Annotated in this window: 113 protein-coding genes, 5 tRNA genes and 1 riboswitch (2 of these 119 cut by a window edge); of the genes, 46 read left to right on the forward strand and 72 right to left on the reverse strand. The window is 55.8% G+C overall.

The window, feature by feature from the left end; translation table 11 throughout:
• The 4 genes from DSL70_RS09855 to DSL70_RS09875 form a co-directional block, all read right to left on the reverse strand.
• Positions 1-559, reverse strand: partial view of an ABC transporter substrate-binding protein gene (locus tag DSL70_RS09855; protein WP_162916546.1) — the 5' portion only. Its footprint begins 212 nt before the window's first position; only the first 559 of its 771 coding nucleotides appear in the window; its start codon is at positions 557-559; its stop codon lies beyond the left edge, outside the window.
• Positions 560-701: 142 nt separating this feature from the next.
• The gene (locus DSL70_RS09860) at positions 702-2,576 is read right to left on the reverse strand and encodes a TonB-dependent receptor plug domain-containing protein (protein ID WP_119307720.1); all 1,875 of its coding nucleotides are present in this window, start codon (positions 2,574-2,576) and stop codon (positions 702-704) included.
• A gap of 178 nt (positions 2,577-2,754) precedes the next feature.
• Positions 2,755-2,962: riboswitch (cobalamin riboswitch) on the reverse strand.
• A 407-nt stretch (positions 2,963-3,369) separates the two neighbouring features.
• The gene (locus tag DSL70_RS09870) at positions 3,370-3,762 is read right to left on the reverse strand and encodes a (R)-mandelonitrile lyase (protein WP_119307722.1); all 393 of its coding nucleotides are present in this window, start codon (positions 3,760-3,762) and stop codon (positions 3,370-3,372) included.
• Positions 3,763-3,851: 89 nt separating this feature from the next.
• Positions 3,852-4,184 (reverse strand): carboxymuconolactone decarboxylase family protein, encoded by a 333-nt coding sequence (locus tag DSL70_RS09875; protein WP_119307723.1) that lies wholly within the window; start codon positions 4,182-4,184, stop codon positions 3,852-3,854.
• A 181-nt stretch (positions 4,185-4,365) separates the two neighbouring features.
• Between DSL70_RS09875 and DSL70_RS09880 the strand changes: the two genes are divergently transcribed.
• The 4 genes from DSL70_RS09880 to DSL70_RS22230 all read left to right on the forward strand — a co-directional run bounded on the left by DSL70_RS09880 (position 4,366) and on the right by DSL70_RS22230 (position 7,784).
• A complete protein-coding gene (locus DSL70_RS09880) occupies positions 4,366-5,268 on the forward strand; it encodes a LysR family transcriptional regulator (RefSeq protein WP_119307724.1) in 903 nt (300 codons plus the stop codon).
• 344 nt (positions 5,269-5,612) lie between these two features.
• Positions 5,613-7,049 (forward strand): DEAD/DEAH box helicase, encoded by a 1,437-nt coding sequence (locus DSL70_RS09885; RefSeq protein ID WP_119307913.1) that lies wholly within the window; start codon positions 5,613-5,615, stop codon positions 7,047-7,049.
• A 299-nt stretch (positions 7,050-7,348) separates the two neighbouring features.
• Complete coding sequence (locus DSL70_RS09890) at positions 7,349-7,558, forward strand: cold-shock protein (protein WP_119307725.1); 210 nt, start codon at positions 7,349-7,351, stop codon at positions 7,556-7,558.
• A 61-nt stretch (positions 7,559-7,619) separates the two neighbouring features.
• Positions 7,620-7,784 carry a hypothetical protein gene (locus DSL70_RS22230; RefSeq protein ID WP_162916548.1) on the forward strand — a complete coding sequence of 55 codons (165 nt, stop codon included), beginning with the start codon at positions 7,620-7,622 and terminating at the stop codon, positions 7,782-7,784.
• A gap of 510 nt (positions 7,785-8,294) precedes the next feature.
• Here the strand turns inward: DSL70_RS22230 and DSL70_RS09895 are convergent.
• Positions 8,295-9,071: a DeoR family transcriptional regulator gene (locus tag DSL70_RS09895; RefSeq protein ID WP_119307726.1), complete on the reverse strand. Its 777-nt coding sequence runs from the start codon at positions 9,069-9,071 to the stop codon at positions 8,295-8,297.
• A gap of 224 nt (positions 9,072-9,295) precedes the next feature.
• Here DSL70_RS09895 and DSL70_RS09900 point away from each other — a divergent pair, with 224 nt between their 5' ends.
• From DSL70_RS09900 to pfkB, 5 genes are read left to right on the forward strand one after another with little or no spacing between them, the layout of a single operon-like run.
• A complete protein-coding gene (locus DSL70_RS09900; protein WP_119307727.1) occupies positions 9,296-9,760 on the forward strand; it encodes a PTS sugar transporter subunit IIA in 465 nt (154 codons plus the stop codon).
• Positions 9,761-9,790: 30 nt separating this feature from the next.
• Positions 9,791-11,185: a PTS mannitol transporter subunit IIBC gene (locus DSL70_RS09905; RefSeq protein WP_119307728.1), complete on the forward strand. Its 1,395-nt coding sequence runs from the start codon at positions 9,791-9,793 to the stop codon at positions 11,183-11,185.
• A gap of 29 nt (positions 11,186-11,214) precedes the next feature.
• A complete protein-coding gene (gene ptsP, locus DSL70_RS09910) occupies positions 11,215-13,854 on the forward strand; it encodes a phosphoenolpyruvate--protein phosphotransferase (RefSeq protein ID WP_119307729.1) in 2,640 nt (879 codons plus the stop codon).
• Between the two features lie 36 nt (positions 13,855-13,890).
• Positions 13,891-15,612, forward strand: coding sequence for a zinc-binding dehydrogenase (locus DSL70_RS09915; protein ID WP_119307730.1), 1,722 nt, complete (start codon positions 13,891-13,893; stop codon positions 15,610-15,612).
• Positions 15,612-16,520: a 1-phosphofructokinase gene (pfkB, locus tag DSL70_RS09920; protein WP_119307731.1), complete on the forward strand. Its 909-nt coding sequence runs from the start codon at positions 15,612-15,614 to the stop codon at positions 16,518-16,520. The genes DSL70_RS09915 and pfkB overlap by 1 nt, the downstream gene beginning before the upstream one ends.
• Before the next feature lie 142 nt (positions 16,521-16,662).
• On the opposite strand, the gene DSL70_RS09925 is transcribed toward pfkB, so the two are convergent.
• A complete protein-coding gene (locus tag DSL70_RS09925; protein WP_119307914.1) occupies positions 16,663-18,012 on the reverse strand; it encodes an aminotransferase-like domain-containing protein in 1,350 nt (449 codons plus the stop codon).
• Positions 18,013-18,109: 97 nt separating this feature from the next.
• Between DSL70_RS09925 and DSL70_RS09930 the strand changes: the two genes are divergently transcribed.
• The 9 genes from DSL70_RS09930 (at position 18,110) to DSL70_RS09970 (ending at position 27,115) form a co-directional block, all read left to right on the forward strand.
• On the forward strand, positions 18,110-19,063 hold the full coding sequence (locus DSL70_RS09930; RefSeq protein WP_119307732.1) for a substrate-binding domain-containing protein: 954 nt from the start codon (positions 18,110-18,112) through the stop codon (positions 19,061-19,063).
• Positions 19,064-19,099: 36 nt separating this feature from the next.
• Positions 19,100-19,966 carry an ABC transporter substrate-binding protein gene (locus DSL70_RS09935; RefSeq protein WP_205563212.1) on the forward strand — a complete coding sequence of 289 codons (867 nt, stop codon included), beginning with the start codon at positions 19,100-19,102 and terminating at the stop codon, positions 19,964-19,966.
• Positions 19,967-19,968: 2 nt separating this feature from the next.
• Positions 19,969-20,901, forward strand: coding sequence for an amino acid ABC transporter permease (locus DSL70_RS09940; RefSeq protein WP_119307734.1), 933 nt, complete (start codon positions 19,969-19,971; stop codon positions 20,899-20,901).
• Positions 20,898-21,662 (forward strand): amino acid ABC transporter ATP-binding protein, encoded by a 765-nt coding sequence (locus DSL70_RS09945; protein WP_119307735.1) that lies wholly within the window; start codon positions 20,898-20,900, stop codon positions 21,660-21,662. Before DSL70_RS09940 ends, DSL70_RS09945 begins: the two co-directional genes overlap by 4 nt.
• 164 nt (positions 21,663-21,826) lie before the next feature.
• On the forward strand, positions 21,827-22,996 hold the full coding sequence (locus DSL70_RS09950; protein ID WP_119307736.1) for a M20 metallopeptidase family protein: 1,170 nt from the start codon (positions 21,827-21,829) through the stop codon (positions 22,994-22,996).
• A 427-nt stretch (positions 22,997-23,423) separates the two neighbouring features.
• Positions 23,424-24,485 (forward strand): TRAP transporter substrate-binding protein DctP, encoded by a 1,062-nt coding sequence (dctP, locus tag DSL70_RS09955; protein ID WP_119307737.1) that lies wholly within the window; start codon positions 23,424-23,426, stop codon positions 24,483-24,485.
• Between the two features lie 18 nt (positions 24,486-24,503).
• Positions 24,504-25,019, forward strand: coding sequence for a TRAP transporter small permease subunit (locus tag DSL70_RS09960; RefSeq protein ID WP_119307738.1), 516 nt, complete (start codon positions 24,504-24,506; stop codon positions 25,017-25,019).
• A 2-nt stretch (positions 25,020-25,021) separates the two neighbouring features.
• The gene (locus tag DSL70_RS09965) at positions 25,022-26,335 is read left to right on the forward strand and encodes a TRAP transporter large permease (RefSeq protein ID WP_119307739.1); all 1,314 of its coding nucleotides are present in this window, start codon (positions 25,022-25,024) and stop codon (positions 26,333-26,335) included.
• A gap of 120 nt (positions 26,336-26,455) precedes the next feature.
• Positions 26,456-27,115 carry a GntR family transcriptional regulator gene (locus DSL70_RS09970; protein ID WP_119307740.1) on the forward strand — a complete coding sequence of 220 codons (660 nt, stop codon included), beginning with the start codon at positions 26,456-26,458 and terminating at the stop codon, positions 27,113-27,115.
• Between the two features lie 18 nt (positions 27,116-27,133).
• Here DSL70_RS09970 and DSL70_RS09975 read toward each other — a convergent pair whose 3' ends face one another.
• Positions 27,134-27,997, reverse strand: coding sequence for a hypothetical protein (locus DSL70_RS09975; RefSeq protein ID WP_119307741.1), 864 nt, complete (start codon positions 27,995-27,997; stop codon positions 27,134-27,136).
• Between the two features lie 823 nt (positions 27,998-28,820).
• On the opposite strand from DSL70_RS09975, the gene DSL70_RS09980 reads away from it, so the two are divergent.
• From DSL70_RS09980 to DSL70_RS10005, 6 genes are all read left to right on the forward strand, one after another.
• Positions 28,821-29,891, forward strand: coding sequence for a dipeptidase (locus DSL70_RS09980; protein WP_119307742.1), 1,071 nt, complete (start codon positions 28,821-28,823; stop codon positions 29,889-29,891).
• A 97-nt stretch (positions 29,892-29,988) separates the two neighbouring features.
• Positions 29,989-31,587 (forward strand): ABC transporter substrate-binding protein, encoded by a 1,599-nt coding sequence (locus DSL70_RS09985; protein WP_119307743.1) that lies wholly within the window; start codon positions 29,989-29,991, stop codon positions 31,585-31,587.
• Positions 31,588-31,609: 22 nt separating this feature from the next.
• Positions 31,610-32,656 (forward strand): ABC transporter permease, encoded by a 1,047-nt coding sequence (locus tag DSL70_RS09990; protein WP_119307744.1) that lies wholly within the window; start codon positions 31,610-31,612, stop codon positions 32,654-32,656.
• 57 nt (positions 32,657-32,713) lie between these two features.
• Entirely contained in the window at positions 32,714-33,643 is a 930-nt protein-coding gene (locus DSL70_RS09995) for an ABC transporter permease (protein ID WP_119307745.1), read from the forward strand.
• Entirely contained in the window at positions 33,640-34,497 is an 858-nt protein-coding gene (locus tag DSL70_RS10000; protein ID WP_119307746.1) for an ABC transporter ATP-binding protein, read from the forward strand. Before DSL70_RS09995 ends, DSL70_RS10000 begins: the two co-directional genes overlap by 4 nt.
• Complete coding sequence (locus DSL70_RS10005) at positions 34,494-35,249, forward strand: ABC transporter ATP-binding protein (protein WP_119307747.1); 756 nt, start codon at positions 34,494-34,496, stop codon at positions 35,247-35,249. The genes DSL70_RS10000 and DSL70_RS10005 overlap by 4 nt, the downstream gene beginning before the upstream one ends.
• A gap of 474 nt (positions 35,250-35,723) precedes the next feature.
• Here the strand turns inward: DSL70_RS10005 and DSL70_RS10015 are convergent.
• Together DSL70_RS10015 and DSL70_RS10020 are read right to left on the reverse strand one after the other, a co-directional pair.
• Positions 35,724-35,810, reverse strand: a tRNA-Leu gene (locus DSL70_RS10015).
• A gap of 194 nt (positions 35,811-36,004) precedes the next feature.
• Entirely contained in the window at positions 36,005-36,277 is a 273-nt protein-coding gene (locus DSL70_RS10020) for a FliM/FliN family flagellar motor switch protein (RefSeq protein WP_119307749.1), read from the reverse strand.
• A gap of 193 nt (positions 36,278-36,470) precedes the next feature.
• Between DSL70_RS10020 and lipB the strand changes: the two genes are divergently transcribed.
• Complete coding sequence (gene lipB, locus DSL70_RS10025; protein ID WP_245418175.1) at positions 36,471-37,133, forward strand: lipoyl(octanoyl) transferase LipB; 663 nt, start codon at positions 36,471-36,473, stop codon at positions 37,131-37,133.
• A 175-nt stretch (positions 37,134-37,308) separates the two neighbouring features.
• Positions 37,309-37,488, forward strand: coding sequence for a hypothetical protein (locus DSL70_RS10030; protein ID WP_119307751.1), 180 nt, complete (start codon positions 37,309-37,311; stop codon positions 37,486-37,488).
• Positions 37,489-37,563: 75 nt separating this feature from the next.
• Here the strand turns inward: DSL70_RS10030 and DSL70_RS10035 are convergent, their stop codons facing one another.
• On the reverse strand, positions 37,564-39,600 hold the full coding sequence (locus DSL70_RS10035; protein WP_119307915.1) for an acetyl-CoA carboxylase biotin carboxylase subunit: 2,037 nt from the start codon (positions 39,598-39,600) through the stop codon (positions 37,564-37,566).
• Between the two features lie 412 nt (positions 39,601-40,012).
• Between DSL70_RS10035 and folP the strand changes: the two genes are divergently transcribed.
• The 4 genes from folP (at position 40,013) to DSL70_RS10055 (ending at position 42,483) form a co-directional block, all read left to right on the forward strand.
• Positions 40,013-40,858 (forward strand): dihydropteroate synthase, encoded by an 846-nt coding sequence (folP, locus tag DSL70_RS10040; RefSeq protein ID WP_119307752.1) that lies wholly within the window; start codon positions 40,013-40,015, stop codon positions 40,856-40,858.
• 3 nt (positions 40,859-40,861) lie between these two features.
• Positions 40,862-41,233, forward strand: coding sequence for a dihydroneopterin aldolase (folB, locus tag DSL70_RS10045; RefSeq protein ID WP_119307753.1), 372 nt, complete (start codon positions 40,862-40,864; stop codon positions 41,231-41,233).
• On the forward strand, positions 41,230-41,736 hold the full coding sequence (gene folK / locus DSL70_RS10050; RefSeq protein ID WP_245418153.1) for a 2-amino-4-hydroxy-6-hydroxymethyldihydropteridine diphosphokinase: 507 nt from the start codon (positions 41,230-41,232) through the stop codon (positions 41,734-41,736). The genes folB and folK overlap by 4 nt, the downstream gene beginning before the upstream one ends.
• Before the next feature lie 195 nt (positions 41,737-41,931).
• Positions 41,932-42,483, forward strand: a complete 552-nt coding sequence (locus DSL70_RS10055; RefSeq protein WP_119307754.1) for an NADPH-dependent FMN reductase — start codon at positions 41,932-41,934, stop codon at positions 42,481-42,483.
• 2 nt (positions 42,484-42,485) lie between these two features.
• Here the strand turns inward: DSL70_RS10055 and DSL70_RS10060 are convergent, their stop codons facing one another.
• The 49 genes from DSL70_RS10060 to DSL70_RS10300 form a co-directional block, all read right to left on the reverse strand.
• Entirely contained in the window at positions 42,486-42,920 is a 435-nt protein-coding gene (locus DSL70_RS10060; protein WP_162916549.1) for a two pore domain potassium channel family protein, read from the reverse strand.
• Positions 42,921-43,097: 177 nt separating this feature from the next.
• Entirely contained in the window at positions 43,098-44,630 is a 1,533-nt protein-coding gene (locus DSL70_RS10065; protein WP_119307756.1) for an acyl-CoA carboxylase subunit beta, read from the reverse strand.
• Positions 44,631-44,855: 225 nt separating this feature from the next.
• Positions 44,856-45,728, reverse strand: a complete 873-nt coding sequence (locus tag DSL70_RS10070) for an ATP12 family chaperone protein (protein ID WP_119307757.1) — start codon at positions 45,726-45,728, stop codon at positions 44,856-44,858.
• A gap of 25 nt (positions 45,729-45,753) precedes the next feature.
• Positions 45,754-46,416 carry an HAD-IA family hydrolase gene (locus DSL70_RS10075; RefSeq protein WP_119307758.1) on the reverse strand — a complete coding sequence of 221 codons (663 nt, stop codon included), beginning with the start codon at positions 46,414-46,416 and terminating at the stop codon, positions 45,754-45,756.
• Positions 46,417-46,491: 75 nt separating this feature from the next.
• Positions 46,492-47,505 carry an RluA family pseudouridine synthase gene (locus DSL70_RS10080; protein WP_119307759.1) on the reverse strand — a complete coding sequence of 338 codons (1,014 nt, stop codon included), beginning with the start codon at positions 47,503-47,505 and terminating at the stop codon, positions 46,492-46,494.
• Positions 47,506-47,524: 19 nt separating this feature from the next.
• Complete coding sequence (crcB, locus tag DSL70_RS10085; RefSeq protein WP_119307760.1) at positions 47,525-47,902, reverse strand: fluoride efflux transporter CrcB; 378 nt, start codon at positions 47,900-47,902, stop codon at positions 47,525-47,527.
• On the reverse strand, positions 47,899-49,242 hold the full coding sequence (locus DSL70_RS10090) for a replication-associated recombination protein A (protein WP_425359351.1): 1,344 nt from the start codon (positions 49,240-49,242) through the stop codon (positions 47,899-47,901). Before DSL70_RS10090 ends, crcB begins: the two co-directional genes overlap by 4 nt.
• 7 nt (positions 49,243-49,249) lie before the next feature.
• Positions 49,250-50,716, reverse strand: a complete 1,467-nt coding sequence (locus DSL70_RS10095) for a DegQ family serine endoprotease (RefSeq protein WP_119307762.1) — start codon at positions 50,714-50,716, stop codon at positions 49,250-49,252.
• Positions 50,717-50,850: 134 nt separating this feature from the next.
• Positions 50,851-51,381 carry a hypothetical protein gene (locus DSL70_RS10100; RefSeq protein ID WP_162916550.1) on the reverse strand — a complete coding sequence of 177 codons (531 nt, stop codon included), beginning with the start codon at positions 51,379-51,381 and terminating at the stop codon, positions 50,851-50,853.
• Positions 51,382-51,512: 131 nt separating this feature from the next.
• A complete protein-coding gene (gene rplQ / locus DSL70_RS10105) occupies positions 51,513-51,932 on the reverse strand; it encodes a 50S ribosomal protein L17 (RefSeq protein WP_119307764.1) in 420 nt (139 codons plus the stop codon).
• Between the two features lie 44 nt (positions 51,933-51,976).
• Complete coding sequence (locus DSL70_RS10110) at positions 51,977-52,993, reverse strand: DNA-directed RNA polymerase subunit alpha (protein WP_119307765.1); 1,017 nt, start codon at positions 52,991-52,993, stop codon at positions 51,977-51,979.
• Positions 52,994-53,068: 75 nt separating this feature from the next.
• Complete coding sequence (gene rpsK / locus DSL70_RS10115) at positions 53,069-53,458, reverse strand: 30S ribosomal protein S11 (RefSeq protein ID WP_119307766.1); 390 nt, start codon at positions 53,456-53,458, stop codon at positions 53,069-53,071.
• Positions 53,459-53,512: 54 nt separating this feature from the next.
• A complete protein-coding gene (gene rpsM / locus DSL70_RS10120; protein WP_090072080.1) occupies positions 53,513-53,881 on the reverse strand; it encodes a 30S ribosomal protein S13 in 369 nt (122 codons plus the stop codon).
• 431 nt (positions 53,882-54,312) lie between these two features.
• On the reverse strand, positions 54,313-54,882 hold the full coding sequence (locus DSL70_RS10125; RefSeq protein WP_119307767.1) for an adenylate kinase: 570 nt from the start codon (positions 54,880-54,882) through the stop codon (positions 54,313-54,315).
• Positions 54,879-56,216, reverse strand: coding sequence for a preprotein translocase subunit SecY (gene secY, locus DSL70_RS10130; RefSeq protein ID WP_119307768.1), 1,338 nt, complete (start codon positions 56,214-56,216; stop codon positions 54,879-54,881). The genes DSL70_RS10125 and secY overlap by 4 nt, the downstream gene beginning before the upstream one ends.
• Before the next feature lie 140 nt (positions 56,217-56,356).
• On the reverse strand, positions 56,357-56,824 hold the full coding sequence (gene rplO / locus DSL70_RS10135; RefSeq protein ID WP_119307769.1) for a 50S ribosomal protein L15: 468 nt from the start codon (positions 56,822-56,824) through the stop codon (positions 56,357-56,359).
• Between the two features lie 17 nt (positions 56,825-56,841).
• Positions 56,842-57,039, reverse strand: coding sequence for a 50S ribosomal protein L30 (gene rpmD, locus DSL70_RS10140; RefSeq protein ID WP_119307770.1), 198 nt, complete (start codon positions 57,037-57,039; stop codon positions 56,842-56,844).
• A 47-nt stretch (positions 57,040-57,086) separates the two neighbouring features.
• Positions 57,087-57,635 carry a 30S ribosomal protein S5 gene (rpsE, locus tag DSL70_RS10145; protein WP_119307771.1) on the reverse strand — a complete coding sequence of 183 codons (549 nt, stop codon included), beginning with the start codon at positions 57,633-57,635 and terminating at the stop codon, positions 57,087-57,089.
• A 41-nt stretch (positions 57,636-57,676) separates the two neighbouring features.
• Positions 57,677-58,039 carry a 50S ribosomal protein L18 gene (gene rplR, locus DSL70_RS10150; protein ID WP_119307772.1) on the reverse strand — a complete coding sequence of 121 codons (363 nt, stop codon included), beginning with the start codon at positions 58,037-58,039 and terminating at the stop codon, positions 57,677-57,679.
• Between the two features lie 12 nt (positions 58,040-58,051).
• Entirely contained in the window at positions 58,052-58,585 is a 534-nt protein-coding gene (gene rplF / locus DSL70_RS10155) for a 50S ribosomal protein L6 (protein WP_119307773.1), read from the reverse strand.
• Between the two features lie 140 nt (positions 58,586-58,725).
• Entirely contained in the window at positions 58,726-59,124 is a 399-nt protein-coding gene (rpsH, locus tag DSL70_RS10160) for a 30S ribosomal protein S8 (protein ID WP_119307774.1), read from the reverse strand.
• Between the two features lie 13 nt (positions 59,125-59,137).
• Complete coding sequence (rpsN, locus tag DSL70_RS10165; RefSeq protein WP_119307775.1) at positions 59,138-59,443, reverse strand: 30S ribosomal protein S14; 306 nt, start codon at positions 59,441-59,443, stop codon at positions 59,138-59,140.
• Between the two features lie 29 nt (positions 59,444-59,472).
• A complete protein-coding gene (rplE, locus tag DSL70_RS10170; protein ID WP_119307776.1) occupies positions 59,473-60,030 on the reverse strand; it encodes a 50S ribosomal protein L5 in 558 nt (185 codons plus the stop codon).
• The gene (gene rplX / locus DSL70_RS10175; RefSeq protein WP_119307777.1) at positions 60,023-60,337 is read right to left on the reverse strand and encodes a 50S ribosomal protein L24; all 315 of its coding nucleotides are present in this window, start codon (positions 60,335-60,337) and stop codon (positions 60,023-60,025) included. Before rplX ends, rplE begins: the two co-directional genes overlap by 8 nt.
• Positions 60,337-60,705: a 50S ribosomal protein L14 gene (gene rplN, locus DSL70_RS10180; RefSeq protein ID WP_090072124.1), complete on the reverse strand. Its 369-nt coding sequence runs from the start codon at positions 60,703-60,705 to the stop codon at positions 60,337-60,339. The genes rplX and rplN overlap by 1 nt, the downstream gene beginning before the upstream one ends.
• A gap of 70 nt (positions 60,706-60,775) precedes the next feature.
• Positions 60,776-61,021, reverse strand: coding sequence for a 30S ribosomal protein S17 (gene rpsQ / locus DSL70_RS10185; protein ID WP_119307778.1), 246 nt, complete (start codon positions 61,019-61,021; stop codon positions 60,776-60,778).
• A 10-nt stretch (positions 61,022-61,031) separates the two neighbouring features.
• Entirely contained in the window at positions 61,032-61,232 is a 201-nt protein-coding gene (rpmC, locus tag DSL70_RS10190; protein ID WP_119307779.1) for a 50S ribosomal protein L29, read from the reverse strand.
• Between the two features lie 20 nt (positions 61,233-61,252).
• Positions 61,253-61,666, reverse strand: coding sequence for a 50S ribosomal protein L16 (gene rplP / locus DSL70_RS10195; RefSeq protein ID WP_119307780.1), 414 nt, complete (start codon positions 61,664-61,666; stop codon positions 61,253-61,255).
• 34 nt (positions 61,667-61,700) lie between these two features.
• Positions 61,701-62,423, reverse strand: coding sequence for a 30S ribosomal protein S3 (gene rpsC, locus DSL70_RS10200; RefSeq protein WP_119307781.1), 723 nt, complete (start codon positions 62,421-62,423; stop codon positions 61,701-61,703).
• A complete protein-coding gene (gene rplV / locus DSL70_RS10205; protein ID WP_119307782.1) occupies positions 62,423-62,803 on the reverse strand; it encodes a 50S ribosomal protein L22 in 381 nt (126 codons plus the stop codon). The genes rpsC and rplV overlap by 1 nt, the downstream gene beginning before the upstream one ends.
• Entirely contained in the window at positions 62,803-63,081 is a 279-nt protein-coding gene (gene rpsS, locus DSL70_RS10210; protein WP_119307783.1) for a 30S ribosomal protein S19, read from the reverse strand. Before rpsS ends, rplV begins: the two co-directional genes overlap by 1 nt.
• A gap of 10 nt (positions 63,082-63,091) precedes the next feature.
• A complete protein-coding gene (rplB, locus tag DSL70_RS10215; RefSeq protein WP_119307784.1) occupies positions 63,092-63,928 on the reverse strand; it encodes a 50S ribosomal protein L2 in 837 nt (278 codons plus the stop codon).
• A gap of 25 nt (positions 63,929-63,953) precedes the next feature.
• Positions 63,954-64,247 (reverse strand): 50S ribosomal protein L23, encoded by a 294-nt coding sequence (locus tag DSL70_RS10220; RefSeq protein WP_119307785.1) that lies wholly within the window; start codon positions 64,245-64,247, stop codon positions 63,954-63,956.
• Positions 64,244-64,864 (reverse strand): 50S ribosomal protein L4, encoded by a 621-nt coding sequence (rplD, locus tag DSL70_RS10225; RefSeq protein WP_119307786.1) that lies wholly within the window; start codon positions 64,862-64,864, stop codon positions 64,244-64,246. The genes DSL70_RS10220 and rplD overlap by 4 nt, the downstream gene beginning before the upstream one ends.
• Positions 64,864-65,583 (reverse strand): 50S ribosomal protein L3, encoded by a 720-nt coding sequence (gene rplC, locus DSL70_RS10230; protein WP_119307787.1) that lies wholly within the window; start codon positions 65,581-65,583, stop codon positions 64,864-64,866. Before rplC ends, rplD begins: the two co-directional genes overlap by 1 nt.
• A 24-nt stretch (positions 65,584-65,607) precedes the next feature.
• On the reverse strand, positions 65,608-65,916 hold the full coding sequence (rpsJ, locus tag DSL70_RS10235; protein WP_090072145.1) for a 30S ribosomal protein S10: 309 nt from the start codon (positions 65,914-65,916) through the stop codon (positions 65,608-65,610).
• A 60-nt stretch (positions 65,917-65,976) separates the two neighbouring features.
• The gene (gene tuf, locus DSL70_RS10240) at positions 65,977-67,167 is read right to left on the reverse strand and encodes an elongation factor Tu (RefSeq protein ID WP_119307788.1); all 1,191 of its coding nucleotides are present in this window, start codon (positions 67,165-67,167) and stop codon (positions 65,977-65,979) included.
• A gap of 96 nt (positions 67,168-67,263) precedes the next feature.
• Complete coding sequence (gene fusA / locus DSL70_RS10245; protein ID WP_119307789.1) at positions 67,264-69,339, reverse strand: elongation factor G; 2,076 nt, start codon at positions 69,337-69,339, stop codon at positions 67,264-67,266.
• Positions 69,340-69,357: 18 nt separating this feature from the next.
• A complete protein-coding gene (gene rpsG, locus DSL70_RS10250; protein ID WP_119307790.1) occupies positions 69,358-69,828 on the reverse strand; it encodes a 30S ribosomal protein S7 in 471 nt (156 codons plus the stop codon).
• Positions 69,829-69,851: 23 nt separating this feature from the next.
• A complete protein-coding gene (rpsL, locus tag DSL70_RS10255) occupies positions 69,852-70,223 on the reverse strand; it encodes a 30S ribosomal protein S12 (RefSeq protein WP_090075714.1) in 372 nt (123 codons plus the stop codon).
• 696 nt (positions 70,224-70,919) lie between these two features.
• A complete protein-coding gene (gene rpoC, locus DSL70_RS10260) occupies positions 70,920-75,122 on the reverse strand; it encodes a DNA-directed RNA polymerase subunit beta' (RefSeq protein ID WP_119307791.1) in 4,203 nt (1,400 codons plus the stop codon).
• A gap of 89 nt (positions 75,123-75,211) precedes the next feature.
• Positions 75,212-79,354: a DNA-directed RNA polymerase subunit beta gene (gene rpoB, locus DSL70_RS10265; protein ID WP_119307792.1), complete on the reverse strand. Its 4,143-nt coding sequence runs from the start codon at positions 79,352-79,354 to the stop codon at positions 75,212-75,214.
• 156 nt (positions 79,355-79,510) lie between these two features.
• Positions 79,511-79,885, reverse strand: coding sequence for a 50S ribosomal protein L7/L12 (rplL, locus tag DSL70_RS10270; protein WP_119307793.1), 375 nt, complete (start codon positions 79,883-79,885; stop codon positions 79,511-79,513).
• A 54-nt stretch (positions 79,886-79,939) separates the two neighbouring features.
• On the reverse strand, positions 79,940-80,458 hold the full coding sequence (gene rplJ, locus DSL70_RS10275) for a 50S ribosomal protein L10 (protein ID WP_119307794.1): 519 nt from the start codon (positions 80,456-80,458) through the stop codon (positions 79,940-79,942).
• Positions 80,459-80,779: 321 nt separating this feature from the next.
• Positions 80,780-81,472: a 50S ribosomal protein L1 gene (rplA, locus tag DSL70_RS10280; protein WP_119307795.1), complete on the reverse strand. Its 693-nt coding sequence runs from the start codon at positions 81,470-81,472 to the stop codon at positions 80,780-80,782.
• Positions 81,473-81,478: 6 nt separating this feature from the next.
• Positions 81,479-81,907 carry a 50S ribosomal protein L11 gene (gene rplK / locus DSL70_RS10285; RefSeq protein WP_119307796.1) on the reverse strand — a complete coding sequence of 143 codons (429 nt, stop codon included), beginning with the start codon at positions 81,905-81,907 and terminating at the stop codon, positions 81,479-81,481.
• Positions 81,908-82,098: 191 nt separating this feature from the next.
• Entirely contained in the window at positions 82,099-82,638 is a 540-nt protein-coding gene (nusG, locus tag DSL70_RS10290) for a transcription termination/antitermination protein NusG (RefSeq protein ID WP_119307797.1), read from the reverse strand.
• A gap of 6 nt (positions 82,639-82,644) precedes the next feature.
• A complete protein-coding gene (secE, locus tag DSL70_RS10295; protein WP_090075712.1) occupies positions 82,645-82,842 on the reverse strand; it encodes a preprotein translocase subunit SecE in 198 nt (65 codons plus the stop codon).
• Between the two features lie 96 nt (positions 82,843-82,938).
• A tRNA-Trp gene (locus DSL70_RS10300) sits at positions 82,939-83,014 on the reverse strand.
• A 342-nt stretch (positions 83,015-83,356) separates the two neighbouring features.
• Here DSL70_RS10300 and DSL70_RS10305 point away from each other — a divergent pair.
• Positions 83,357-84,394: a 3-oxoacyl-[acyl-carrier-protein] synthase III C-terminal domain-containing protein gene (locus DSL70_RS10305; protein WP_119307798.1), complete on the forward strand. Its 1,038-nt coding sequence runs from the start codon at positions 83,357-83,359 to the stop codon at positions 84,392-84,394.
• Positions 84,395-84,498: 104 nt separating this feature from the next.
• Here the strand turns inward: DSL70_RS10305 and tuf (DSL70_RS10310) are convergent, their stop codons facing one another.
• The 3 genes from tuf (DSL70_RS10310) to DSL70_RS10320 all read right to left on the reverse strand — a co-directional run bounded on the left by tuf (DSL70_RS10310) (position 84,499) and on the right by DSL70_RS10320 (position 86,025).
• Positions 84,499-85,689 carry an elongation factor Tu gene (tuf, locus tag DSL70_RS10310; protein WP_119307788.1) on the reverse strand — a complete coding sequence of 397 codons (1,191 nt, stop codon included), beginning with the start codon at positions 85,687-85,689 and terminating at the stop codon, positions 84,499-84,501.
• 157 nt (positions 85,690-85,846) lie between these two features.
• Positions 85,847-85,920, reverse strand: a tRNA-Gly gene (locus DSL70_RS10315).
• A 20-nt stretch (positions 85,921-85,940) separates the two neighbouring features.
• Positions 85,941-86,025: transfer RNA gene (locus DSL70_RS10320), tRNA-Tyr, on the reverse strand.
• Between the two features lie 364 nt (positions 86,026-86,389).
• On the opposite strand from DSL70_RS10320, the gene DSL70_RS10325 reads away from it, so the two are divergent.
• Together DSL70_RS10325 and DSL70_RS10330 are read left to right on the forward strand one after the other, a co-directional pair.
• Positions 86,390-86,701 (forward strand): TfoX/Sxy family protein, encoded by a 312-nt coding sequence (locus DSL70_RS10325; protein ID WP_119307799.1) that lies wholly within the window; start codon positions 86,390-86,392, stop codon positions 86,699-86,701.
• 103 nt (positions 86,702-86,804) lie between these two features.
• Entirely contained in the window at positions 86,805-87,641 is an 837-nt protein-coding gene (locus tag DSL70_RS10330; RefSeq protein ID WP_119307800.1) for a TrmH family RNA methyltransferase, read from the forward strand.
• A gap of 114 nt (positions 87,642-87,755) precedes the next feature.
• On the opposite strand, the gene DSL70_RS10335 is transcribed toward DSL70_RS10330, so the two are convergent.
• Positions 87,756-88,082, reverse strand: coding sequence for a hypothetical protein (locus tag DSL70_RS10335; protein ID WP_162916551.1), 327 nt, complete (start codon positions 88,080-88,082; stop codon positions 87,756-87,758).
• A gap of 309 nt (positions 88,083-88,391) precedes the next feature.
• Between DSL70_RS10335 and DSL70_RS10340 the strand changes: the two genes are divergently transcribed.
• Positions 88,392-88,787: a DUF2147 domain-containing protein gene (locus tag DSL70_RS10340; protein WP_119307802.1), complete on the forward strand. Its 396-nt coding sequence runs from the start codon at positions 88,392-88,394 to the stop codon at positions 88,785-88,787.
• A 240-nt stretch (positions 88,788-89,027) separates the two neighbouring features.
• Here DSL70_RS10340 and DSL70_RS10345 read toward each other — a convergent pair whose 3' ends face one another.
• Positions 89,028-89,408, reverse strand: coding sequence for a hypothetical protein (locus DSL70_RS10345; protein WP_119307803.1), 381 nt, complete (start codon positions 89,406-89,408; stop codon positions 89,028-89,030).
• A gap of 827 nt (positions 89,409-90,235) precedes the next feature.
• Between DSL70_RS10345 and DSL70_RS10350 the strand changes: the two genes are divergently transcribed.
• The 10 genes from DSL70_RS10350 (at position 90,236) to DSL70_RS10400 (ending at position 101,198) form a co-directional block, all read left to right on the forward strand.
• Positions 90,236-90,311 (forward strand) — tRNA-Thr (locus DSL70_RS10350).
• 1,082 nt (positions 90,312-91,393) lie between these two features.
• Positions 91,394-91,912, forward strand: a complete 519-nt coding sequence (locus tag DSL70_RS10360) for a class I SAM-dependent methyltransferase (RefSeq protein ID WP_425359356.1) — start codon at positions 91,394-91,396, stop codon at positions 91,910-91,912.
• Between the two features lie 453 nt (positions 91,913-92,365).
• On the forward strand, positions 92,366-93,373 hold the full coding sequence (gene cysP / locus DSL70_RS10365; RefSeq protein WP_119307806.1) for a thiosulfate ABC transporter substrate-binding protein CysP: 1,008 nt from the start codon (positions 92,366-92,368) through the stop codon (positions 93,371-93,373).
• A 158-nt stretch (positions 93,374-93,531) separates the two neighbouring features.
• The gene (gene cysT, locus DSL70_RS10370) at positions 93,532-94,344 is read left to right on the forward strand and encodes a sulfate ABC transporter permease subunit CysT (protein WP_245418154.1); all 813 of its coding nucleotides are present in this window, start codon (positions 93,532-93,534) and stop codon (positions 94,342-94,344) included.
• A gap of 2 nt (positions 94,345-94,346) precedes the next feature.
• Positions 94,347-95,210, forward strand: coding sequence for a sulfate ABC transporter permease subunit CysW (gene cysW, locus DSL70_RS10375; protein WP_119307808.1), 864 nt, complete (start codon positions 94,347-94,349; stop codon positions 95,208-95,210).
• A gap of 20 nt (positions 95,211-95,230) precedes the next feature.
• Positions 95,231-95,983, forward strand: coding sequence for an ABC transporter ATP-binding protein (locus tag DSL70_RS10380; protein WP_119307809.1), 753 nt, complete (start codon positions 95,231-95,233; stop codon positions 95,981-95,983).
• A 289-nt stretch (positions 95,984-96,272) separates the two neighbouring features.
• The gene (gad, locus tag DSL70_RS10385) at positions 96,273-97,565 is read left to right on the forward strand and encodes a glutamate decarboxylase (protein WP_162916552.1); all 1,293 of its coding nucleotides are present in this window, start codon (positions 96,273-96,275) and stop codon (positions 97,563-97,565) included.
• Between the two features lie 10 nt (positions 97,566-97,575).
• Positions 97,576-98,640 (forward strand): ligand-gated ion channel, encoded by a 1,065-nt coding sequence (locus DSL70_RS10390; RefSeq protein ID WP_119307811.1) that lies wholly within the window; start codon positions 97,576-97,578, stop codon positions 98,638-98,640.
• A gap of 18 nt (positions 98,641-98,658) precedes the next feature.
• Complete coding sequence (locus tag DSL70_RS10395; protein WP_119307812.1) at positions 98,659-100,041, forward strand: PDC sensor domain-containing protein; 1,383 nt, start codon at positions 98,659-98,661, stop codon at positions 100,039-100,041.
• Positions 100,038-101,198 (forward strand): MFS transporter, encoded by a 1,161-nt coding sequence (locus DSL70_RS10400; RefSeq protein ID WP_119307813.1) that lies wholly within the window; start codon positions 100,038-100,040, stop codon positions 101,196-101,198. Before DSL70_RS10395 ends, DSL70_RS10400 begins: the two co-directional genes overlap by 4 nt.
• A gap of 90 nt (positions 101,199-101,288) precedes the next feature.
• On the opposite strand, the gene DSL70_RS10405 is transcribed toward DSL70_RS10400, so the two are convergent.
• From DSL70_RS10405 to DSL70_RS10420, 4 genes are all read right to left on the reverse strand, one after another.
• Positions 101,289-102,536 (reverse strand): methyl-accepting chemotaxis protein, encoded by a 1,248-nt coding sequence (locus DSL70_RS10405; RefSeq protein WP_162916553.1) that lies wholly within the window; start codon positions 102,534-102,536, stop codon positions 101,289-101,291.
• Between the two features lie 709 nt (positions 102,537-103,245).
• Positions 103,246-103,878, reverse strand: coding sequence for a TetR/AcrR family transcriptional regulator (locus DSL70_RS10410; protein ID WP_119307815.1), 633 nt, complete (start codon positions 103,876-103,878; stop codon positions 103,246-103,248).
• A 248-nt stretch (positions 103,879-104,126) separates the two neighbouring features.
• Positions 104,127-105,068, reverse strand: a complete 942-nt coding sequence (locus DSL70_RS10415) for a carbohydrate kinase family protein (RefSeq protein ID WP_280955349.1) — start codon at positions 105,066-105,068, stop codon at positions 104,127-104,129.
• A gap of 35 nt (positions 105,069-105,103) precedes the next feature.
• A complete protein-coding gene (locus DSL70_RS10420) occupies positions 105,104-106,138 on the reverse strand; it encodes a LacI family transcriptional regulator (protein ID WP_245418155.1) in 1,035 nt (344 codons plus the stop codon).
• 233 nt (positions 106,139-106,371) lie between these two features.
• Between DSL70_RS10420 and DSL70_RS10425 the strand changes: the two genes are divergently transcribed.
• Positions 106,372-107,052: a D-lyxose/D-mannose family sugar isomerase gene (locus DSL70_RS10425; protein WP_119307817.1), complete on the forward strand. Its 681-nt coding sequence runs from the start codon at positions 106,372-106,374 to the stop codon at positions 107,050-107,052.
• Positions 107,053-107,163: 111 nt separating this feature from the next.
• Here DSL70_RS10425 and DSL70_RS10430 read toward each other — a convergent pair whose 3' ends face one another.
• A complete protein-coding gene (locus DSL70_RS10430) occupies positions 107,164-109,143 on the reverse strand; it encodes a bifunctional 2',3'-cyclic-nucleotide 2'-phosphodiesterase/3'-nucleotidase (protein ID WP_119307818.1) in 1,980 nt (659 codons plus the stop codon).
• 326 nt (positions 109,144-109,469) lie between these two features.
• Positions 109,470-110,054 (reverse strand): TetR/AcrR family transcriptional regulator, encoded by a 585-nt coding sequence (locus DSL70_RS10435; RefSeq protein ID WP_119307918.1) that lies wholly within the window; start codon positions 110,052-110,054, stop codon positions 109,470-109,472.
• Between the two features lie 79 nt (positions 110,055-110,133).
• On the opposite strand from DSL70_RS10435, the gene DSL70_RS10440 reads away from it, so the two are divergent.
• Positions 110,134-111,012, forward strand: a complete 879-nt coding sequence (locus DSL70_RS10440) for a DMT family transporter (RefSeq protein ID WP_162916554.1) — start codon at positions 110,134-110,136, stop codon at positions 111,010-111,012.
• Positions 111,013-111,189: 177 nt separating this feature from the next.
• Here the strand turns inward: DSL70_RS10440 and DSL70_RS10445 are convergent, their stop codons facing one another.
• Positions 111,190-113,634, reverse strand: coding sequence for a glycoside hydrolase family 94 protein (locus tag DSL70_RS10445; protein WP_119307820.1), 2,445 nt, complete (start codon positions 113,632-113,634; stop codon positions 111,190-111,192).
• A 419-nt stretch (positions 113,635-114,053) separates the two neighbouring features.
• Positions 114,054-114,482, reverse strand: the end of a protein-coding gene (locus DSL70_RS10450) for a 3-hydroxyacyl-CoA dehydrogenase NAD-binding domain-containing protein (protein ID WP_119307821.1). Its footprint extends 1,524 nt past the window's final position; the window shows 429 of its 1,953 coding nt (coding positions 1,525-1,953); the start codon falls outside the window, past its right edge — the gene reads right to left on this strand; the stop codon is at positions 114,054-114,056.

A 114,482-nucleotide genomic window follows, 5' to 3' on the forward strand; every position in this document is an offset into this window, starting at 1 on the left:
TGCGGATGAGGGTTTCCAATGGCATCTTGACGGAGCTTCCCACAAGCCCCAGCTCCTCACCCAGATGAAGAAACCCCGCAGCCTTGATCATCGAATGAGCAAGCGTGCCCACCCCGCCAGTGAAACTGTTGGGCTCATAGTCAGCCAAAACCTTGCGCTCCCTGGGCTGCAACTCCTCGATCTCGGAAAGCCTCATGTCAAAGGCGTGAACAATCTGTTTTGCCCTGTCTTCCTGATCGAGAACCAGGCCAAGCCGCAGGATTTTTTCGCGGATGGTATCGAAGCCGCTATCGGGCGCGAACTGTTCTACCCTGACCCCGAGCCTCTTGAGAAGGGAAATCGTGTTGTAGGAGGTGTAGGTTCCGGCCAGAACAAGGTCCGGCTTGAGGCGGATCACTTCCTCCGCCTTGGCGTGATTGATGTGATAGTTCTTTGCCTGCTCGACCATCACCGAAGAGTTTTTGTCCAGCGCAAGACTGGAAACAGAAAACAATTGCCCCGGACCAGCCACCAGCATGGCCAATTGATCGGTGCACAGATTGATGGAGACGACGCGCATAGGACTCGCATGACTGGCCACAGGCAGAAATCCGCCCAAGACAAGCAGCGCCAAACAAAGCAGCGTCCGAACCATAAATCGTCAAACCCCAAAACAGGAAAAGGGACCACGCCACAATAGGCGTGATCCCGCTGAGTGTTTATCAGAAGTCAGCTTTCAGACCGACATAGCCGGTGATACCGGCGGTGTTATACCCGGCAACTTCCTGATAATTTTCATCAAAAAGATTCTGGATCCGACCATAGACCTGAATCTTGTCGTTGATCTGATAGTCAGCGCCGACATTCACAAGAATATAGTCATCAAGAGCCACATAGGTGTCAGTTCTGTCGGCAAAGATGCTCGAGTCAACAAAGGCGTGTGCCTTGCCGTCAAGGAACGCCTGAGACAGCTTCAAGGTACCGGAATGCTTTGGCCGACGCGATTCCTGAGCGCCGGATGGCGTCTTGGAATCGGTATAGGTGTAGCTGGCATCCACGGTCAGGTTGTCCGTAAGCTTGGCGGAAGCGGAAATTTCCACACCCTGCCGTTTGCTGACGCCCGTCTCGTTGGCATATTTGTAGGTGACTGAGCTGAAGATGATCTCATCTGTCAGACGCTGGTTGAAATAGGTGACATCAACCTTGAAGCGATCGTTGAACAGTGACTGCTCGATACCCGCATCCCAGCCGAATGTCTTTTCCGGCGACAGGTTGGCATTGCCATAAACCGCATTGTAGGTCTGATAGTAGGACGGAATGGCCGTACCTGTGCCAACGGAGCTGTGCAGCCGCGTTCCGGTGCCTTCGAACACATAAGCGGCGTTGACATTGTAGGTTGCGGTGTCTTTGAAATCCTCGAAAATGTCATAGCGAGCACCTGCGCCAAGGAACAGGTTGTCCCAGAACTCGCCGGTGTAATCAAAGGCAAGACCAGTGGTGTCCCGCTTGCGTTCCGGGTCGGTCGAATAGGGATCCGTATAGCTTTCCGTTTGCCAGCTGACAGCCCCGGTCAGGCTGTGCTTGGCGTTGGCAAGGCTCGGCGTATCGAAAAACACCGTACCCTGATAATCAAGGCTCAGCTTGTCACTGTCGGACCCGTATTTGTCATAGCTGTTCGTCCAGGACGCATAGTCAAGCCCGCGCTGCGTGCTGCTGGAATACCGGGCGCGTGCCTTCTGCACGAAATGGCCATCCCACAGGGAGTGGGTCAGACCAAGACTGCCAAAGAATTCCTGCGTGTTGGCGTAAAGGTAGGGATCGTCCGACGGTGCCGTCGTGTAGGCATCGGCGTCAGAATTCTTGTCAACGTAGCGCAGGCTGGCATCGACTTTCAGATCGTCCGTCAGATCAGCATTCACCTTGCCGTTCAGCGTAATGTTGCGGTTGGCATCTTTTTCAGAGCCGGTCAGCGCTGTGTTGATGCCGTCGGTGTAATGGAAGGCACCGGAAAAGGCATAGTCGAACCGTTCCTGACCACCACGCACCTCGGCGCTGGTCAGAGAGCTGAGCTCGGTGCCGACTTCCTGTTTGACAGTAAACTTCGGCTTGCTGTTTCTTTCGCCCTTCTTTGTGATGATGTTGATCACACCAGACATGGCATGCGCACCGTAAAGCGCGCTCTGCGGGCCGCGCAGCACTTCGATACGATCAATGCCGACCGTCTCGAGGCTCGAGAAATCATAGGCACCAAGCGCAATCGCGGATGCTTCGATCCCATCGATCAGAACCAGCACGTGACGCGATTCGCCACCGCGGATGCGCACTTCGGTCAAGGCACCGGTCGAACCGCTGCGACCGACGGAAACACCCGGCACCAGCCGCAGGGCTTCGGCAACCGAATTGACATGACGGGATTCCAGTTCCTGGCTGGTGACGACCGTGTAGGACCGTCCGACTTTTTCTTCATCAACGGGGTTCAGACCCGCAGAAATCACAACTTCACCAAGATCGAGATCTTCAGCATAGGCTCCAGTGGCACTGACAGATCCGATCATTCCGAGGGCGACGAGGCTTGCGACCCCAACTTTTCCTGACATTGGATATTCTCCCAACGCAACCGCCACGCCCGATAAAGCGCCAACGGCATGCTATCTTTCGCCGCCGCCAATCCCCCGGAGACTGCGCAAACGCACAGCCCAGAGGGCGTGGAAACGGACAAATTGTTATGATGTCACCTCAACGGAAGGCCGCACCCTGACACACCCCGTATCAAAGGTCGGGTGACAGACGATGGCAGGTCTCCTGGCTACGCGGGTCTTCGCTGGATATTTCCCTTCCCAACGGCAAAAGCCAGTCAGTGGATCTTCAAATATCAGCTTTCCGCTCACAGTTGCGGGGGCAGCCACGGTCTCGGACAAGACATCCTCACCGTGTTCCCTTTTCATCCGAATGGATCGTCGGAACCTTCGTCTCGCGGCGTAATATGTAAAAAAACTCTTGCGACGTCAACGCAAGCCGACAACAAAAGGTGACAGCCAATCGCCTTTCACAAGAAAGAATAAGGAATTGAGATGTTTGACAATATTTTGACATGTCATTCGCGGCCCGTTAGCGGTGCATAAACCGCCTTTCGTCCGACGAGGCCGCATCAGGGACGGGGAAGTCCCCTACCCGCCAACAAACCGAAGAGCCCGCCAGAAAGCCAGAAAACCCAACAAGCGCAGGTTGATAGCAAAAGAGCCGACAGCCAAAACGACCCCCGGCTCCTGCCCCGATCGCAGACCCCCGCGTGCCGACAGATGCCGAGCAACAGGCCTGCGCCAATCACGCTTCAGGCACAAGAACAACAGCTGCCGCGCCTTGAAACGATTTCAAGTGAGACGGTATGAATCAGGCGCCATACTGTTCATCGGTCACCGGGTCACCCCAGACATTGGCATCCTTGGAAGCGTCCGGAGCCTGCATGGCGACATGCACCATGAAGCGGTTTGGCGCAGCACCGTGCCAATGCAGTTCATGCGGCTCGAAGAACACGGCCGTTCCTGGCAGCAGAACCTCTACCGGCCCCCCTTCCTTCTGGCACCGCCCTTCCCCTTCGGTCACATAGATCAGCTGACCGAGATTGTGGCTGTGCCAGTGGGTGCGAGCCCCCGGGGTGAAGTGAACATTGGCCGCATTGACGCGGGTGCCATCCGGAGCGCCCATGAAGTCGACATAGACATCGCCCGTGAACCATTCGGCAGGGCCCTTGAATGTATCGATACCATCGCGAAAGATTTTCATTTTATTGCCTTTTCATTCTTTTCATTGGTTTTGATTTGTATATTGGGAATTAACCGGAGCAACCGTTGCATTGCCGGTTCTGCCAGCCCCTAGCCTTCGACCTGTTCGAAAACCTGCCGTGCGATCGTCAGGGCGGTGTTGGCGGTTGGCCAGCCCGAATAGAAGGCCAGATGGGTGATGACCTCGATCAGCTCTTCCTTGCTGACACCATTGTCGAGTGCCTTCTTGAGATGGAACGGCAACTCGTTGACCCGATAGAGGGAAATCAGACTGGCAACGGTAATCAGGCACCGCTCGCGCGTGGCGAGCCCCTGACGCTCCCAGACGTCACCAAACAACACGTCATCGGAATACCCGGCCAGAGCAGGTGCGATGTCACCAAAGGCTTTTCGGGCGGCGGAGAGTTTTTCTTCTTTTTCCATCAGTCATTCTCACATGTGGTCAGGCGGGAGATGGTGCCACTTGATTGGCAAGTGGCATGGAACAAGGCGTTCCCCAGCATCAGCCATCTCCGTTCGCTGTTTCGCTGAGGCTACTATAGGGGATGGCCATTTGTGTCTGTAGCTGTTAAAAATGGAAATCAGTTTTAAGGACAGCTTCACAATGACAAAACCGAGCCTTGATGATCTGGCCGTCTTTCTGGCCGTTGACCGGGAGGGGAACTTCACCCGAGCCGCCGCCAAACTCGGTGTCTCGCCTTCCGCTGTCAGCCAGACCATCAGGGGACTGGAAGAGCAGCTCGGCGTCCGCCTGCTGACGCGATCGACACGCAGTGTGACGCGCACCGAAGCCGGCGACAAACTGATCGCCCGTCTTGCACCGATGTATGACGAAATCGACACGCTCATCGAGGAAGTCGGCAGCCTGCGCGAGAAACCCGCAGGCACAGTGAGAATCACGGCGGATGAAATCGCGATCAAGCAGGTGCTCTGGCCCAAGCTGAAAGATGTCCTGCACGACTATCCCGACATCACCGTTGAGCTGATCACCGATTACGGATTGACCGACATTGTCGCCGAACGGTTCGATGCCGGCGTAAGGCTGGGCGAGCTCATTGCATCTGACATGATCGCGGTTCCGATCGGCCCGGAAATGCGCATGGCGATTGTCGCTTCCAGCAGCTATGTCGCCCGGACCACCGAGCCGAAGCATCCCCGAGCCCTGACACGGCACAATTGCATCAACCTGCGCCTGCCGACCCATGGCGGTCTGTTCGCATGGGAGTTTTCCGAAAACGGTCGCGAGTTCCGCATCCGGGTCGAGGGCCAGATGGTCTTCAATAGCGTCGAGCGGATTCTCGAAGCGGTGCTCGATGGCTATGGGCTGGCACAGCTGCCGCTCTGTCAGGTCCAGCCCTATCTGGAGAGTGGCGCGTTGGTCGAGGTGCTGGCCAGATGGTCCGAACCCTTTTCCGGCTACCATCTCTACTACCCCAGTCGCCGCCAGCAGACGGCAGCCTTCCGGGTGATTGTCGAAGCATTGCGCCACAGAGGCAAGGACGGATAACGTCAGAGCGCTTCCGGCGCTTTCGTTTCGGGTCAAGGCGCGCATGGAGCAGCCTCCAACGGCGCCCGACACCGAACATCAACGGAGCCGCGCGAACAAAAGTCTTGAAAAAGCCAACATTGTGCTGTATTCAACCGGCTCTTGCCCGAGCGTGGACGATAGTCTCTATATCAGCGGCGCAAGATTTCTTGCAAACAATCTTGATGATTGTTGCCGGGATGAACCCGATACGGGTCAAACCCCATAGGCAGCTTTTCTGCGCAAGCTTCCCCCTTTTGAAAGTCGAACGTCATTGCTCGCTGCAATCCTGCGCGACCAAGCAATGGCATATGGAAGTATCTTTTTTGACAAATTTCAACGATCTCGGCCTCGCCGAGCCCATTCTTCGCGCCCTTGAAGCCGAAGGCTACACCCAGCCTACCCCAATTCAGACCCAGGGCATTCCTGTTGCCATGGCTGGCAACGACATCCTCGGCATCGCCCAGACAGGCACCGGCAAGACCGCCTCTTTCGTCCTGCCGATCCTCGACCGGCTGGCACGCAACGACAAACGTCCGAATCCGAAAGCGGCGGAGGCCCTGATCCTCGCGCCGACCCGTGAACTCGTCGCCCAGATTGCCGAAAACATCCGCAAATACAGCAAACACATGCGCGTTTCGGTCAGCATCATCGTCGGCGGCGTCAAACCCGGCCCGCAGATCCGCAAGCTGGCCAGCGGCAGCCACATCATTGTGGCCACGCCCGGTCGCCTGCTCGACCACTTGAACAACGGCTATGTGACCCTCAGCCAGACCAGCTATGTCGTGCTTGACGAAGCCGATCACATGTTGGACCTCGGCTTCATTCCGGACATTCGCCGCATCATGAAGCAACTGCCGAAGAAAAGGCAGACCGCCCTGTTCTCGGCCACCATGCCCGCCCAGATCAAGGCCCTTGGCCGGGATTTCCAGACTGACCCGGTCGAAGTCGCCGTCGCCACGGTTGCCCGCCCGATCGAACGGATCGCCCAGAGCGTCCAGCTTCTCGATCAGGCCTCCAAGCGGCATGCCCTGACCTCGATCCTGTCGGCAACCGGAGTGGAGCGGGCGATTGTCTTCACCCGCACCAAGCGTGGTGCCGATCGCGTCAGCCAGCATCTGCAGAGTGCAGGTCTTGCCGCTACCGCCATCCATGGCAACAAGAGCCAGGGACAGCGGGTGCGCGCGCTTGCCAGCTTCAAGTCTGGTGAAATCAAGATCATGGTCGCCACGGATATCGCCGCTCGCGGCATCGACATCGATGATGTCTCCCATGTGGTCAACTACGAGCTGCCCGAAGTGCCGGAAGCCTATGTCCATCGCATCGGCCGCACGGCCCGGGCCGGACGCAGCGGAACCGCCATTTCCCTTTGCGATCCATCCGAAGTCAAATTGCTCAAGGAAATCGAGAAGCTGATCGGCAACAAGCTGCAGGCCGAACAGTCAGACACCTATTCGCCGCTCGACATCGAGGCTCCAGACACCCCGCCGAAAAGCCGCAATAGAAGCCGCGGCAGGGCACCAGCCCAGCAGACAGCACGCTCCGACAGGAACGCCCGCAACAACAAATCCGCAGACAACTGGTCTCCCATCGAAGGCACGTCTTCCTCTGCCCCGCGCAGCGACAAGCCCGCTTTCGGCAAGAAGAAGAGACGCGGCCCTGTCAAGGCCGAAGCCGGAAACAGCAATGCAGCAGGCAAACCCGCAAGCAAGCGCTGGGGCAACCGTCAGGGCAAAAATGCCCGTTCGCGCAGCGCCGCCTGAGCGCCGGTTTTCGACACAGCAATATAAATCAAGAAAACAGCGGCCCCCGAGCCGCTGTTTTTGTCAAGACGTCTAGTCAAAAATATTTTTCTTGAGGAAAGACGAGAAAAGAGCCAATCAAACAGCCCTCAGAACCTCCTCCTCCCAAAAAATAATCTGGATTTTTTAAGCATTCGGCGATATAAAGCGGTAGCTAATTGATTTCGTAATACTGTTCCGTTCCGGCCAGCATTCGATTCTAAGGCTGCCGTGTCGCCGCATGTCGCGAGCGATGATACTACTTCAAGGAACAGAATTCCATGTCTACTGGTACCGTAAAATTCTTCAACACCACCAAAGGCTACGGCTTCATCGAGCCAGAAGAAGGTGGCAAGGACGCTTTCGTTCACATTTCTGCTGTTGAACGTTCCGGTCTTTCCACCCTCAACGAAGGCCAGAAGGTCTCCTACGAGCTCGAAACCGGCCGCAACGGCAAGGTTTCTGCTGTTAACCTTCAGCTGGTTGACTAATTTTCAGCCGAGGCCAGCATTTTTAATGCTGGCCTCGGTTTTATAGTTTTAGGGGCAAATCGTGAACAAACGAGACAGACTTGCTGCCGAAAAGTTGTTTTCCATGGGACCCAAGTCCTTGCGGGAAGACCTCACCGACGCTCAAGAGCAGACCAACAAGGTCCGCGAAAAGAACGCCCGCCTCAAGGCTTTGAGACTGGCGAAGACGGCTACAGAAAAGCCCTGACCACCTCCGCGATCAAAATTTCGCCCATCAATACAGACATCCGCTGACATTGGCCTGAAGCCAAGGCGTGCAACGCACCATGACCCCATGGTCAGCGAACGCCTGCGCATAGCAGCATTCCCCCGCAAACGACAGTATCGACAAAACAGGACCTGCTGTGGGCTGAGGTTTTCTTTCAGTTTACAGCACAGAATGCTCGTACCAGCCCCGCCCCAAGACCGAGGCACGTCAGCACAAGCAAGGTCAGCAGTGTCGCAGAGTCAAGCATACGGCGCAGCCGCAACGCCGCCCCTCCCAACCTGATTGATTGCAAATTCTCTGATTGATGAGAGCTTGCCGCGTTCATTCGCATTCGCTTGACTTGCTCTATCTATTTGTTTTGGCACAAATTCTTTTCGTTAAATCGAGGTCGATTTAACAGAACGCGCGCTAGCTGATGCTGAAAGCAGAATGATCACATCTGATCATCCAGCCATCATGTCAGATCATTCCGACTACAGACAATCAAACCTAAACGGTATAAATCTCGATGTCCTTGGTGCGAAGCATGTCGAGCACCTTGGGATCTGCATCCTTGCCGGTGATCACGATATCGATCTCGTCAAGATCGAAGACCGGAATGCCACTGTCGACGCCAATCTTGTCTGAACTGACCAGCGCCACGACCTTGTCGACATGCCGCTGCATGCGCTTCTCTTCCATATAGGCCAACATCGCCGATTTGGTCAGCCCGACCTCGCTCAGGCCATCCGCATCAACCATGAGATAATGGCCCTGAAAATTCAGCTTCGAAGGCGGAGACACGAGAATCCCCTGACTTTCGATATGCTGGCCGCCCAACACCACAAGATGCGGATAGGAAGCCGAAAGCAGCTTGATGATCAACGGCACAGAGTTCGAATAGACCTGTATCGTACTGTCGAGCAAATAGCGGCTCATCAAGCAGGCAATGGAGCCCGTGCCGATGTAAATACTGTCTTTGGTTTTACACAGTTTTACAGCCTGCTCGGCAATCCTGTGCGCTTCATAATAGGCTTCATGATCAGATTGATCATTTCTGATTACTAAATGATCAGAGAAATGAGCAAGTTCCGAAGACCCTGCGACAGAAATCCGTTCCGCGCCATTTCGAATCTTCCGCAACTTCCCCAGATTGTTGAGCAGGTTAATGTCTCTTCGGATCGTGGCAGGGGAACTATCAAGGGCTTCCACAAGCTGCTTTACCGTTGCAACCTCGACTTCCCCGAGATGTTCCAGCAGTTTCCTTTGCCTGATCTGCGCCAACATGATTATCCCTGAATGCGTGTAGAGTCCTTTGATTTACGAATACAGTATAACCGGCAAAGCGTCAAATTTTTATGATCACAATGATCATTTTTGATTGCTTTTGATTACCATTTATGAGATGCCTTGGGTAAGAGGGAGGAAATTGACATGACGAGTCGTATTCGCATGCAGTTCTCGCTGGTCTTTTACGGGGAAGAAAAAAGACAGCGAGGGGAGAGTGACCGGTGGCTATAAAGGTGGAACGCGAGTCCATCTGGCTCGATTTCCCCGGCACTGCAAGAGAGGAAATCATCCAGAACATCTGCTTCAAGCTGAAAGACATCGGCAAGACAGATGATCCGTCTGGGCTCTATCATGACATTATGGAACGTGAAGGCCTGGTCAGCACATTTGCCGGCCACGATACCGCTATTCCGCACGTCGTCACGAACCATATCAACAGCCCTGCGCTTTGCTTCATTCGGGTGGCCGACCCGGACCTCACCTGGCACGGCAACAGCGAAAACGTGACCTTCGTCGTTTTCAGCGCTGTCCCCAAAGGTGAGGCCGCAGCAACCATCCGGGCTGAACAGAGCCAGATATTCGGCGCACTCGCGCTTTTGATCCGCACGCCCGACGTGACATCCGTCTGGAAGGTCGCCGAAGACGCCGAGGTCATTCAGAAGAGTTTGAATTTCACGCTTTCCTAAATTGTTCAAAGCTTCTCTAGGGAGGAATTAATGCGAGAGAACAATCTTAAAACGGGCGTCCAGTCCCTGGGACGGACCCTCAGTGCGATGGTGATGCCAAACATTGGCGCCTTCATAGCCTGGGGTTTCATCACCGCCCTTTTCATCCCGACAGGTTGGTGGCCCAATGAGAGCCTTGCCGCTCTCGTCGGACCGATGATCAAATACCTGTTGCCCCTGCTGATCGGCTATACCGGCGGCAAGATGATTCACAAGGACCGCGGCGCCGTCGCTGGTGCAATCACGACCATGGGTGTGATTGTCAGTGCCGACATCCCGATGTTCCTTGGTGCCATGATTGCAGGCCCGCTCGGCGCTGTTGCAATCCGGGAGTTTGACAAACGCATTCATCACCGCATCAAGCCGGGCTTTGAAATGCTGGTCAACAACTTCTCCCTCGGCATCATCGCCATGATCACCGCGATCATCGGCTATCTTGTCATGGGCCCGCTGGTTGCCGTTCTGACCAAGGCTCTTGGCTCGGGTGTGGGCTGGATCGTTGAACAGGGCCTGCTGCCGCTGGTTTCCATCATCGTTGAGCCGGCCAAGATCCTGTTCCTCAACAACGCGATCAACCATGGCGTCTTCACGCCGCTTGGTGCCCAGCAGTCGTCCGAATTCGGCAAGTCCATCTACTATCTGATCGAAACCAACCCCGGACCGGGTCTTGGCGTTCTGCTTGCCTACATGCTGGTTGGCAAGGGCGCAGCCCAGAAATCCGCCTATGGTGCCTCCATCATTCACTTCTTGGGTGGTATCCATGAGATCTACTTCCCATATGTACTGATGAAACCGCGCCTGATCATCGCAGTCATCGGCGGTGGCATGGCTGGTCTCGCTTTCAACATGATCATGGGCAACGGCCTTGTAGGTCCTCCTTCGCCGGGATCCATCTTCGCTGAAATCCTTATGTCCACCAAGGGCATGGGTGTAGTCCTGACCCTGGCATCCATCGCGGTTGCCGCAGCCGTCTCCTTCGCGATCAGTGCTTTCATCATTCGTGGCAGCATGGAAGGCGAGGACGACCTTGAAGCAGCCAAGGAACGGGTTGCCGCCAACAAGGCCGAAGCAAAGGGAATGGCAGCTCCGGTTGCCGATCAGGCTGGCGCTTATGAAAATGTCAAACGCATCATCGTGGCATGCGACGCTGGCATGGGCTCCTCTGCAATGGGCGCCTCGGTCCTGCGCAACAAGGTCAAGGAAGCCAAACTCGACATTGAAGTCACCAATCTGGCGATCAATGATCTTGATGAGGCAGACATTGTCATCACCCAGAGAGAGCTGACGGCTCGGGCGCAACAGAAACTGCCGTCCGCCCTTCACTTGAGCATTGGCAACTTCATGGACAGTGCTTTCTACGATGATCTGGTGAAAAAGCTGGTCTAGTCACACCTAGCGACCAATGAGGGAAACCCATGTTTTCTAGACTAACCAAACGTTTCGGCCTTCCTGCGAAGGCCGAAACGGAGACCACGCCAGCTCCGGAGCCGACCACCGCGTCGGCAACGGGGCAGGCCTCCGCAGAGCAAACTGCCAGTTCTTTCAAAATCGAGGCCGACGCCATTCTGATCGATCAGAAGGTGGAAAGCCGCAAGGATGCACTGGCACTCATCGCCGCCAAGATGCTGGAGAAGGGCTACGTCTCTTCCGACTATCTGGAGGCGCTGGAAGCTCGCGAGCGGGCCGTCAGCACCTATTTGACGAATGGCATTGCCATTCCACATGGGGTCAATGAAGCCAAATCTCTGGTCGCCAAGACCGGGGTGGTCATTATCCAGATCCCTGAAGGGGTGGTCTGGAATGACAAGGGCGACAGGGTGTTTCTGGCGGTCGGCATCGCAGCGGCAGGAAATGAACATAACGAAGTCCTGCAAAAGCTGACCGGCGTCGTCATGGATGAAGCGCTGGCCACCCATCTGGGAACCGAAGCTGACGCAGGCGCCATCGCCGAGGCATTGGGGCACTCCCTGCCGACCAAGTCGACCGAGGCACTGGTAACCGAATTTGACGCCAGCACCGGCTGTGTGATTGTCGATGCAGCGGGTCTGCATGCGCGCCCGGCAACAATCCTGGTGCAAATGGCAGAAGAGTTTGCCGGCACCGACATCTGGCTGACCAACGGCGAGCTGCAGGCCAAGATGGATTCCATGACCCGACTGCTTTCCCTCGGCATTGTCCATGGCGACAGCATCAAGGTTTCGGCTACGGGTCCGAGGGCACAAGAAGCCGTCGACCAGATCGCCGCCGCCATCACCAAGGGTCTCGACCCTGTCGAAGGCTCCGGCGCGACAAACAACGACTATCAGCCGCTTGACGAGCTGCTTGAACTCACCAATCCGCAAGGCCGTGCCCTGCTCAAGGGCATTCCCGCCTCTCCGGGCATAGCGCTGGCTGACGCCTTCATTCTCGACAGCGCAACTGAATTCCACATTGGCAAAGAGGGCGCAGGCTCAGCCCACGAGCGCGGACTGCTTGACGCCGCCCTGCAACAGGCGCACGAGCAGTTGCTCGCCGTGAAGGACGACGTTGCGGCGCGGTCCCCCGCCGAAGCCGTCATCTTTCAGGCTCAGGCCGAGTTGCTCAGGGACACCAACATCCTCACGGAAGCGCAGAAGCATCTGGACGATGGCGCCAGCGCCGCATGGGCCTGGCAACAGACCATCGACCGCGAAGCCGGCATCATGGAAGACAGCGCTGCCGAACGCATTCGCGCCCGTGCCGCAGACTTGCGTGACGTGGGCCGACGGGTGATTGCCATCCTGCAGGGGGGGCAGACAGAACTGACATGGCCAGACCGTCCCTTCGTGCTGATCTCCAAGGAATTGACCCCGTCCCAGACGGCAGAGCTGAGCAAGAAGCCGGTTCGTGCCATTTGCACCGAGCTTGGCGGGGCAACAAGTCACATGGCCATTCTGGCCCGCGCGCTCGGCCTTCCGGCTCTGGTCGGGATCGGCAGCGCGCTGCTTACAACGGTCAAGGCTGGTGAAGCCGTTGCCGTTGCGCCTCAGAGCGACCTTCTGATCCTCTCCCCGGATGCCGAAACCATCCGGCAGGTGGAAGACTGCATCCATCAGTGGCATCGGGTGCAGGAACGTGAATTTGCAAGCAAGGACGAGCCCGCCATCACGCGCGATGGGGCCGAAATCGAGGTGGTCTGCAATATTTCCTCGGCGGCAGATGCGGACAAGGTATCGCAACATGGTGGCTCCGGCGTCGGGCTTCTGCGGACGGAATTTCTCTTCGAAACAGCCACGGCAGAACCCGACGTCGAAACTCAGGCTGCGGAACTGGCAAAAATCGCCAGATCGATCGGCACTCAGACGCTGATCGTGCGCACTTCCGACATCGGCGGCGACAAGCCGGTCAGCTGGCTCAAGCAGCCCAAGGAAGACAATCCCTTCCTCGGCGTGCGCGGCATTCGTCTGTCGCTGCGTCATACGGATATCTTCAAGCGCCAGCTTGAAGCCATCTATCGGGTGGCCAAGGCACAGGCGGATGAGTTGGGCACGACTGGCATTCACATCATGTTCCCGATGATCAGTGCCCTTCACGAGTTCCAGCAGGCCAAGGCTCTTGCCGAAGAGGTTCGGCAGATCGTGGGTGCACCGGAGCTGCCGCTTGGCATGATGATCGAGGTGCCATCTGCCGCCCTGCTGGCCGAGCATTTTGCCAAAGAGGCTGATTTCTTCTCGATCGGCACCAATGACCTGACGCAGTATACGCTGGCAATGGATCGCATGAACCCCGATCTTATGATGCCGCAGGACAACTACAGCCCCGCCCTGCTGCACATGATCGCCATGACAACCAAGGCTGCCAACGCAGCAGGCAAATGGGTCGGCGTCTGCGGCAACCTTGTCGCAGAACCGGACTTTGCAAAAATCCTCATAGGCCTCGGCGTCAAGGAACTCTCGGTCAGCCCGGTGAACGTTCCTGCCCTCAAGGAACTGGTACGATCGGTTGATCGTTCCCAGCTCGAGAGCCTCGTTCAGAAGGCCCTTCAGGCAGGCACGCCCGAAGAGGTCAAGACAATCATTCGCGATACGGATCAATGACCGGAAACGGCCAAAACGGTACAAAGGAGTTTGGTGATGACAAACCACAGTGAGTACAAACAAGTAAACACTCCGAACTGGACCTGGAACATGTATGGCCCTGGCCTTGATAACATCGGCAAGGATGGCCACCCGGAGTCAATCAACGTCCCCACCCCGAATGACGATCAGCTGCTGGTCCGCGTCGATGGGGTCGGCCTGTGTTTTTCGGATGTGAAACTGATCAAGCAGGGCGGCAGCCACCCCAAGCTCTATAACCGCGACCTGAAGAAGGAACCGGGCCGTCTGGGACATGAAGCCGTGCTGACCATTCTGGAAGTGGGCGACAAGCTGCAGGACCAGTTCTCAGCTGGCGAGCGCTATGCCGTGCAGCCCGACATCTATCAGAATGGCATGAGCACCGCCTATGGCTATACCATTCCGGGCGGTCTCATCCAGTATCACCTGATCGGCAAGGAAATGATGGAAACCGACCACGGGGTCTGTCTGCTCAAGGTGCCGGAAACCATGGGCATCGCCGAAGCGGCCCTGCTGGAACCATGGGGTTGCGTCTGGGCCTCCTACACCCAGCGTCGTCGGCTCGATCCCAAGGAAGGTGGCACTCTCTGGCTTATCGGTCAGCCCTCGCTTGAAAGAACCTACCAGTTCTCCAAGGGCCTTGACGCCGCAGGCACCATCATCCTGACCGACGCCCCTGCCGAGATCAAGGCGCTGGCCGAGAAGACCGGCAAGACCGTCGTCGAGCGCAATGGTCTCACCGTGGCCGACTATGATGCGCTTGCCAAGGAGTTCACCGATGGCAAGGGCTTCGACGACATCGTATTGCTGGAGCCGAAATCGGCCGAGCAGGTCACCGAAGTGGCCCGCCTGATTGCCCGTCGCGGCACGCTCAACATGGTCGGCACCAGCAAGCTGGACGGTCCGGTCAACACCGACGTCGGTCGCCTGCACTATGACTATATCGCCTTCATCGGCAACAACGGCACCGACATCAGCGACTCCTACGGCGAAGCCCGCAACCGCTGCGACCTGCACAAGGGTGGCACGGCCGTGTTTGTCGGCGCCGGTGGCCCGATGGGTCAGATGCATGTCCAGCGGGCCATTGAAATGGTCAACGGCCCGAAACGGGTCATCGTCACGGACATCAATGACGAGCGCCTCGAAGAAGTCACCTCTCGCCTCAAGCCCCTCACCGAGGCCAATGGTCGCGAACTGCTCTCCTTCAACCCGATGACCTCCGACATCGCCCTCACCGACTATGTCATGCAACTGACCGACGGTGCTGGCGCGGACGACATCGTGGTCTGCGTTCCAAACGGTCAGATCATGGAGGATTCGGCCAAGATGAGCGCGCCGGACGGCATGCTGGTGTTCTTCGCCGGTGTCCCCAATGGCACTCTGGCCAAGATCGATCTCAGTTCAGTCTATCTCAACAACATGCAGCTTACCGGTACCTCTGGCCTGACGATCCACGACCAGACCATGGTCATGGAAAACACCCTTGCTGGCAATCTGGCTCCGGCTGTTTGCGTTGCAGCGATCGGCGGCATGAATGTTGCCCGCGACGGCATCGAGGCCATGATGGACAGCAAATATCCGGGCAAGATCGTGATCTTCCCGCAGATCATGGATCTGCCGCTGATGGGGCTTGATGAGTTGCAGGAAAAACTGCCTGACGTCGCCAAGCATCTCGGTTCCGGCAATGTCTGGACCAAGGAAGCCGAAAAGGCGCTGCTGAAGCACTTCGAGGCTGCGTAATGATCTACACGCTCACCCTGAACCCGGCGGTCGATCTGGAATTGACCGCCAGTTCCTTGCGGTTCAACGAGGTCAACCGCGCCACCGACAGTCGCAAGGACTGTGGTGGCAAGGGCCTCAATGTGTCCCGAATGCTGAAGAATCTCGGATTCGTCAGCACTGCCATGGGCTTTACCGGCGGCAAGAGCGGGGAATGGATCAAGGCGCAGATGGATTCGCTCGGCATCGCTGTCGACTTCACGCCGATTGCCGGGGAAACCCGCACCAACGTGAGCTTCGTTGCAGCCGACGAGGGTAACCACATCAAGGTCAACGACCCCGGTCCGTCGGTGTCGCAAGGCGAGTTCGACGCCCTTCTCGATCGCGTCAGGGAAAAGGCCGCTGCCGGTGACTGGTGGGTATTGGCCGGCAGCCTGCCACAAGGTGTCAGCAAGGATGCCTATGGCCGTCTGGTCGAAATCATCCAGAGTGCCGGGGGCCATGTTCTGCTCGATACCAGTGGCGAAGCCTTGCGCCTTGCTGCTGCGGCAGAGCCAACGCTGGTCAAACCCAATCTGGAAGAGGCACAGGAAATCCTCGGCGATGCCACCCTGCCCGCTTCGGCCTGCATTGAACAAATCTGCAGCCTCGGCCCGAAACAGGTGGTCATCTCGCTCGGCAAGGACGGCGTTGCCTTCTCGGCCGATGGAGGAGCCGCGACCATTTCCAGCCCGAAGATCGTCGAGAAGAACCCAACCGGCGCAGGAGATTCCCTTGTGGCCGGACTGGTCTTCAGCCTCAATCGCGGCGACAGTCTGGCGGACGCAGTCCGGTTCGGTGCAGCCTGTGGCGCCGCAACAGCCTCCCTGCCGGGCACGGAACTGGGCAGTCTGCAACAGGTGAACGATCTGCTTGCAACAATGCAATAAGTCGATTTTCGCTGGACAGCGGAGTGTCAGGGCTCGCGACGTGGTTTCATCCCGTTGCGAGCCCTGATTTTTTTGAAAACCACAACGGGTGCCTGTCCAAAGCCAGACCTGCAGGGCTGCGGGCTTTGCTACAGACCGGGCGTCAGGGATCTGGGCTCAAAATGAAGGGCTCGCTGGCCGACAGTTTGAACACATGCGCCAGCCGTTCGATCTCGTGTGGTTCAAGGCGCCCCGTCCCGAGCCTGATATGCCCGGTTTCATGCATCGAGAAGCGTGACCCCGGCAGCGCCGCGATATCGTGGGCGGCCAGGGTGATCAGGGCGAAGGTTTCCGAATGCACGGGCGCCAGAAGGCACAGCCCCGCCCCGTCCGGAACATCGACCCCACGGTCCCGCAAATGCCGCGCCAGCAGATTGCGCCGGTCTCGATAGGTCCTGGTCGCCGTTGCAACAAGCCGTTGGGTCTCATCATCCTGCAGCAGCCACGAGACGGCAGCCTGCAAGATCCGGCTGGTCCAGGCGGCGCTGAAGGCCCGATAGGACTGGATCTGTTCCACCAGATATTCCGAGCCGGACAACACGGCCATGCGCAGGTCTGGGCCATAGGCCTTGGAGAAGGACCGGATGTGAATGGTCCGGTCCGGGAACCGGTCTCCCAGCGACTGGGGCGGTGCCAGCGAGATATCACCCAGCCCGTCATCCTCGATGATCAGCGCGTCACTCTTGGACAGGATGTCGCCCAATTCCTCCATGCGGTCGGGATGCAGAAACAGACCGGTGACAGCACTGATGCGCGGTTGCAGGATGAAGACTGAAGGGCTTTCCTTGAGTATGGCATGCAGCGACTGGGGGGTCGGCCCATGGTCGTCATTCTCGACCAGCAGGATCGAAACCCGCAAATCCTCGAGAATGTCAAGAATGCGCATCGGCACCGGAGCCTCGACCGCAACCACGGATCCGGGCGGCACCAGCGCATGCAGAGCCGTGTAGAGCGCATTGTAGCCGCCATTGGTCGCCAGCATCGAGGCTGCATGGTTCGGCCACAGCGGGCGCAACACCCGCTCCAGCTCTGGCAAGATCCGGACGCGCACATAGCTGTTGAGCCCCTCCGCATGGGTGCCATAGTCCAGCGCCTCGCCGAGCGGCGGCAACAGCTTCATGTCAGGCACGGCAACGGAAAGGTTGAGCGCAATGCGTTCAAAATGCCCCTGCGCCGAAACGCGGGACGGCCGCGGAGCAAAGCTCGATCCGGTCACAAAGGTACCATTGCGCCCGCGCCCGGTCAGGACGCGCAACCGCCGCAATTCCTTCCATGCCTGCGACAGCGTGCTGGGACTGATCTTCAGCTCATAGGCGAGATCACGCAGCGACGGCAGCCGGGCACCGACAGGCAACACCCCGTTGCGCACCAAAGTGGCAGTATCCCGAGCTATTCCGGTTGCGCTCCGGTCCTTCAGGTGACCTGCAAGTGTGTGTGAATCGATGTTTTGCATCAGTACATTCTTTTTAATGTTTAGGTGCATAATAACATTTGATGGAGACCGAATGAAGCCCTAATCCTAATACAAAGTGCTAATATGAGGGCTTCCAATGACACTAGAAATTCGGCTCGCCGTAAGAGACTGGGACTATATGTCCCCGCTGGCTTTGGGAGAGGTTTCGTCTCCCCGGCTGGATCTCAAACTGTTCCGCGTGGGCACATTGCCCGACAGTCTGAGCGACGACACGCCCTATAATGCGTTCGAAACCTCCTTCAGCCGCCATCTGTCGGCGGTCGAGGCAGGCAACCACAAGAACACGGCCATCCCGAACTTCCTGATGCGCGGCTTCCGTCATCAGTGCATCCTGACCCGCAAGGACAGCCGCCTGACCAGCATCGAGGATCTGCGCGGCAAGCGGATCGGCGTAACGGGATGGCGAGACTCCGGCAACGTCTGGACCCGCATGATCCTGCGCTCCAAGGGCATCAATACCGAGGACGCCTATTGGTACGCCGGACGCCTCACCGATGGCCACCCCATTCAGGACCGTCTCGACGGCTTCGGAATGCCCGGCCGCATCGAGGCCATGCCCGATGAAGAGCCAATGATGGACTCGCTGGCCAGAGGATGGCTGGACGTCGTCTTCACACCATTCATGCCCAAGGGCTTCTTTGAGGCATCGTCCCAGTTCCGCCAGCTGCTGCCGAATCTTTCGGCCAGTCAGGCAGATTATTTCCAAACCGTCGGTTATGTGCCGGGCATTCATGTCCTGACCATGAATTCGGCCCTTCTGGAAGAGCATCCATGGGCAGCTCAGGAACTGAGCGACCTGCTGGACCAATCCCGTGATGTCTGGATGCAGAAACGCATCCGCTATGCCGACACCACACCATTCTTCATGTCCGATCTGATCGAGACTGCTTCTCTGCTGCCCTCAACCTGGGGCGACAGCGGCATCGAGGCAAACCGGAAAATGATCAACGACTTCATTGATGAGATGCATGATCAGGCCATCCTCGGCCGTCGTCTCAACATTGATGAAGTATTCCCTGTCAAAAAATAGTAAAAACAACCAATCACCCAATAGAGGAATATTCCCATGAAAAAGACGTCCCTTCTTAGCGTGACCCTTCTTGCCGGCATGCTGTCTGTTTCCGCTCAGGCAGCCCAGACCATGAACAAGGACCTGCATGCAAAACTGCCAGCTTCCATTCAGGAATCCGGCAAGATGGTCGCAGTCAACAACGGCTCCTTCCCTCCGTATGAATTCGTGGAAGGCACCAAGCTGACCGGCGCCACGGCAGACCTGTCGCACGCAGTTGGTGAAATTCTTGGCGTTGAAATCACCCATGCATCGGTTGCCGGCCTCTCCGCAGTCCTCAGCGGTATAGCAGCAGACCGTTACCAGTTCGCCATGGGCCCCATCGGTGATTTCCCTAAACGCCGCACCTCCAACGACTTTGTCGACTGGGTGAACGAATTCGTGGTCTTCGCCGTGCAGAAAGGCAACCCGCAGAATATTGACGACCTGTCCACCGTCTGTGGCAAGCGCATTGCCGTGATGTCCGGCGGCTCCGCAGAACGCGTCATCATCGCCCAGTCCAAGAAATGCGAAGACGAAGGCAAGACCGCAATCGACATCAAGTCCTTCACCGACCAGCCTACCTCCATCATGGCCGTTCGTGCTGACCGTGCTGACGCCTTCTTCTCTTCCCAGGCTCCTCTGACCTATTTCGTGCAGACCTCCGAAGGTCAGCTCGAGCTGGCAGGCATCGGCAAGGCCAACGGCTTCCCGCGCCTGTTCCAGGGCGCTGTGGTACCAAAGGATTCCCCGCTCGGCCCGGTTCTTGAAGAAGCCCTCAAGATCCTCAAGGACAATGGCACCTATGAAGAGATCATGAAAAAATGGGGCCTCGAAAACAACATGATCGATGAAATCGGCATGAACCGCGGCGAGGCTCTGTAAAGATGAAGACTGCGCCCCTGCCTGAATTGCAAGACAGTCCGGAAGACTCCCTGCGCGATGTCGCTGGGGCGCATCTTCCTTTGCCAAAAAGCAAGATCATCCTCTGGGTGATCGTGCTGCTTTTTGGCTCCGACTTTGCATTGACCGTGGCCACGAACAAGAATTTCGGATGGCCTACGGTCGGACAGTATTTCTTCAATGAGACGGTGCTTCAGGGCCTCTGGGTCACCCTTTGGCTGGCCGTCGTCAGCATGCTGATCGGTGTGGTGCTCGGCTTGCCGATTGCCATTGGCCGCATGTCGAAGGATCCGTTGGCCCGCGGCCTGTCCAACGCCTATGTCTGGATCTTCCGCGGCACCCCGCTGCTGGTCCAGTTGATCATCTGGTACAACCTGTCTTTCCTGTTCCCCAAGATCGCGCTCAAGATCCCGTTCGGGCCCAGTCTGGTCCAGTGGGACGCCAATGCCCTGATCACGCCGATCACTGCCGCCATCATCGGCCTTGCCCTCAACGAGGCGGCCTACATGGCAGAGATCATTCGCGGCGGTCTGCTGTCTGTCCCGCGCGGCCAGCGGGAAACCGCCGAGGCTTTCGGCATGAAGCCGATGCGCGCCCTGTGGCGGATCATCATTCCGCAGGCCATGAAGACCATCGTGCCGCCAACCGGCAACCAGTTCATCAACATGATCAAGGCAACCTCTCTGGTGTCGGTGATCGCCATGGCCGATCTGCTCTATTCGGTCCAGTCGATCTACAACCGCACATTCGAGGTCATCCCCCTGCTGATGGTCGCCGTGCTCTGGTATCTGCTCATCACCTCGATCCTCAGCTACGCCCAGTCCCACATCGAGCGCTACTATTCACGCGGGGATTCGATGCATGCTGCCCGCAGCACATCGGATGACGCCAAGACAACAGAAGAGGACGCAAAATGACCAGCCCCATCTTGCGTGCACGCAACCTGCACAAGTCCTTCGGCAACAATGAAGTGCTCAAGGGCATCGATCTCGATGTTGCCCCGTCTGAAGTGGTCGCCATCCTTGGGCCGTCCGGGTCGGGAAAATCCACCTTCCTGCGCTGCATCAACCGGCTTGAACATATCGACAAGGGCTTCATCGAAGTCGATGGAGAACAGATCGGCTATCAGCTCAAAAACGGCAAGCTCGTCGCCCTGCCCAATGCCGCCATCGCCCGGCAACGGGGCAAGATGGGCATGGTTTTCCAGAGCTTCAACCTGTTCCCGCACATGACGGTTCTGCAGAATGTCATCGAGGCACCGGTCGGTGTGCATCGGGTCAACAAGGCCGAGGCCATCGAAACCGCTAGGGAACTGATCGCCAAGGTCGGGTTGTCGGAAAAGCTCAACGCCTATCCCGGCCAGCTCTCCGGCGGCCAGCAGCAGCGAGTGGCCATTGCGCGTGCTCTGGCCATCAAGCCGAAGATCCTGCTGTTTGATGAACCGACATCGGCGCTTGACCCGGAACTGGTCGGCGAAGTGCTGGCCACGATGCGTGATCTGGCCTCTCAGGGCCTCACGATGATCGTGGTGACCCATGAAATCGGCTTCGCCCGTGAGGCCGCGGATCGTGTTGTCTTCATGGATGGCGGCTATGTCATAGAACAGGGCAAGCCGGAGGATGTTCTGGTCAAGCCGCAACATGCCCGGACACAGGCATTCCTGTCACGTTTCATCTAGCGCGCATTCCGTTAAATCGACCTCGATTTAACGAAAAGAATTCGCGCCCGAACAAATAGTTAGAGCAAGTCAAGTGAATGCAAATGAACGCGACAAGCTCTGGCCTTGTCACGCGGCCCCGATAGTCAGCTTTAAAAGGAAGGTGCCTCAGGCATCTCGTTCCAATGAATAAACTCGCCACAATCGCCGATCTTGAACCGGCAAAAGACGAACTGATTGCCATCCGGCATCACTTGCATGCCCACCCGGAGCTTTCGGGAGAAGAGGAAAAGACTGCGGCCTTGGTCGCCGAAAAGCTCGAGGCATGGGGTTATGAAGTCTTCCGCAATGTCGGCGGCCACGGGGTCGTCGGGCGGCTGCGCGTCGGCGACGGCAATCGCTCCGTCGCCATCCGCGCCGACATGGATGCCCTGCCCATCACCGAGGAAACCGGGCTTGACTATTCCAGCACGGTTCCCGGTGTGATGCACGCCTGCGGCCATGATGGCCATACAACCATGCTGCTGGGCGCTGCACAGTATCTGGCGCGCACCCGCAACTTCTCAGGCACGCTCAATCTCGTGTTCCAGCCCTCGGAGGAATCCGCCAAGTCAAGCGGCGCGGTTGCCATGATGAAGGACGGCTTGTTCGAGCGTTTCCCCTGTGATGCAATCTTCGGACTGCACAATCATCCGGGCGCCCCGGCAGGCACCGTCCTGATGCGCCCCGGCCCCCTGATGGCAGCCTCCGATACGGTCTTTATCAAGATCAAGGGCAAGGGCGGCCATGCTTCCCGTCCCCATCTGTGCATCGACCCGATCGTCTGTGCCTCGGCCATCGTGATGGCCCTGCAGACCATCGTTTCCCGCAGCATTGATTCCACCCAGACTGCGGTGGTCACCGTGGGCACAATCAATGGCGGCACCGCTGCCAATGTCATCGCCCAGGAAGCCACCATGGAGCTGAGCGTGCGCTCCTTCTCCGCAGAGGTCCGGGCCAAGCTGAAGGAACGGATCAAGACCGTTGTCGAAACCCAGTGCGCCTGCTGGGGAGCCGAACCGACCATCGAGTTCGATGAAGGTCATCCGGTGGTCGACAATGCACCCGCCGAGACGGAATTTGCCAAGAAGGCCGTCGAGGAAATGATCGGGGAAGGCAAGGTCGAACTTTGCCATCTCATCCCCGGTAGCGAGGATTTCTCGCACTATCAGGAGCGCATGCCCGGCTGTTTCATCCGCCTTGGCAACGGCGAAAACTCCGCCATGCTGCACAATCCCGCCTACGACTTCAACGATGACAGCCTGACCACAGGCGCAGCCATGTGGGCAAGATTGGCAGAACGCTATCTGAGCTGACCAACAACCAGCAGCCTGATAAGAACAGTCCCCTAAGCCTGCGGCCGCCATGCCGCAGGCTTTTTTTTATGCGCCCTGCGCACTGTCCATCTTCACCGTCCGCCCCATTCCCGCAGTGTCTCACTTTGCGGCAAGCCCGTCCCCTGAGGCCGGACAAAGCCAATCAGAACCCCTCCCTCGTTATCTGGAATCAATCCGTCGGCGCAACAACGGAAAGAAAACCCACAGGGCCATTTCAGCCCTGTCATTTGAAAATATTCACTTTCTGGTCATGTTTGTGAAAATTTGTATTTTACATGTCGACAATAAATATTTTTTAGCCTACGGTTTTCCCGTAAGTATTCCCCCTGAACCCACCACCGTTCGGGACTCTCACCCTTCCAGAAAGCGGGCACCCAAGATCCGCTAACCACAGGAGAACATTGTCTTGTTCAAACAGCTTAAAGCTCTGGGGCTTGCCGCCTCTTTGTTTGTGGCAGCGGGACCTTCGCTGGCACAGGAAGTGACCTGGCAAATCCCAACGTCAGTCCCCGAAGGCTCTCCCTTCTACGTCAACTTTCTTGAACGCTTCGCGAGCAACGTGAAGCTTTTGACCAGCGGCCGCGTTGAAATCGAACCGTTCGGTGCTGGCGTCCTTGTCCCTGCCCTTCAGGTTTATGATGGCGTCAAGGACGGAATCATCAAGGCGGGCCACTCCACCCCGAGCTATCGGGTCAATCAGGATCCGATCAACGCCATTTTCGCTGGCTTCCCGGGCGGCATGGGGCCGGAAGCCTACATCACCTGGATCTATGAAGACGGCGGCAAGGAAGCCCTCTACGATCTGCGTGCCAAGGAAGGTTTCAAGAGCCTGATCGTCGGCATCGGCTCGTCCGAAATCATGGCCCATTCCAACGTGCCTATCCATAAAGCCGAGGACCTCAAGGGCCTCAAATACCGCACCTCCGGCCCGTGGGCCGAGGTGATGAAAGAATATTTCGGCGCAGTTCCGACCGTTGTCCCGCCGGGAGAAATCTACACCCTGCTGCAGCGCAAGGGCGTTGACCTGATCGAATGGGGACCTCCGTCTGCAAACCTGCCTGAAGCCTTCCACGAAGCGGCCAAATACATCATCGTTCCAGGCGTCCATCAGCCGACCTTCCTGTGGGAAGTGGTGCTGAAGCAGGAAACCTGGGATGCCGTTGCCGACGACCTGAAGCCGCTGATCGAAAAGGCAGCCGAAATGACGACCATGGAAGGTCTCATCCATTTCTACAGCCAGGATATCAAGGCGCTGGACACCTACCGCTCCGGCAAGAATGAGATCATCACCCTTGATGCCGATTTCATCCAGCAGCTTTCCGACGCCGGCAAGGACTGGATCACCAAGAAGGCAGCCTCCGAGAAAGAGGCAGGCAAGCCGGAAATGGCCGCATTGCTTGAAAAATACAATGCGTTTGAAAAGAACTGGTCTGCCGAAAGCAGCTACCTGATCCGCAATCAGGACTAACAACAGGGAGGCGGCACGATGAGTGGTTTGTTCAAGACAGTTGATCTGTTCTCAAAATTCCTGTCACGCATCGCAGAGATCGTGACACTCTGTCTGGTCGCCTCCATGATCTACGAGGTGGTGGCGCGTTATGTCTTCAACGCGCCAACACTCTGGGCCTTCGATATTTCCTACATGTGCACCGGCACGCTGTTTGTGCTGGGTGCGGCATGGGCGCTGCATGAGGATGCCCATGTGCGCATCGATTTTCTGGCCCAGAAAATGCCCCCGCGCCTGCGTTCGCTGATCGAGGCGGTGGTCTTTGTCTTTCTTCTCACGCCGATCTATGGCGGGCTTGCATGGTTCGGCATCCGGCGCGCCTGGCGTGCCTTTGTCACCAACGAGGTGGAAATGGTCAGCCCCTGGGCGCCCCTCGTCTGGCCCTTCTATTCCCTGCTTGCCCTTGGTCTGGTGGCGCTGACGCTGCAACTTGCCGTGCAAGGCTTGCGCGCTTTCGCCCGGACCGGAAATGACAGCTTCCAGCTGAAGGTTTAACCATGTCCATTGCAGCCCTGATGTTTCCCGCCCTGTTTGTTCTGGTGCTGGTGGGTATTCCGATTTCCCTGTCCCTGACGGTGGTCTCCGCCGGGGCGGGCTTCATGGTGTTTGGCGAGAATGTCTTTGCCCAACTCTATGGCTCCTTCTATTCCGCCGCGACCAACTTCATTCTGGCCGCCATTCCGATGTTTGTGCTGATGGGGGCCATTCTGGAACGCTCGGGCATTGCCGAACGCCTGTTCAAGGTGATGCAGCTCTGGCTTGGTCGCCTGCCCGGCGGGCTTGCCGTGGCGACCATCGCCATGGGGGCGGTGTTTGCGGCGGCGGCCGGTGTGGTCGGTGCCGTCGAGGTGATGATCGGCATGATGGCCATTCCCGCCATGCAGCGCTTCCGCTATTCCAACAGCCTTACCGCGGGCACCATCTGCGCCGGTGGTTCGCTCGGCACCATGATCCCGCCGTCGGTCATTGCGGTGATGTATGCTTCGTTGGCGCAGATGTCGGTGGGGGAATTGCTGGCCGCCATGATGTTTCCCGGCCTGTTGATGATTGCCCTCTTCATCGCCTTCATCATTCTGCATGGTCTCATCTGGCCACCGGAGAAGACCGACGCCCATGAGGAAATGCGCGCCGTTCCCCTCAAGGACAAATTGCAGCTGACACTGACCTCGCTGCTGCCGATTTTCGCGCTGATCGTTGCCGTGCTCGGCTCGCTTCTGGCCGGTGTCGCCTCGCCTACCGAGGCGGCGTCGCTTGGCGCGCTGGGTGCCATTCTGCTCTGCATCGCCTATGGGCGCTTCAGCCTTTCAATGCTGCGCGAAGCCCTGACCATCACGGTGCGCATCTCGGCCATGATCCTGCTGATCGTTGCCGCAGGCACCATGTTCATGGGCACCTTTGCAGCCAATGGCGGCTCCAAGCTCATCCGCAATGCGGTGGAGGCAGCGGGCCTTGGCGAGGCTGGCATCATCATCTTCTTCCTCATCATCGTCTTCCTGCTCGGCTTTGTGCTCGACTGGACCGCCAACGTGCTGATCTGTGTGCCCCTCTTCACGCCGATCATCCGGCAGGCGGGTATTGATCCGGTCTGGTTCGGCACCATGGTGATCATCGTCATCCAGACCAGCTACCTGACCCCGCCGATGGCCTCCTCGATCTTCTATCTCAAATCGATCGCGCCGCCGGACATGACCTATGGTCAGATGTGCAAGGGCGTGGTGCCCTTCATCGCCCTCCAGATCGTCACCTTGCTGGTGGTTGCCCTGTTCCCGGCCATTGCCACCTGGTTGCCCGACCAGATCGTCGGCTTCTAGCCAATCCTCCGGTGTTTGGCCCGGCCTATGGTCGGGCCTGGACCGCCTGCCCCTCTCCTCTGCAGCCCGCCTTGTGTTCCATGAAGCCTTGGGATATCGTCGCGCCCAAGGAGAACCAAGATGAATTCAATCGTGCGCCCCAAGTCGCTTACCGAACTGGTGTCCGAAAAGCTCAGGGACATGATTGTCAGTGGTGAGCTTGAGCTGGGGTCGCAGCTCTCGGAAGTTCGGATCGCCAAGGATTTCGAGGTCAGCCGCACCCCGGTGCGAGAGGCTTTCAACCGTCTTGAAATGGAAGGCCTGCTGACGGTCTCCCCCCAGAAGGGAACCTTCGTCTTCTCCCTCTCCCCCCACCAGATCGCCATGCTCTGCGACGCCCGGGTATGTCTTGAGCGAACCGCATTGATCGCGGCGCTGGAGCAGAATCCGGACCAGCTCCACAAGCGGCTGGCAGCCGTTGTCGCAGAGATGACCGAGGCCCTCGGGGACGACAGAGTGCAGCATTATCTCTCGCTGGATGCGATCTATCATCAGTGTCTGTTCGACTGCTCTGGCAACCGTTTCCTTGACGATGCCTATCAGACCATCGCCAAGAAGATGGCAGCGGTCCGTCACCGCCTCGGCCACCATCCCGACCATCTGGAGAAATCCTACAAGGAGCATTGCGAGATTGCAGACGCTGTCAGCCGCAGGGATCTCGATGCAAGCCTCGCCATTCTCGGACGCCATATCGACCGGAAACAGGGCTCCTACTGGCAGCTGGCAACCCTCGACCAATAGAGGCCGGATGGCAGAACGCTAGAGGAAGTAGAGGAAGACCGCACCGGTCATTCCAATGGATATCAGGATCTTGAAGCCCCAGTCCGTGCTGCTTCCGGGCAGTTTCCTCGCCAGCGCCATGGCAATCAGGATGCCGAAGACACCCCTCAGAGACTGGGCCACGTTGGCCTCCAGAACGCCTGTCGAGCTGAAGCCGATGACCAGCAGATAGACGGCAATCACCCAGGTCAATCCAATCCATCGCGTGTCATAGACGATGCGCGCCGGAACCTTCATGAAAAACAACATCGGCGCCGCAACCAGCCCGCAGAAGATATAGTTGACCGACACCGTCAGGGCCACCTGATGGAGGATGGCCAGACCGAGGAAGCGCTTGGAAAAATGCGTGATTTCAATGTCCGACAGAGCATAGCCGACACTGGCAACAATCACGAACAGCGCAGGCCAGAGATCAAGACGTCCGGAGCGACGCGACAATGCATAGGCCAAAAGGATGATGAGTGCCATGGCCAGCAACTGATGCGACGATGGCATCCCCTGCCCCATGAAGATCGCCATGATCGTCAGGGTCGGGATCTTCAGTGTCAGCATCGGCGAAATCACTGAAGCATCGCTCTTGCGGATTGCCAGAATGATGAAATATTGCGCCACCGCATAAGGAGCATTGATCCGGACAAGCGAAACGAGATCCTGCAATTCCAGATAGCGCCAGACACGTAGCAGAAGGAAGGGAATGATGAGAAGCAAGGCCATCGAGACCTGTGTGGCCAACAGCATCCGGGTCGACCGATAGGACCACACCTGCTGGCAGCGTTGGGTCGCCACATAGTTGAGGGCAAGAAAGAAGGCACCGAGAAGACTGGCCGACAATCCAAGGGACATGCTGCAAGCTCACTGGCAAGAGATTTTGAACGCAGCAAGACATCCTCTCATCCCGGCCGCGGATGGGGCCCTAGAGGGGACCTCGGAATAAGGACCTCGGGATAAGGGAATGAATGTGTCCGCAAAATCTGGAGAAGGAAACGAACGACGAGAATTGGCATACAGTATGTCAACTCATCTTTTCTTGTCAATGAACGGGACTGCCCAGACGCAGAGATGGCACAGGAAACAGGCTTCATCGGGCTCGAACGCCTCGCTGTCTGCTTGGCCATCCCTCGCCGGGACCTTGCATCCGAAGCGCCGGATATAGCCCTCAGCAACCACGTTTGAGACTATCGGGCAAAAAATCGCGGAGAACACCCCGCAGCGTCCCCACGGCGGCGAGTCCCGCAGAACATCGGGAGGCATCCAGTTGCCCTGAAATTATGCAAATATCCAAAGAATTCATAAAGTGGCAAAAAAATGCGCATTTTCACAATAAGTGCCCAGTTTTGCATCCCCCGATAGCATAAGGGGAATTGCCTATCACCTCAACATACCGAAACTCTGCAACTTTATCGGTATCCCCGCCACCGACTTCATTGCCTTGACTTGCCAAAATAAACAGCAGTCGTCGCACTCCACATGGCCTCATCTTTTACACGCAGCTTGAGTTCTTGACATTGCATGGTTGAACATATTGAGTTCATTCAAACTCAATTTTCCGACTTATAAGAAAGGCCACTTCTGCTTTGGCGCAGATTTCAAAAAATCCTTCCCCGACACCCGATACGAAGGAAACGAACCGAACTCCCAGAGCCAGAATGCGCACGCAGTAATTTCCATGTTGAATACCAAGACACCCATCATTTTCGACGGTCACAACGACTTTCTTCTCCGCTTCTTCCGCAAGACCCTGACGCTAGACGCAGCCATGGCGGGAACCGACAAGGGCCAGATGGACCTGCCAAGAGCAAAGGCAGGCGGGTTTGGCGGTGGCCTGTTTGCGCTTTACGTTCCCAGCGACCTAGGTTCTGGCGGCAGAGGCAGCTATGAAGACAAGATGGACCAGCCGACCTATGACATTCCACTGCCCCCTGCCATCGCCTGGAATGATGCCATCAAGGTGGTTCTCTCCGAAGTCGCCACCTTCAAGAAACTGGAAGCAGCCGGTTTTCTCAAAGGCTGCACCTCCACCAAAGACATTCTAGCCGCCTTCGAGCGCGATGTGATCGCCGCCGTGCTGCACATGGAGGGAGCCGAAGCCATTGACGAGGAATTCGAGACACTGGAAGTGCTTTACGCTGCCGGTCTCAGGTCCATTGGACCGGTCTGGAGCCGCCCGACCAAATTCGGCCACGGCGTTCCCTTCCGCTACCCGTCAACTGGCGATACCGGTCCGGGTCTGACCGAGCTTGGCAAGAAGCTGGTCAGTGAATGCAACCGGCTCGGAGTCATGCTCGATGTGTCCCATCTCAATGAAAAGGGCTTTGACGATCTGGCCGCGATAACCGACGCTCCGATTGTTGCCACCCACTCCAACGCCTATGCCATCTGCCCCCACGCCCGCAACCTGACAGACCGTCAGCTCGGCATCATTGCCGAAAGCGACGGCATGGTGGGGCTCAACTTTGCCGTCGTCTTCCTGCGCCCGGACGGGCAACAGAATGTCGACACCAATGTCGAGCTGATGCTGCGCCATCTGGATCATCTGATGGAGAAGCTCGGCGAAGACCGGGTTGGCCTCGGGTCCGACTTTGATGGTGCCGATATTCCGCAGGACATCAAGGATCTGTCCGGCCTCACCACCCTGCGCGAAGCCATGCGCCAGCATGGCTATGGCGAGGCGCTGATGGCCAAGCTTTGCCATGAAAACTGGCTGCGCGTTTTGAAGAAGACCTGGAAAGAGGACTGAGGTCCCCTTCCGGCTACCAATAGAGGCAAAAAGCCCACGCAATCACCATCAAACAACAAATAATTCAATCAGAGGAAGATTCCAGAGGAACAGTGCTATGAAACATTTCAAGATTTCCCTTTTGGCTGCCGCCGCCGTCGTGTCCGTGGCCGCCATGCCATCCCTGGCCGCAACGCCGAAAAACATGCTCGTGGTTGCCCAGACGATCGACGACATCATTTCGTTCGACCCGGCACAGTCTTTCGAGTTCACCAGTAACGAAATCGACAACAACATCTATTCTTTCCTCGTTGCCTTTGACCCGATGAATCTCGACGCTGGCTACCAGCCAGACCTCGCTTCCAGTTGGGACATTTCCGAAGACGGCAAGACCATCACCTTCCACATTGTCGAAGGTCGCAAGTTTGCGTCTGGAAACCCGATCACCGCCAAAGATGCCGCCTACTCTCTGCAGCGTGCGATCAAACTGAACAAGACCCCGAGTTTCATCCTGTCCCAGTTCGGCTTTACCGCTGATAACGTCGACGAGAAAGTCGTGGCAACCGACGACTACACCCTTCAGATCACCACCGACAAGAAATACGCTGTTTCCTTTGTGCTGAACTGCCTGACCGCCAACATCGCGTCCATCGTTGACAGCAAGCTGGTGATGGAACATGAAGCCGATGGCGACATGGGCAACGATTGGCTGCGCTCCAACACCGCCGGCTCCGGCGCCTACATCCTCAAGAGCTTCAAGCCGAACGAAAGCGTCGTTCTGACTGCAAACGACAATTACTATGGCGACAAGCCCAAGCTGAAGCAGGTCTTCATCCGCCACGTGGCCGAGAGCGCCAGCCAGCGCCTGCTGCTTGAAAAGGGTGACGTCGATATCGCCCGCAACCTCTCCACGGAAGATGTGGCTGCCATTTCCGGCACAGAAGGACTCAAGGTTCAGGACGAGCTGCGCGGTCGTCTCATGTACTGGTCTGCCAACCAGAAAAGCGAGTATCTTTCCAACCCGAAGGTTCTCGAAGCCATGAAATGGCTGACCGACTATGAAGGCATGGCCAACAGCTTCCTCAAAGGCCAGTATACGGTTCACCAGACCTTCCTGCCGATGACCTATTTCGGCGCCATCGATGACAAGCCCTATCATCTTGATATCGAAAAGGGCAAAGCCCTGCTGGCCGAAGCCGGATATCCGGACGGCTTCGAAATCAATGCCATCGTTCGTGAAGCTCAGGAACGTATCGACATTGCCCAGTCCCTTCAGGACACCTGGGGCAAGGCAGGCATCAAGCTGACCCTGACCATCGGCACCGGTGCGCAGACCCTCGACAAATACCGTGCCCGCGTTCATGACATCTATGTTGGCGCATGGGGACCGGACTATTCCGACCCGAACACCAACGCAGGCACCTTCGCCCTCAACCCGGGCAATGCGGATGACTCGGGCAACACCGGCTATCTCGCATGGCGCAACGCCTGGGATATCCCGGCCTATTCCCAGCGCACCCTTGACGCGGTCGTCGAGAACGACGTCGACAAGCGCAAACAGATGTATGTCGACCTCCAGAAAGATTTCCAGAAAGATAGCCCGTTTGGCATCATGTTCCAGCAGATCGAGCAGGCTGGCATGCAGGCAAACGTGAAGAACCTCTCGCTCGGCGGCGCGGTATCTTCCATCGCATTCTGGCCGGTCACAAAAGACTGATATCTGATCCGGGAATATCATTATGGAAAAGACGGGTGGACAGCTTCAGCTGTCCATTCCGCCCATCGCAACGAAAACGATCTCGACTTTGTTCACGATCGTCATAACGATGGTCGGATTGCTTTTTATTACCTTCATCATCGGTCGCGTGATGCCTGTTGACCCCGTTCTTGCCATTGTTGGCGAGCGCGCTTCACAGGCCCAGTATGACGAGGCCTATGTCTCACTGGGACTGGACAAACCCTTGCTGGTTCAGTTCCTCATCTATCTCAATGATGTCTTCCACGGCAATCTGGGTGAATCCATCCGGACGGGCATGCCGGTGTTTGACGACATCAAGCGCTTTTTCCCGGCGACCATGGAACTGGCGACCATCGGCACGCTGATCGGGATTGTGGTTGGCATTCCGCTCGGTGTCCTGGCTGCAGTCAAACGCGGAACCTGGATCGACCAGACCGCCCGCTTTGTCGCCCTCATTGGCTACTCCATTCCGGTCTTCTGGATCGGCCTTGTCGGCCTGTTGATCTTCTACGGCATTCTTGGCTGGGTCGGCGGACCGGGTCGGCTCGATATCTTCTATGATGACGTGGTTCCAACCGTCACCGGCATGATCCTCATCGACAGCCTGCTCGCCGGAGACTTCGAGGTCTTCTCCAACGCCTTTTCGCACATCGTGCTGCCGGCCTGCATCCTTGGCTACTATTCGCTGGCCTATATCAGCCGCATGACGCGGTCCTTCATGCTTGAGCAGTTGAGCTCGGAATATGTCACCGCAGCACGCGTCAAGGGCCTCTCGGAAGCTCGCGTCATCTGGCAGCATGCCTTCCGCAACATCGGCGTCCAGTTGATCACCGTGGTGGCGCTGTCCTATGCGGGGCTGCTCGAAGGGTCGGTTCTGACCGAAATCATTTTCTCATGGCCGGGTATCGGCAGTTACATCACCACTTCCCTGCTCTCTGCGGATATGGCTGCCGTGCTTGGCGGCACCGTGATTGTCGGGCTGGTTTTTGTCTGCCTCAACGTTCTGTCCGATGTCCTCTATCGCCTTCTCGACCCCCGGTCGAAATAGAGGCGACCATATGGAACAGACACCAAGAGAAGACACCCAAAGAGAAGAAACCAAGTCATGAGCTTAGTACAACAAACAGAAAAGCAAAACATGCGCGCCTGGTTGCTGGCCGAGGTTCCGACATCGCGACACCATGCCCGCATGGCCGCCTGGTATCAGAACTGGCTGGCCCTCAAGCGCAATACGCTGGCCATGGCCGGGCTGGGCATTCTGGTCGCCGTGATCATCATCGCGATCTTTGCGCCCATCCTCGCGCCACACGATCCGTTCACCCAGGATCTGGCCAACCGCCTCAAGCCACTGGGCTTTGCAGACCACCTGCTCGGCACGGATTCGCTCGGCCGCGACATCCTCAGCCGCCTGCTCTATGGTTCGCGCATCACACTCTACATCGTCACGCTGGTGGCGATCATCGCCCCGATCATGGGGCTGATCGTCGGCACCATCTCCGGCTATGTCGGCGGCTGGGTTGATGTCGTCCTGATGCGGATCACCGATATTTTCCTTGCCTTCCCGAAGCTGGTGCTGGCGCTTGCCTTTGTGGCAGCGCTGGGCGCAGGCATCGAGAATGCCGTTCTTGCCATCTCGCTGACGGCATGGCCCCCCTATGCGCGCATCGCCCGGGCCGAAACCCTGACAATCCGCAAATCCGATTTCATCCAGGCCATCAAGCTGCAGGGCGCCGGTCCCATCCGGATCATCACCAAGCATATCTGGCCGCTCTGCATCTCGTCCATCGTCATCCGGGTCACCCTCGACATGGCAGGCGTGATCCTGACCGCTGCGGGCCTTGGCTTCCTTGGCCTCGGCGCCCAGCCTCCATCTCCGGAATGGGGCGCCATGATCTCTGGCGGCCGCAAGTTTATTCTTGACCACTGGTGGGTTGCCACGATGCCCGGTATCGCCATCTTCATGGTCAGCCTTGCCTTCAACCTGCTTGGCGACGGCCTGCGCGATGTACTGGATCCCAAGGAGAGTGGCCGATGAGCAATCTGGTTGATGTAGAAAACCTGTGGGTGCGCTTTCCCACCCGCACCGGTGTCTTCGACGCCGTGCGCGGAATCAGCTTCTCGCTGGGCAAGGAGCGCCTTGGTATTGTTGGCGAGAGCGGATCCGGCAAGTCGATGACCGGCCGTGCCCTACTCCGCCTCATCCGAAGGCCCGGCATCGTCGAGGCCGATCGCATGGAGATTCTCGGACAGGACATCATGGCCATGCCGGAAAAGGCCATGCGCCAGTTGCGAGGCAGAGACATTTCGATGGTCATGCAGGATCCGAAATACTCGCTCAATCCGGTCATGCGCGTCGGCGAGCAGATCGTCGAAGCGCTCTCCATTCACGAGAAGGTCGACCGCAAGCTGGCGCGCCAGAAAGCTCTGGACATGCTCGAAGCCGTCGTCATTCGTGATCCGGAGCGGGTCTTTGCCGCCTATCCACACGAGCTCTCCGGCGGCATGGGGCAGCGGGTGATGATCGCCATGATGCTCATCGCCAACCCCAAGATTCTGATCGCCGACGAGCCGACCTCTGCGCTGGACGTTTCCGTCCAGATTCAGGTTCTGGAAATCATGGACAAGCTGGTGCGCGAGCGAGGCATGGGGCTGATCTTCATCAGTCACGACTTGCGGCTGGTGTCCAATTTCTGCGACCGAATTCTCATCATGTATGGCGGGCGCATTGTCGAGATCTGCGAATCCGGCAAACTGGAGGAGGCAAAGCACCCCTACACGCGCGGCCTGCTGAACTCCATGCCGCAGCTCACCATCAAGAAAGACCGACTGGAAACGCTCGACCGGGATCCGGCATGGCGTGATCAGGAAAGCGTGAGTGGTATCCTATGAAGAAAGCACTGGAACTGATTGATCTCAATGTCTGGTTTGGCGAAGGAGCAGATCGTGTCGATGCGGTCAAGTCCGTATCCTTTTCCGTCAGGCAGGGAGACAGCTTTGGACTGGTCGGCGAGAGCGGATCGGGCAAGTCTACCGTTCTGCGCGCGGTCACCGGCCTTGTGCCCTATTGGAATGGCACCATTCTCGTCGACCAGAAGGAACTGGGGGCAAAGCGCGACAAACACTTCTACAAGACCGTCCAGATGGTCTTTCAGGACCCCTACGCATCGCTCCATCCCCGACACACGGTTGATCGGGTGCTGAGCGAAACCTTGCAACTGCACGGGTTCAAGGACATCGACAGCAAGATTCCAAAGCTTCTGGATGATGTCGGGCTGGGTGCCAGCTTCCGCTTCCGCTATCCCCATCAGCTCTCAGGCGGTCAGCGCCAGCGCGTTGCCATCGCCCGGGCTCTGGCACCTGAGCCCAAGATCTTGCTGCTGGACGAGCCGACCTCGGCGCTCGATGTGTCTGTTCAGGCAGAAATTCTCAATCTTTTGAGCGAGTTGCGTGCGGAACATAACCTGACCTACGTGATGGTGTCGCACGATCTGGCCGTTGTTGGCCACATGTGTGACAATGTCGCCGTCATGCAGCATGGCGAACTGGTCGAGATGATGACCGTAGACAAGATGCGAAACCAGCAGGCCGACCATCCCTATTCACGCCATCTGCTTGAAAGCAGCGCCCGCTATCGCGCATGATCCTTGCTCGGCTGACAGGATCAATACCGGTTCTTCAGGCAAGCCCGCCTGAAGAGTCTTGGCGCGTCCCATCATACGGCAAAGCAACCCCCTTGCTTTGCCGGCCCTCTCCTCCCCAATCCATCAAAACCGCATAGTAGAGCCTTGCATACCGTCTGGTCTTGGCGAGAACGCCCGTGACTGCGTTGAGCCCGATTCTGGCTCGACACGGCCACTCAGCCAATTCCATTTTGGAAAATTTGATATCGGGGCAGAATACGGAAACAGAGCGGCGTTTCACCCGAAGGCACATGGAAGGCTTTGGCAGGTATCCTTGCAAGCCCAGAGACAACGGACGTCATGACGACAGCCCGGAGTTCGCCGTTCTGCGACTCGGGCATCACCCAAAGACAGGAAAGAGTGCCAATAACAAAAAAGGCTGCCGAAGCAACCTTTTGTTTCCACCAAGGCAATCAAGCTTTCCAAGAGAAAACTTGGTGCGGCCGAGAAGACTCGAACTTCCACGGGAGTTACCCCACAGCGACCTCAACGCTGCGCGTCTACCAATTCCGCCACGGCCGCAAACCGTGTTTGATCAAGGAATTATCCTTGTTGGTGGCGTGTAACTATCAAATTAGATTTGACCACACAAGCCTATAAGATGGAGATCAACAACAAATGTGGAAAGTTGATGACAATCGACGAAAAAACTTCACGGCAAGGCGTCTCTATCACCCACCTCATGCCCTGCCTTGCGGCTAAATCGAAGGCTGGAATTAGCCTGAAATCCGGTGAATTCCGCGGATCGGACGCCATTCAGGGCTGCGCATCAACACCTTGGTGATGGAAATGCCGACTTTTTCCCCTCTCAGAATCACCTGTCCATGCGCAACGGGAATATCATTGGCCAGAATCAGACAATCATCCTCTTCATGGGCGTCCAGCTCGATGACGGCACCGCGTCCCATACGCAACAGCTGGTGAATCGGAATCGAGGTCGTGCCCAGCACAACAGAAATATTGATCGAAATGGAATCTAGATTAGCCACGACGCACCCTTCCGTGCTACCCACGGATCGACTATGAGAGACATTAACAGAGTGTTACCTTCATTGGTAAACGAAGCGTTAACGAAGTCTCCCAAACACAAGACGGAATTTGCAGGACCACAGATCTGACGCCATGACCCAGGAAAGACAAGACCAGACCAGAACCGACTCCGAAACAGCCCCCCTCGCCACCATGCTATCAAGCAGCCCCGAGCCGGTCGAGTGGCTGATATCAGATCGCCTGATTCCCTACACTGAAGCGATGGTGTTCATGGAAAACCGCATCGCCGCCATCGCCGAGGGCAAGGCGCGGGAATGCGTCTGGTTGCTGGAACACCCGCCGCTCTATACTGCCGGAACCAGCGCCAATCCTGCCGATCTGGTCGCGTCGGACCGCTTCGATGTCTTCGCAACCGGTCGTGGCGGCCAATATACCTATCACGGACCGGGGCAGCGCGTCGCCTATGTCATGCTTGATCTCAAGCGCCGCAAGCAGGACGTCCGTCTGTTCGTCCAATGTCTGGAAAGCTGGATCATCAACACACTTGCCGAGCACAACATCACGGGTGAGCGCCGCAAGGACCGCGTAGGGGTCTGGGTGTCCCGTCCGGAAAAGGGAGCCGGGGTGGAAGACAAGATCGCAGCCATCGGCATCCGCGTCCGCAAATGGGTCACCTTCCACGGCATCAGCCTCAACATCGAGCCTGATCTGGAGCATTACAGCGGAATTGTCCCTTGCGGCATCGCCCAGCATGGAGTCACCAGCTTTGTTGATCTGGGCTACCCGATCGCCATGTCCGATGTCGACATGACCCTGCGTTCGGCATTCGAACCGCTATTCGGACCAACAGCTTAGGACTCAAAAGCCGGAGGATTCTCCAGCACATCGTAAAAGTGCATAGGTTCTTGCACTGCACCTTTTGATATTAACCACACGAGCGCAAAAAATGGCTCTGCGTCTTTCCGTTAACAGTTTGTTAGGATAAACCGGAAGTTAAACAACTTCTGATTTCAGTCCAAACGGATTTACCATGTCTTTTGATCGCTTGAAGCAATTTATCCGCGACGAGTCCGCGTCCGTCACAATCGAATATCTGGTGCTGGCCGGGGTGCTGAGCATGGTCTGGCTTGCCGTCGGCGCGGAATATCAACGCGAGGTCAAACGTGTCTATGCAGACCTCGCTCGCACACTGCGCCAAATCAGGATCTGAGAAAGAGCCGATTGGCTCCACAAACAAGCCCGGCTCAAGGCCGGGCTTTCTTTTTGACCAAAAATCAGACGGTGCTCAGGCGGCGCTGCTTGCCTTGCTGACGAATCGCATCATCACCGTATCGACTGCGAGGCTGTCCCCTTCGCTGACCAGAATTTCCTCGACCACAAGGTCCCGTTCGGCGCGGAGCACATTCTCCATCTTCATCGCTTCTACGGTGGCGAGCGCCTCCCCGGTCTGAACAATCTGCCCTTCCTTGACGGCAATCGACACCACCAGTCCCGGCATCGGGCACAACAGCAGGTTTGAAGTGTCCGGCGGAACGCGCTTGGGCAGAAGCGCTTCCAGCTCGGCCACATGAGGCCGCATGACCTTGACTTCCTGCTTCACGCCCTTGTGGGTCAGGATGTAGGAATTGAGCCCCCTGCGCACCTGCACGATCATCTCGCGGCCATCCACTTCACCACACCAGAGCTTCCAGCCCGGCGCCCAGTCGGACAGCACAGGCACCACACGCCCGTCAGGCAGGGCAAGATCCATGTCGATCGGCGTTGTCGGGTTGCCGCTGAGATAGCGAATGGCGAACCGCTTGTTCTTGTCGAAAGCCGCCGTCCAATGCTCATGCATCGGCATGGTCTCCAGCTTGCGCCTGTCCTTGAAGCGATGCAGCCGATCATGCACGACCAGTTCCATCGAAGTCGCCACGCAGGCCAGCGCCAGGTCCGTCTCCTCGTCCCAGTGCCCGCCTTCGAAACCGTCGGGATATTCCTCCGCGATGAAGCCGGTGGTGATGTCCCCGGCCCGCCATCTGGGATGTTCCATCAGGGCGGTCAGGAAAGGAATATTGTGCTCGATGCCATCAATGATGAAGGCATCAAGCGCGCGGGACATGTGGTCGATTGCCGACTTCCGGTCCGGCCCATGGGTGCAGAGCTTGGCAATCATCGGGTCGTAGAACATGGCGATTTCCGAGCCCGCCTCAACGCCGGTGTCATTGCGGATCGTCAACCCGTCGGCGCAGCCCTCCATCGGCGGTCGGTAGTCAACCAGTCGACCGATGGACGGCAGGAAATTGCGGAACGGATCCTCGGCATAGATGCGCGACTCGATCGCCCAGCCATTGATTTGGACATCTGCCTGCGTCAGCGTCAGCTTTTCACCATTGGCGATGTGAATCATTTGCTCGACGAGATCGACCCCGGTGATCAGCTCGGTCACCGGGTGCTCCACCTGCAAGCGGGTGTTCATTTCAAGGAAATAGAAATTCCGGTCCTTGTCGACGATGAATTCCACCGTGCCAGCAGAGTGATAGCCCACGGCCTTGGCAAGAGCGACAGCCTGCTCGCCCATCGCCTTGCGGGTTGCCGGATCAAGAAAGGAGGACGGTGCCTCTTCGATCACCTTCTGGTTTCGCCGCTGGATGGAGCATTCCCGCTCATTGAGATAGATGGCGTTGCCATGTTTGTCGGCCAAAACCTGAATTTCGATATGACGCGGGCCGACGACGAATTTCTCGATAAAGCAGCGGTCATCACCGAAGGAGGAGCGGGCCTCGGACCGGGCACGTTCAAACCCTTCCCGCGCCTCGGTATCGTTCCATGCAATGCGCATGCCCTTGCCTCCGCCCCCGGCAGAGGCCTTGATCATCACCGGATAACCGATCTCGCCAGAGATGCGAACGGCCTCATCGGCGTCCTCGATGATGCCCATGTGGCCGGGCACAGTCGAAACCCTGGCATCAAGCGCAAATTTCTTTGATTCGATCTTGTCGCCCATTGCCTCGATGGCTTTGGCAGGCGGCCCGACGAATTCGATCCCGGCGGCGGCCAGTGCCTTGCAGAAGGCGGCATTTTCCGACAGAAAGCCATATCCCGGATGAACCGCCTGTGCGCCGGTCTTCTTGCAGGCCTCGATGATCTTGTCACCAAGCAGATAGGATTGGGTGGCCGGCGGCGGCCCCAGATGCACCGCCTCATCCGCCATCTGCACATGCATCGAATCTTCGTCCGCATCGGAATAGACAGCAACGGTCTTGATGCCCATCTTGCGGGCCGACTTGATCACCCGACAAGCAATTTCACCACGGTTCGCTACTAAGATTTTCTCAAACATGAAAGCCCCGCCAATGTCCCTCACCCCGAAAGCGCCTGAGATCCTGAGCGCTTTGGATCATCTGGTTCTGTCTTTCCGGGCACCATTCCCCCCGGCGGCCCATCCGGACAAATGCATATTCCTGAAAGAAGACTTGTAAAGAGGGACAGGGACGAGCACAATTCGGACCATGGAAGGGATGGCCGAATAATTCCTATATTTCAATATGTTGAAAATGAATTATGAGACTATTTGATAAGATTTCTAATTGCACAATCGTGAAAAGACAAACATTTTGGTGTAAATTATCCTGTCGAATGGCTTTCTCGGCCAAAGCGATTGCTGATATGGATGGCAACACCATCTCCATGTGACTGCAATGAGATTGCAATGTGATCGCGATGTGATGCACTGAATTTGAAAGCAAGAAGCAATGCCTCAGACTGCGCAAGCCCTCAAACTCGGACCGATCAGCTGGACCCAAAGCGCGCCTCCCCTGATCATGGGCATCATCAACGTCACCCCGGATTCCTTTTCCGACGGGGGTCGCCATATCGGCCGCGACAAAGCCCTCTCCCACGCGCAACAGTTGGCCAGCGAAGGAGCCCGGATCCTCGATATCGGCGGCGAGTCGACCCGCCCCGGAGCCGCGCTGGTCGGCGAGGACGAGGAGCTGGACCGGGTCATTCCGGCAATTTCTGCCATTGCAGAGGCCAATCTCGGCTGTGCCATCTCCGTTGACACCTACAAGGCCCGCGTTGCCGACAAGGCCCTTGCGGCAGGTGCCCATATCGTCAATGACGTCTGGGGCCTGCAACGCGAACCGGACATCGCCAAAGCCGCCGCCGACCATCAGGCACCGGTCATCATCAATCACTGGGAGAAGGAACGCCACGCCGACAGCGACATCCTCGACCAGATGAAACGCTTCTTTGACCGTTCGATCGCCATCGCCCTTGCAGCGGGAGTGAAGCACGCAGACATCGTGCTCGACCCCGGAATCGGCTTTGCAAAAGACGTGGCAGAAAATATCGAGATTTTAGCCCGACTTGAACAATTATGCGTTTGGGGGTATCCATTATTGATAGGTACATCACGCAAGAGATTTATCGGCAGCTTGACCGGTCGGGAGGAACCAAGGGATCGGGTCTTCGGCACAGTCGCCTCCAATGTGGTTGCCTTGATGAAGGGAGCTGCCATATTTCGCGTGCATGACGTCGCGGCCCACAAGGACGCACTCGCCGTAGCCCATGCCATAAGCCAGCAACAACGGACCTGACCCATGGATCGCATCATCCTCCGAGACCTCGCCTTCTTTGCCTATCACGGCGTTTACCAGGAGGAAGCTACCCTGGGCCAACGCTTCTACTTCGACCTTGACTGTTATCTCGATCTGCGCCCCGCAGGTGAAAGCGACGATGAAACCCAGACCGTGCGCTACGACTATATCGCCAAGCGCGTCGAAAACATTGTCAAGAACCAGAGATTCAAGCTGATCGAGGCCCTCGCCGAAACTGTTGCCAAAGACCTGCTCGGCCATTTCGGCAGCCTGCAGAAAATCCGCGTGAAAGTTCGCAAACCGGAAGCCCCCATTCCGGCCATCATCAAAGACATCGCTGTAGAAATAATCAGAGACCGCGAGGATTACGCATGATGAAGAACAGTCTGCCCGAAACATTGGTTTTCATTTCTCTGGGCGGCAACATCGGGGATCCGGCCATCACCATTGAAGATGCTCTGTCCACCCTTTCGTCACAGAAAGGCGTGCGGGTCATCTCACGTTCGCCCTATTACATCACCCCGCCATGGGGCAACACCAATCAGTCCGAGTTTGTCAACGCCTGCGCCGTGTTGAAGACGACCTTGTCGGCCGCGGACCTTCTCAAGACCTGCCTTGAGGTTGAAAAGAGCATGGGACGTGTACGGGATACCCATTGGGGACCGCGGATCATCGACATCGACCTGCTCACCTATGGGGACGCTGTCATTGATGAAGACAATTTGCAGATCCCGCACCCCTACATGACGGAACGCGCCTTTGTGCTGGTGCCGCTGCGCGATCTCGCCCCGGATTTTTCGCTCAACGGCGTGCCCATCGACGCCATGCTGGAAGGTCTTGACCAGTCAGGCATCGTCCGCCTTGATCATCACGGCTAACTGTCGGATTGCCCGCCAGCCCTGCGCTTTCCGAGCACAGTTTTTGTGCACTTCCTTGTCATATTTTTATTGCCCGAAGGCATCAAGGGGTAGTAGTGAAGGCCCAATCACTCCTTGATGCCGGTGCATCCGGAAGTCCCCTGTCGGAAAGCGCTTTGCTGCGCCTTCTTCCTCCCTCACACAGGAAAATCGAAAATGACCAAATCCTTGAAGATCGCAGGCATCTGCGGCAGCCTGCGCAACAATTCCTATTCTGGAAACCTCCTTGCTGCCATGGCCGACCTTCTGCCTGAAGGGACCGAGTTCAATCGCGTCGATATCGCAAACATTCCTCTCTACAATCAGGATCTGGATACGGCCAATGGCCCGGAATCTGTATTCGCTGGCCGTGCCTTGGTTGCCGAGAGCGATGCTGTCATCATCACTCTGCCTGAGTTCAACCACGGGATTCCCGGTGTGCTGAAAAACGCGCTCGACTGGCTCTCCCGCCCGGCCTTCACCGGTTGCTTCACCGATAAGCCGGTGCTGTTTGCAACCATCGCCCCCGGCCCGCTCGGCGGCGTGCGTGCTCAGGCACAGATGCGCGTTACGCTGTCATGCATGCTGTGCAAATTGCTACCGTTGCCGGAAATCGCCGTCACCTTCGCTGCCCAGAAGTTCCCGGAAGGCAAGCTGGTCGATGAACCAACACAAAAGCACATTCAGATGGTGATGGACTCGTTCCTCGCAAAAGCCGATCTCGTGTAGATCTAAAAATGATGCTTGGCAGCAAACGGTCCATACCGTTTGCTTGCCCCGATCAGATAGGCTGTTGACCAGCCGATATAGATGAAGCCGGCGATCCCTTCAAGCGCCCCCAGAATGCGCCACTGCTTGGACAGAATGATGTCTCCATAGCCAAGCGTCGAGAAGGTGACCGTGGAGAAATAGAGCGCTTCGTCAAACGCCTGTAGCGCGCCAACCGTCCAATAGGTCACCGCCCAGACCCAGATCTGCAGAGCGTGGATCACAAACACCCCCAGCACCGTGGCCACCATCAGCCACATCTTGCGATAGTGAATGGCAACATTGGACCAGATGCTGGCCAGAATGCGCACCCGGTTGAATATCTCGATCATCCCCAGCATCTGAACAAAGACGCAGGCTGTGATCACCAGACAGCCGACAAACAGACTGATCAGCATTCGCCTTACCTCCCAAAGGACAAAGCATCCGACATTCCGTTGAGCGATCATGAGCGCCGCACGGGAACGGGCACGGGTGCCTGTTTCGCCTCAGCCTAACAACAAAAAGTCGCGCGTCCGTAAAGGACACGCGACAAGATATTCAAATATCGTGATTTCAACAGACAAAAGAACGCATTAGAGCGGGATATTGTCGTGCTTCTTCCACGGGTTCTCAAGCCGCTTGTTGCGCAACATCCTGAGAGCCCGCGCAATCCGCAGGCGTGTCCGATGCGGCATGATCACCTCGTCGATGAAGCCCCGTTCCGCGGCCACGAAGGGCGACAAAAACCGGTCTTCATAATCCTTGGTGTGCTGGGCGATCTTTTCCGGATCATCCAGATCCTTGCGGAATATGATCTCGACCGCCCCCTTCGCCCCCATCACAGCGATCTGGGCGCTTGGCCAGGCATAGTTGACATCGCCACGCAAATGCTTGGATCCCATGACGTCATAGGCGCCGCCGTAGGCCTTGCGGGTGATGACCGTCACCTTGGGAACCGTTGCCTCGGCATAGGCGAACAGCAGTTTGGCGCCATGCTTGATCAGTCCGCCATATTCCTGATCGGTCCCGGGCAGGAAACCCGGCACATCCACCAGCGTCACCACCGGTATATCGAAGGCATCGCAGAAGCGGACGAAGCGGGCAGCCTTGCGCGAGCAGTCGCTGTCCAGCACCCCGGCCAACACCATCGGCTGGTTGGCAACGATGCCGATGGTCCGCCCTTCCATACGCGCGAAACCGGTGATGATGTTGCGGGCAAAGGCTTCCTGTATCTCGAAGAAATCGCCCTCGTCAACAACCTTCAGGATCAGTTCCTTCATGTCATAGGGCTTGTTGGGATTGTTCGGGACCAGCGTTTCCAGCGAATGGTCTTCCCGGTCCCACGGGTCATAGTGATCAAGCACCGGAGATTCGGACAGGTTGTTGGCGGGCAAAAAATCGATCAAACGACGCATCTGGGCCAATGCCTCGATATCGTCATCATAGGCACCATCGGCAATCGACGACTTGGTGGTGTGCACCGATGCGCCGCCAAGCTGCTCGGACGTCACCTCTTCGTTTGTCACGGTCTTGACCACTTCCGGGCCGGTCACGAACATGTAGGAGCGGTCGCGGACCATGAAGATGAAATCGGTCATCGCCGGCGAGTAGACATCGCCACCGGCACAAGGCCCCATGATCAGCGAAATCTGCGGGATGACACCGGATGCCATGACGTTGCGCTGGAACACCTCACCATAGCCGCCCAACGCATCGACGCCCTCCTGAATGCGGGCTCCACCGGCATCGAACAGACCGATGATCGGGGCACGGCTTTTCAGCGCCATATCCTGAATCTTGGTGATCTTCTGGGCGTGGGTCTTGGAAAGCGACCCGCCCAATACGGTGAAATCCTTGGCAAAGATGTAGACGATGCGGCCATTGACCGTGCCCCAGCCGGTCACCACACCATCGCCGGGCATCTTGACCTTTTCCATCCCGAAATCGGTGCATGTATGCTGCACATACATGTCGAACTCTTCGAATGACCCCTCGTCAAGAAAGCACTCGATGCGCTCCCGGGCCGTCAGCTTGCCGCGGGCATGCTGCGCAGCCATACGCTCCTGGCCACCTCCCATTCTGGCCTTTTCGCGACGTCTTTCAAGCTCGGCAATTACACTTTTCATGGCAAGGACCCTCAGAAAGAATGATGGTTGGAAAGCCGTGTCCTCCCCGCGGTCAGGTATCGACCGCGCAACACGCCCAACGCAATCCATGTCAACGCAACCCTGCAATATATCAGGATTTCTGCTGACCCAAGGGCTAACATAATAAATTTGGAGCCAATAGCTGGCAGATCGGATGAAAGGCTCAGAGAATAGTCTTAAGCTATAAGCAGAAGGTCCACCGCCTCAGTCCCTAAAGGCCCGGATCACCAGAACGGCGGCATCATATTCGGCCCGGCGGAAAGCCCGGCGCTTGGTGGCCTCTTCATCCTCGCCCCACAGCTCGATGTTCCAGTCTTCATCAACCATGGCAGCATTCCATGCAGCATCCGCATGGAGGAACCCGTCCCACACCGCAAAGGCAAGCAGCGCCGACCCGGTGAGCGTCATGACGCTGTGCACGGCGCCAAGCTGGAATATATCAAGATCACCCCAGAGCGCCCTCAGACGCGCGCCCATGACCGGAGACTGCTCCACAGCCAGAATGCCGCTGGCCTGCACGAAGCGGCCTCCCAGCGCCTCCTCGGCCCTGTTCAGCACCGGATGCCAGTGATCTCTCTGGCGTTGCACGAGACGCTCCGGGTGCGTGGCCGGATAGCACAGAAAATCACTGTTGAGATAGGCGACAATCTCGTCGATCATCGCCGGGCGGGCCTCTTCGACACCATCCCGGATAGAATTGACAAGACGGGACAGCGGCATGGTGGCCGGATTGATCTCCGTCTCCTGCGCAGCCCACTCGGCAACGAGGGCCTCTGCCAGCGCCCGATTTGGCACGGCAACAGTCCTCTTGGCCGGGCTTTTCACCTTGCGTCCGTCCAGCAGCACACAATAAAGCAAATTGCCGTCGTTGTCGGTTTCCTCACCGACAGTGACGTCCTTGTAGAAACGCTTCGGCAGCGGCCTCTTGGTCGCTTCCTTGGAACGCATCATCGGATTGTCGGAGCTGTCCTTCTGGCCAGGGCGGAAATCACCAAACAGCACGCCATAGGTTTCGCGAGGCTCGCCCTCCGCACCGGTCTGCACCTCGGCACTCTTCTCCGTGTCCTTGTCCGCCATCGGTCTCCCCCAATCAATCCGTTCGTTACAAACCGGCCAGCAGCGCGTGCAGCTCCGGATAATCATCGACAATATGCTGCGCCCCGGCCTGCATCAACGCGTCACTGGTATGATAGCCCCAACTGACGCCGATGGTGTTGACCCGGGCGCTGACCGCCATTTCCATGTCGTAGCTCGTATCGCCGATCATGTAGGTATCCGCAGCGGCAACCCCCGTCTCGCCCATCGCCTGCAGGATCATGCCCGGATGCGGCTTGGAAGGAGCCCTGTCGGCAGTCTGCACCGTGACGAACAGATCGTGCCAGCCGTAGCAGTCGAACAGATGCAAAACCCCGCGATAGGCCTTGCCGGTGGCAATGCCGAGCAGCACGTCCGGCGCTTTCGCCAGTGCCTCGATCGCGTCCCTGGCTCCATCGTAGAGATATTCTTCCGCCTCGCCTCTGGCACGTTTGCCGATGACGAAATCCTTGTAGCTCTCCACCAGCGCACCATTCTGGGCTGCGGTCAGATGGGGCGCCAACTTGAAAATCGCTTCCGGCAGTGACAGGCCGATGATCGAACGCGTCTCTTCAGCAGTAGGCGCAGGCAGGCGATGAACACCGAAGGCATGCTCCATGCCTTCGACAATCGTGTGCTGGCTGTCGACCAGAGTTCCGTCACAGTCGAAAATGAAAAGTTTGAGGCTCATGAGAACGGGTCCTCAGGCTGGAAAAACAGAAAGGCGAATAGTGGACACGGGCGCTAGACTGCGGAACCGGAACGATCAGTCTTCGGTGCCAAGCTCGTCCTCGATCTCCGGATCATAGGACGCCTCGTCAAACCCGAGCAGATTCCAGCTCTGCTGCATGTGCGACGGCAATGGCGCACTGACATCAAGTATTCCACCCTTGGGATGCGGAATGCGGATGCGCCTTGCATGCAGATGCAGCTTCTTCTGAATGCCGCCGGGGAACTCCCAGTTTTCGATGTTGAAATATTTCGGATCACCGATGATCGGGCATTCCATGTAGGCCGTGTGGACGCGCAGCTGATGGGTGCGCCCGGTAACCGGCTTGAGCACCAGCCACGACATCTTCTGCCCGGATGTTTCGACAACCGCATAGTGGGTCACAGCGTGCTGCGCACCATCATCGCCATGGCGAGCAATCCGCATCCGGTCACCGTCTTCGGCCTGATACTTGGCCAGATAGGTGGAGATACGACCCTGATGGGGCTTTGGCACGCCTCGCACCAGCGCCCAGTAGGTTTTCTGTGTCGACCGTTCGCGGAAGGCCTTGGTCAGCGCCATGGCAACCGAGCGCTTGCGGGCAATCACCAGAACGCCCGAGGTGTCCCTGTCCAGACGATGGACAAGACGCGGCTTCTGGCCATTCCGATCGCGCAGGGCTTCCAGCATGCCATCGACATGGCGGCTCATGCCCGAGCCCCCCTGCACGGCCAAGCCTGCCGGCTTGTTGATGACAAACAGATCCTTGTCATCATAGAGCATGATCGACTTGAGAAATTCGCCATCATCATCCGAGGCCCGCGGCATCGCCCGCTTGGGAGCGGCACTCTGCGACTTCTCATCGGTCGCCAGCGGCGGCACGCGCACTTCCTGCCCCTTCAACAGCCTCACGTTCGTTTTCACCCGCTTGCCATCGACACGCACCTGCCCTGTGCGCAGCAATTTCTGCAGCTGGCCAAAGGAAAGTCCCGGAAAATGCTCCTTGAACCATCGGTCCAGACGCAATCCGTCCTCTTCCCCTGTCACTTCGCGAAACTGAATGGTTGCCATTCGATCTAACTCTCTATTCTCAAACCAGCGCGCGGGCTGCCGACAGCCCAAAGAAGAGCGCCACAATACCGCCCGCCAGCGAGATTGCAATATAAATCAGCGCCAATCCGGACTGGCCGCGCTCCGTCATTGTAACAATATCAAGCGAAAAAGTGGAAAAGGTGGTGAAGCCACCCAGAAGGCCGGTGGTCAGCAGCAATCGTATTTCAGTGCTGGCGCTGAAACGCACGGCTAGAAAATGAATGAGCAGCCCCATGAAGAAGGACCCGACAATGTTGCAGATCATCGTGCCATAAGGCATGCCGCTGCCGAACGAGCGCAAGGCCGCCAGACCGACCAGATGTCTGAGGCTGGCCCCGACGGCTCCACCGACCGCCACGAATAGGAATTGGTTCATTTGTTTCTTTCCATTCTCAATCTGGACCAGTAATCCAGACGCTTGCGCAATTCGCGCTCGAACCCGCGTTCAACCGGCTCGTAGAATACCTTCCGTCCCAGCGCTTCGGGGAAATAGTCCTGTCCCGAAAAGGCGTCCGGTTCGTCATGGTCATAGCGATAGCCTGCCCCATATCCCTGCTCGGCCATCATCTTGGTGGGGGCATTGAGGATATGTTTGGGCGGCGGCAGGGACCCTCCCGCCTTGGCGACCTTCATCGCCGTGTGAAAGGCCATGTAGCCCTTGTTCGATTTGGGTGCCGTGGCAAGATAGATCGCCAGTTGCGAGAGTGCATAATAGCCTTCCGGCGCCCCGATCAGCTGGAATGCCTCCCGTGCAGCCATTGCCTGCACCAGGGCATTGGGATCAGCCAGACCAATGTCTTCGGACGCCATGACCGTCATGCGCCTGAGGATATATAACGGATCCTCTCCGGCATCAAGCATGCGGCACATATAGTAGAGCGCCGCGTCCGGGTCCGAACCGCGGATAGACTTGTGAAAGGCGGAAATCAGATTGTAGTGACCCTCGGCCGACTTGTCATAGACCGGCGCCCGGCGCTGCAGGATCCGCCCCAATTGCTCGGGTGTAAAGACCTCGCCCTCTTGCGCCGCCCGCCAGACTTCCTGCGCCAGCGTCAGCGAGGAGCGCCCGTCGCCGTCAGCCATCCGGATGAGCGCCACACGCGCCTCGTCATCAAGCGGCAAAGGCTTGTCCAACGCTTCCTCGGCCCGCGACAGAAGCTTGCCGATTGCCTCGTCATCAAGGCTCTGAAAGGTCAGCACCTGCGAGCGCGACAGAAGAGCGGCGTTGAGTTCGAAGGACGGGTTCTCCGTCGTGGCACCGACCAGCACCACGGTACCGTCTTCCATCACCGGCAGGAAGCTGTCCTGCTGGGCCTTGTTGAAGCGATGGATCTCATCGACAAACAACAGCGTGGTCTTGCCCATCCGCCGCCGCGCGCGGGCCGCTTCGAACACCTTCTTGAGATCGGAGACGCCAGAAAAGATTGCCGATATCTGCTCGAAATGCAGATCCGTCCCATCCGCCAGCAGGCGGGCAACGGTCGTCTTGCCCGTGCCCGGTGGTCCCCAAAGCACAAGGCACCCCAACGAGCCGCTTTTCAGCATGCGCGTGAGAGTGCCGTCAGGCCCCACCAGATGCTCCTGCCCGACCACGTCTTCAAGCCGCCTCGGTCGGAGCAGATCAGCAAGAGGCCGGGAAGTTCCCTCCCCGGTCTCGCCATGTCCAGAACCAGAGCTGGAAACCTCCAGCCCTGCATTTTCAAATAGATTGCTCACAGCTATCTCAACTGATTGTCGTCTTGATGAGCTGGCCATCGCGCTGGATCTCCAGCCGCCACAAACGGAAGTCCTGTTTGGAAAGCGTTTGCAGATCCCGCGTGTTGCGCACAGCCTGCCCATTCACCTTTCGAATGATGTCGCCCATCTTAAGGCCAAGACGCTCCGCTGTCGTGCCATTTCTGATGTCGGAGACCACAACGCCTTTCAAACCGCTGTCTACCCCCAGTTCCTGCGCAACAGCAGGGGAAAGATTGAGCACGGTGGCACCATCAAAGGGTGAATAGCCCTCGATATAGCGCTGATCCCGAGGCGGTTTCTCCGGAGCGGCTTCAGCGCGAATCTTGAGCGTGCTGGCCTTGCCGTGACGCGAGATGTCCAGATTGACCGTCGAGCCGATCGGAGTGGTGGCAAACCGGTAGCCAAACGCATCAGGGCTGTCGACATCCTTGCCGTTGACCTTGAGGATCAGGTCGCCGATCTCAAGGCCTGCAGCCTTGGCCGGGCTGTCATCAAACACCTCGGTGACCAGCACCCCTTGCGGCCGATCTAGCCCAAGGCCATTGGCAATGTCGGCACTGACCATCTGCAGACTGCCGCCGAACCATGCCCGTTCAACCTTGTTGCCGGAAATGGCCGCTTCCGCGACAAGCCGGACCATGTTGGCCGGAATGGCAAAGCCGATACCGTTGGAGCCACCCGAGCGGGTGTAGATCGAGCTGTTGATGCCGACCAGCTTGCCCTGCATGTTGACAAGGGCACCACCAGAGTTACCCGGGTTGATGGCAGCATCGGTCTGCACGAAATAGCTGTAATCGGAAGCGCCGACCTGCGTGCGGGCGACGGCCGATACGATACCGCTGGTCACAGTCTGACCAACGCCGAACGGGTTGCCGATGGCCAGCACGAGATCACCCACCTCGGTGTCATCCGAGTTGGCAAATTCCAGATGCGGCAGGTCTCCCTTGAGGTCACGGACCTTGAGGATCGCAAGATCGGTCCGCTCGTCATCAAGCACCACGTCGGCTTCGAACTCGGTCCGGTCCGCCAGCGCGACCTTCACTTCTGTTGCGCCGTCAATCACATGGTGGTTGGTGACGATCACACCGGTATGATCAACAATCACACCGGAACCGAGCGACCGCTCGACACGTTCCCGTGGTGCTCCGAAACCGCCCCGACCGAAAAACTGTTCAAAGAACGGATCGTTGAAAAAGGGAGAGCGGTTTTGGGTCACCACCTTGCGGGTGGCATAGACATTGACCACGGCAGGGGCGGCCTGTTTGACCAGCGGCGAGAAGCTGAGCTGCATTTCGACCTTGCTGGCCGGAACACGTTCAACCGCCTCGGTGACCTTGGCTGGCGGAGCGGTACCAGCAGCACTGGAGGACGGCACGAAATCGCGCGCCAGATATCCCCCACCGGCTGCCACCAACAAAACGGCGAGAGCGGCAAACTCTTTTCGCAAAAACATCGTGACACCTCTTCTCTTTCAGGATTCGGACTTTCATATGCCTGAAGACATAAAATCTACCCGAAAAGGTAAGATCAAGTGCGGGCAGAATTAAGATACACGCCACACCTTTGTCTTTCATTGCCAAGATTTAATCAAACAGGGTGATCCCCTGTGCCTGAAGTCCTCAGTTTGTTGACAACATTCATCAGCCCTCGGGCACCCAGAATGAGCCAGATGCCAATGGCAAATCTCAACAGCGGAGAGATGGACCTAAAAAGAACAGTCTGCGGATCGCCAAGGATGGAACTGGGGAACCCTGCAACGACAATGCCATAAATTGGGCTGAGCAATGAAAGGAACGCTGGAATTGCAAAATACAACCCCAAACAAACGAACAGAACAGTTTGAATGTCCCCAATTGTCGGCACAGCTTCTTCATCGCTGCTTTTGACCTCCCCCGGCGTCATGATCCGGACGACAGACAAGGGCCTGAGACAAAGAAAACCGCCTACAGCGAATTTAACAAGGGCAACCAGAAGGAAAACAAACCCGGCCCAGAATGCAATACCACTGCCTCCCTTCAGGTAGGCAGCCGGCAGCAGGAGCGTCATCTCCCAGTTTGACAACAGCCAGACAAGCCCGGCCAATCGAACAAACAAAGCCACCATCTGTACTCTGGACATTCCGAGCTCCCTTCCTGTCTTGCCCCTGACAACTTTTAGAATGCCCCTGCGCCCCAGACAACCCGCTTAAGCACAAATACAAAAAAGGGCGGCACGGAGCCACCCTTTTAATTGCAAAGACTGCATAAAGCTTATGCTGCGTCTTCTACGTCTACTTCTGCGGTAGGACCGGAATCCGTGCCGCGCGCTGCGGGGTCACGATCAACCAGTTCGATAACAGCCATAGGAGCGTTATCGCCATAGCGGAAGCCGGCCTTGAGAACGCGGGTGTAGCCACCGCTGCGTTCGGTATAACGTGGGCCAAGCGTTTCGAACAGCTTTGCGACCATGTCTTTGTCGCGGATCTGAGCGATTGCCTGGCGACGAGCGTGAAGATCGCCACGTTTAGCCAGAGTGATAAGTTTTTCTGCGATCGGCTTCAATTCTTTAGCCTTGGGCAGAGTGGTTACAATTTGCTCATGCTTGATCAAAGCTGCGGCCATGTTGGCGAACATTGCTTTGCGATGAGAAGCGGTGCGATTGAGCTTGCGACCTGATTTGCCGTGGCGCATTGCCCTCTCCTTTTCACTATCCGACGGTTACAAACCGCTGGTGATTAATACTGATCTTCGTAGCGCTTTGCGAGATCGTCGATATTTTCAGGCGGCCAGGCCTGAACTTCCATGCCAAGATGCAGACCCATCTGAGCAAGGACTTCCTTGATCTCGTTAAGCGACTTGCGCCCAAAGTTCGGAGTGCGAAGCATTTCCGCTTCCGTCTTCTGGATAAGATCGCCGATGTAAACAATGTTGTCGTTTTTCAGGCAGTTTGCAGAACGGACAGACAATTCCAACTCGTCCACTTTCTTGAGAAGTGCCGGGTTGAAAGCCAGCTCCTGGGTCTGTTCCTGAACAACTTCCTTCTCTGGCTCTTCGAAATTGACGAAGATAGACAGCTGGTCCTGCAGAATGCGGGCTGCATAGGCAACTGCATCTTCAGGCTTTACCGAGCCATCGGTTTCGATCGTCATCGTCAGCTTGTCAAAGTCGAGGTCCTGACCCTGACGGGTGTTCTCGACATTGTAGGCAACGCGTTTGACCGGAGAATAGAGGCTGTCAACCGGAATAAGACCGATCGGAGCATCGTCTGGGCGGTTCTGTGTCGCAGTCACATAGCCCTTACCGCTATCAACGGTAAATTCCATGCGCAATTCTGCACCCACGTCGAGCGTGCAAAGAGCCAGCTCAGGGTTCAGAATCTCGACGTCCCCGACAACCTGAATGTCGCCAGCCCGAACAACACCCGGTCCTTCCTTGCGGAGAACCATGCGTTTCGGACCTTCCCCTTCCATGCGCAGAGCGATTTCCTTGACGTTCAGGATCAGATCCGTCACGTCTTCGCGAACACCTGCGATAGAGGAGAATTCATGCAACACACCATCAATCTGGATGGAGGTTACGGCTGCACCCTGCAAGGATGATAGCAGAACACGACGCAGGGCATTGCCCAAAGTCATGCCAAAGCCACGTTCCAGAGGCTCGGCAACCACTTTGGCGACACGCAATTCGTCGTCACCAGGGGTGATTTCGAGTTTGGTTGGCTTGATGAGTTCCTGCCAGTTTTTCTGAATCACGTCTCAACCCTTTCTTGTTTCGGGGCGACACCCCGCAATAACCTGCTTGAGGATTGCAGGGAACCTGAATTTCAATTAGACGCGACGACGCTTGCGCGGACGACAACCATTGTGCGGGATTGGGGAAACGTCACGGATAGACGTAATGGTAAAGCCAATCGACTGCAGAGCACGCAGAGCAGATTCACGACCTGAACCAGGACCGCGAACTTCAACTTCAAGCGTTTTCATGCCGTGTTCAGCGGCTTTCTTACCTGCATCTTCACCAGCCATCTGTGCGGCAAACGGGGTGGACTTACGAGAGCCCTTGAAACCCATTGTACCAGCTGAAGACCAGGAAATCGTATTGCCCTGAGCATCAGAGATGGTGATCATGGTGTTGTTGAAGGTTGAATTCACATGCGCTACGCCAGACGTAATATTCTTACGTTCGCGGCGTTTAATGCGCGAGGCATCTTTTGCCATATTTTACCTCGATCTCTTCGCCGCCGTGATCCCAGCGGCTCCACCGGACGTGGATTATTTCTTCTTACCAGCGATCGCTTTAGCAGGACCCTTGCGGGTGCGAGCGTTGGTGTGGGTGCGCTGACCGCGAACAGGCAGGCCACGACGGTGGCGAAGGCCACGGTAGCAAGCCAGATCCATGAGACGCTTGATGTTCATGGACGTCTGACGACGCAGGTCACCTTCCACGGTGTAACCGGCATCGATCACTTCGCGGATTTTCAGGACTTCAGCGTCAGACAGTTCGTTGACACGACGCTCAGGAGCAATGTTGACCTGTTCAACAATTTCCTTAGCGAATTTCGGGCCAATCCCATGGATATATTGAAGCGCGATGATGACGCGCTTGTTCGTCGGTATATTGACGCCAGCAATACGGGCCACGTCTTATCTCCTCGTAGCAGCGGTGCAGATCCCTGCAGTGCTGCAGACTATAAGGCATCCCCTCCCCATCCTTAGTCCGAAGACTTAATGGTAGGAGACAGTTTTCTTCATTGTTGGTCTGAAACCTTCTTCTGACCCGAGGGAACCCGGGTTCGCAGTTTCAGACTAGTGTGCGCCTGACTTCAGAACGCAAAAATGGGTTCGCAAGCAAGAGCCTCCGAACACCGCCACGTAACAATACGTGAATAGCGCCGGTTAGTACCGGATTCAACGGAAGAGAGTCAACCTCTAAACACAGGAAATGCGACAAATTGGTTGACTTTTCCGAAAATCTTCCCCCACAAACCCGAACCGATGATCAGGATCAGGCAAATCCGGGAGAAAGGACAGCTCCGCTCGAACCACAAAATCCGGGCGGGCAAAACTCAGTATCAGGAAAGAGCTTCCTTGATGGAAGCAGCAACGGCATCGATATCCTGCATGCCGTCGACGGTCTTGAGAAGACCGGTCTTGCCATAATAGGCAATCAGCGGAGCAGTCTGCTCACGATAGACAGCCAGACGCTTCTTCAGCGACTCGGCGTTGTCATCGGCGCGTGCACCACCAACGGTCTCGGAAGCCCGTTTTTCGATGCGAGACAGAAGGATCCCCTCGTCTACGCTGATTTCGACAACGGCATCAAGCTTGAGAGCCTTTTCCTCAAGCAGCTTGTCCAGAGCTTCAGCCTGGGCAATCGTGCGCGGGAAACCATCAAGGATGAAGCCATTGCCACAGTCTGCCTGATCGATACGATCAGAAATGATGGCACAAACGATGTCGTCGGAAACGAGTTCACCGCGTTCCAGAATCTGTTCGACCTGAAGGCCGACCGGGGTCTTTGCAGCAACTGCTGCTCGCAGCATTTCACCGGTAGACAGCTGACGAATGTCAAAATCCTTCACCAAACGTTCAGCCTGCGTTCCCTTGCCTGCGCCCGGAGGCCCCAGCAGAATCAATCTCATCGACGTTTTCCTCTTAGCTTCGATTTCTTGACCAGCCCCTCATATTGCTGGGCCAGCAAATGTCCCTGGATCTGGGAAACCGTATCCATGGTTACGCTGACCACAATCAACAGGGAGGTGCCCCCGAAGTAGAATGGAACGCCAGTTGCGGAGATAAGAAACTCGGGCAAGAGACAGACGAGAACCAGATAAATGGCACCGATCACAGAAATACGTGTCAGGATCTTGTCAATATACTCTGCAGTCCGCTGCCCGGGACGAATACCCGGAATAAAACCGCCATGCTTCTTCAGGTTATCCGCAGTATCCTGCGGGTTGAACACAATGGCTGTGTAGAAGAAAACGAAGAAGACAATCAAGGCCGCATAAAGCAGCATATACAGAGGTTGACCATGCCCCAGCAGCGCAGTCACCGTGTTGAGCCAGTCAGGCCCAGAGCCGTCGCGGGAAATGAAGTTCACCACGGTGGTCGGCAACAGCAGCAGGGAAGAGGCAAAGATCGGCGGGATAACACCAGACGTGTTCAGCTTCAGCGGCAGATGCGAGCTGTCGCCCTGGAACATCTTGTTGCCAACCTGACGCTTCGGATACTGGATGATCAGGCGGCGCTGCGCCCGTTCCATGAACACGATAAAGGCAATCACCAGAGCAGCAACAGCAATCACGCCGAGGATAACGGCGGTGGACAGCGTGCCCTGACGGCCAAGTTCAAGGGTATGGGCAACTGCCGTCGGCAGGTTGGCCACGATACCGGAGAAAATGATGAGGGAAATACCGTTACCGATGCCGCGCGCAGTGATCTGCTCACCAATCCACATCATGAACATGGTGCCGCCAACGAGCGTCAGGACAGTCGAGAAACGGAAGAACAGACCCGGATCCAGAACGATGTTGGATGACCCCTCAAGCCCGACGCTGATGCCATAGGCCTGCAGCGTGGCAAGGATCACCGTACCGTAGCGGGTATACTGGTTGATGGTCTTCTGACCACGTGCCCCATCCTTTTTCAGCTGTTCCAGTGTCGGAGACACGGTCGTCATCAGCTGAATGATAATGGAAGCAGAAATATAGGGCATGATCCCGAGCGCAAAGATCGCCATACGGCCGACCGCACCACCGGAGAACATGTTGAACAGGCCCAGAATGCCATTCTGGTGGCTGCTGAAAGCGTTGGCCAGGGCTTCAGGGTTGATCCCCGGAAGCGGAATATATGTGCCAAGGCGGTAAACCAACAATGCACCCAACGTGAACCAGATGCGTTTCTTGAGTTCCTCTGCCTTTGCAAAGGCGCCAAAATTAATATTGGCGGCGAGTTGTTCTGCTGCCGAAGCCATTCTCTACTCCGCTATAGCGCTCACTTAACAGTTCGATAAGCATTAAATATAAGGGCGCCAAAACAAATGTATAGGGTGTGACGGGAATCGCTTCCCATCACTACCCTTAAAGCAAAAGAAGGCTCAGATGAGCCCCCTTCTTATTCTTCTTCACCGATGATCTTGACAGATCCACCAGCTTTTTCAACAGCAGCGATTGCGGCCTTGGAAGCGCCTTCGATCTCGAAGGCAACCTTGGCAGTCAATTCACCGTCGCTCAGCAGGCGAACACCATCAAGCAGGCGACGTACGACACCGGCTGCCTTGAGTGCTGCGACAGTAACCGGAGCCGAAGCATCCAGTTTGCCCGCATCAATAGCCTGCTGCACGCGACCAACAGAAACGGTATTGAAGTTTTTCGCGAAGATGTTGTTAAAGCCGCGCTTCGGAAGACGACGATGCAATGGCATCTGACCACCTTCGAAGCCCTTGATAGCAACACCAGAGCGAGACTTCTGACCTTTGACACCGCGACCACCGGTTTTACCGAGGCCGGAGCCGATGCCGCGACCAACGCGCTTACGATATTGGGTAGCGCCGTCGTTATCGCGAATTTCGTTGAGTTTCATTATACTCTCCCGCCCTCTTAGGCCTCGTCCACAACGCGAACGAGATGAGGGATCTTAGCGATCATGCCGCGAACTTCAGGAGTGTCCTGCAGGGTACGACGACGATGCAATTTGTTAAGGCCAAGACCGATCAGCGTAGCCTGCTGGTCTTTTGGCCGACGCAAAGGGCTGCCGATCTGTTCAACAGTTACGGTGCCCTGTTCCTTGTTTGCCATTGTCCGGCTCCTCTTTAATCTAGAGATGTAAGGATCACTCCGCCAGCTTAGCTGTCGGAGCGGCCCCCATCAGAGACGCGACGACGAGCCTGGAGCGTAGACACCTTCAGACCACGGCGAGCAGCAACACCACGAGGGCTGTCTTCTGCCAGAAGCGCATCGAAGGTAGCACGAACCATGTTATACGGGTTGGAGGTACCAACAGACTTTGCAACCACGTCCTGAACACCAAGTGTTTCGAACACGGCACGCATTGGACCACCCGCGATGATACCAGTACCAGCAGGAGCGGCACGCAGCATGACTTTACCAGCGCCATGGCGGCCGGCAACGTCATGATGAAGCGTACGACCCTCACGCAGAGGTACACGGATCATGTTCCGTTTTGCAGCGTCAGATGCCTTGCGAATTGCTTCAGGCACTTCGCGTGCCTTGCCGTGACCAAAGCCTACGCGGCCCTTCTGGTCACCAATAACGACAAGCGCAGCGAAACCGAAGCGACGACCACCTTTTACCACTTTAGCAACGCGGTTGATGTGGACGAGTCGATCGACGAATTCGCTTTCGCGCTCTTCACGTTCAACTTTCTTGTTCATGAGCTTTCTTCTCTCGTCTGAGCAATCGGTTGCCCGACGCGTTAGAAATTCAATCCGCCTTCGCGCGCAGCGTCTGCGAGCGACTTAATGCGGCCATGGTAGATATATCCACCACGATCAAAGACTACGTCCTTCACGCCGGCTGCTACTGCTCGCTCTGCGATCAGTTTGCCAACTTCAGAAGCGGCGGCTTTGTCCGCGCCGGTTTTCAGCTTCTCGCGCAGATCTTTCTCGATAGAAGAAGCGGCTACGATCGTAACCCCCTTCTCGTCGTCGATGACCTGAGCATAGATATGCTTGGAAGACCGGTTAACACTCAAACGCGGACGGCCGTTGGCAGCCTTTTTCAGGGCGCGACGTACACGTGCACGACGACGCTCGAACTGAGATAGTGCCTTCGCCATAGTATGTATCCGTTACTTCTTCTTACCTTCCTTGCGGAAGATAAATTCATCACTATATTTGACGCCTTTGCCTTTGTAGGGCTCAGGGCCACGATACTTGCGGATTTCTGCAGCAACTTGACCAACAGCCTGTTTGTCAATGCCAGTTACCACGATCTCGGTCGGCTTTGGACAAGCAACCGTGATCCCTTCGGGAACTTCATAGACAACATCGTGGGAAAAACCAAGAGCCAACTGAAGATCTTTGCCTTTCAGCTGAGCGCGGTAACCCACACCGTTGATATCAAGCTTCTTCTCGAAGCCTGCAGAAACACCAGTCAGGATGTTGAGAATCTGGGTCCGGGACATGCCCCAGAGAGAGCGAGCAGTCTTGGATTTGCTGCGTGGCTCAACCAGAATTCCATCATCCGTCATTTTGGCGTCGACGTCTTCGCTAAGAACGAAGGTGAGTTCACCCTTCGGACCCTTAGCTGTGACGGTCTTGCCATCAATTGTTGCAGTGACTCCGCTAGGGACTGCAACAGGCTTTTTGCCAATACGTGACATAAGACTAACCTGTCCGGATCTGAGATCAGCCTGCCCAAGGTTACCGCCCTTAAAAGCAGAACTGATCGCTTTTTAACCGTTGACCTGTTTCCGACCCAAAGGGCCGGTAACAGATCGGAGGCAACAAGGAACAAGCCGCATCAGAAGACGCGGCAAAGAACCTCACCACCAACGTTTTGCTCACGAGCGTCGTGATCGGCCATAACACCTTTCGGAGTAGACACGATCGACACGCCCAGACCGTTGTGAATGATCGGAATATTCTTGACCGATGCATACACACGACGACCAGGCTTGGACACGCGTTGGATTTCACGGATCACCGGCTCTCCATCGAAGTATTTCAGCTCGACCTCGAGTTCGGACTTGCCGCCTTCGAATTCGACGGTGGTGTAGCCGCGGATGTACCCTTCTGCGGCCAAAACGTCAAGCACGCGCTGACGCAATTTGGATGCAGGAGTGGAAACTTTCGTTTTCTTTCGCATCTGCGCATTGCGGATGCGGGTCAACATATCCCCAAGGGGATCAGTCATTGCCATGGGACCGCGCTCCTTACCAGCTCGACTTCACAAGGCCGGGGATCTGACCCTCGTTGCCAAGTTCGCGAAGTGAAATACGGGACATCTTCAATTTGCGATAGTAGCCGCGTGGACGGCCAGTCACTTCGCAACGATTGCGGATGCGGATGGATGCGGAGTTGCGTGGAAGCTCAGCGAGTTTCAAACGAGCCTTGAACCGCTCTTCAAGAGAGAGAGACTCGTCTTTCGCCAGGGCTTTCAGCTTTGCACGTTTAGCAGAGAATTTGTCTGCCAGACGGGCACGAGCTTTGTTCTTTTCGACAGCGCTCTTTTTAGCCATTACATATTCCTCGTACTTTCCGCGGGACCTTAACGGTTGAACGGGAAGTTGAATTCTTTCAGCAGGGCACGAGCTTCTGCATCGTCGCTTGTATTGGTGCAAACGATGATGTCCATACCCCAGATCTGGTCAACTTTGTCATAATCGATCTCTGGGAAAACGATATGCTCTTTCAGGCCCATGGCATAGTTGCCATTGCCGTCGAAGCTTTTCCCGTTAAGACCACGGAAGTCGCGTACACGAGGCAGCGCAATGGTGATCAGACGATCGAGAAATTCGTACATACGGTCGCCGCGCAGCGTAACTTTCACGCCAATCGGCATGCCTTCACGAACCTTGAAGGTCGCGATGGATTTACGAGCTTTGGTGATCACTGGCTTCTGACCAGCGATAGCCTGCAGATCTTCCAAGGCAGCTTTCACTTTCTTGGAGTCATTAACCGCTTCACCAACACCAATGTTCAGAACAACTTTTTCAAGCTTGGGCATCCGGTGCGGATTGCTGAAGCTGAACTGTTCCTGCATCTTGGCGCGGATGACATCTTCATAAAGCGTCTTAAGACGCGGAGTGTAAGTAGCCTCAGCCATCGATCACATCTCCCGAACGCTTGGCCACGCGCACCTTGTTGCCTTCTTTGACAGTGAAACCAACGCGGGTCGGTTTGTTGTCTTTCGGGTCAGCCAAAGCCAGGTTGGACAGGTGGATCGGAGCTTCTTTGGTAACGATGCCCGCTTCCTGCAACTGGGTCTGACGCTGATGACGTTTGACCAGGTTTACACCGCGCACGATTGCCCGCTCTTCAGCTGGCATCACCTGCACAATTTCACCGCTCTTGCCCTTGTCTTTACCGGCAAGAACAATGACGCGATCACCCTTTTTGAGTTTCGCAGCCATTACAGCACCTCCGGAGCAAGGGAAATGATTTTCATATGGTTATGAGCACGCAGCTCACGAGGAACCGGGCCGAAGATACGGGTACCGATTGGTTCCTTGTTGTTGTTCACCAGAACAGCTGCACTACGGTCAAAACGGATGACGCTGCCGTCCGGACGACGAATAGCCTTTGCGGTACGAACCACAACTGCCTTCATCACATCGCCCTTCTTGACGCGTCCACGCGGAATAGCTTCCTTGACGGATACGACGATGATATCGCCGATCCCTGCATATTTCCGTTTGGAGCCGCCGAGCACTTTGATGCACATGACACGACGAGCGCCGGAGTTATCCGCGACGTCAAGGTTTGTTTGCATCTGAATCATGACTGGCCGCCTTTATAATTCTCCCCAAACGCATCACTGCGTAGGGTTTACGTCCAATTGCCAAGCTGGATTAAGAGGTCGGAAGTTCTTTACCGACAACAACCCAACGTTTCGATTTCGAAATAGGAGCAGATTCCTGAATGTAAATCTGATCACCTACCTTGAAGGAATTGCTCTCGTCATGAGCCTGATAACGCTTGGAACGACGCACCGTCTTCTTGAGAAGCGGATGCGTGAAACGGCGTTCAACCTTCACGACGACAGTTTTATCCTGCTTGTCGCTGACGACGAGGCCTTGCAAAATTCTCTTTGGCATCCCGTCTCTCCTATTCTGCTGACTCTGCGCGCTTCTGCTGCGCGATGGTCATCAGGCGTGCAATGTCACGACGAACTTCTCGAACACGCACGGTATTTTCCAACTGACCAGTGGCCCTCTGAAAGCGCAGGTTGAACTGTTCTTTCTTCAGCTTTTCCACTTCATCAGCAATTTGATCCGCAGTCATCGCGCGGACATCTGATGCTTTCATGGGTCTGTCCCTTCACACCGTTAGTCGGCGATGCGCTGTACGAAGCGTGTCTTGATAGGCAACTTCGCAGCAGCAAGCCGCATGGCTTCCCGTGCAATATCCACAGGAACACCATCAATTTCAAACATAATACGACCCGGTGCTACGCGAGCTGCCCAGTATTCTGGCGAACCCTTACCTTTACCCATGCGGACTTCGGTAGGCTTCTTGGATACGGGAACATCCGGAAATACGCGGATCCACACACGACCGGCACGCTTCATGTGACGGGTCATAGCACGACGCGCAGCCTCGATCTGACGAGCGGTGACACGCGCAGGCTCCTGAGCCTTCAGACCGTAGGCACCAAAATTGAGCTCAAAGCCCCCTTTTGCGTTGCCATGAATACGGCCCTTGTGCTGCTTGCGATATTTTGTGCGCTTTGGTTGCAGCATTGTGTTTCTCTCTTAACTCAGTTGGTAACCGACATTAAGCAGCAGGTTTATTGCTACGACGGCGCTGGTTATTGTTGTTGCCCTGATCCTGGTTTTCAGAAGCGCGGCGTTCAGAGGCCATCGGATCATGTTCCATGATCTCGCCTTTGTAAATCCACACCTTGATACCAGAAATGCCATAAGCGGTCAGAGCTTCAGCAGTACCATAGTCAATGTCAGCGCGCAGAGTATGAAGCGGAACGCGACCTTCACGATACCATTCAGTACGTGCGATCTCGGCACCACCCAGACGGCCTGCACAGTTGATACGAATACCTTCAGCGCCCATCCGCATGGCGGACTGAACGGCCCGTTTCATTGCGCGACGGAAAGCAACGCGGCGTTCCAGCTGCTGTGCAATGGACTGAGCAACGAGGTTGGCATCGCATTCCGGCTTCCGTACTTCAACAATGTTGATATGGACGTCGGAGCTGGTTAGTTTGCCAACTTTCGAGCGAAGTTTTTCGATGTCGGCGCCTTTTTTGCCGATTACGATGCCCGGACGTGCAGAGTGAATGGTCACACGGCACTTCTTGTGCGGACGCTCGATAACGATTTTGGATACAGCCGCCTGCTTGAGTTCTTCTTCCAGCATGGCGCGAATAGCGTAGTCTTCATGAAGAAGAGTACCGTATTCGCCCTTGTTTGCATACCAGCGAGAATCCCAAGTGCGGTTGATGCCAAGACGAAGACCAATTGGATTAACCTTGTGTCCCATCAGGCTGTCTCCTCAACTTCACGAACAACAATCGTCAGGTTGGAGAAAGGCTTGAGGATCTTGCCAACACGGCCACGAGCACGTGGCTGCCAGCGTTTCATCACAAGTGCCTTACCAACATAAGCTTCTGCTACAATCAGGCTGTCAACATCCAGCTCGTGGTTGTTTTCAGCGTTGGCGATCGCAGATTCCAAACATTTTTTCACATCTTTTGCGATGCGCTTGGAAGAGAAGGTCAGCTCGGCCAGAGCCTTGTCAACCTTTTTCCCCCGGATCATCGCTGCGACAAGGTTCAGCTTCTGCGGAGACGTGCGAAGCATGCGGGTTACCGCTTTTGCCTCATTGTCTTTCAGGACGCGTGCGCGTTTTGCCTTACCCATTATTTCCTCTTAGCCTTTTTGTCGGCCCCGTGACCGTAGTAGTTACGGGTCGGAGAAAATTCGCCCAGTTTGTGTCCGACCATCTCCTCAGAGACGAGTACGGGCACATGCTTCTGACCATTGTACACACCGAAGGTGAGTCCAACGAAGTGAGGCAGGATCGTGGAGCGACGGCTCCAGGTCTTGATCACTTCGCTACGACCAGAAGAGCGAACCTTGTCTGCCTTCTTCAGAAGGTATCCGTCTACAAACGGACCTTTCCAAACAGAACGTGCCATCGGTTAACCCTTATTTCTTGCGCTGATGCCGACTGCGAACAATGAACTTGTTGGTCGACTTGTTAGAGCGAGTACGCTTGCCCTTGGTAGGCTTGCCCCATGGAGACACAGGGTGACGACCACCTGAGGTCCGGCCTTCACCACCACCATGTGGGTGATCAACCGGGTTCATAACGACACCGCGCACTTCTGGACGTTTACCGAGCCAACGGTTACGGCCAGCTTTACCAAGATTGATGTTTGAATGTTCCGGGTTGGAAACAGCACCAACGGAGGCCATGCAAGAGCCAAGTACCAGGCGGGTTTCACCAGAGTTCAAACGAATGATCGCGTAGCCACTATCGCGTCCGACCAGCTGGGCATAAGCACCAGCAGAGCGTGCAATCTGACCGCCCTTGCCCGGCTTCATCTCCACGTTGTGGATGATGGTACCAACAGGCATGTTGGCCAGTGGCATAGCGTTGCCTGGTTTGATGTCGGCGGCTTTGTTGGCGGAAACAACCTTGTCGCCAGCGCGGAGGCGCTGAGGAGCCAGGATGTAGGCCTGTTCGCCGTCTTCATAATTAACCAGAGCAATGAATGCCGTACGGTTTGGATCATATTCCAAACGCTCTACCGTGCCAACAGCGTCAAACTTGCGACGCTTGAAGTCGATGATACGATAGCTGCGCTTATGACCGCCACCACGACGACGTGATGTGACGCGACCATTGTTGTTACGACCGCCAGACTTGGTCAAGCCTTCGGTGAGCGTTTTGACCGGTTTCCCTTTCCAAAGATCGGACCGGTCTACGATCACCAGCTGACGCGTGCCTGGGCTTGTCGGTTTAAAGGTCTTGAGTGCCATGACTTAAAGCCTATCCCCGCGTTGCTTAAAGACCAGTCGTGACGTCAATGGACTGGCCCTCTTCGAGGGTAACAATCGCTTTTTTCACGTCGACCTGTTTACCGATAATGCCTTTGAAGCGCTTTACCTTGCCCTTGCGGACCAGAGTGTTGACGCTTTTGACTTTAACAGAAAACAGTGCCTCTACGGCGGCCTTGATTTCTTCTTTAGTCGCATCCTTGGATACGTTGAATACAACCTTGTCCTGTTCGGAGTGCAGGGTTGCCTTCTCGGTGATCACCGGGCTGCGGATGATATCGTAATGACGAAGGTTGGTCATTTGAACCGTTCCTCCAGAGCATCGACTGCGGCCTTGGTCAGAACCAGTGTGTCGCGACGCAGAACATCAAGAACGTTGATGCCCTGAACCGGCAACACATCGATACCGACGATATTGCGGGCAGCTTTAGCAAAGTTCTCGTCCACTTCCTTACCGGAAATGATCAGAGCGCTTTGGAGGCCCAGACCGGAAATCTGTTTCTTCACGAGTGCGGTCTTTGGTGCTGCTGCCGTCACATCATCCAGAATGATCAGATTGTCATTCTTGACTTTGGAAGACAGAGCATGTTTGAGCGCAAGCGCACGAATTTTCTTCGGCAGTTCGATTGCATGGTCACGAACAACCGGACCAAACGCACGACCACCACCACGGAACTGAGGCACCTTCTTGTTGCCATGACGAGCGCCACCAGAACCCTTCTGACGAAGGAATTTCTTAGTTGTGCCGGTCACTTCACCGCGGGTCTTGGTTTTGTGCGTACCAGCCATCTTCTTCATCTGCTGGTAGCGAACCATACGGGCCATGATGTCGGCACGTGGCTCAAGACCAAAGACGCTTTCAGAAACAGCTACGGAACCTGCATCGCCGCCATCAAGGGTTTTAATTTTGAGTTCCATTATTCTTCACCCTCCGCTGCTGCTGCTTCAGCTACTGGAGCATCGGCAGTACGGATAGCACCTGGAAGCGGAGCCCCTTCAGGACGAGCCTTCTTGACGGCGTCCTTGATAAGGATCCAACCACCTTTGGAACCAGGAACAGCACCCTGAACCAGAACCAGGCCACGGTCGGCATCGGTTTTGACAACCTTCAGATTCTGAGTGGTTACGCGGGTTGACCCCAAGTGACCAGCCATCTTCTTGCCTTTGAAGACCTTGCCCGGATCCTGACACTGACCAGTCGAACCGTGGGCACGGTGAGATACGGATACGCCGTGTGTAGCGCGTCCACCACCGAAGTTGTGGCGTTTCATGGCACCGGCAAAGCCTTTACCAATAGACGTACCAACAACATCCACATGCTGACCAGCAACATAATGGTCCGCAGTCAGCTCAGCACCAACCTCGATGAGGTTCTCTTCGCTTACACGGAATTCAGCAAGTTTACGTTTCGGTTCAACCTGCGCTACGGCGAAATGGCCGCGCATAGGCTTCGAAACATTCTTTACTTTGGCTTTACCCACACCCAACTGAAGGGCGGTATAGCCGTTTTTCTCTACAGTACGCTGAGCAACAACCTGGCAATTCTCAATCTTGAGAACCGTAACCGGAACATGTTCGCCGGCTTCGGTATAAATGCGGGTCATTCCCAACTTCTGTGCGATCACACCAGAACGCATGGCTACTCTTGCCTCTCGCTCACGTTAGAGCTTAATTTCTACGTCCACACCGGCCGCAAGATCTAGCTTCATGAGGGCATCAACCGTCTGAGGGGTCGGGTCGATGATGTCGAGGAGACGCTTGTGCGTACGGATCTCGAACTGCTCACGGCTTTTCTTGTTAACATGCGGCGAACGGTTGACAGTGAACTTCTCGATATGGGTCGGAAGAGGAACCGGACCACGAACGTTAGCGCCAGTGCGCTTTGCTGTGGACACGATTTCCTTAGCTGACGTATCGAGAATGCGATGGTCGAATGCCTTAAGGCGAATTCGAATATTCTGACCGTTCATATTTTCAACCTCAAAAGACTGGGGTGCGCCAAGCGAACCCGGGCACCCCTGCCCTAATGATTACTCGATGATTGAGCCGACGATACCAGCGCCAACGGTACGACCACCTTCGCGGATAGCGAAGCGCAGTTTTTCTTCCATGGCGATCGGAACGATCAGCTGAACATTCATGTTGACGTTGTCGCCCGGCATCACCATTTCAACACCTTCGTCAAGGGTAACAACACCCGTAACGTCGGTCGTGCGGAAATAGAACTGAGGACGATAGTTGGTGAAGAACGGGGTGTGACGACCACCTTCTTCTTTCGTCAGAATGTAGGCTTCTGCCTTGAACTTCGTGTGCGGGGTAACAGAACCCGGCTTGCAAAGAACCTGACCACGCTCAACGTCTTCACGCTTGGTACCGCGCAGAAGAACACCAACGTTGTCGCCTGCCTGGCCGCTATCGAGCAGCTTGCGGAACATTTCAACACCGGTGCAGGTGGTTTTCTGGGTTGGCTTGATACCGACGATCTCGATTTCTTCGCCTACCTTGATGATACCACGTTCTACACGACCGGTAACAACCGTACCACGACCAGAGATCGAGAAAACGTCTTCAATCGGCAGCAGGAACGGAAGGTCAACCGGACGATCCGGGGTCGGGATGTAGTCATCAACTGCATCCATCAGGGCGCGGATGGAATCACGGCCGATTTCCGGATCGCGGTTTTCAACGGCTGCAAGAGCAGAACCCTTGACGATCGGAATTTCGTCGCCTGGGAACTCGTAGGAGTCCAGAAGTTCGCGAACTTCCATTTCAACCAGCTCAAGCAGTTCTTCGTCGTCTACCTGGTCAACCTTGTTCAGGTAGACAACCAGTGCAGGAACGCCAACCTGGCGAGCCAGAAGAATGTGTTCGCGGGTCTGTGGCATCGGGCCATCGGCTGCAGAGCAAACCAGAATTGCGCCGTCCATCTGTGCCGCGCCGGTGATCATGTTCTTCACATAGTCGGCGTGGCCAGGGCAGTCAACGTGAGCGTAGTGACGTTTTGCTGTCTCATACTCAACGTGAGCCGTGGAGATCGTGATACCGCGGGCCTTTTCTTCAGGCGCACCGTCAATCTCGTCATAAGCCTTAGCGGTTGCACCACCAACTTCCGCAAGGGTCATGGTGATGGCTGCTGTCAACGTGGTTTTGCCATGGTCAACGTGACCAATCGTGCCGATGTTACAATGCGGCTTTGTACGTTCAAACTTTTCCTTAGCCATAGGAAAGTCTCCATTCTTGAAAACATCATTAAGTGCGGCGGCTCGACCGCCCTGCCCCCGAAGCCGAGAGCAGGACAATCAACCAAACTTCTGAACTCAGGCGTATTTGGCCTGGACTTCGTCAGCGACAGCCTGTGGCACCTGTGCGTAGTGATTAAACGTCATGGTAAACTGTGCGCGACCCTGTGACATGGAACGAAGAGTGTTCACATAGCCAAACATGTTCGCCAACGGCACCATGGCGCCAATAACGGTTACTACACCGCGAGCTTCAGTTCCGGAGATCTGACCGCGGCGGGAGTTGATGTCGCCGATGATATCGCCCATGTACTCTTCAGGGGTAACAACTTCGACTTTCATCATTGGCTCGAGCAGTTTCGGACCAGCTTTCTTGCAACCTTCGCGGAAACCTGCACGAGCAGCAATTTCGAAGGCAAGCACAGAAGAGTCAACGTCATGGAAGGCACCGTCAATGAGGTCCACCTTGATGTCAACCATCGGGAAGCCAGCCAGAGGACCTGCGGTCATAACGGACTGAACGCCCTTTTCGACGCCAGGGATGTATTCTTTCGGAATAGCACCACCAACGATAGAGGATTTGAACTCAAAACCAGCACCTGGCTCGTTCGGCTCAATAACCATCTTGACGCGACCGAACTGACCGGTACCACCCGACTGTTTCTTGTGGGTGTAATCGATAGTTTCAGTACGGCTGATGGTTTCACGGTAAGCCACCTGCGGCGCACCGATGTTTGCCTCAACCTTGAACTCGCGACGCATACGGTCGACAAGAATGTCGAGATGAAGCTCGCCCATGCCAGCCATGATGGTCTGGCCGGATTCTTCGTCCGTTTTGACGCGGAAGGAAGGATCTTCTGCAGCAAGACGGTTCAGAGCAAGACCCATCTTTTCCTGGTCAGCCTTGGACTTCGGCTCAACAGCGATTTCGATAACCGGTTCCGGGAACTCCATACGTTCCAGAATAACCGGCTTCAGAGGATCGCAGAGGGTATCACCAGTGGTGGTATCCTTCAGACCAGCGATAGCAACGATGTCACCAGCGAATGCTTCCTTGATGTCCTCACGAGAGTTGGAGTGCATCTGAAGCATGCGACCGACGCGCTCGCGCTTCTCTTTCACGGTGTTGAGAACCGACGTACCAGCTTCGAGCTTGCCCGAGTAGATACGGCAGAAAGTCAGGGAGCCAACAAACGGGTCGTTCGCGATCTTGAAAGCAAGCATGGCGAATGGCTCGTTGTCGTCAGCATGACGTTCGATCGGCTGTTCGGTCTTGGCATCGATACCACGGATAGATTCGATGTCGACCGGGCTTGGCAGATAATCGACAACGGCGTCAAGAAGAGGCTGAACACCCTTGTTCTTGAACGCAGTACCGCAGAGAATCGGAATGAACTCGTTGGCAATGGTGCCCTTGCGGATCAGCTTCATCAGCGTTTCCTTGGATGGCTCTTCGCCTTCCAGATAGGCTTCCATGACAGCTTCGTCGATTTCGACAACGGTCTCGATCAGCTTTTCGCGATATTCTTCAGCCTGAGCCAAGTCGGCTTCCGGGATTTCATTCGTTTCGAACTCTGCACCCAGATGCTCTTCATGCCAGATGATCTGCTTCATGTTGACCAGATCGATAACGCCCTTGAACTCGCTCTCAGCACCAACAGGCAACTGAAGGCAGAGCGGCTTTGCGCCAAGGCGGCTTTCGATCATTTCAACGCAGCGATAGAAATCGGCACCGAGCTTGTCCATCTTGTTGACAAAGATCATCCGAGGAACGCTGTATTTGTCAGCCTGACGCCATACGGTTTCAGTCTGAGGCTCAACACCAGCGTTCGCATCCAGGCAGCACACAGCGCCGTCAAGCACACGCAGAGAACGTTCAACTTCAATGGTGAAGTCAACGTGGCCTGGGGTGTCGATGATGTTCAGACGCTTTTCACGCCAGAAACAAGTGGTAGCAGCAGAGGTAATGGTAATACCGCGTTCCTGCTCTTGTTCCATCCAGTCCATGGTGGCAGCACCATCATGAACCTCGCCAATCTTATGGCTTTTCCCTGTGTAATAGAGGATTCGTTCAGTCGTGGTCGTCTTACCAGCATCGATGTGAGCCATGATGCCGAAGTTACGATAATCCTCAATCTTGTGGCTGCGTGCCATGACTTAGCCCCTAATGGTTTACCAGCGATAATGCGAGAAGGCACGGTTGGCTTCAGCCATACGGTGCGTATCTTCGCGTTTCTTGACTGCCGAACCGCGGTTGTTGAAGGCATCCAGAAGCTCGCCAGAGAGGCGATCGATCATGGTGCGTTCGTTACGGTTACGAGCAGCAGTAATGATCCAACGGATAGCCAAAGCCTGTTTGCGTTCAGAACGAACATCAACAGGAACCTGATAAGTCGCACCACCAACGCGGCGGGAACGAACTTCAACAGCAGGCATGACATTTTCCAGAGCAGTGTGGAACACTTCTACCGGATTCTGCTTCAGCTTTCCTTCAACAGCATCAAGGGCACCGTAAACGATCCGTTCAGAAACAGACTTTTTACCGTCCAGCATGATGCTGTTCATGAATTTTGAAATAACGATATCGCCGAACTTAGGATCCGGGTTGATAACGCGTTTTTCTGCACTATGGCGACGTGACATGTGACCAGAACTCCAATAGCGGCTTATTTAGGCCGCTTTGCACCATATTTAGAACGGCGCTGTTTGCGGTCTTTAACACCCTGAGTATCGAGAACACCGCGAAGGATGTGATAACGAACACCAGGCAAGTCTTTCACGCGACCGCCGCGGATCATGACAACGGAGTGTTCCTGAAGGTTATGGCCCTCACCAGGGATATAGCCGATAACTTCAAAACCGTTGGTCAAGCGAACCTTGGCAACCTTACGCAGAGCCGAGTTCGGCTTCTTAGGCGTAGTGGTGTAGACGCGCGTACATACGCCCCGCTTCTGAGGGCAGGCCTCCATGGCCGGAACTTTGTTTCGCTTCACCGGCGCTTTGCGCGGTTTGCGAATAAGCTGGTTAATGGTTGGCATTAACGTGTGCCTTTCAGATCTCTCTGAATAAATACCTATTGCTCCGTCCGCACGTGCAAAAGCGCAGCAGCGCGCGACCCTTGCCGCGAACGGGGCTGTGAAAACCAGAGGATTACGGAAATCCGCAATCATGAGCCAGTCAATCTCAGCTTCATTGAGACGAACATCGTTTAAATGGTCCTGTGTCGAAAACGAGGCGCTTTCGATCAATGAGCACTTACGGCATGTTCGAGAAGTGGCGCGAACCTACTCTGAAGATTGCATTCCGTCAACCCCCTTGATGAAGATTCAGGGAAGTCCGCCATTTGCGGTCTAAGCGCGTAATATAATTGCGTTTTTACACTGTGATACACAATAATAATGCGGAGACTTTGAAATCTCGCTGAAATCAGCCGATTCTTCCCCAGACCAGCATTATTGACCAGATCAGAACCCGATCGAAAGCATGAATCACGCCGCAGAAGATTCTCTTGCCAGACTTAATAAAACACCCGGATCAGACGAAAATCTGCAATCATATATGTTAACATTTTCCGTCGCTTGCCATGGCAAGCGTCTTTGAACCCGAAACGCCCGCGAAGTCTTTCTTCGCAATGGTTAGGCTTTGACCTTTTGGGCGCCTCGGATGAGCCCAAAACAAAGGGGCCGACACCACGCGGGTGACGGCCCCTTTTATGATTCATGCCTGCGGCAGACTTATTCGGCAGGTTCCTTGGCCGACAGATCGGAGATCTGCGGGGTGTTGGTCAAAGACTGTGTTCTCTGGCGCTCTTCCAGAATGAGATCGTCGCGATGGGTAGCAACCCGACGCAGACCGGACATCACGCGGCCGGTACCAGCCGGAATGAGACGACCTACGATCACGTTTTCCTTCAGACCTTCCAGAGTATCGATCTTGCCCTGAACAGATGCTTCGGTCAGGACGCGTGTGGTTTCCTGGAAGGAAGCCGCCGAGATGAACGAACGGGTCTGCAAGCTTGCCTTGGTGATACCAAGCAGAACCGGCTTGCCCTTTGCCGGGGTTTTGCCTTCTGCAGCCAGACGTTCGTTTTCTTCTGCGAACTCCAGGCGATCGATATGTTCGCCCTGTAGGAAGTAGCTGTCGCCCTGATCTTCGATTTCGATCTTCTGCAGCATCTGGCGAACAATCACTTCGATGTGCTTGTCGTTGATGCCCACGCCCTGCAGACGGTAGACGTCCTGAATCTCGTTGACGAGATATTCGGCAAGAGCTGCAACGCCCTTGACGGCCAGAATGTCATGCGGCGCCGGGTTGCCATCGAGAATATAGTCACCCTTTTCAATGAAGTCGCCTTCCTGAAGATGGAAAGGACGTCCTTTCGGGATCAGATATTCAATTGGCTCGATCTTTTCATCAGCCGGCTCCAGAACGATGCGGCGCTTGTTCTTGTAGTCGCGACCGAAGCGGATGGTGCCATCATAATCGGCGATGACAGCGTGGTCCTTCGGACGGCGGGCTTCGAACAGTTCGGCAACGCGTGGCAGACCACCGGTGATGTCTTTCGTCTTGGCGCTTTCCATCGGGATACGAGCCAGAACGTCACCGGCAGAAACCTTCGTACCCGGCTGAACCGAGAGAATGGCCTCGACCTGGAGCATGTAACGGGCGTCGCCACCACGCGGCAGAGACTTGATAGCACCGCTGGAGTCCTTGACCGTGATCGCAGGCTTCATGTCTGCAGAACGCGGGTTGGAGCGCCAGTCGATAACAACGCGCTTGGTGATACCGGTCGACTCGTCCGTCGCTTCGCTGACCGACAGGCCTTCGGCAACGTCTTCGAAGTCGATGACACCGTTCACTTCGCTCAGTACCGGACGGGTATACGGGTCCCATTCAGCCAGACGCTGGCCAGCCTTGACCTTGTCACCTTCGTCAACATGCAGGATCGTACCATAGGTGACCTTGTTGACAGACCGCTCATTGCCTTCTTCATCGATGATGGCAACGGAGACGTTCCGACCAAGGGTGATCAGCTTGCCTTCGGAGTTGCGAGCAACGTTGCGGTTGCGGATCTCGATCGTGCCTTCGAAGTTGGATTCGATGAACGAGCTGTCAACCACCTGTGCCGTACCACCAATGTGGAACGTACGCATGGTCAGCTGCGTGCCCGGCTCACCGATGGACTGGGCAGCGATAACGCCAACAGCCTCACCAATGTTGACTTCCGTCCCGCGAGCAAGGTCGCGACCGTAGCATGCCGCGCAAACACCGTTGCGGGAATGACAGGTCAGAACCGAGCGAACAGTAATGGACTGAAGACCACAGGTCTCGATTTCCTCAAGATGCTCTTCGGAAATGATCGACCCCTTCGGAACGATGATTTCACCGGTCTTCGGATTGACAACATCCAGAGCAGCCGTGCGGCCCTTGGTACGGGTACCAAGCGTGGCAACAATCTGACCGGCGTCAACAATCGCGCGAACTTCCAGCCCCTCTTCGGAACCGCAATCGCGTTCGGTGATGATGCAGTCCTGAGCAACGTCCACCAGACGACGGGTCAGGTAACCGGAGTTGGCCGTTTTCAGAGCCGTATCAGCCAGACCCTTACGGGCACCGTGTGTGGAGTTGAAGTATTCCATCACGGTAAGGCCTTCTTTGAAGTTCGAGATGATCGGTGTTTCGATAATCTCGCCCGAAGGCTTGGCCATGAGACCGCGCATACCTGCCAGCTGTTTCATCTGAGCCGGCGAACCACGAGCACCAGAGTGCGCCATCATGTAAACCGAGTTCATCGGCTTCTGACGCTTGGTCTCTTCATCATACTCGACGGCCTGAATGCGCTTCATCATTTCGTCAGCAACGCGGTCAGTACATTTCGCCCAGGCGTCAACAACCTTGTTGTATTTCTCGCCCTGCGTGATGAGACCGTCGTTATACTGGGTTTCGAATTCCTTGGCCATGGCGCTGGTCTCTTCGATAAGACCTGCCTTGGTTTCCGGAATAACCATGTCGTCCTTGCCGAAGGAAATACCGGCGCGGAAAGCACGGTTGAAGCCGAGGCCCATGATCTTGTCGCAGAAGATGACCGTTTCCTTCTGACCACACGCCCGATAGACGAAATGGATCATCTTGGAAATTTCTTTCTTGGTCATCAGCTTGTTGCAAGCCTCAAAGGACACCTGCGGATGGCGCGGCAGAAGCTCACCAATCAGCATGCGGCCCGGAGTCGTCTCATAGATCTGCGAAACCGGATTGCCGTCCTCGTCGATGGTTTTGTAACGGCCCTTGATCTTGGCATGCAGCGTGACAGCCTTGGTTTCCAGCGCATGATGCAACTCGCCGATATCGGAGAACAACATCCCCTCACCCGGCTCGTTTTCATTCATGATGGACAGATAATAAAGACCAAGAACAATGTCCTGCGAAGGCACAATGATTGGTTCACCGTTGGCCGGATGCAGAATGTTGTTGGTCGACATCATCAGCACACGGGCTTCCAGCTGGGCTTCCAGCGAAAGCGGCACGTGAACAGCCATCTGGTCACCGTCGAAGTCGGCGTTGAAGGCCGAGCAGACGAGCGGATGCAACTGAATGGCCTTGCCTTCAACCAGATGCGGTTCAAACGCCTGAATGCCCAGACGGTGCAGCGTAGGCGCACGGTTCAGCATCACCGGATGTTCACGGATAACCTCTTCCAGGATATCCCAGACTTCCGGCTTGGCCTTTTCAACCAGCTTCTTGGCCTGCTTGACGGTGGTCGAGTAGCCCTTGGCGTCCAGACGCGAATAGATGAACGGCTTGAACAGCTCAAGCGCCATTTTCTTCGGCAGACCGCACTGATGCAGCTTCAGTTCAGGACCCACGGTAATAACGGAACGACCGGAATAGTCGACGCGCTTGCCGAGCAGGTTCTGACGGAAACGGCCGTGCTTGCCCTTCAGCATGTCGGACAGTGACTTCAACGGACGCTTGTTGGCACCGGTGATGACGCGGCCACGACGACCGTTGTCGAACAGCGCATCAACAGATTCCTGCAACATGCGCTTTTCGTTGCGGATGATGATATCCGGCGCACGCAGTTCCATCAGACGCTTCAGACGGTTGTTACGGTTGATCACACGACGATAGAGATCGTTGAGGTCAGACGTGGCAAACCGGCCGCCATCGAGCGGAACCAGAGGACGCAGATCGGGAGGAATGACCGGAATGACGGTCATGATCATCCATTCCGGACGGTTGCCGGACTCGATGAAGGCTTCTACGATCTTCAGACGCTTGGCCAGCTTGATCGGCTTCAGGGATGAGGTGCTCTCAGCGATTTCCTGACGCAGTTTCTCGGAGATCTGTTCCAGATCGAGAGAAGCCAGAATTTCGCGGATCGCCTCGGCGCCGATCATGGCGGTGAAGGTATCCTCGCCATATTCGTCCTGAGCAATCATATACTCCTCTTCGGTGAGGAGCTGATATTCCTTGAGCGGCGTCAGGCCCGGTTCAACAACGATATAGTTCTCGAAATAGAGAACGCGCTCAAGATCCTTGAGCGTCATGTCGAGCAGCTGGCCAATACGGCTAGGAAGGGATTTCAGGAACCAGATGTGAGCAACGGGAGCTGCGAGTTCGATATGACCCATGCGTTCACGACGCACGCGGGACAGGGTGACCTCGACGCCACATTTTTCACAAATGATGCCCTTGTATTTCATGCGCTTGTACTTGCCGCACAAGCACTCATAGTCCTTGATCGGGCCAAAGATACGCGCACAGAAAAGACCATCACGCTCAGGCTTGAACGTACGATAGTTGATCGTTTCAGGCTTCTTGATTTCACCGAATGACCAGGAGAGAATTTTCTCCGGGCTCGCGATGGAAACGCGAATCTGGTCGAAAGTCTGGGCCTGAGCCTGCGGACTGAAAAGATTCATGACCTCGTGGTTCATGGTGTCTCCTCTTGACGGTTAGACGGATCGCAGGGCTTCCCCCCACGATCCGTTCCGAAATTTGCCTAGTTTGATTACTCGGGCGCTGCTTACTCTGCAGCGTCCGCAGGCGGCGTATCATTGGGTTCCAGATCGATCAGACGCTGGCTGTCTTCCAGCTCCATGTTCAGACCCAGAGACCGGATTTCCTTCACAAGAACGTTGAAGCTCTCCGGAATACCGGCTTCGAAGGTGTCATCACCCCGAACAATGGCTTCATAGACCTTGGTACGACCGGCAACGTCGTCCGACTTGACGGTGAGCATTTCCTGCAAGGTGTAGGCTGCGCCATAAGCTTCCAGAGCCCAGACCTCCATCTCACCGAAGCGCTGACCACCGAACTGGGCCTTACCACCAAGCGGCTGCTGGGTAACAAGACTGTATGGCCCGATGGAACGACCATGGATCTTCTCGTCGACCAGATGGTGCAGCTTGAGCATATAAATGTACCCAACCGTCACCTTGCGGTCAAACATCTCACCGGTACGACCGTCATAGAGCTTGGACTGACCCGACATGTCGAGACCAGCCTGAACCAGCATATCATTGACGTCAGGCTCGCGAGCCCCGTCGAAGACCGGCGTTGCAATGGAAACACCCTTGCGCAGCTGTTCGGCCATCTTGACGACACTGTCATCGTCATAATCATCGACATCAAGGTTCTTGCCGTTGTCGTGATAGACATCCTTCAGCTCAAGACGCAGCGGTTCAAGATTGCCCGACCGTCTGTATTCATCATACATCTTGCCGATCTTGTGACCCATGCCCGCACAGGCCCACCCCAGGTGGGTTTCAAGGATCTGACCGATGTTCATGCGCGACGGCACGCCCAGCGGGTTCAGAACGATGTCGACATGGGTGCCGTCTTCCAGATATGGCATGTCCTCGATCGGGTTGATCTTGGATACCACACCCTTGTTACCATGACGGCCAGCCATCTTGTCACCCGGCTGAATCTTGCGCTTGATGGCAATGAAGACCTTGGCCATTTTCATGACGCCCGGTGGCAGTTCATCCCCGCGCTGCAGCTTCTCGACCTTGTCGATGAAACGCTGCTCAAGACGCTTGCGGCTTTCGTCATACTGATTGCGCAGAGCTTCGATCTCGCCCATCAGCTTGTCGTCTTCGACGGCAAACAGCCACCACTGGCTGCGCGGATATTCGGCCATTTCCGAGTTGGAAATGGTAGTATCCTTGCGGAAGCCCTTGGGACCGGCCGTCCCGACATTACCGTTCAGCATGTCGGCAAGACGACCATAGACGTTGCGGTCCAGAATGGCCTGCTCGTCATCACGGTCTTTTGCCAGACGCTCGATTTCCTCGCGCTCGATGGACATCGCGCGCTCGTCTTTTTCGATGCCGTGACGGTTGAAGACACGAACTTCAACAACGGTACCAAAGGTTCCCGGAGGCATGCGGAGCGAGGTGTCGCGAACGTCGGAAGCCTTTTCACCGAAGATAGCACGCAGAAGCTTTTCTTCCGGCGTCATCGGGCTTTCGCCCTTCGGCGTGATCTTGCCGACAAGAATGTCGCCCGGCTTCACTTCGGCACCGATGTAGGTGATGCCAGCTTCGTCTAGGTTCTTGAGCGATTCTTCCGACACGTTCGGAATATCGCGCGTGATTTCTTCCGGCCCGAGCTTGGTGTCGCGTGCCATCACTTCGAATTCCTCGAGGTGAATCGAGGTGAAGATATCCTCTTTCACGATACGCTCGGAAAGCAGGATGGAGTCTTCGAAGTTGTAGCCGTTCCATGGCATGAAGGCCACGAGAACGTTGCGGCCCAGCGCCAGATCACCAAGATCCGTGGACGGACCGTCAGCAATGATCTCACCCTTCTGCACCAGATCGCCAACGGCAACCAGCGGGCGCTGGTTGATACAGGTCGACTGGTTCGAACGCTGGAACTTGGCCAGACGGTAGATGTCAACACCTGACTTGCGCGGATCGATGTCTTCGGTTGCCCGGATAACGATACGGGTCGAATCCACCTGATCAACAATACCGGTACGTGTTGCAGCGATGGCAGCACCGGAGTCGCGAGCCACAACCGGCTCCATGCCCGTTCCAACGAACGGAGCCTCGGCGCGGACAAGCGGCACGGCCTGACGCTGCATGTTCGAGCCCATCAGGGCGCGGTTGGCGTCATCGTTCTCAAGGAACGGAATGAGCGCCGCAGCAACGGACACCAGCTGTTTCGGCGAAACGTCCATGAAGTCAACGCGTTCGATCGGAACGTTCATCACTTCGCCGGCGTGGCGGCAGATGGCCGTTTCCTCAACAAAGCTGCCTTCAGCCGTTAGGGCAACGTTGGCCTGTGCGACATAGTGTTTGGCCTCTTCCATGGCAGAAAGATAGACAACATCATTGGTCACACGACCATCGATGACCTTCCGATAAGGTGCTTCGATGAAACCGTACTTGTTGACGCGGGCAAAAGTTGCCAGCGAGTTGATCAGACCGATGTTCGGACCTTCAGGCGTTTCAATCGGACAGATACGACCGTAGTGGGTCGGATGCACGTCACGAACCTCAAAGCCCGCACGCTCGCGGGTCAGACCACCAGGGCCCAACGCAGACAGACGACGCTTGTGCGTAATCTCGGAGAGCGGGTTGTTCTGGTCCATGAACTGGCTGAGCTGCGACGATCCGAAGAACTCGCGAACCGCAGCAGCGGCCGGCTTCGCATTGATCAGATCCTGCGGCATGACCGTGTCGATTTCGATCGAGGACATACGTTCCTTGATCGCACGTTCCATGCGCAGAAGACCGATGCGATACTGGTTTTCCATCAGTTCGCCAACGGAACGCACACGACGGTTGCCAAGGTTATCGATGTCGTCGATTTCGCCCTTGCCATCACGCAGATCAAGCAGGGTACGAATAACTTCTACAATGTCTTCCTTGCGCAGGATGCGCACCGTGTCGGCAACATCGAGGTCCATGCGCATGTTCATCTTCACGCGACCAACCGCAGAAAGATCATAGCGCTCGGCATCGAAGAACAGCGATTCGAACATCGCTTCAGCGGTTTCGATGGTCGGCGGTTCACCAGGACGCATCACACGATAGATGTCGAACAGCGCAGATTCACGGCTGCTGTTCTTGTCGACAGCAAGCGTGTTGCGGATGTACGGACCAACGGTGACGTGGTCGATGTTGAGAACGGAGATTTCCTCGAAAGAGGCATCCTTGAGAACGCCAAGCACCTTCTCGTCGATCTCGTCACCAGCTTCGGCAAAGATCTCGCCCGAGGTGTAGCTCACGGCATCTTCAGCAAGATACTTGCCGTAGAAATCCTCGTCGGTGACCTTGAGATACTTGAGGCCGGTTTCTTCCAGCTTCTTGATCTGGCGAACCGTCAGCTTCTTGCCAGCCTCGAAAACCACTTCGCCGGTTTCGGCGTTGATCAGGTCGGTATCCGGCTTGGATCCTTTGAGAGCGCTCGGATTGAAGGCCACGCGCCAGTCATTGCCGTCGCGCTGATAGGAGATCTTTTCGTAATAGGTATCGAGAATCTCTTCCGTGTCTAGGCCGAGTGCGAACAGCAGGCTGGATACAGGGATCTTGCGACGACGGTCGATACGGGCATACACAACATCCTTCGCATCGAATTCGATATCGAGCCAGGAGCCGCGATAAGGAATGATGCGGGCGGCAAACAGCAGTTTGCCCGAAGAATGGCTCTTGCCCTTGTCATGATCGAAGAACACGCCAGGAGAGCGGTGCATCTGGGAAACGATGACACGCTCGGTACCATTGACGATGAAGGTACCTTTGTCCGTCATGAGCGGCATATCGCCCATGTAGACATCCTGTTCCTTGATATCCTTGACCGACTTGGCGCCGGTATCCTCATCCACCTCGAAGACGATCAGACGCAGGGTCAGCTTCAGCGGAGCGGAATAGGTCATGCCGCGCATACGACACTCTTCAGTGTCATATTTCGGCGCCTCGAATTCGTAACGGACAAATTCCAGCTGCGAGGCGCCGGAAAAATCCGTGATTGGGAACACAGAAGAAAATACCGCTTGGAGACCTTCATCAAGGCGTCCAGAGGCGGGTTCTTCTACTTGCAGGAACTGGTCGTAAGAAGCTTTCTGCACCTCGATGAGGTTTGGCATCTCTGCCACTTCTTTAATATGACCGAAGTATTTTCTTAAACGTTTGCGACCGGAAAACGTCTGAGCCATCGTCGCTCCTCGTCTCGCTCAATGGGCGGTTGACCAAAAAGCCCGTCACAGGATTGTGCAGGCTCTTGAGAAAAACGCCCTAATTAAAGGGCACCTGATTTTCAAAGCAAATTTCGGGGGAATCACTCCCCCGAAATTCTATATAAGGTCTAGACCTTATTTCAATTCGACGGTAGCGCCAGCTTCTTCGAGCTTCTTCTTCAGCTCTTCAGCTTCTGCCTTGTCTACGCCTTCTTTAACCGGCTTCGGAGCACCTTCTACGAGCTCTTTAGCTTCTTTCAGGCCAAGACCGGTGATGCCGCGAACTTCCTTGATGACGTTGATTTTCTTGTCGCCGGCAGAAGCCAGGATCACGTCAAATTCGGTTTTTTCTTCAGCAGCTTCAGCAACAGCAGCGCCAGCTACAGCAGCAACAGCTACAGGAGCAGCAGCAGATACGCCCCATGTTTCTTCGAGCATTTTGGACAGTTCTGCAGCTTCCATAACGGTCAGTGCAGAGAGTTCTTCTACGAGCTTAGCAAGATCAGCCATCGTATTGTTTCCTGTTGGTACGAACCTAAATTACAAATGTTTTTGAGAACGGCCTTATGCCGCTTCGTCCTTCTTGGCATAGGCGCCGAATACACGCGCGAGCTGTCCGCCCGGGGCCTGCAGAACCTGAGCAATTTTCGTTGCAGGTGCCTGAAGCACACCAACGATCTTGCCGCGAAGTTCATCAAGCGACGGCATGGTAGCAAGTACATTCACGCCCGCGGTATCGAGAATAGTGGACCCCATGGCACCACCGAGAATAACGAGCTTGTCGTTTTTCTTGGCAAATTCCGAGGCCACCTTCGGTGCTGCTACCGGATCGCCAGAAGTGGCGATCAGGGTCTGGCCTGTAAACAGGTCAGAAATCGGCTCAGCGTCCGTGCCTTGAAGAGCGAGCTTGACAAGACGGTTCTTGGCAACCTGCACTGATGCACCAGCTTCACGCATTTGAGCGCGAAGAGCTGTCATTTCTGCAACAGTGAGGCCAGCATAGTGAGCAACGACCACAACCTCGGCGCTTTTCAGCGTTTCGTGAAGGGACGTAACAGCAAGTTGCTTTTCCGCTCTATCCAATGCCTTCTCTCCAGTTACCGGCCCATTCCTTGCGGAAAGAAACCGGAGGTTACACTTGACCAGATCCACTTGACTACAAGAGCAAGGAGTCCTGGCACGAAGGGACCTGTCCTCCTCGCCTCAATTGACCAGCAAAATCGGCAAGCATAGGTTCGAACCAAACTGACATTTGAAATGTCAAATCAGTTCCACCCCATCTGTGCAGGCTATTAAGTCCGTCACCGAAACAACAGACCCCTGCAGTCTTGGACAGGTGTCTGACCATAGTCAGACATCCCCCCGACAAGAATCGGGAGGAATCACGTTTGACTTCTAGTCGGTTTACTCGACAGAAGCAAGATCTACAGTCAGCCCAGGCCCCATGGTGGAGGACAGAGACATTTTCTGCATGTAAGTACCTTTGGCACCTGCCGGTTTCGCCTTAGAAACCGCAGAAACAAAGGCTTTGATGTTATCCACAAGGGCAGCTTCATCGAAGCTTACCTTGCCAACACCGCCATGAACGATACCGGCTTTTTCAACACGAAATTCAACAGAACCACCTTTGGAGTCCTTGACAGCCTGAGCAACGTCAGGGGTCACGGTACCAACTTTCGGGTTCGGCATCATTCCGCGTGGGCCGAGAACCTTACCAAGACGACCAACCAGCGGCATCATGTCCGGGGACGCAATGCAGCGGTCGAAATCGATCTTGCCGCCCTGAACGATCTCGACGAGATCTTCAGCACCAACGATATCAGCACCGGCAGCCTTGGCTTCTTCAGCCTTGTCGCCACGTGCAAAAACTGCAACGCGAACGGTTTTACCGGTACCGGCAGGCAGCTGACATACGCCACGAACCATCTGGTCGGCATGACGCGGGTCAACACCCAGGTTGAGAGCAACTTCGACAGTCTCGTCAAATTTCGTAGAAGAGGCTTCCTTGATCAGTTTAACGGCATCTGCAAGAGCATAGGTTGCAGTGGCATCAACTTTTTCGCGCGCAGCGCGGATACGTTTTCCGACTTTAGCCATTGACCGTTACCCCACTACCTCAATACCCATAGAACGGGCGGTGCCTTCAATCTGAAGCATGGCTGCTTCAACGTCGTTGGCGTTCAGGTCTTTCATCTTCACTTCCGCGATTTCACGAACCTGAGCCGAGGTCAGTTTGCCAGCAACATCACGACCTGGAGCCTTGGAGCCGCTCTTCAGACCAGCAGCCTTCTTGATCAGGAAGGATGCAGGAGGAGTCTTCATCTCGAAGGTGAAGGACTTGTCCTGATAAATGGTCAGAACAACCGGAATCGGCTGGCCCTTTTCCATTTCCTGGGTCTTGGCGTTGAACGCCTTGCAGAATTCCATGATGTTGAGGCCGCGCTGACCGAGAGCGGGACCAATCGGAGGAGACGGGTTAGCGGCCCCTGCCGGCACCTGAAGCTTCAGGTAGCCCATAATTTTCTTTGCCATTTTCTTTCCCTAACGCCCCGAAGGGCTCTGTTAGACATACGAAAGTCGCGCGGTCAGATCGTCCCGTTTGCCTGGCTAGCAAACCGATCTCCCGCACGAATGAAGGCATCCATACCAAGTACGAAATGCCAAATAGGCAACAGCGCTCCCCTTCCCTTCAATCGAAAAGAAGGAGATCGTTGCAGCCGAAATCAGAGTTTATCAACCTGATTATAATCAAGCTCGACCGGAGTCGCGCGTCCAAAGATGGACACGGTCACTTTCAGACGTGCACGTTCTTCGTCCACCTCTTCCACAAGCCCGTTGAAGGAAGCAAACGGCCCATCGGAAACCCGAACCTGTTCGCCAACCTCGAATGTAACAGTCGGCAGCGGCTTCTGGACACCATCCTCAACCTGCGACATCAAACGCTCGGCCTCGGCGTTGGAAATCGGCATCGGCTTGTTGTCGGAACCAAGAAAACCGGTAACCTTAGGCGTATTCTTGATCAGGTGATAGGCATCATCCGTCATCGCCATCTTCACCAGAACATAGCCCGGGAAAAACTTGCGTTCAGATTCGACCTTGCGCCCGCGCCGCACTTCGACAAATTTCTCGGTCGGCACCAGAATTTCATCAAACAGGTCACTCAGCCCGGTCTGCACGGCCTTCTGGCGAATGTCCTCTGCCACCTTCTTTTCAAAGTTCGAATAGGCGTGAACGATATACCACCGTTTTGGTTTCGTCGTCATATTATCCTATCCTCCCAGATTGATGATGTAGCTCACGCCGAGACTCATGATCTGGTCGGCAAGCAGGAAGAATGTCGAAGCCAGCACCACCATCACAAACACCATCAGAGTCGTAATTGCCGTTTCCTTCCGGGTCGGCCAGGTAATTTTGGCTGCCTCGGACCGGACTTGCTGCAAAAAGGTAAAAGGGTTTGTTTTGGCCATCAATCCGCTCACATATAATAACGCGCGGAACAGGTTCCGCGCGTTCGGAGATTTTCACCATATATATTATCTTCTGCACAAAGATCAAGCACGAATTGGCAGGGGCGGAGGGACTCGAACCCCCGACCCTCGGTTTTGGAGACCGATGCTCTACCAGCTGAGCTACACCCCTAAATCCGTGACACCTAGTGAAAACCAAGTTGGTGTCTACCTATTGACTTTCTCCATTCACTGCAAGGGAAAAGAAAAGAATATGACAAAAAATCAACAAGTCGCTGCCGGTTCGGCAAAACTGTACACATGCGGCCGAACCGTAAATGGGTCGTTTTTGCACTTTCCGCCGCCGGGTTGAGGTCAAATAGTCTAGAATCCCGCCGTTTATTCACTTGCTACATCCATCGCTCTGGCCTTTCGCATCACTTTGGTAAATGGTTGCAACCACGCGGACCATTGCTGTTTCACAGAGGGCAATGTCTACACATCAACATCTTCGACTCATCAATACGAGCGCCCAATGAGAATCGCCGCCGTTTCAAAAAGCATTCCCTCAAAGAGGGTCAGCAACTCCGATATCATTGACCGACTGGACGCCCTGAACCCGGAAACAGATCCGGCCCTGAAGTCCAACTATCTGCAAGCCGTAGACAAATTGCTGGCATATTCCGGAGCCCGAAATCGATACATTCGCGACCAGGAAGCCGGAGAAACAGCCAGAGAACACATTGTAAACGCCATGAAGGCAGCTCTTGATGAGGCCGATCTGGCGCCGGAATCAATCGATCTACTCATCTATTGCGGCGTCGGGCGAGGTTTTCTTGAGCCAGCCAATGCCTATTTTTTTGCCGCGGCCTGCAAGATGACCAACGCCAGTTGCTTCGATGTAACAGACGCCTGCATGAGTTGGGTCCGCGCCCTGAACATAGCCCATGACATGCAGAAACAGGGCAGCCATCGCCACATCATGGTGATCAATGGCGAATTTCATGTCGGCATTCACGACAACTGGCAGATCCAGAGCATGGACGCTCTGAATTTCTCCTTTCCGATGTATACCATCGGAGAAGCTGCAACCGCGACCATCCTGTCTCCGTCCAGGCAGAAGTGGTGCTTCACCTTCCGCTCGCGTAGCGAGCTCGCCGATCTTTGCACCATCCCCCTGCCCGGTCACGAAAGCTACGCTCCCGACACCGCGCGCATCGGCCTTAACGGTCCGATGAAATTCGTGTCCTGGGGCAAGCAGCTGTTGGCGGAAGGCAACCAGAACCTGAGCGCACTGATCGAAACCATTCCGGACATCTCGGAAACGACGGATCTGTTTTTCCCGCACGCCCCTTCAGAGCGCATCTATCGGGACGCATGCAAAAAGATGGGACTGCCGCCAGAAAAGATCTACCTGTCCGTCTATGGCACCTATGGCAATGTCGTTTCGGCTTCAATACCCGTCGGCCTGTCTTGCGCACGGCAGGAAGGACACCTCAAACGTGGCGACAGGATCACCCTTGTACCTGCAAGCGCAGGCCTTGTCGCCTCTGTGGTACAAACCACCTTCTAGCCGCCGCTCAAGCCATTGCCGGGGCGGGCCATTGCACGGCTCAAAACAAAAGCCCCGGCCAGTTGATGACCGGGGCTTCTGAAACTTCAGATCGCTCGAGTGGATTACTCGATGATTGAGCCGACGATACCAGCGCCAACGGTACGACCACCTTCGCGGATAGCGAAGCGCAGTTTTTCTTCCATGGCGATCGGAACGATCAGCTGAACATTCATGTTGACGTTATCGCCTGGCATCACCATTTCAACGCCCTCGTCAAGGGTAACAACACCCGTAACGTCGGTCGTGCGGAAATAGAACTGAGGACGATAGTTGGTGAAGAACGGGGTATGACGACCACCTTCTTCTTTCGTCAGAATGTAGGCTTCTGCCTTGAACTTCGTGTGCGGGGTAACAGAACCCGGCTTGCAAAGAACCTGACCACGCTCAACGTCTTCACGCTTGGTACCGCGCAGAAGAACACCAACGTTGTCGCCTGCCTGGCCGCTATCGAGCAGCTTGCGGAACATTTCAACACCGGTGCAGGTGGTTTTCTGGGTTGGCTTGATACCGACGATCTCGATTTCTTCGCCTACCTTGATGATACCACGTTCTACACGACCGGTAACAACCGTACCACGACCAGAGATCGAGAAAACGTCTTCAATCGGCAGCAGGAACGGAAGGTCAACCGGACGATCCGGGGTCGGGATGTAGTCATCAACTGCATCCATCAGGGCGCGGATGGAATCACGGCCGATTTCCGGATCGCGGTTTTCAACGGCTGCAAGAGCAGAACCCTTGACGATCGGAATTTCGTCGCCTGGGAACTCGTAGGAGTCCAGAAGTTCGCGAACTTCCATTTCAACCAGCTCAAGCAGTTCTTCGTCGTCTACCTGGTCAACCTTGTTCAGGTAGACAACCAGTGCAGGAACGCCAACCTGGCGAGCCAGAAGAATGTGTTCGCGGGTCTGTGGCATCGGGCCATCGGCTGCAGAGCAAACCAGAATTGCGCCGTCCATCTGTGCCGCGCCGGTGATCATGTTCTTCACATAGTCGGCGTGGCCAGGGCAGTCAACGTGAGCGTAGTGACGTTTTGCTGTCTCATACTCAACGTGAGCCGTGGAGATCGTGATACCGCGGGCCTTTTCTTCAGGCGCACCGTCAATCTCGTCATAAGCCTTAGCGGTTGCACCACCAACTTCCGCAAGGGTCATGGTGATGGCTGCTGTCAACGTGGTTTTGCCATGGTCAACGTGACCAATCGTGCCGATGTTACAATGCGGCTTTGTACGTTCAAACTTTTCCTTAGCCATAGAAACAGCTCTCGTCGTCTAGCCAATCGTCGTTGGCTCACTTCAGCGCAAAAAGGCCGCAACCCTTTATCCAAGAGGCCGCAAACCCGGTTCAATACAAAAGGACCGCACTCCTTGAGGAATTCGGATCATCTGTTCGGATGTAAACTGTCAATGATGGAGCGGGTGAAGGGAATCGAACCCTCGTCATCAGCTTGGAAGGCTGTTGCTCTACCATTGAGCTACACCCGCGCGAGACATCAAAGCGAAGATGGTGGAGGAGGCTGGATTCGAACCAGCGTACGCTAAGCGAACGGATTTACAGTCCGTCTCCTTTAACCACTCGGACACTCCTCCAAGCTTCGCCTTCCTGTCCCTGCGAACAGGATGGTCTCGAATTGCCCGCCAAGTCGCGGTCAGTTCGTGAGCGGCTTTATGCAAAACCACATGAGCGAAGTCAACATGGATTTTATCATTTTTGTGGGTATCGCAAAAATCCTGCCGCAGACTGGGGATATTTGCGGCAATTGCTTCACTCTTCAACGGTGGAGAAGTCGGGCATCCCGTACGCGCTTCAATAAACAGCCATGATTTTCCCTGCCAATTTCAACTTTGTGACAGACTCACGCTTGGCGAGGCGGCTATACTCCGGCACCAAGATCAAACCAGCACCCTTCGCCGCCCACCAGCCCAGATCAAACGATGAAACGCGAGGCGATTCATGAGTACCGACCCCAAGACGATCGAACTGCTGATGGACCGGTTGGTCGGCGCAGGCGATATCCGCAGCCGCAAGATGTTTGGTGAATATGGCATCTATTGCGACGGCGTCTTTATCGGCGTTGTCTGTGACGACAACTTTCATCTCAAACCGACCAGACAAACGCTGGAAATGGCACCGGAGCTTGAGCTTGCACCGGCCTATTCCGGAGCCAAGCCGAGCCTCGTCATTCCGCCGGAACGTTGGGATGACGAAGACTGGCTCCATGCGCTCATCACCGCGACAACCGCCGCGCTTGCAAAAGCCAAATAGCCTTTGCCCCATAGCAATCGCATGTCATCGCGCACCGACAGAAGTTGTTCTCAGTCGCGCGATTGCGCTTGCCCTCCGGCCGCCTTTGCCTCTAAATCGAGTCATGACAAAAAACCGTTCTCAAAAGCAGAAGAAAGCCCGTCAGGCCGCACCGGCCGAACAGGGTTCTCGCAGTGGCCGCAAACCTCAGGACGACATCGTGCGCATTTTCGGCATCCATGCCGTTGCCAGCGCAGTTGCCAACCCGCGCCGCGACCTCATTCGCCTCCATGCCACGGCCAACGCGCAAGCAAGGCTTGTCGATGAAATCCGCAAGATCGGCGGCGACCCGGCGCGCCTCGACGGTTTGGTCGAAACGGCATCGCCCAAGGACATCGATGCCCTTGCCCGCGACGCCGTCCATCAGGGCGCCCTGCTGGTGACGCGCAATCTGCCGGCACTCGACATTTCCGACATTTATGATAGCAAGCTGGTGGTCATTCTGGATCAGGTCACGGATCCGCATAATGTCGGCGCCATCATTCGCTCGTCTGTTGCACTCGGAGCCGAAGCCCTGATCATGACCGGTCGGCACAGCCCCGAGGAAAGCGGCATTCTGGCCAAGACAGCATCCGGCGGCCTTGATCTCATCTCCATGGTCTCGGTGCCTAATCTCGCCCGTGCCCTTGATGATCTGGCGGACAATGGCTTTGACGTACTCGGCTTTGATTCCGAAGAGAGCGAGCCGTTCGAAACCATCATCGCCAAACAGGACGCAAGCCGCCCGCTGGCGCTGGTCTTCGGCTCCGAAGGCAAGGGCATGCGCCGCCTGACGCGAGAAAAATGCACAGCCCTCGCCCGGCTAGACATGCCCGGCCCGATCAAGAGCCTCAATGTCTCCAACGCAGTGGCAATGACCCTCTACGCCGTCAAGCTGATGCGCGACGGGCTTTTGAAATAGAGCTCACACAGCCTCAAAAGCAATCGCCGCAAGAGAATGGCCATAGCAATAAAGCCCCGAACGGGGCTTTATTCATTTCTTCCATCGCCAAAGATCACTGGCAGCGCCCAACCGCTAACGCGTCGGCAAGCCGATAACCGGCGTGTAGCCATCATAGTGGATTCGCTTGACGCGATAAGGAATCGGCGCGTGATAGGGATCGACCTGAACCTCGATCCGCTCAGGATAGACATAGGCTCCAAGCGCAGGATCATACGTGGCCTCGAGATAGACCTTGCCGTCAACATCCGGGACAGCAGCCACAACAGGCGCTTGGCTCTCATAATCCGGACCGGCTTCATAGCCACCATAACCGGGATTGGCCTCCGCCAGAGAGGCCGTCATGATCAGAGCCAGAACGGCCGCCGCCTGTGTCGCCAACAATCCTACCGATGTCTTCATAATAAACTCCCCTGATAGTTACAGCCTGATTGGAACGGTATGTGAAAATGCCTGTTTCGCAATTGCTTACCTTAGCATTTCGTTAACACTTCATGAAGATTCAATAAGTAACTTTACTTATTTCAATCAACCTCTCAGAAATTTGACCCCTTCCCCGCTTTGCTCATGAGTCCGCCCAAAAAAAGAAGCCCCCCCAAGAAGGTGGCTTGACCTTCTGGCTCATTGCCAGCAAATTTGAGTAGGCATTGCCCATAGGAAAGACAGACAAGATCAACAGGCATATCATCAACACCATCAACGGGAGATGGAATGAAAAACCTTTTGTTCTCTCTAGCCCTCATCATTGCATCAACCGCCACCCCGGCTCTGGCCTCCGACCCCGTTTTCGGCGAATGGAAAACGGAAGGCAGCAATATGAAAGAATATGCCGGTCACTATCTCCATGTCCGCTTCGATGCGTGCGGCGACAAGGTCTGCGGCACCATCACCAGAGTCGTCGGCATCAATGCTGATATTGTCGGCAAACCGATCATCTGGGACATGCAACCGCGCAGCAATGGCCACTATAACGGCGGAACGATCTGGGCGCCCGATCGGGGCGGCACCTATTTCTCCAAGATGAAGCTCACGGGGAACAGGCTGAAGGTCAGCGGCTGTATCGCCGGGGGCCTGTTGTGCGAAAGCCAGACTTGGCGTCGCCCATAAAAGATGCTTTTCCCAAGTCTATACAAAGGCTGACAAAAATCGAACAGGCAGCCACAGAACCAGCAGAGGGCCATCTGCGCATAAAAAAAGGGACCGCCCATGACGATCCCTCTCCGAACTGGATGAACAGTCCTTAAAATCAGGCCAGCACGCAGCTCTCCCAGGATGACATCATCCCCCAAAGAAAGCGCGGGAACTGGCGGCGGCTGAACCACCCCCGCCAATGGCCTCTACAGCCGATTAGCCAGCGTTGCCAATGAGCGCATTGTCATCGGCAGGAATGCCAAGCTTCAGGTTTGGCTTGCCCTGAGAAATCGGAGCCTGTGCACCGGCTTTCTGATTATTGACAACGTAGTCGACAATGAATGTGCTGTCGTCGTCAGAGGAGGTACCCAGAGCAACCTTGGAAACTTCCGGCTTTGCGGTGCTTACAGGGGCGTTTGCACCGGCTTTCTGGGAATCCAGAACGTAGTCGACAATGTACAGGCCGCTTTCGTCAGCGGAGCGGATCTTCGTCTGAGAGAAGTCTGCGCCAGCGTAGGCTGCGGAAAGAGGAGCTGCGACAGAAAGACTTGCAACAACTGCTGCGAATACTGCTGATTTGATATAACCGTTTTTCATTTTCTTTTTCCGTTTCTTTATTTGAAATGCTCTGTTCAAAGATATTCGGCATTTCTTCTGTTGGGCTTGCTGTTTTTACCAAGCCATCGTTTTGACCTCCCTCATTTGGGGATATGAATATTTCGTTTCAAGCACATTAACTATTTGTAATGCGAATAATTTATTTTCCCTAAGATCTTGAAATGCCATGTCTTGGCACTTAGCGACTGCTTTGCAAACAATTTTCAAATGGAAGCTTTTGAACGCTGAAAACCGCCAAGTATTCATGACAAAAAACCGCAGAATTCCGCGCTTCGAGACAATAATTAAATTTAAGCAAAGGGAAACAAAAGACCCGACAAATTAGACCATTTTGTAAGGCAACAACACCCCATCATCCACTTCAGATCAGACAAAAATGGCCACAAAGATCCGCTAAAAAAAATTTGATTTTTTTCATTCCCGAAATTGAAAGGGCAAAATCGACCTCCTCCGAGACACGGGGAGAGCCTCCCGGATGACTATTGGACCTGAAAAGATGGATCAGATCCCAAAGCACCGCCATTCAGCACCCAGAGCATTCCTCATTCATGGCTCAATAAGTCAGGCACCATGACGGGTTCAGCAAAGACCGCTCTCTCTTGTGTGTCTCACCGGGAAAAACCAATGTGGAAAATGCGATTGGGCTTTACATCAACAAGGGAGTCATGGTAGCAGCCTTCATCCAATAAGTTGAAGAGAAATCCAGCAAGTTTGGTTCTGCTGCCCAGGCCTGTTCTGGCAAGAAAACAAGCCTGAAGTCACCGACACACCAAAGCAATCGTTGGCAGACATCTTTTCAACACAGCGCCGGTATAGCTCAGTTGGTAGAGCACCTGATTTGTAATCAGGGGGTCGCGGGTTCGAATCCTGCTGCCGGCACCATTCACCTCAAAAGCAACGAGTAGATCCGCAAACTGACCGCTCATTTATATGTGTGGCTGTGGCGCGCCTTTTCACTCTGCACAAGTCGACACTTTTCTTTGCACAAGTCGCCTCTTCAATCGGCCACTCATCTCGCGCCTTAACCACTGTTTTTCCTGGACAGTTTGATGGCTTGATTTGACCCTGTTTTTCTATCCCAAAGAGCAACTGTGTCTGCAGGCAGGAATGGGCTGCACTATCCTCGAATTCACACTATGCAGACAAATGAGATTTTTTACCCCTGGAAGCGATGCTTGCTTTACCTGTCACAGGTTATAAAACAATTAGATTAGCATATTCGCGTCGTGTGGGAGGTTGATTTGTTCAAAATATCAGCCAAACGGCTTAGTTTGGCAATCTCATTTATTCTGCTGGCGTTTGCTGTGTATCTGCCAATTGAATTGCGTGAATGCGATCGTCTACTTGAAGAGAATGGGCCAGTTTTCATCTGCATTCCAATTGGCTTCTTAGCAATGCCCATACTAGTCATTTTTCTTGTGTTCTTAGTGATTTTTATCTTTTTCAAGAAAGTGGCAAGATAGATTGCTCGAGTGAAGTGAAAAGCCCCCCAGAACAATGTTCTTAGATTGTCTCGAGTAAGGCTCCAAGCGGACATTCCCTGATTTACATCCCGCCAACCGAGACCTGATAAATAATATTGAAGGCATCAATCGCAGGGCCCCCAGTCCTGCAAGGCCTTGGCTCGTGGCTGTACGGAACGGATGATCTGCTCGCAAAAGCCGCTCACGGAGCTGGTCTGTATGTCTTGCGAACTGGTTCGCCGATATGTCAGCCACCGCGCCTCAAGGGCTCATTACGGTCAATGACATGGATGAAGTTGACGTGTCGGAGCTATTGCTGTTCGTATCAAGATTTGTCTCTTGAGAAACAAATTGGAAATATGCAAGCATATTTCCAATTGATGATAAGACTTGCAAAAGAGATTCATGATGACGCCTATTACAGATTTGAAGCTGTGGGACGAAGTTGCCGTTGCGGAGCAGCCCGGATAGGAAGATCGAGCTTCAATTTTTTCTCACTTCATTCGGCCAAAAGACAGGATCATGGATCTTGGCGCCGGAAATCAGAAGCTGAGAAAATATATTCCCGACAATTGTGACTATGTGCCAGTGGATTGCACCGACAAGCTCGCAAATACCTTCGTTGTCGATTTCAATGATGAGTTCAGGCTACCTGAGGGCAAATTTGATGTAATCGTCTCCCTTGGCTTCGTTGAATATCTGGTCGACCTTGATGATTTTATGGATAAATTGTCGACCCATTCTGACGGAACCTTTTTCCTCTTCACCTATGCCTATTTCAAGGACAATCCCGGCAAAGGCAAGTTCAAAAAATTGAACAAGCTACGCACCTTTGATGAGGTTCAGGAGAAATTTTCGAATTATCTCGAAGATCTGCGCCCGATCCTGCATCTGAAGAAGGCAGCGTTGTTTTCCGGCACCCTGACGTCAAAGCGAACAAACAAGCCCACGCTGACCAAGTCATTAAATGACTCTTTGCCGCTGCCAAAATTTCGCGATTATCTCTTCACGAGAAGATAGGGCGCATTAACTTTTTCCAAATGGAATCCGATGGCATCTCAAAGCGTCATTCTCGCCCCGAAAGGACGAATGGTGTTTGAGATGTGCCGGTGGGTTTGTGTCCACGAACACTGATCCGGCGAGTTGCTATCCGTGTCCGGATGCCTAGAGGCGATGACCAACGGCGAGCTTCATCCGGACGGGCGCAGTTTTCCGATAACCCTCGGCGCCAAACCGTCACTCTCGCTTCCGTCAAGCCAGAGTCCCGCCAACCCCAGCCATCCATGACAAAATATTTTCTACAAATTAAAATCCATCGCGCGTGAAAATAAAAATATTTCCAACACAGCAGCCAAATGGGGTCATATTTTTTAAAACAGAAACCAAACTCGCACAACGATATCTTGAGCGAAAAGCCCTGTTGCCGGTATTTTGTCGACCAACAAATATCACACTCGAAGGGCTCAAGACCTCATGAAGAAAACGATCCTGGCCGCTGTTGGCGCTGCTCTCCTCCTTACTGCTCCCGCTTCGGCAAGCGATGCACCAAAGGAAATCCTCAACGTCTCCTACGACATCGCCCGTGAACTCTATGCGGCGATCAACCCCAAATTCCAGGCCTACTGGAAAGAGAAATCCGGTCAAGACATTGAGATCAAACAGTCTCACGCCGGTTCTTCCAAACAAGCGCGCGCCATCATGCAGGGTCTGAAGGCCGATATTGTCACCTTCAACCAGGTGCTCGACGTGCAGGTGCTGGCCGACAAGGGTGGCTTTGTCTCCAAGACCTGGCAGCAGGACCTGCCCAACAACGCCTCGCCCTACTACTCCCTGCCCGCCTTCCTTGTGCGTGATGGCAACCCGAAAGGCATCAAGGACTGGAACGATCTGGTCCGCGATGACGTGAAGCTGGTCTTCCCGAACCCGAAAACCTCCGGCAACGCCCGCTACACCTATCTGGCGGCCTATGCCTATGCGCTGGAAAACAACGGCGGCGATGACGCCAAGGCGCGGGAATTCGTCGGCAAGCTGCTAAGCAACGTTGCCGTGTTCGACACCGGCGGCCGTGGTGCGACCACCAGCTTCGTCGAGCGTGAAATTGGCGATGTGTTGATCACCTTCGAGGCGGAAGTGGAAAACATCCGCACCCAGTATGGCACAGACAAGTATGAGCGCGTCGTACCGCAGACCTCCCTCCTGGCCGAGTTCCCGGTAGCGCTCGTGCAGAAGGTGGCCGAAAAGCGCGGAAGCGTCGATGTCTCCACGGCCTATCTGGACTATCTCTACAGCGAAGAAGCGCAGGATATCATCGCCTCCTTCAACAACCGCGTGCACAATGAAACCGTCAAGGCGAAATACGCCGCAAACTTCCCTGAAGTGCGCCTGATCCGTGTCGAAGACGTGTTCGGCAGCTGGGAAAAAGCCAACAAGACCCACTTCGCCGAAGGCGGTGTGCTGGATCAGGTCTTCACAGCCAAGTAATCCTCCCTCCCCCCACGATAAGCCGGTCTCGGGGCAGCCAATGCTCCGAGACCTTTTGCATCTTCAAGCAAGTCTCAAGGATCAGGCCTACAATGACCCGTTCAATCGCCGCTTCATCGCCCGGAAGATCGCGACCGATCCGGAAATCCCGGACTATCATGCCCGGCTTTTCCCTCACGCTGGGGACGTGCCTGCTGTTTGTCTGCCTGATCATCCTGCTGCCACTCAGCGGCCTGTTCTGGCAGATGAGCCAACTTGGTCTTGCTGACTATTTTTCCATCATCACGTCGGACCGCACCCTTGCCGCCTTCCGCGTCACGATCACGGCAGCGGCCTTTGCCACCATTTTCAATGCCGTGTTCGGACTGCTGCTGGCCTATGTTCTGGTGCGCTATTCCTTTCCCGGAAAGCGCCTGCTCGACGCTCTGGTCGATCTGCCGTTTGCACTGCCGACAGCGGTCGCCGGGATTGCACTGGTGGCGCTCTATGACAAGAACGGCTGGGTGGGCGTTCTGTTGGAAGCAGCAAACCTCAAGGTAGCCTACACCTGGTGGGGCATCGCGCTTGCCATGATGTTCACCTCCGTTCCCTTCGGCGTGCGCACTGTCCAGCCCGTGCTCGAAAGCCTCCAGCCCGACACGGAAGAAGCCGCCCGCACCCTGGGCGCCCGTGACTGGCAGGTCTTCCGCCACATCGTGTTTCCGCAGGTCTGGCCGAGCTTCATCACCGGAGCCTCTCTGGCTTTTGCCCGCTCGCTGGGGGAATTCGGCGCGGTGATCTTCATCGCGGGCAACATGCCCTTCAAGACCGAAATCGCCTCGCTGCTAATCATGATCCGGCTAGAGGAATATGACTACCCGGCAGCCAGCGCCATTGCGGGCACGATCCTGCTGATCGCACTCGCAGTGCTGGTTGCGGCCAATATCGCGCAAGCGCGCGCCACCAGACATCTGCACAAAGGGAGCGCCTGACCATGACCGTATCAACGAGCAGACCGGCGATCACCAACCCTAAGGTTCTGGCGCTGTTTCGCAAGCAGGCCCGCAAACGTGCCCTCTTGATCGCCATCGCCATCACCTTTGCGCTGATTGTCATGGCTCTGCCTGTGATCGCGATCTTCACTCGCGCCTTTGCCGAGGGGCTGGCGATCTACTGGTCCAACATTATCATGCCCGAAACACTGCACGCCATCTGGCTGACGGTGCTGACGGCGCTCATCGTGCTGCCCATCAACCTCGCTTTCGGCATCGCCGCGTCATGGGCCATCGTGCATTATCGCTTTCCCGGACGCCGGGCGTTGCAAACCATCATCGAGCTGCCTTTCTCGATTTCGCCCATCGTCGCCGGGCTCTGCTATTTGCTGATCTATGGTTCCATGGGGCTCGTCGGCAGTTGGCTGGATGGCTTCGACATCCAGTTGATGTTCAATCTCACCGGCATCGTGCTGGTCTCGCTATTCGTCACCTGCCCGTTCGTGGCGCGGGAACTGATCCCGCTGATGGAAATCGCCGGACAGGATCAGGAAGAAGCCGCCCTGACGCTCGGAGCAACCGGCTGGCAGACCTTTCTTCATGTCACGCTGCCGAAGATCAAGTGGGCGCTGCTCTATGGGGCCATTCTGGCCAACGCCCGCGTCATCGGCGAGTTTGGTGCGGTCAGCGTTGTCTCGGGCAACATCCGCGGCGAGACCATGACGCTGCCACTGCAGGTGCAGCTGCTCTATGACGACTACAATGCCACCGGCGCCTTCGCGGCAGCCACGGTTCTGACGGTGATTGCCGTCATCACGCTTGTTTTGCGCTCTGCCATCGAGGCACGCCACCCGCACGGGCACTAAGGAAAGACGAGGAAAAAGCCATGTCTCTACAGATCCGCGAGATCAGCAAATATTACGGCTCCAATCTGGTGCTTGATGCGGTCAGCCTTGACTTCAAGCCGGGCGAGTTCATTGCCCTGCTCGGGCCATCCGGCTCGGGCAAGACCACCCTTCTGCGCACCATCGCTGGCTTGCAGTTCGCCGAGGGCGGTTCGCTGCTGTTTGATGGCGAGGACATCACCGGGCTCGACGCCCGCAAGCGCCGCTTCGGCATGGTGTTCCAGAACTATGCCCTGTTCGAACACATGACGGTTGCCGATAACGTGGCCTTTGGCCTCAAGGTGCGAGATCGCAAGAGCCGCCCCTCCTCGGGCGAGATCGCCAAGCGTGTCGAAAACCTGCTAGAGATGGCCCAGATCAGCCATCTGGCGGATCGATATCCGGGCCAGTTGTCCGGCGGCCAGCGTCAGCGGGTGGCCTTGACCCGCGCTCTTGCCATTGAGCCAAGACTGTTGCTGCTCGATGAACCCTTCAGCGCTCTTGATGCCCGCGTGCGCAAGGATCTGCGCGCCTCCCTGCGCAGCCTGCAGCGACAGGTCGGCGTTGGCGCCATCCTCGTCACCCACGATCAGGAAGAGGCCTTCGAGTTGGCCGACCGCATCGCCGTGATGGCCGATGGCCGGATCGAACAGTTCGACACGCCCGCCAATCTGCTGAAGAACCCTTCGTCGCCCTTCGTCGCCGAATTCCTCGAAGGCTCGGAAGCCTACAACCATTCCGGCGCAGGCATTTGATGACACTTGCAGTAGAGCCCCCATAGGCAAACTTGCCAAGGTCAAACTCACTATGCTTAACGAAAAGAAAATAAACTATACATCTCAATATCTTAATTGGAACATATTGTCGCAGGACGGGAATGTATAACGAATCTTAGATTTCCATGGCTACAACCATTGATGGCCAGAACCGGTTTCAATAGGGGCTGGCTGAGTAAACCAGAGTATGGACATCAGCTCCGCCAGGCGCACCGGCTCGCATGAGCAAGCCGCCAGAGACCGAGCTGATGGACGATGGAAGAAGTCAATGGAAGAAGCGTTCGTCAGTTGCCTGAGCGAATATGGCATGGCTCCGGCAAAAGCCTATCAGCAGATAACGGAAGAACTGGCCGGAGACGGCAATCCCTATCAGGATCTGGGCAGCTTCACCGCCGTCCGGATGCAGCCGGAAGCCAACCGCCTCATCTGCGACACCCTTGGCAAGAATCTCGCCAACCAGAATGAATATGGTGAAACGACCAGCATTCACAAAAAGCTTGTCGCCACCATCGCCGACCTTCTCCACGCGCCCGACCCGGCCCATGCCGCAGGCACCTCCACATCGGGCTCGTCGGAAGCCTGTGCCATAGCCATGCTCATGCACAAGTGGCTCTGGCAGGCAGGAACCACGACCGAGAGCCGAAAGCCGCGCGGCATTCCCAATATCGTCCTTGGCACCAACGCCCATCTGGTCTGGCGCAAATTTGCCCTCTATCTGGGTGTCGAAGTGCGCGAAGCTCCCTTCGATGGCATCAACAATTATCCCCTAGGGGCCATGCTGTCGCTCATTGATGAAAACACCATTTGCGTTGTCGCCGTGATGGGCTCCACCTTCTCCGGCTTCTGCGATCCGGTGAAGGAGATCAATGGCGCCCTGATGGAAATGAACGCCCGCAACGGCTGGAACGTCGGCATTCATGTCGACGGCGCGATCGGCGGCTTCATCCTGCCCTTTGTCACCAACAGCCGGAAACCGGTGTGGGATTTTGCCCTGCCGCTGGTGCGCTCCATCAACCTGTCTGGCCACAAGTTCGGACTGGTCTACCCCGGTCTCGGCTGGCTCATGCTGCGCGATCAGACCATGATCCCCGAGCATATGAACATGACCGCCAGCTATCTCACCGGTAACACCCAATCCTATGCGATTTCCTTCTCGCGCTCGTCATCGCTGGTCATCGCCCAATATTTCAACTTCCTCCATTACGGACGGGCAGGTTATGGCGCAGTGATCGAGAAGTGCCTCAAGAATGCCCGTCATGTCGCCTCCGGCCTTGAAGCCATGGGCTGTTTCGAACTGATCAGCGACCTCACCCTGCCGGTGATCGCCTTCAGCTTCACCTCGGGTCTTGAAGGACGGGAAGCGGACTTTACCAGCGCCCTGCGATCAAAAGGCTGGATGCTGCCCTTCTACCAGATGCCCGCAGGCATAGAGTGCAAGGCGATGCGCATTGTCATCCGCGAAGACATGTCCCGTGAGCGGCTTGAAGCACTACTGACAGATATCGCCGAAGCTGTCGCCTCGCTCTCCCCCCAAACCTGTCTCTATCGGCAGGCAGGTTAGGAGGCCAGACATGACAACCCGTTTCCGCTCGCTTATGTCTCATCTGGTTCAGACGCTCGTCGCCCTGCTTCTACTGCTCTCGCCAACCTGCGCCGCAGAGCCGACGACCGCTCCTGCCTTCAAAGAGGCCACCAAGGCCAGTGTCGCCATCAACATCAACAAGATCTACGAGTTCAACGAACTCAACGAAACCTATGTCATCGATGGCTATCTGGTTGTTTCCTGGAAGGACAAGGCGCTGGCCGAGCGGATGCGATCAGGCGTGGCTCTTCCCGATATTTACGAGAATGACGCTATCGATGATCTCAAGGCCGAGGGCATCCGCATTCCCGCCATCGAGTTCATCAATGTCGTCGGTGACCGGAGCGTTGCCAACCGGCAGGTGGTGACCAGTGCCGATGGCACCGTGCTCTACAACGAGCGCTTTCAGGCCACCTTCTCGACCGCCATGGACTTCCGCAAGTTTCCCTTTGACACACAGAAACTGGCCATCGAGCTGGAGTCCTTCTCCTTCGACAAGACCCACTTCGAATTTGTCAACCCGAAGGTCTACCCGGAACTGGTCAATCAGGAGATGCTGGCCGAGTGGAATATCGTCGACAAACAGGTCGCCGTCACGGACCAGGACTATTCCCACCTCACAGAGGACGGCAGCAAGACCGAGTTTTCCCGCTACAATCTGACAATCACCCTTGAGCGCAAGTGCGATTACTACATCTGGAACTTCATGCTGCCGCTAATCCTGATCATCACCTCATCCTGGTGCGTGTTCTGGGTCGATGATTTCCTGACCAATATCTCGATCGCCTTCACACTGATGTTGACAGTGGTTGCTTTCACCTTTCAAGCGACCAGCCTGTTGCCCCGGCTGCCCTATACCACCTTCATGGGCATGCTCACGATCCTCGGTTATCTGAGCATCTTTGCCAGCATGGTGGTCATCATCGCCGCTGAATTGCTGGTCAGGAAATCCGATACGTTCGACAAGGCAAGGCTGATGCGGATGTCCCGCTATCTCTATCCGCTGAGCATCGTCCTCATCATTGCCTTCGAAGTCCGCTATTTCAACCTCTAGCCCGTTTAGAATTTGCCCATGGAAATCATCAAGACGCGCCCAAAGCTTGAGGCCATCATCCTCTCAAGCCTTGTGGTTTCCCTGATCTGCTTTCTGGCGTTTCTCATCTACAGCAAGTCCGAAGATGTGCTGGAGAAGGAAATCAAGATCGGCCTGCTCTCCAATGTCTCGGCGGCGGCAACAACCATCAACGGCGATCTGCACAGGACCTTCACGGCTAACACCGCCCACACCGATCCGGCCTATCTTTCCGCCATCGAGCCGCTGGAACGGATCCGGCAGGCATCCACCAACATCCGCTATATCTACACCAACATCCTCAAGGACGGTCGGGTCTATTTTGTCCTCAACCCGAGCCCCCAGAACGACAATGACGGCGACGGCCAGCCCGACCAACCGCCAGCACTAATGGAGCTCTATGACGACGCCGCACCCGAACTGATCACAGCCTTGAAAACCCAGACAACGGTGGTCTCCGACCCCTATACCGACAAATGGGGCACCTTCATCAGCGCCTATGCACCCTTCCATGACGCGGAGGGACGCTTTGTCGGCGTACTGGGCATGGACCTGCAGCTCGATGATTTCTACCAGCGGATCTATCCCATCCGCCTTGCCTTTGAAAAAACCGCCTTCATCGTCATTTTCATCGGCCTGATCATCGGTCTGCTCACATGGCTTTCACGCAAATACACTGTCTGGCTTGCGGCCTCGAACGGTGCGCTGTGCAAAGAGCTGGCCCAGCACGACCAACGCCTCGCGACAACGACCAAGGGCTTCGTTTCACTTGTTGAAGCCATCGCCGAGCGGACGAAAGAAGCAGAAACGGTGCGCTGGATCAATGGCTGGCTTGCCTATCTCAAGGTGTCGTCCCAAAAGCCAACCGGTGAAGACAATTTCAATCTCGACACCCTGCTAGAGCGTGTCGCCTCCGCCGCTGTGCTGAAAGGTGGTGTGGAACTTTCAAGAGATGCCACGATCCCGCAAGTCCTTTCGAGCGATCAGGCATGCCTTGAAAAGCTGATTGTCGGCCTCGTCAGCCGTTTTCAGACCATCAGCAGGACTGGCAGGATAACCCTTGCGCTTCACCAACAGGCAGAAGGCGTCGGCGACATCCTGCTGCGCCTGACCATTAGCGCCCCCACGCTGGCCCATCCGCTCTCCGAGGCAGACAAGACACTTGCACCAGACCTCACGGCTGCGGCAAACACTGGCGTGGAAGATCTCGACTTTTTCACCTGCATCAAGATCATCCGCTCAATGGGCGGCAAGGTCCAGTGGCAACAGACGGGGGCAGCAACAGCGCTTGAGGTTGACCTCACACTCAGCAAGAGCCGCGAAACCCTACTTGATGAAAACAACCTTGCCGCCGACCTGAAAGCCGGGGTGGCAGCCGAATGAAACAGATCACACCCTTCATTCTGGTGCTCGCCGCCTTTGGTATTCAGCTCTCCTCAGGCATCAACTACATCACCTTTCCGCTGGTCCTGCAGTCGCAGGGCGTGACCAACGCACTGATCGGCTTCGTGATGTCATGCGACATCCTTGCCCTCATCGTCTTTTCCAGCCGCATATCCACGGTCGTCAAGAAATTCGGCGTCATCAACACCATCATCATCTGCTCGATCACCCGCTTCGCCGTGGTCTATTTCCTTTCGGGCAACGACATGATCATCGGCTGGATTGGTGGCATGTTTCTCTATGGCCTGACCACCAGCGCGCTGCTGGTCGTCCTGCAGACATGGCTCAACATGGTCTCGACCGGCAAGCTGAAGGGGTTGATCATGGGGCTCTATTCATCGGCCCTGTCATTGGGCGTTGCTCTTGCCCCTCTCCTGCTGCGCCTTACCGACATGCACAGTCACATGCCATTCCTCATGAGCGGGGTCATTTCGCTGGTCGTGCTGCTCGTCATGCTGACCGTGCTCAAGAGCCGCCCCTCCTTCCATACAGACAAGAAGGCCCGCATCGGCTTCGTGTTCAGGCATGCAAGGTTGATCATGCTCTCGGCTATCGTTGGCGGCTTCTGTTTCTTTGGCTTGCCGTCGTTCCTCACCATCTATGGCATCAAGAACGGCCTCAAGGCTGAAGATGCCGCGCTGCTGCTGACCATGTTCATGCTCGGCAGCGTGACACTCGGCATGCTGGTCAGCACGGCCTCCGCCTTCATAAACCACTATCGTCTGGTCTTCATCTGCGTCTGTACTTCGGTCTTCTGCGCCTCATTCCTGTCACTGGCCATCTACTCGCACCTGTTGGTGGCTCTGGGGCTGCTCTACCTCTGGGGCGGCTGCATGGGGGGCATCTACGCTCTTGGGCTGAACATCATCGGCGAACAGTTCCGGCAGGAAGACCAGATGTCCGCCAACATGACCTATACGCTGATGGACGCCATCGGCGGCATGGTCGGACTGTGCATCATCGGAACCAGCATGGACTTCATCGGTGCTGAGGGGCTTTCCTACACCATCGTGATCGCCGCCATGGTCTATCTGGTCTATCTCTTCACGGCACTGGGGTCCCGCCTCAACACGAAGGAAGCGGATGCAACGATCTGACCGCACAGCGTGAAGCAGTTGATAAAGTCAGACAGAACAAAGGGGCCTTGCGGCCCCTTTTTCGTTTCGTCTCAAATGAAACCGGAGTTCCTAGAGAACCTGATAGGTCTCGTCCAGAGCACTGAGGAACTTGCCTGCATGCTGGCTGAGATCATTGGACTGACCGCTCAGATGGCCGGACCGCTCGGAAACCAGTTTTGCCGCCGCCTCGGTTTCCCGTGCTGACCGTTCGACGCTCTGCAGAGCAGTGTTGATCTTCTCGGCGCCGCTGGAGGCCTGGATCACATTGTCGGCGATTTCCTTGGCCGCTGCTGACTGCTGCTCCACAGCCGTGGCGATAGACGAGGAAATGTCTGTTATGTGGGTGATCGTGCCTGCAATTTTCTCGATCGCGGAAACCGTCTGGCTGGTTGACGTCTGGATCGCCGAAACCTGGCCGGAAATTTCCTCGGTTGCCTTCGCGGTCTGGTTTGCCAGATCCTTCACCTCGGCTGCCACAACAGCAAAGCCGCGCCCGGCTTCACCGGCACGCGCTGCCTCGATCGTGGCGTTGAGCGCCAGCAGGTTGGTCTGTTCGGCAATTTCCTGAATGAGGCGAATGACATCACCAATGCGGCTTGCCGATGTGGCCAGTTCGCTGACCACATTGGTTGTTGCCTCAGCCTGTCCCGAGGCCTCGTGCACCACCTGGGTAGAGGTTGAAACCTGCCGCCCGATTTCTTCGATGGACGCGGAAAGCTCTTCGGTTGCGGCCTGAACAGAGCGCATATTCTCAACGGTCTGATTGGTCAACGAGAACAGCGCCGAGGTTTCACCACTGGTACGGCGGGCATCCCCGATCATCTGCTCGGCAGTCCCCTGCAAGTCGCAGGCAGCAGTTTCGATAGACTGGACCACATTACCAACACTGTTCTGAAAGGTTCCGGACAGAGCCTGAAACTTTCGGTTCTGATTGAATGCGGCTTCACTGTTCTCGGCATCCTGCAACACGGCGCAGGCATAGGGCACGCCGTCAATCACAGCGATTGACACATCGGTCAGAGCACCAAAATTGCTGCCATCAGCCTTGTTGTAGATGATGCGACCCGACCACTTGCCGCGCTTGCTGATCGCATCCTCAACCATCCGGGTCATATCCAACACCGGTTTGCCGCCATATTGTTCCTTGGCCAGAAGCTGTTCAACCCGACGGCGCTGAACAGCCTCAAGAGACGGAAAGCCGGATGCCGATAGAAAGGCCTTGTTGGCGTAGACGATACCTTGGCGACCGGGCGCCAGACAATTCATGTAAACTCCGGATGGAGATTCACCCATGGCAATAGCCACCAGATCATTCATGGAAGGTCCGGTCGCTGCCTTCTTTTTCCCTAGCCCAAACATCGCTCTACTCCCGCGCAACCGCGCACAATCGGATTGTTTGGGTGCAACCATGCAACTGCACCATTTGACAACAGGTTAACCATGAAGTCGCAAGTTTTGCGATAAACAGAAAAGTACAAAACCATGCCGCGCGTTCTTGACGCAGCGAGTTTTGGCAAGAAAGAGAAAGTCTGAATGTGACGCTACGAAGCGTCGACACACCTAACGGCAGCGGGAATGCGGCAAGGAAAGTGGCTCCGACCAAACCTATCGGTGTTTGCCCGGCGCTGATAACACGATGGGGTGCACCCGGCACTCTCGCAGAACAAGAGCATCAAAGAGGCACCCCATCACCAGTCCCCCCACGGGAACTCTTTAATCCTGATCCGGCTTTAAAAGGCAGGCCAAACACCAAGCTTGTTCAAGCCCAATCTGGCATGCACAAACTTGCAAAGCCCACTTTTCTGCAAATTCAGCTAGGATTATTAGCAAAAGAAGGTCAACCGCACTAGTACATTTAACAATACAACTCTAACACAGAATTTGTGCAAAGCGCCCCAAAAGGCTAGAGACTGATGAAATTTCAGTCATTTGGTCATATATTATGCGGATCCATGCCTGCTCAGAAAGCCGTGCAAAGATAGAGGGAAATGGAGATCGCTATCAGGAAACCAGACTCCGAAGAGCCCTATCGGGACAGCGCGTAGGTTCGCATGGCCTCATCCATCAGCAACTTCTGCTGATACTCGATGGCAGGCATCACGATCATATCGACGATTTCGACGATCTTTGATTTGTCCGGTTGCTGCCAAGTCATGAAAAACTCGCTCCGCAACAGGTCAAACGGCAAATGCTTGAGCCGTGCAGGCAATGGCTGCGAGCTGATTTCACCGCGCTCCACAGCCCTGAACAGAATCCTGTCGAGCACAGAGTTGCTGGCCAAGGTGATTTTTTCCCTCAGATCGACTGGTCGAACGGACGTCTCCCGATAGTATTCAACCATCTGCGAAGCGAGGATCATCATCATGTGGCCGCGCATGTTGCAGACCTCATCCAGCAAACTGACAAGATCATCCCTTAGCGATCCCTGATCTGGAACAGCCGGCCTGTTTTGCTGAAAATAATGCAACAAGGCAGCTTCAAAAAGCTCGATCTTGTTGGACCAGCGCCTGTAGACAACAGACCGGCTGGTCTGGGCGCGCTTGACGACGCCTTCCACCGTATAATGCTGGAAACCGTGAACGACCACTTCCTCCCAGGCCGCGTCCAGAATGGCATGCTCGAGTGCTTCGCCTCGGCGCCTTGTCTTCTTCTCGCTCACATCTTCCTCCGCTAACCAAACACAGCATTGTCACTTTGCGAATGCGACCACCTGTGGGGTTAGATACGGTCTGGTTCCCTATATTACAAGATTGTCAAACCCGACAATTCGCATTCAAAGGTACAAATGCCAATAATGTGATCGCGACCACCGATCGCAAACCCCAAAATACGAAAAGCACGCCGCCTAAGCAGCATGCCTTTCATCATTGACCGATTATTCCGGCTTTGAGCCTGAAAGCTATCCTCTCAAAGCTCCCTAGCCCAAGGCGGATTGGCTCCCTTGCGCGATACGGTAACGGCAGCAACCTTGGCTGCAAAGGCCATGGCGTCAGCAATCTGGCTGTCGGAAATACCCTTCAGTGCCGCCTTGTCGAGCAGATCCATCTCGTGGAGCTTGGCCAGAATGCCAGCATTGAAGGTATCCCCAGCCCCAACAGTATCGACCACGGTGACCCGCTCGGATGCAACGGATATCTCTCGTCCATCGGCAAGATAGGCCGTCGCGCCATCGGCTCCCCTGGTGATGAGGACGATGGATGGCCCAAGGGCCTTCACTTCTGCCACCTGCGCAGCCATGCCCTCAAGGTCAGGGAAAAACCACGCAAGGTCTTCATCCGACAGCTTGACGATGTCACTGTGCGAAATCATCGAACGGATACGAGTACGATAGACATCGGCATCTTCGATGAAACCTGGCCGCACATTCGGATCGATCATGATGACATGTCCCTCAGCCTCGCGAAGAGCCAGCGCCTCATAGGTGCGCGCGCAGGGCTCGACAGCCAGACTGATGCCACCGAAGAAAAGCGCATCGATGGACGCGGGTACCGCCCCCACATCCTCGATCGAAAACATGCGGCCCGCTGAATTCTCGTCATAAAAATGATAGGTGGCGTGACCATCGACCAGTTTGACGAAGGCCAGCGTGGTCGGTCGCTTGCTCAGCTTGCAAAGGCTTGCCCCGACGCCGCTTTCATCCAGCGTTCTGGTGATCTGCTCACCGAACAGATCAGACGACAACCCGGTCAGGAACTCGGTGGCCACCGACAGCCGGCCCAGCGCGATGGCCGTGTTGAACACCGCTCCGCCGGAACAGGGCTGATAGGCCAATGCACCCCCCTCGCCCACGACAGGTATCATGTCGATCAGGGCTTCCCCGCAGCAAATGATCCTCGCCTCTTTGCGCACGATCCAACTCCTCCATAGTCAACTGTTTTGTCTTGTCACGCGTGATCCTGCCACCCCACATCATGGAAGCTGATTTGCGGCTCCTGAATGATCTGTGACACTCCGGTCGCGCTTCCATCAAGGATGGACAGCAGGGTCTGCCCCATCAGAACCCCGGCCTTTTCAACATTCTCATACATCCGGTCGAGATCGGGAGAGATCTGCTCCAGAATGGCGTTGTTCGTCTTGACCACCGCCTGATAATGCACCTTGCGCCTCAGGCCGACACTGCGCAAGCCGGCATTCAGCGCCAGATAGCTGGCCTCGCCCGGAAAGATGAAACCATGCCGGTCCGTATCCTTGCGATCGGACAGCAGATCGATGGCCCACGAGCGAATGGCCTCCAGATTGGAATCGAGCGTCACCACATCGGGGATGACATAATCAAGACCCCCTTCGCGGACGGCCCGCATAAAGCCATAGCGCAGATGCTGGTGAAAGGTGAAACCTTCGGGCGGCAGAACGATAGACAGCCGGTTGCAGCCGATTGCAGCGAGCCGGTTCGCTGCCTGATAGGCAAAAGCCTCGTTGTCAAAGTCGACATAATTGTGCTGCTGGGAAAAATCCGTCCGGCCATGACTGATGAAGGGAAAGTTGTTTTCCATCAGAAAGCGGATGCGCTCATCGAAATTGCGGGTCCGCGTCAGCACCAGCCCGTCCGCCAGACCGTTCCGCACCACATGCTTGATCGGTGCCATTTCGTCACCGTTGGCAAACATCGGCGTCACGATGAGGTGGTAGCCCGTTCCGGCCAGCGACCGGGTCAATCCCTCAATCATGCTGCTGCCGAAACCAAAAAGCTCATCGTGTGAGCTCAGCACCAGACCGATCACCCGCGTCTTGCCGGTTCTGAGGCGCTGGGCAGCCCGGTCAGGCACATAGCCAACTTCTTCGGCAACCTTTGCCACCTGCTGCCGCGTCGCTTCAGCGATCTTGGGGTCTCCCTTGAGCGCACGGGACACGGTGGTCACCGCCAGCCCCATGATTTGCGCAATGGTTTTCTGTGTTGGCTTGCTAGACCCTTGCTGCATGAGATCCCTTTGACAACGCATGGAAACGGGACGACCGAAATTAAGACGTAACCTTCAGGTCAGGCAGGAATCCTACGTCATTATTCCGCCGATTACAAACAGTTAGACGCTTATCCCACCTATCTATTGTAACGATACAAAGTTGGTGCCGATTCAACTATACTGCGGCCAATTCTACAATGGTCAACCGATAATTCCTTTTTTGAAATCCTTGAGTTCAGAGAGCTGAGTCCATGAAACGTTCCCACGTCAACGAAATTCTGAAAGAAAGCGACGCCTTCATCCGTTCATTTGGCTATATTCTCCCCCCCTTCGCCTATCTCTCGCCTGAGGAAATGCAGGCCACCGACCACAGCCTCTTCGTGGAGCGGGCCATGGGCTGGGACATCACCGACTACGGCCAGGAAAAATTCGATGAGCTGGGACTGTTTCTCTTCACGGTCCGCAACGGCATAGCCGCTGACCTGAAGAAGGGCACCGGCATGCTCTATGCCGAAAAGATCATGATCAGCCGCGAATTGCAGATTTCACCGATGCACCGCCACTATATCAAGGCGGAAGACATCATCAACCGTGGTGGTGGCAAGCTGGTACTGGAGCTCTGGGCCCCTGATGAAGAAGGCAAGATCGACCGGCAAAGCGATGTCACGGTCCCCATCGACGGCCGCTTGCGCACCTTCTCGGCCGGAAGCCGGGTCCGTCTGGATCCGGGCGAAAGCATCACCCTTATGCCCGGCGTCTGGCATTCCTTCTGGGGCGAGGAAGGCGACGTTCTCATCGGTGAGGTTTCCACCGTCAATGATGACCGTACCGACAACTGGTTCGAGCTCGACATCGGCCGCTTCTCCAATATCGAGGAAGACGAAGCGCCCGCCCATCTGCTGGTTTCCGACTATGACACCTATCTGAGCTGAGCCATCTGTCATTCTGTAACAGCCAGGCAATGAAAACGCCCGCAGATCGATCTAATCTGCGGGCGTTTCCTGTTCATACCTGTGCGTCGCAATGCGCGTACGACACAGACCTTAGAGCGTAATGCGGTAGACCCCGAAGCCATCCTTGCTGGTCTCGCCGGTCGACTCGATCTTCACCGCCTTGACCTCGGCCACAAAGGCAGCAGCCTTCGGCCCGGTCTCGAACAGCACCGTCGTGTCAGCAAGCGGCGCCAGCGACCAGTTTGAATCGGCGGTCGGATTGACGGTTCCCTTCTCGACGATGTACCGCACGATCACATCGCGGTTGGTGTCAGGTGCCGTCAGGATGATGGTGGAACCATCACAACCCGGGAAATTGCCCCCACCACCAGCGCGATAGTTGTTGGTCGCAACGACAAACTCGGCAGCAAGATCTATCGGCTTGCCGTCATACATCAGATCAACAATGCGGTTGGCATCCGGATTGAGTACCTTCTTGCCGTCGGACGAATATTTCGAAGGCTGCGAAACATCGATCTTGTAGGTCACCCCGTCGATCACATCGAAGTTGTAGGATGGGAAATCCGGATTGAGCAGGGTCTTGTCCTTCGAACCGGCCTCGATCTGATTGAACATCCCTGCAGAGCGCTCGAGCCAGTCCTTGATCTGCTGACCGGTGACCTTCACCGCGCGGGCCGTGTTGGGATAGAGATAGAGGTCAGCGACATTCTTGATAGCAACCGGCCCGGCAGGCACATCGGTATAATAGTCAGGACCACCGCGGCCACCACATTTGAACGGTGCAGCAGCAGAGAGCAGCGGCAGGTTTTCATATTCCGACCCGGTCAGCATCTGCTTGGTGTACCAGAGTTGGGCGTTGGAAACGATCTGCACCGACGGATCGTCAGCCACCAGTGCGAAGTAGGAATAGAGCGCCGAGGCTGCCTGCCCCACCGGGCGGCGGATATAATCAAGGGTCGCCTCATGGGTTTTCTGAACCGGCGCAAGAACAGAGGCCACACTCTCGACCAGCGGAATATACTTGCGTTTTTCGCGCTTGTAGATCGGCCGTGCTTCGGAAACATGCGACGCGATGGCCCATTTGCCGTCGTCGTTCTTCTCAAGCAGCAGGTCGATCAGCCCCATGTGCGAGCCCCAGAAACCGGCCATCACCGCAGGCTTGCCCATCAGGGTACCCTTGTCATTGTCGACGCCCTTGATATCGGCATAATCGCCGGGGAAGACACGATGGTGGTGCCCGGTGAAGACAACGTCGATGTCCTTGACGCCTGCGAGATAGAGCGACGCGTTTTCCATGCCCTCAGAATAGCCGCCACCGGCGATGCCCGAATGGCAAAGGGCGATGATCAGGTCGGCCCCTTCTTCCTTCATCTGCGGCACATAGGCTTCCGCCGTCTTGACGATATCGCGGGTCATCACCTTGCCATGCAGGTTGGCCATGTCCCATGTCATGATCTGCGGTGGGACAAAGCCGATGAAACCGAGTTTGATGGCGTGCTCCTTGCCCTCCCCGTCCTTGATCTTCCGGTCAAGAATGGCATAGGGCTTGATCAGCGTCTTGTCCTTGGTCGGGTCTGCCCCGAGCGTATCCCCCATCGCCAAGTTGGCGCAGACGAACGGGAAATTGGCCCCTGCCAGAGACTTGTTGAGGAAGTCGAGGCCATAGTTGAATTCATGGTTGCCAAGGGTCGCCATGTCGTAGCCAAGGGTATTCATCGCCGCCATCATCGGATGGATCTGATCACCCTCGAAGCCACGCTCATAGGCCACATAGTCCCCCATTGGGTTGCCCTGAATGAGGTCGCCATTGTCCAGCAGCATGGAGTTGGAAGCCTCGGCGCGAATGTCATTGATCAGCGCAGCGGTGCGCGCCAAACCGGCAGAATCCGTCGGCTTGTCGCCATAATAGTCATAGGGGAAAATCGCAACATGGATGTCGGTCGTCTCCATGAGGCGCAAATGCGCCTGCCCAGCCTTTGCAAAAGCCGAAAACGGATGCAGGGCGATCAGGGCACTGGCCCCGGCAACGCCTGCCAGAAAATGACGGCGGGAAAGAGAGAGTGTAGACATAATCAAGCGCTCCTTGGATTTGAATAAAGGCTTTGAACAAAACACTTCGAACGGGACACTTCGAACGAGACACAGGCCAAACTGCAGCCGAACCAACTGACGGGCCACGGAAGACATTGCCCTCGGGACAACCTTCGCAGTGGCTCCCGCTCCAATACTGAAAACAGGTTGTAGAGTGTATGTGCTTATAGTGTGACGCATACAGCCCTTTGCGCCAATCAAGCAGAAAGTCACAGATAAAAGGTCGCTGAGCACGCCGACCGGCCGTCCGTTCGGCAGAACATCCCGCCTTGTCCGCAGACAGGCATCACGCCACACAGATTTCGTTATCGGTTGAGGGAAGCTCCGTTCAGAAACAGGTCGAGCGCCTGATCGACATGGAGGCGAATCTCGTCGGGAGACATGCAGTCACCGCCCCCCATCAGCAGGTTGGTTCGCTTGGACAGCAACAATGCATTGTAGAACTGTGCAAGCCCCTCTGCCCTGCCCTCCGGCACATGCGGGCGCAAATAGGCAATGAGCCTGCCAGACCAGTGGGGCTGCGCCTGCGTGCGGAAGATGTCCCCAAGTTCACCACTGTCATGGCTCTCTGCAATCATCAGCCGGAACAGCGCCAGATTGCGTGGCTGCATATGGCGGGAAAGAAAAGCAAGACCATAGCTTCGCAGTTCCTCGGCGACAGCAGCCTCGCCGAAGAAAAACTCCATTTCATCTTCATCGAAATGACCAATAAGTGCAGAAAACAACGCCACCTTGGAGGGGAAGTAGCGATAGACCGTCTGTTTGGTCACGCCCGCCTCGTCCGCCACGGCATCCATCGTCGTGCCCATGTAACCAAGGCCCAGAAACAGCTGTTCCGCCGCCCCTAGAATGGTCGTCTTCTTCAATCGGTATTTTTCAGCAGCTTTCATGGCAGAGACAATAACTCTTGCAAATCATACTGACAAGTATTACGTTCAAAAACTTGAAACTACCAGTCAGGAATCTGCAATGACATCTCACGAAAAAGGCCTCACCTATCTTCTGGTGGCGGCGGCCTTGATGAGCCTGGATGCGGTCTTCATCCGTCTTTCCGGCCTTCACGGCTTCGCCCCCTCGTTTCTGTTCGGCGTCTTCTCTCTCATTTCCATGACCACACTGACCCAGATCCGGGAAGGCAATGTGCTGAGGGTCGCAAAGGCAGGCGGCTTCATGCTACTGGTCTCGGGCGCCATCATGGGCGTCAGCGGTACGGCCTTCACGCTGGCCGTGCAAAAGACAACCGTTGCCAACGTTCTGCTGATCATGAGCATCACACCGATTTTCTCGGCCATCTTCAGCAGGATTTTCCTCAAGGAAAACATCAAGAAGCACACCGGACTTGCCATCCTGCTATCAATCATCGGCATCTACATCATCGTTCAGGGATCCCTTGCCTCCGGCGGGATTGAAGGCGACCTTATCGCCCTTGTCTGTGCGCTTGCTGTGTCGATGAACTTCATCGTCTGGCGCAAGTTCAAACAGCTGAACCGGTCACTGGTCGTCGGGGCTGGCGGCTTCTTCATCGCCCTGTTCGCCACGCCTTTCATCACGACCGCAGACTACGACATCAAAGGGGTGCTCGTGATGATGGTCATGGGGCTGTTCACCGCGCCGGTGGGCCGCATGTTCAACGCCATGGCAACCCGCATCATCTCCGCGCCTGAGGTCAGCCTCATTTCGCAGATCAAGATCGTCATCGCCCCACTGATCATCTGGGCCATCTTCGGAGAAGTGCCGGGAACCGCCACCTTCATCGGCGGTAGCCTCATTCTTGTCGCTGCCTTGGGCCAGCCGCTCTATAGCCTCTATCTGATGAAGCGGGCGCCAGTGCCCGCTGTCGCCGAATAGTATCCGCATTCTCGGGGCAGACCTTCCCGAGATCAGACGCCAGCAAGGACCAGTTTCGTGACCAACAAAAAAGCGCAGCAGCCACACGGCTCGCTGCGCTTTCTCTTGAAGGGCTCAGGATTGCGGAGCAAGGGGCACCCCGATCCTGTGGCCTTTGGCGATGGCCTCAGCCTAAGGCTAGCCGATAACAGCTTCCACGGTGACCTTCGTTACGCCCTTGGCTGGCGGTGGCACAATGTCACCGGCAATCGGCTTGCCATCCACCCAGAGCGAAGTCAGGTTGCCCGACCCCTTGCGCACAACGGAGATATCGTAGGTGACGCCCCGGAACAGCCGCTGCACCCGGAAATCGTCCCAGCGCTCGGGAACGACGGGCGCGATCTTGAGCCCGTCATAGTCCGGGCGAATGCCGAGGATCCACTGGGTGATCGCATAATAGTTCCATGCCGCCGTACCGGTCAGCCAGGAGTTCTTGGCCTCGCCGTGGCTCGGAGCATCGCGACCGGCAATCATCTGGGCATAGACATAGGGCTCCAGACGGTGCACATCCGAAATGGTTTCGCGCACGGACGGGCTGATCCGGCTGTAATAGTCGAACGCAGCGTCGCCATTGCCCAACACCGCCTCTGCGATCACGACCCACGGGTTGTTATGGCAGAAGATACCAGCATTTTCCTTGTATCCCGGCGGATAGGTGGAGATTTCGCCATATTCGATATAGTAACGCGAATAGGCTGGCTGCTGCAGCACGATGCCGTGCGGCGTCGCCAGATGCTTTGAAACCGAATCCAGCGCCTTGCGGGCCTTGCCATCCTCAACGCCGACCCCGGCCAGAACACAGAAGCCCTGCGGCTCAATGAAGATCTTGCCTTCAGCCTGTTCGTTGCTGCCCAGCTTGTTACCGAAATCGTCATAGGCCCTGAGGAACCAGTCGCCATCCCAGCCATGTTCGCTGATGGTGGCGCTCATATCCGCCGAAACCCGAGCGTAATAGGCGGCATCCCCATCCTTGCCCACCACCTTGGCGATGTCAGACAGTTCCTTGGCGGACAGCACCATCAAACCGGCAATGAACACGGATTCGGCCACCGTGCCTTCCTTGCTGGTGGTCGTCTGGAAGCTTTCGCCCGGCGTATTCGAGAAGCAGTTGAGATTGAGGCAGTCGTTCCAGTCGGCCCGCCCGATCAGCGGCAAGCCATGCGGCCCCATCCGGTCTTCGGCATACTGGATCGAGCGTTTCAGATGCTCATAGAGCGGCTCTTCCGTGCCCGGCTGACAATCGAACATCACCGGTTCCTCCAGAATGGAAAAATCGCCGGTTTCCTTGAGATAGGCAGCCACGCCGATGATCAGCCAGTGCGGATCATCGTTGAAGTCGCCGCCAATGTCGTTGTTGCCCTTCTTGGTCAGCGGCTGATACTGATGATAGGCACCACCGGAGGAAAGCTGCGTTGCGGCGATGTCGAGAATGCGTTCCCGTGCCCGCGACGGCACCATATGGACGAAGCCCAGCAGGTCCTGATTGGAATCGCGGAAGCCAAGCCCGCGACCGATGCCGGATTCAAACGACGAAGCCGAACGGGACATGTTGAAGGTCGCCATGCACTGATAGGCGTTCCAGATATTGACCATGCGGTTGGTATGCTGGTCCGGCGACGACACCTGATAGACTCCGAGCAGCGCGTCCCAATGGCTGGCAAGCGCATCAAATGCAGCATCGACGGCAACCGGATCGCAATAGCGGGCGATGATCGGCTTGACGGTCTTCTTGTTCAGGATCTGCGAATTCGGCGGATCGAACTTGTCGGTCTTGTCGTTCTCGTGATAGCCGAGCACGAACACGACCTGACGGGTTTCACCTGGCTCAAGCCGAAGCTTCACATGGTGCGAGCCGATCGGCGACCAGCCGTGGGCGATGGAATCCCGCGACTTGCCCTCAAGCACAGCTGCAGGTTTGTCCCAGCCGCGCCATGGACCAAGGAACTCCTCGCGCTGGGTATCAAACCCGGCAACCTCTTCGGAACAGGCGAAAAAGGCAAAATGATTGCGCCGCTCCCGATATTCAGTCTTGTGGTAGATCACCCCGTCTTCCACTTCCACCTGACCGGTAGAAAGGTTGCGCTGGAAGTTGCTCTGATCGTCAAGCGCATCCCAGAGGCAGAATTCAACCGATGAGAACAGCGAAATGTCTGCCGGAGCAAGACGCTCGTTGGTCACTGTGACCTGCCAGATTTCCAGCGTCTCGTCGAGCGGCACAAAATAGCGGGTGGCGGTGCGGATGCCCGCCTTCTTGGAAGAGATGACCGAATAGCCCATGCCATGACGGCAGCTATAATCCTCGATGTCGGATTGCATCGGCATCCAGGACGGCGTCCAGCAGTCCCCGCTCTCATTGTCGCGTACATAGACATAGCGTCCGCCAAAATCAGTCGGCACGTTGTTGTAGCGACCACGGGTCAACCGGCGCAGACGGGCATCCCGATAGTAGGAGTAGCCGCCCGCCGTTGCGGACAAAATACCGAAATAGCTCTGACATCCGATATAGTTGATCCAGGGAAGCGGCGTATCGGGGCGTGTGATGACATATTCGCGCGCCTGATCGTCAAAATATCCGTATTTCATGGTGAGCACCTGCCCTATGGGTATCTAGCTGGAACTGCGTATCTGGCTGGAGCGCTTGCCCCGACCCGATCATGCAATCAAGACCACGGCAACTCCAATCCTCCAATTGTCGTCCACCTAGCACACAAGACAGAAAGTTGGAAGTGAAACGTTTCAGATTTCGATTTAATGTCCCTATTTTGAAATTAATGAAATAATTTACTGATTTCGCCCCTAATTTGCTTTCAACCACAACCGGATGGTCGCTGAGCAGATTCACCCACCTGTTGATATCTTTCATCATGCAAGCGGCGTCACGAGACGGAGCGGTCGCACCGAGCATGGTCGCGAACGGGAGCAGATCGGATGGATGACATAAAGAAAAGGCCCGGGTGTCCCCCCGGGCCTTATGGATGATCAAAAATCGGCAAGAGACAACGTCACCCCTTGCGGTCGTGCAGAAACATTGGCCCGCCTTTCCATCGCGGGAAGCCATAGCCATGGATCTCGACCAGATCGATGTCCGATGCCGATTGGGCAACCCCTTCTACAAGGATCGCCTGCCCTTCGCTGGCCATGGCAGCAAGCAGGTTGGCGGCGATCTCGTCGCGCGGCATCAGCCGTGATGGCGCGACATGAGCGGACAACAGCTCGGCCACCACCAGGGAAGGCTCTGGCGAGCGACCACCATTTGGATAGTCATACCAGCCGCCGTCTGTCTTCTGGCCCTTGCGCCCGGCCTTCACCAAACGGTCTCCAAGCGTTTCGGGCACGACTTGCCCGGCTGAACGTGCGCCTTCCCGTTGCAAATAAGCGATATCGAGCCCGCCAAGGTCCTGCGCCTCGAACGGCCCCATTCTGAAGCCGAA

It is taken from the genome of Cohaesibacter haloalkalitolerans (assembly GCF_003574655.1).
In the GTDB taxonomy this organism is placed as follows: domain Bacteria; phylum Pseudomonadota; class Alphaproteobacteria; order Rhizobiales; family Cohaesibacteraceae; genus Cohaesibacter; species Cohaesibacter haloalkalitolerans.

What these genes read in the sequence shown, in the direction of transcription:
- DSL70_RS10330 (WP_119307800.1), top strand. Translation starts at nt 86,805, where the DNA reads ATGACAAAAAACCGTTCTCAAAAGCAGAAGAAAGCCCGTCAGGCCGCA.
- DSL70_RS10000 (WP_119307746.1), top strand. Translation starts at nt 33,640, where the DNA reads ATGAGCAATCTGGTTGATGTAGAAAACCTGTGGGTGCGCTTTCCCACC.
- DSL70_RS10420 (WP_245418155.1), bottom strand. Translation starts at nt 106,138, where the DNA reads ATGCAGCAAGGGTCTAGCAAGCCAACACAGAAAACCATTGCGCAAATC.
- rplK (WP_119307796.1), bottom strand. Translation starts at nt 81,907, where the DNA reads ATGGCAAAGAAAATTATGGGCTACCTGAAGCTTCAGGTGCCGGCAGGG.
- DSL70_RS10380 (WP_119307809.1), top strand. Translation starts at nt 95,231, where the DNA reads ATGTCTCTACAGATCCGCGAGATCAGCAAATATTACGGCTCCAATCTG.
- tuf (WP_119307788.1), bottom strand. Translation starts at nt 85,689, where the DNA reads ATGGCTAAGGAAAAGTTTGAACGTACAAAGCCGCATTGTAACATCGGC.
- DSL70_RS10445 (WP_119307820.1), bottom strand. Translation starts at nt 113,634, where the DNA reads ATGAAATACGGATATTTTGACGATCAGGCGCGCGAATATGTCATCACA.
- rpmC (WP_119307779.1), bottom strand. Translation starts at nt 61,232, where the DNA reads ATGAAAGCATCAGATGTCCGCGCGATGACTGCGGATCAAATTGCTGAT.
- DSL70_RS10325 (WP_119307799.1), top strand. Translation starts at nt 86,390, where the DNA reads ATGAGTACCGACCCCAAGACGATCGAACTGCTGATGGACCGGTTGGTC.
- pfkB (WP_119307731.1), top strand. Translation starts at nt 15,612, where the DNA reads ATGATCTACACGCTCACCCTGAACCCGGCGGTCGATCTGGAATTGACC.
- DSL70_RS10400 (WP_119307813.1), top strand. Translation starts at nt 100,038, where the DNA reads ATGAAACAGATCACACCCTTCATTCTGGTGCTCGCCGCCTTTGGTATT.
- DSL70_RS10395 (WP_119307812.1), top strand. Translation starts at nt 98,659, where the DNA reads ATGGAAATCATCAAGACGCGCCCAAAGCTTGAGGCCATCATCCTCTCA.
- DSL70_RS09940 (WP_119307734.1), top strand. Translation starts at nt 19,969, where the DNA reads ATGAAGACTGCGCCCCTGCCTGAATTGCAAGACAGTCCGGAAGACTCC.
- DSL70_RS09905 (WP_119307728.1), top strand. Translation starts at nt 9,791, where the DNA reads ATGCGAGAGAACAATCTTAAAACGGGCGTCCAGTCCCTGGGACGGACC.
- rplN (WP_090072124.1), bottom strand. Translation starts at nt 60,705, where the DNA reads ATGATTCAGATGCAAACAAACCTTGACGTCGCGGATAACTCCGGCGCT.
- DSL70_RS09895 (WP_119307726.1), bottom strand. Translation starts at nt 9,071, where the DNA reads ATGTTGGCGCAGATCAGGCAAAGGAAACTGCTGGAACATCTCGGGGAA.
- rpmD (WP_119307770.1), bottom strand. Translation starts at nt 57,039, where the DNA reads ATGGCAAACAAGGAACAGGGCACCGTAACTGTTGAACAGATCGGCAGC.
- DSL70_RS09860 (WP_119307720.1), bottom strand. Translation starts at nt 2,576, where the DNA reads ATGTCAGGAAAAGTTGGGGTCGCAAGCCTCGTCGCCCTCGGAATGATC.
- DSL70_RS09970 (WP_119307740.1), top strand. Translation starts at nt 26,456, where the DNA reads ATGAATTCAATCGTGCGCCCCAAGTCGCTTACCGAACTGGTGTCCGAA.
- DSL70_RS10405 (WP_162916553.1), bottom strand. Translation starts at nt 102,536, where the DNA reads ATGAATGATCTGGTGGCTATTGCCATGGGTGAATCTCCATCCGGAGTT.
- gad (WP_162916552.1), top strand. Translation starts at nt 96,273, where the DNA reads ATGGAAGAAGCGTTCGTCAGTTGCCTGAGCGAATATGGCATGGCTCCG.
- DSL70_RS09965 (WP_119307739.1), top strand. Translation starts at nt 25,022, where the DNA reads ATGTCCATTGCAGCCCTGATGTTTCCCGCCCTGTTTGTTCTGGTGCTG.
- rpsJ (WP_090072145.1), bottom strand. Translation starts at nt 65,916, where the DNA reads ATGAACGGTCAGAATATTCGAATTCGCCTTAAGGCATTCGACCATCGC.
- rplR (WP_119307772.1), bottom strand. Translation starts at nt 58,039, where the DNA reads ATGGCGAAGGCACTATCTCAGTTCGAGCGTCGTCGTGCACGTGTACGT.
- rplP (WP_119307780.1), bottom strand. Translation starts at nt 61,666, where the DNA reads ATGCTGCAACCAAAGCGCACAAAATATCGCAAGCAGCACAAGGGCCGT.
- cysT (WP_245418154.1), top strand. Translation starts at nt 93,532, where the DNA reads ATGCCCGGCTTTTCCCTCACGCTGGGGACGTGCCTGCTGTTTGTCTGC.
- DSL70_RS09875 (WP_119307723.1), bottom strand. Translation starts at nt 4,184, where the DNA reads ATGGAAAAAGAAGAAAAACTCTCCGCCGCCCGAAAAGCCTTTGGTGAC.
- rpsK (WP_119307766.1), bottom strand. Translation starts at nt 53,458, where the DNA reads ATGGCAAAAGATGCCTCGCGCATTAAACGCCGCGAACGTAAGAATATT.
- DSL70_RS10080 (WP_119307759.1), bottom strand. Translation starts at nt 47,505, where the DNA reads ATGGCAACCATTCAGTTTCGCGAAGTGACAGGGGAAGAGGACGGATTG.
- rpsN (WP_119307775.1), bottom strand. Translation starts at nt 59,443, where the DNA reads ATGGCTAAAAAGAGCGCTGTCGAAAAGAACAAAGCTCGTGCCCGTCTG.
- fusA (WP_119307789.1), bottom strand. Translation starts at nt 69,339, where the DNA reads ATGGCACGCAGCCACAAGATTGAGGATTATCGTAACTTCGGCATCATG.
- DSL70_RS10005 (WP_119307747.1), top strand. Translation starts at nt 34,494, where the DNA reads ATGAAGAAAGCACTGGAACTGATTGATCTCAATGTCTGGTTTGGCGAA.
- secY (WP_119307768.1), bottom strand. Translation starts at nt 56,216, where the DNA reads ATGGCTTCGGCAGCAGAACAACTCGCCGCCAATATTAATTTTGGCGCC.
- rplO (WP_119307769.1), bottom strand. Translation starts at nt 56,824, where the DNA reads ATGAAACTCAACGAAATTCGCGATAACGACGGCGCTACCCAATATCGT.
- DSL70_RS09995 (WP_119307745.1), top strand. Translation starts at nt 32,714, where the DNA reads ATGAGCTTAGTACAACAAACAGAAAAGCAAAACATGCGCGCCTGGTTG.
- rpsQ (WP_119307778.1), bottom strand. Translation starts at nt 61,021, where the DNA reads ATGCCAAAGAGAATTTTGCAAGGCCTCGTCGTCAGCGACAAGCAGGAT.
- DSL70_RS09950 (WP_119307736.1), top strand. Translation starts at nt 21,827, where the DNA reads ATGAATAAACTCGCCACAATCGCCGATCTTGAACCGGCAAAAGACGAA.
- rplQ (WP_119307764.1), bottom strand. Translation starts at nt 51,932, where the DNA reads ATGCGCCACGGCAAATCAGGTCGCAAGCTCAATCGCACCGCTTCTCAT.
- cysW (WP_119307808.1), top strand. Translation starts at nt 94,347, where the DNA reads ATGACCGTATCAACGAGCAGACCGGCGATCACCAACCCTAAGGTTCTG.
- DSL70_RS09960 (WP_119307738.1), top strand. Translation starts at nt 24,504, where the DNA reads ATGAGTGGTTTGTTCAAGACAGTTGATCTGTTCTCAAAATTCCTGTCA.
- DSL70_RS10070 (WP_119307757.1), bottom strand. Translation starts at nt 45,728, where the DNA reads ATGGCGGACAAGGACACGGAGAAGAGTGCCGAGGTGCAGACCGGTGCG.
- DSL70_RS10390 (WP_119307811.1), top strand. Translation starts at nt 97,576, where the DNA reads ATGACAACCCGTTTCCGCTCGCTTATGTCTCATCTGGTTCAGACGCTC.
- DSL70_RS09980 (WP_119307742.1), top strand. Translation starts at nt 28,821, where the DNA reads ATGTTGAATACCAAGACACCCATCATTTTCGACGGTCACAACGACTTT.
- rplF (WP_119307773.1), bottom strand. Translation starts at nt 58,585, where the DNA reads ATGTCACGTATTGGCAAAAAGCCTGTTGCAGTCCCTAGCGGAGTCACT.
- DSL70_RS10075 (WP_119307758.1), bottom strand. Translation starts at nt 46,416, where the DNA reads ATGAGCCTCAAACTTTTCATTTTCGACTGTGACGGAACTCTGGTCGAC.
- rplC (WP_119307787.1), bottom strand. Translation starts at nt 65,583, where the DNA reads ATGCGTTCTGGTGTGATCGCACAGAAGTTGGGAATGACCCGCATTTAT.
- rpsG (WP_119307790.1), bottom strand. Translation starts at nt 69,828, where the DNA reads ATGTCACGTCGCCATAGTGCAGAAAAACGCGTTATCAACCCGGATCCT.
- rplD (WP_119307786.1), bottom strand. Translation starts at nt 64,864, where the DNA reads ATGGAACTCAAAATTAAAACCCTTGATGGCGGCGATGCAGGTTCCGTA.
- DSL70_RS10065 (WP_119307756.1), bottom strand. Translation starts at nt 44,630, where the DNA reads ATGAAAAGTGTAATTGCCGAGCTTGAAAGACGTCGCGAAAAGGCCAGA.
- rplX (WP_119307777.1), bottom strand. Translation starts at nt 60,337, where the DNA reads ATGGCTGCGAAACTCAAAAAGGGTGATCGCGTCATTGTTCTTGCCGGT.
- folP (WP_119307752.1), top strand. Translation starts at nt 40,013, where the DNA reads ATGCCTCAGACTGCGCAAGCCCTCAAACTCGGACCGATCAGCTGGACC.
- rplV (WP_119307782.1), bottom strand. Translation starts at nt 62,803, where the DNA reads ATGGGTAAGGCAAAACGCGCACGCGTCCTGAAAGACAATGAGGCAAAA.
- nusG (WP_119307797.1), bottom strand. Translation starts at nt 82,638, where the DNA reads ATGACGACGAAACCAAAACGGTGGTATATCGTTCACGCCTATTCGAAC.
- DSL70_RS09975 (WP_119307741.1), bottom strand. Translation starts at nt 27,997, where the DNA reads ATGTCCCTTGGATTGTCGGCCAGTCTTCTCGGTGCCTTCTTTCTTGCC.
- secE (WP_090075712.1), bottom strand. Translation starts at nt 82,842, where the DNA reads ATGGCCAAAACAAACCCTTTTACCTTTTTGCAGCAAGTCCGGTCCGAG.
- DSL70_RS10060 (WP_162916549.1), bottom strand. Translation starts at nt 42,920, where the DNA reads ATGCTGATCAGTCTGTTTGTCGGCTGTCTGGTGATCACAGCCTGCGTC.
- DSL70_RS09915 (WP_119307730.1), top strand. Translation starts at nt 13,891, where the DNA reads ATGACAAACCACAGTGAGTACAAACAAGTAAACACTCCGAACTGGACC.
- DSL70_RS10055 (WP_119307754.1), top strand. Translation starts at nt 41,932, where the DNA reads ATGACCAAATCCTTGAAGATCGCAGGCATCTGCGGCAGCCTGCGCAAC.
- rpoB (WP_119307792.1), bottom strand. Translation starts at nt 79,354, where the DNA reads ATGGCTCAGACGTTTTCCGGTCGCAAACGTTTAAGAAAATACTTCGGT.
- DSL70_RS09880 (WP_119307724.1), top strand. Translation starts at nt 4,366, where the DNA reads ATGACAAAACCGAGCCTTGATGATCTGGCCGTCTTTCTGGCCGTTGAC.
- DSL70_RS09870 (WP_119307722.1), bottom strand. Translation starts at nt 3,762, where the DNA reads ATGAAAATCTTTCGCGATGGTATCGATACATTCAAGGGCCCTGCCGAA.
- DSL70_RS10220 (WP_119307785.1), bottom strand. Translation starts at nt 64,247, where the DNA reads ATGACCAACCTTCGTCATTACGATATCATCCGCAGCCCGGTGATCACC.
- DSL70_RS09945 (WP_119307735.1), top strand. Translation starts at nt 20,898, where the DNA reads ATGACCAGCCCCATCTTGCGTGCACGCAACCTGCACAAGTCCTTCGGC.
- crcB (WP_119307760.1), bottom strand. Translation starts at nt 47,902, where the DNA reads ATGAACCAATTCCTATTCGTGGCGGTCGGTGGAGCCGTCGGGGCCAGC.
- lipB (WP_245418175.1), top strand. Translation starts at nt 36,471, where the DNA reads ATGCTATCAAGCAGCCCCGAGCCGGTCGAGTGGCTGATATCAGATCGC.
- DSL70_RS09990 (WP_119307744.1), top strand. Translation starts at nt 31,610, where the DNA reads ATGGAAAAGACGGGTGGACAGCTTCAGCTGTCCATTCCGCCCATCGCA.
- DSL70_RS10125 (WP_119307767.1), bottom strand. Translation starts at nt 54,882, where the DNA reads ATGAGATTGATTCTGCTGGGGCCTCCGGGCGCAGGCAAGGGAACGCAG.
- DSL70_RS10305 (WP_119307798.1), top strand. Translation starts at nt 83,357, where the DNA reads ATGAGAATCGCCGCCGTTTCAAAAAGCATTCCCTCAAAGAGGGTCAGC.
- rplA (WP_119307795.1), bottom strand. Translation starts at nt 81,472, where the DNA reads ATGGCTAAAGTCGGAAAACGTATCCGCGCTGCGCGCGAAAAAGTTGAT.
- rplE (WP_119307776.1), bottom strand. Translation starts at nt 60,030, where the DNA reads ATGGCTGAGGCTACTTACACTCCGCGTCTTAAGACGCTTTATGAAGAT.
- rpsE (WP_119307771.1), bottom strand. Translation starts at nt 57,635, where the DNA reads ATGAACAAGAAAGTTGAACGTGAAGAGCGCGAAAGCGAATTCGTCGAT.
- DSL70_RS09925 (WP_119307914.1), bottom strand. Translation starts at nt 18,012, where the DNA reads ATGCAAAACATCGATTCACACACACTTGCAGGTCACCTGAAGGACCGG.
- DSL70_RS10345 (WP_119307803.1), bottom strand. Translation starts at nt 89,408, where the DNA reads ATGAAAAACGGTTATATCAAATCAGCAGTATTCGCAGCAGTTGTTGCA.
- DSL70_RS09890 (WP_119307725.1), top strand. Translation starts at nt 7,349, where the DNA reads ATGTCTACTGGTACCGTAAAATTCTTCAACACCACCAAAGGCTACGGC.
- DSL70_RS10335 (WP_162916551.1), bottom strand. Translation starts at nt 88,082, where the DNA reads ATGAAGACATCGGTAGGATTGTTGGCGACACAGGCGGCGGCCGTTCTG.
- rpoC (WP_119307791.1), bottom strand. Translation starts at nt 75,122, where the DNA reads ATGAACCACGAGGTCATGAATCTTTTCAGTCCGCAGGCTCAGGCCCAG.
- ptsP (WP_119307729.1), top strand. Translation starts at nt 11,215, where the DNA reads ATGTTTTCTAGACTAACCAAACGTTTCGGCCTTCCTGCGAAGGCCGAA.
- rpsL (WP_090075714.1), bottom strand. Translation starts at nt 70,223, where the DNA reads ATGCCAACCATTAACCAGCTTATTCGCAAACCGCGCAAAGCGCCGGTG.
- folK (WP_245418153.1), top strand. Translation starts at nt 41,230, where the DNA reads ATGATGAAGAACAGTCTGCCCGAAACATTGGTTTTCATTTCTCTGGGC.
- rplB (WP_119307784.1), bottom strand. Translation starts at nt 63,928, where the DNA reads ATGGCACTCAAGACCTTTAAACCGACAAGCCCAGGCACGCGTCAGCTG.
- folB (WP_119307753.1), top strand. Translation starts at nt 40,862, where the DNA reads ATGGATCGCATCATCCTCCGAGACCTCGCCTTCTTTGCCTATCACGGC.
- DSL70_RS10030 (WP_119307751.1), top strand. Translation starts at nt 37,309, where the DNA reads ATGTCTTTTGATCGCTTGAAGCAATTTATCCGCGACGAGTCCGCGTCC.
- rpsC (WP_119307781.1), bottom strand. Translation starts at nt 62,423, where the DNA reads ATGGGACACAAGGTTAATCCAATTGGTCTTCGTCTTGGCATCAACCGC.
- rpsS (WP_119307783.1), bottom strand. Translation starts at nt 63,081, where the DNA reads ATGGCACGTTCTGTTTGGAAAGGTCCGTTTGTAGACGGATACCTTCTG.
- DSL70_RS09985 (WP_119307743.1), top strand. Translation starts at nt 29,989, where the DNA reads ATGAAACATTTCAAGATTTCCCTTTTGGCTGCCGCCGCCGTCGTGTCC.
- DSL70_RS10340 (WP_119307802.1), top strand. Translation starts at nt 88,392, where the DNA reads ATGAAAAACCTTTTGTTCTCTCTAGCCCTCATCATTGCATCAACCGCC.
- DSL70_RS09930 (WP_119307732.1), top strand. Translation starts at nt 18,110, where the DNA reads ATGACACTAGAAATTCGGCTCGCCGTAAGAGACTGGGACTATATGTCC.
- tuf (WP_119307788.1), bottom strand. Translation starts at nt 67,167, where the DNA reads ATGGCTAAGGAAAAGTTTGAACGTACAAAGCCGCATTGTAACATCGGC.
- DSL70_RS10100 (WP_162916550.1), bottom strand. Translation starts at nt 51,381, where the DNA reads ATGTCCAGAGTACAGATGGTGGCTTTGTTTGTTCGATTGGCCGGGCTT.
- DSL70_RS10430 (WP_119307818.1), bottom strand. Translation starts at nt 109,143, where the DNA reads ATGTCTACACTCTCTCTTTCCCGCCGTCATTTTCTGGCAGGCGTTGCC.
- rpsH (WP_119307774.1), bottom strand. Translation starts at nt 59,124, where the DNA reads ATGGCAATGACTGATCCCCTTGGGGATATGTTGACCCGCATCCGCAAT.
- DSL70_RS09935 (WP_205563212.1), top strand. Translation starts at nt 19,100, where the DNA reads ATGAAAAAGACGTCCCTTCTTAGCGTGACCCTTCTTGCCGGCATGCTG.
- cysP (WP_119307806.1), top strand. Translation starts at nt 92,366, where the DNA reads ATGAAGAAAACGATCCTGGCCGCTGTTGGCGCTGCTCTCCTCCTTACT.
- DSL70_RS10435 (WP_119307918.1), bottom strand. Translation starts at nt 110,054, where the DNA reads ATGAAAGCTGCTGAAAAATACCGATTGAAGAAGACGACCATTCTAGGG.
- rplL (WP_119307793.1), bottom strand. Translation starts at nt 79,885, where the DNA reads ATGGCTGATCTTGCTAAGCTCGTAGAAGAACTCTCTGCACTGACCGTT.
- DSL70_RS10440 (WP_162916554.1), top strand. Translation starts at nt 110,134, where the DNA reads ATGACATCTCACGAAAAAGGCCTCACCTATCTTCTGGTGGCGGCGGCC.
- DSL70_RS10035 (WP_119307915.1), bottom strand. Translation starts at nt 39,600, where the DNA reads ATGTTTGAGAAAATCTTAGTAGCGAACCGTGGTGAAATTGCTTGTCGG.
- DSL70_RS10095 (WP_119307762.1), bottom strand. Translation starts at nt 50,716, where the DNA reads ATGTTTTTGCGAAAAGAGTTTGCCGCTCTCGCCGTTTTGTTGGTGGCA.
- DSL70_RS10425 (WP_119307817.1), top strand. Translation starts at nt 106,372, where the DNA reads ATGAAACGTTCCCACGTCAACGAAATTCTGAAAGAAAGCGACGCCTTC.